Raw genomic sequence first — 115,343 nt, 5'->3', positions numbered from 1 at the left:
TCTCGTCCGTCCGGCGGGAGTACCCCAGAAGGTGTTGGACGTGGTGCCCGACCTCGTGCCCGACCACGTATGCCTGCGAGAATTCGGCCTTTGAACCTTTGAGCTTTTGCTCCAGTTCGTCAAAGAAGGTAGGGTCGAGGTAGACCGTTTCGTCAGCCGGGCAGTAAAACGGGCCGACCGAAGAGGGTGCGTCGCCGCAACCCGTGCGAACTCCCCGGGAGAACAGCACCATTTTGGGCTTCTTGTAAGACTTGTACCCGTTCGTCTTGAACTGCTCCGCCCAAACCTCTTCGGTCATCCCCAGAATCTTGCCGGCGAACTGTTTGTACCCGTCATTCGGCGCCGCGCCGCGACTTTCGCCCCCGTCGTTATTCGGCGGGGCGACGGGCAGTTTCCCGCGCAAGTCGACGCCGAACAGCAACCCCAGGACAACGATCACCAACCCGCCGAGTCCGCCGCCGACGGCCAACTTCCCGCCCATGCCGCGGCGGTCGTCAACATTCTCACTTTCCGGTGCGTCATCGAGTCGCATCGTAAGCTCTCGTAAATGGTTTTATCTTACGCTTTCGGCTCAATGCTAACCGCGTGCCGTTGGAGGTCTTCGAGGTCCACGAACTCCAAGGCGTGCATGTGGGTCGCCTCCAGAACGACCGGGCAGGCGACGCCGGCGTCGAGGGACTGCTTCCAGCGGGTGATGCACACGCACCACCGGTCGCCCGGGCGCAGGCCGGGGAACCCGTACATCGGGAACGGGGTGCTCAGGTCATTACCGATCGACCGCTGGTGGGCCAGGAACTCGGCGGTGACTTGACAGCAGATGGTGTGGAGCCCTTCGTCGTCGGGGCCGGTGTTGCAGCAGCCGTCGCGGTAGAACCCGGTGAGCGGGTTCGTGGAGCAAGTCTGGAGCGGGCCGCCGAGGACGTTCTTCGCGTTGGATGGCATGACGGTTCACCGGATCGCGGGTGCAGAGGAGGGCTCACTCCTCATGATAGCCGTTATCCGGGACCGAACAGTGACTGCGCCCATCAGAAACGTGTGGCCGAGCGCGGTCGGGGAGTTGCACTTCCAAAGCCGAGGGAGATGCGGTGCCGAATCAAGGCCGCCCGGAGCAGTAGGGGTGTCGAGCGGGCTTGAAGGCATCAGCCCTTGAGACCCGGACGTGTTACCTTGGGCATACTAGTCTTTGGAAGGTCGTCCGATGTGAAGATGATGTTCTTGACAGTGTGCACGATCCCGGTCTTTTGATCCTTCCAGGTGGTCAGCACCACCTTGTTGTCTTTGAGCGTGCATTCCCACCCGCCTTGAGCCTTCAACGATCCGGCGAGGCTGGCACTCAGGTGCGTGCCGGTCGAGCCTGCGGGTAATTCGAGTTTGACGGCTACCAGCTTTCTTCCGTCAGCAAATTCGATTGCCACTTTCAGTGAGTACTTGACGTTCGGCAGAGCGGCGGTGTCCTGGAACTCGATCGTCACGCCACCGGGCTCGGCCTGATTGGCGGATCGGCCGACGATCGGCGAACAGCAGCACACACCGAGGACGAAGAGGCTGGCTGCGAGATTTCGGTCGATCATATGGAAGGTCCTCAGGGTAAGGGGCCAGTGGCTCCCCCGCCGCAACGATGGCTTTCCGATCACCTCATGATAGCGGCGGTCCGGCTCTGGAGCGTGGTCGCATTTATTGCGAACGTATGATTGTTGCTGCTCGGCCGCGAGCAAAGACGGACCTGTGGGCGAAGCGACCGGGCGGCATCGTCACGCCACCGTTGCACGGAGCGTGTTGTGAGCTAGGGTCGGGTGTCAGACCGTTGCCACACGAGATGCCTCATGCTCCGCGCCCTGTCGGCTGTCGCGCTCTGCGCCGCTTTGACCACCACGACCGCGACCGCGGCGGACAACAAGTTCGCGGTGGTCACCGTCAACAATCCGACGCCGGACCTCACGCTCACCTTTGACTACCGTTGGGGCGAGGGCAAATGGGAAACGGTCAAGGCGCTGCCCCCGGGGAGAGCCATGACGTTTTCTCTCCCGCTCGATGCAAAAGGGAAGGCCCCGGGGTTTCAACTCAAACTGAACCGCGCGATCGGGAAGGCCAAACCCGTCATCAAGACGTGGAACCTGGAGTGGAAGCCGGCGGCGCGGGCCGAGGCCAAGCTCGGCTCCCAGTACGAGATCTTTCGCGATCTGATCGAACGCGAGTACGTGTGGCTCGCCGAGGTCGGTCGGCGCTGACCGGGCCGAGCCGCGCCGACGCGCGAACCGTCAAGACGTAAATAATTCGGTCAGATAGGTTTGTAAGGGTCGATGGTCCATGATCCAGGTGTGAACAGCCGGAAACAGCGTCAGGGTGTGGTCGGGCAGTTCGGCTTCCGAAACCGAAACCACGCCGTCGTTCGGGTCGTTCTGAAACGGGCTGTAGCGGCCACATGGCCCGGCCGTGCCCGCGATCGGCGTGAACGGCACGGTAATCGGTGGCAGGTCGGCGAACGCCTGATGGGATGTGAGGAACCTCCCACAATCCCGCGTCCAGAGACGGAACGGCGGCACCCAATTCCAGGCGAGGACGGCCATTCGCGGAACGCTGGTTGGGGTTCCGAGCGTCGCGAAGTGGTGGACCCGGAGCCCCGGCACGGCAGGAATCGCTGTGCGGAGTAATATCCCTCCGAGCGAGTGCCCCACGAGGCCGACCGGGTGCCCGCGCACGGCTAGTCTCTTTTTAAGTTCAGCGTAGCGCTGAAGTTTGGAATCGATTATAGGGGGTGTATCCGACCGGGGGATGCCATGAACGCGCTGTCGATGGACTTGCGGAAGCGGGTGCTTGAGGACTGTGATGCGGGGATGGGAACCACGGCCGTCGCGGAGAGGTACAAGGTGAGCGCGTCGTGGGTACGCCGTCTCAAGCAGCGGCGTCGGGAGGACGGGCGCATCGAGCCCGGGTCGTGCCGCAACAACCGGGTGCCCCAACTCGACACCCAGGCCGAGCGGATCCGCGAGGTCATCGCTGCAACGCCCGACATGACCCTCGAAGAGCTCAAGGTGAAGTTGGGCGTTGCGGTCGCCCTCGGGACCCTGTGGCGAGCCGTCGCCAAGCTCGGCCTGACGGTGAAAAAAAAGTCCAGCGGGCGTCCGAGCAGGAGCGCCCGGACGTGAAGCAGAAGCGGGCCGATTGGAAGGCGACCCAACCGGCATTGGACCCGGACAAGGTGGTGTTCATCGACGAGACGTGGGCCCGCACGAACATGACCCGGCGTTATGGCCGGAGCCCCAGAGGGGAGCGGCTGGTGTGCCCGGTTCCGCACGGGCACTGGAAAACGACGACGTTTGTGGCGGCCCTACGGGCCGATGGGCTGACGGCCCCGATGGTGATCGATGGGGCCATGACCGGGGACCTGTTCGTGGCCTACGTGAAGCCGATCTTGGTGCCCACGCTCCGGCCCGGTGATGTGGTGGTGATGGACAACCTGATCTGCCACAAGCGGGTCGCGGCCAAGCAGGCGATCGAGGCCGCGGGCGGCCAGGTGCTGCTCCTACCGCCGTACAGCCCCGACCTGAACCCCATCGAGTTGGCGTTCTCCAAACTCAAGGGGTTGCTCCGAGCCGCCGGGAAGCGAACCATCGACGGCCTATGGGACTTCTTGGGAAAAGCGGTGGATGCGTTCACACCCGACGAGTGCCGACGGTACATCCGGCACTGCGGATACGGAATCAATACCGCTACAATGAACTTAAAAAGAGACTAACTTGCTCAGACGCGAGCGAAGGCGGCCGAGGATTCGCGCGAGCGGCTCAAGCGTGGGGGAATAGCCGAAGTAGCGGACGTGATGCCCGGCGTTCCGGAGCGCCACACCGAGACCGAAAAGCGAGAGCGGCGTGCGGCCCAATCCGTGGACGAGGAGGAGTTGCATAGGGACGAAGCCACTCCAGTTTTCGGAACCCGTCGGCGGTACAGCGACCGCCGACGGGACTTCTGGAGGTTACTGATATCGGCTCACGGGTGCTTCGCAGCATCCGGATTCGTTGCCGTAGCGGGATCGCTGGTTCCTTCGGCCGGCGTCTCCGGCACCGGTTCGGCGATCGGCAGCTCGGCCGCCGCAACGGCGAGGTGTTCGCCGTGCGACTTCGGCGGGCCGCTGATCAGTTCGATCAGCGACTGGATGGCAACATAGAACGCCGGGACGAAGAACACCGCGAGGACCGTTGACGTGACCATCCCGCCGAAGACGGCGGTCCCGAGCGATTGCCGACCCGCCGCCCCGGCCCCTTCCGCGATCACCAGCGGCACCACGCCGAGGATGAACGCGATGGAGGTCATCAGGATCGGCCGGAACCGCAGCCGGCTGGCCTCCACGGCCGCCTCTCGCACCGAGCGGCCCGCGAGCCGCAGTTCCCGCGCGAACTCGACGATCAGGATCGCGTTCTTGCTCGCAAGCGCAATGATGAGCACCACCCCGATCTGGGTGTACACGTTGTTGTCCATCCCGCGCGCGTTGATCCCCGCGACCACCCCCAGAATCCCGAGCGGGACCACCAGGATGACCGCGAACGGCAGCAGCCAACTCTCGTACTGAGCCGCCAGCACCAGGTACACGAGGAACACGGCCAACCCGAACACGAGCATCGCCTCGGTGATCGGCAGGCCCAACAGGGTGAACATCGCACCGCCCGTCCGGCGCTCCTGGAACGACACCGCCGTCCAGTCGAACCCCATCGACCGGGGCAGTTCCTGGCCGGCCACCTCTTCCATCGCCTTGAGCGCGTCGCCGGAACTCACCCCCGGTCCCGCGGCACCGTTGATCGTGGCCGTCTGGTACAGGTTGTACCGGGTGATCGACTGCGGCCCGGTCCGGGTCTCCGGGGTCAGCAGCGTGGACAGCGGGACCTTGCCGTTCTGGCGGTTCCGGACTTCTAGCTTGCGGATCAACCCGGGGTCGCCGCGGAACCGCGCGTCGGCCTGGATGCGCACCTGGTACGTCCGGTCGAACTTGTTGAAGTCGTTGACGTACACCGACCCGAGGTTCGCCTGGAGCGTAGCGAAGATGTCGCTGACCATCACCCCCATCTTCTCGGCCTTGGCCCGGTCGATGTTCAGGTAGATTTGCGGCACGCCGGCCCGGAACTGGCTCGCGGCCATCCCGATCTCGGGGCGGCGTTGCGCGGCCGCAACGATCGCCTGGGTGCGCTCTTGGAGCACGTCCGGCCCCACGCCCTCGCGGTCCTCGATCTGCATTTGGAACCCGCCCGCCACGCCCAGGCCCATGATCGGCGGCGGCACGAGCACTAGCACGAACGGCTCCTGGATGGAGTTCAGCGAACCCATGAGCCGCCCCACGAGCGCCTGTTGCATCAGCTCGGGCGACTTTCTCTCAGACCAGTCCTTGAACGAAATGAACGCCGTGGCCGCGTTCGGCGCGTTGGTCCCCTCTAGCAGCGACATGCCGCCCAGCACCACCCAGGAGTCCAGCCCCGGGGTCGCGGCCAGGATCTGGTTCATCTTGTCCGTGACATCTTTCGTGCGGCTCAGCGAGGCGGAATCCGGGAGCTGCACGGCCACGATCACCCACCCCTGGTCCTCTTGCGGCAGGAACCCGGTCGGGGTCTTGGAGTACCACCACCCGGTCCCGGCCGTCAGTCCCAGGAACACGATCAGCACCGCCCACCAGACCTTGAGGAGCTGACGGACGGACCACGAGTACGCCGCTTCGAGCGGCCGGTAGAAGAAGTCGAACGCCCGGGTGAACAGGTTCCGCCCGGTGTGCGGCCGCAGCCACGCGGCGCACTGGGCGGGCTTCAGCGTGAGGGCGTTCAACGCGCTGATGAGGGCCGTGGCCGCAATGGTCAGCGCGAACTGCCGGTACATCTGGCCCGAGATGCCGCCCAGGAACGCGGTCGGGACGAACACCGCCATCAGCACCAGCGTGATCGAGATGATGGGGCCGGTCACCTCGCTCATGGCGCGGATCGTCGCCTCGCGCGGCGCGAGCCCCTTCTCGATGTGGTGGCTGGCGTTCTCCACGATCACGATGGCGTCGTCCACCACGATCCCGATCGCCAGCACCAGCCCGAACAGCGTGAGCAGGTTGATCGAGAACCCGAGCAGCGCCATGAACGCGAACGCGCCGATGATGGTGACTGGCACCGTCGTCGCCGGCACCAGCAGGGCGCGCCAGTTCTGGAGGAACACCATGATGACGATCAGCACCAGCACGCCGGCCTCGATGAGCGTGTGGTACACCGACGAGATGGCCGCGTCGACGAACTTGGTGGTGTCGAACGGGATCGCGTACTCGACGCCCTCGGGCAGGCTCGGCTTCACCTTCTCCATCGCCGCCCGCACGCCTTTGGCCACCTCGATCGCGTTGGAGCCGGGGAGCTGGTACACGATCAGGAACGCCGACTCGCGCCCGGCCTGCACGGCGAACATGTCGTAGTTCTGGGCGCCCAGCTCGACCCGGGCCACGTCCCGCAGGTACACGAGCTGACCGGCCTCGCCGCTCTTGAGGATGATCTCCTCGAACTGCCGCGGGTCCGACAGCCGGCCCAGGGTGGTGACGGTCATCTGGAACCGCTGCCCGGGTTCGGCGGGCGACTGCCCGATCTGCCCGGCGGCCACCTGCACGTTCTGCCGGGCGAGGGCCGCGGACACGTCCTGGGTGGTGAGCTGCCGGGCGGCGAGCTTGTCCGGGTCGAGCCACACCCGCATCGAGTACGAGCCGGCCCCGACCACCGTCACCGTCCCGACCCCTTCGACCCGGCTCAACTCGTCCCGCAGCCGGAGGGTCGCGTAGTTCGACAGGAAGAGGCTGTCGTGCGCCCCGGTGGGGTCGGTCAGCGAGACGACGAGGATGATGCTCGACGACTGCTTCTCGGCCTTGACCCCCTGCCGCCGCACGTCCTCCGGGAGCACCGGTTCGGCGGCGGCGAGGCGGTTCTGGACCTGCACCTGGGCGTCGTCCAGGTTGGTCCCGATTTTGAACGTGATGGTGAGCGCGTAGGCCCCGTCCGAGGACGACGTGGAGGACATGTAGAGCATGTTCTCCACGCCGTTCACCTGCTGCTCGATCGGCGCGGCGACCGTGTCGGCTACCACCCGTGCGTTGGCCCCGGGGTACGCGGCTGTCACCTGCACCGTGGGCGGGGTGATCGACGGGTACTCTTCCACCGGCAGCCGGGAAAGGGCCACCACCCCGAACAGTACGGTGATGACGGCGATCACGTTCGCGAAGATCGGCCGATCGACGAAAAACTGCGAAATCATGTCGTTCTCTGAAGGGCGGGGCGGTCCGATCGATCTTCGGCGGTCCTGTACCGAACTCCCGCACAGGGCTTCCGCCCTGTGCTACGTCCGGCGACCCCTCCGGGGTGCCAAACCAATGCAAAAGAGAAAAGTCAAAAGGTAAAAGAGACGCAACCTTTTGCCCATTAACTTGCTTCCCGCCCCGGAGGGGCCGGCGGCCGTAGCACAGGGCGGGAGCCCTGTGCCACCAACTGTTACTTGGCCTCGGGCGCCGGCTGCTGGAGTTCGCGGTGCTCGGGCGTGACGGGGGCGCCCGGCCGCGACTTGGTCAGCCCGGTCACGAGCACCCGATCGGCCCGGGTGAGTCCCTTCGCCACCGCGACAACGGACCGCACGGGCACCGGTCCCGGCGGCGGGCCGCCCGCACCCGGCGGCGGTCCACCTGCGCCCGGAGCCGCGCCCGCGCTCGGAGCGCCGCCGGGTGGCGGTACGGGGGCCGCCAGCGTCCACGTCGGCCCTTGCTGCGACTCGGCCTTCCAGACGTGTTGCGGGACGACCGTCACTGATCGCTTCTGAACGACATTGCCCTCACCCAGGACGTAAACGAACTGGCCCTCCTGGCCGGTCATCAGGGCGTCTTCGGGAATCACAGGGAGCGTGCGGAGCGGACCCGACGGGACGCGGATTCGGGCGAACAGACCCGGGTAGAGCAACCGGTGGCGGCCCGGTTCCACGATCGGGTTGGCCACGCGCCCGCGGATGCGCACGGTGCCCGTGGACGTTTCGACCCGGTTCTCCCGGAAGTCGATGACGCCCCGGTGCGGGAACCCCTTTTCGGTCGCGACCCCGAACTCGACCGGGAGCGTCGCCGGCCCCTTCGCGCCCGGTGCGGCCCCGGACGGGGTGCGCTGGTACTCGATCAGGTCGCGCTCGGCGGCGTCGTAGTAGACGTACAACTCGTCCATGCGGACGATCGTCGTGAGCAGGGTCGTTTCGTTCTGACCGACGAGGTTGCCGGGGGTCACCAGCGTGCGGCTGATGCGGCCGTCGATCGGGGCCTTGATCTGCGTGTACTCGAGGTCCAGCCGGGCCGTCCGGAGCGCCGACTCGCCCGCCTCGCGGTTGGCCGCCGCAACGTCCAACTGGGCCTGCGCGGCGGCGAGGTTCGCCTGGGCCTTGTCCAGGTCGAACACCGCGCCGGCGCCCGAGTTGTAGGTCTTCTGCTGCCGGTCCACTTCGGCCTTGGTGAGCCGGATCTGGGCTTTGGCGTTGGCTGCGTCGGCCTCCGCCTTGCTGATATCGGACTTCGCCTTCAGCTCCGCGGCCTCGTACTCGCGGGGGTCGATGCGGTACAGCAGGTCCCCCTTCTTCACCTCGTCCCCTTCGGTGAACCGGAACTCTTCCAGCACCCCCTTCACCCGCGCGCGGACCTGGACCGACTCGACCGAGTCCAGATAGCCGTTGTACTCGTAGTACGATTGGACCGGGAAGTCGATCGGCTGGGTGACCGACGCGACCGGCGGCGGGGGCTCGGGCGGGGCCGGCGGGGCGCCCCGGCACCCCAGGGCCGCGAGACACGCCGCCAGAACGATGAACCCGTTCGAGCCGAGGTAAAGTCGCAACGCGTTAACCATACTGTTCGTGTCGTGGGTGGTTCTGTTCGGGAGCGGGCGCGCCGACCCGGGTCCTTCGAGAGGACTAAATGGGTTGCGCGTGTACCGACCTGATTGTTGATCGCACCGGGTCAAACGTGCCGGTCATCGGGTGCATGCGATCAGACGATTAATGACGGCCTCGGCGTTGTTACTCGTGGGCGACTTGCACATCGTGGCCAGCCAGAGCCCGTCGGCGGCCAAACGAACGATCTCAAGATCCACACCGCCGTCCGTCTCGGCGTGCCTGTTGAGCCGGTCTCCGATCCAGTCGCACCAGCGCCGGGTCAGCGCCGGGTCGATCAACATGGAGAGCGAGATCGGGATTCCCCGCTCGTCGAGGAGGCCGACTTCGATCTTCCTCAACGCGCTCACGTAGGCGCGTGTGAAGGACCCGCGTGGGTTAGTGTCGCGGGCCATCTCCTCATCGATCGTCCGATCCAGGGCGGCCATCATTTCTTTGAATACCGCCTCGACCATGGCCTGCTTGCACGGGAAGTGGTGGAGCAGTCCTCCCTTGGTTACCCCGGCCGCCGATGCCACCGCCTGCATACTCAAGGACGCAAACCCATCGTTGACCGCCAAACGGGCGGCACTTTCGATGATGGCCCGGCGGACGTGCTCGGGCTCCTTCTTGCGCCGGTGAGCTTCAGACATGGCTGAAAGATACCGACCGGTCGTTTTGTTTTCAAGCAGCATGCCCCACATTTATGAGAGGCTGATTAAAGTCGTCCCGCGTGGATAACTGACCTAATGCGTGCTTCAATCGTGGATACCGGGGCGTCGGAGTGACCTTAAACGTGTGTGAGGAGATATCGCAGGAACATGGTGTTGCTCCGTGTTTCACAGCGTAGCTTCCGTGCCGACGCTGCCGACTGGAGCGGATGGTGGGGTTCAGCCAGCACGCCGAATGCCCCATCTAATCACCTGCGTCGTGAGGCGTGGTTGGTGCGCACGATGGCTTTCCCTTCGGTGCCATCAGTTTGATAGGGGGGCGGTCCGTGACGTTCGGACGACCCGCGCGAATCCGGACTACGAACGAGTTGTGCGTGTCGTAGCCGTCGCTTGTAGGTCGCTCCTAATAAACCGGTGAAATTTGTGTGTGTATTTGGTAATACGAACGCTTTATTAACGAGCCGCGACCGCGAGGGAGCGGGATACGTGGCCCCGCTCCCTCGCGGTCGCGGCTCGTCAACAAAAGTGACATCGCGGGTGGGTTCATGTATCAGTTGCTTTCCCGTTCGGACCGGAATGTCGAGAGGGCAGGGCAGGGGGGCGAGGGTTACATTCGACGGGGCACGGACTGGACATTCGCCGCCGCCGGACTGGTAATTCGCTACCGAATCGCTGGGTGATCGCTACCACTGAATCACCCAACAAAAGCCTTTAAAACGAGGGGTCGGTCAAGAGACATTAGCCCACGTCGGTATCGTGTATGTCGCAGTAACAGCTCGCTGGGTAATCGTTTGCGACGAATTTGATCGGGGCGTGGTTCCGGGTTCTGGGCGGTAAATGAATGGGAGTTGTGGGGCCAAGGACTTCCGGAAGTGCTGCGGAGGGGAAGTGCAGTGGAACCATCTCGGACCGACAACCGTTCGGCACGTCGGCACAACGGCGAAGAGGAGAGCGTTCCCTCGTTCCGATTCGCGCCGATGGATGAACGGCCCCTTCGGCCTTATCGAAGGGGCCGGCTGGTCGCATTAGCTCGGGAGCAGGTCCTTCACGACCTCTTGCTCCTTCAGCAGTTCGTCGAGCGTCTTCTTGAACTTCGCTTCGCCGAACGCGTCGAGCTTCAAACCCTCGACCACGTTCCAGTTACCGTCGCCGCTCGTGGTGCAGGGGTATCCGAACACCAGGCCCGCCGGAACGCCGTACTCGCCCTTCGAGACGATGGCGGCGCTGGTCCAGTCGCCGGCCGGGGTGCCGGTCACGAGGCTCTTGACGTGGTCGATGGCCCCGTTCGCGGCCGAGAACGACGACGACACTTTCGTGGTGTCGATGATGAACTTCCCGCGCTCCTGGGTGTTCGGGACGAACGTGTTTTCGAGCCACGCGCGGTCGGTGATGACCTCGGTCGCGGGCCGGCCGCCGATCTTGGCGTTCGTGAAGTCCGGGTACTGCGTGTTCGAGTGGTTGCCCCAGATGGTGACGCAGGTGACGGCGTCGTTGGTCACGCCCGCCTTGATCGCGAGCGCCGAGACCGCGCGGTTGTGGTCGAGCCGGGTCATCGCGTGCCAGCGGTCGGCGGGCACGTCCCGGCCGTTGCTGTAGGCGATGAGGCAGTTCGTGTTGCACGGGTTGCCGACGACCAGGATCCGCACGTCGGACGCCGCGTTCTTCGCGATCGCCTGCCCCTGGCCCACGAAGATCGCGCCGTTCTTGCGGATCAGGTCGCTGCGCTGCTCGCCGGGGCCGCGCGGGGCGGCGCCCACGAGCAGGGCGTAGTTGCACCCGTTGAACGCGACGTTCGGGTCGTCGGTGATGACGACGTCTTTGAGGGTGGAGAACCCGCAGTCCTGGAGCTCGTACATCGCGCCTTCGAGGTTCTTCAGCGCCGCCGGGTTCACCGACGCCGGCACCTCGAGCAACTGGAGGACCACCTTCGTTTCTGGGCCGAACACTTCGCCCGACGCGAGGCGCACGATGAGGCTGCTCGAAACGCGCCCGGCCGCGCCGGTCACGGCCACGCGAACCACCTTGGACATTGCTTTTCCGCCTAAAAAGGAAGGGGCTCGATGCAGTTCCAGCCGTCTCAAGTCGTGGGGCCAGAGCCGCAACGGCCCGGGCACGGGCGGCCCGCCGTGTCGCTTCCGGTGCGGGCGTTCGGACTTGAAACTCCTGAGTTCAGGTTAGCGAGCGGGCGCGCCGGCGGCACTGGATTCGCTCGCGGTGAATCATAACCTAGCCAATGAACGTGTTATCCGGCACCGCGGCTCGCCATGCCGCCACTCGGCCGGGACCTCTCTCTCACCGGAGACAACAGAGATGGCTGTGAAGGTCGGCATCAACGGGTTCGGGCGGATCGGTCGGCAGGTGTTCCGCGCCGCGGTCGAGCAGGGCGCGCTGGGCAAGGACATTGAGGTGGTCGCCGTCAACGACCCGATGCTGCCGGCGGACAACCTGGCGTACCTGCTCAAGTACGACTCGACCCAGGGCAAGTTCAAGGCCGATGTCAGCACCAAGTCCTCCAAGGGCTCGGGCGAGCACGACACGCTGGTCATCAACGGCCACGAGGTCCGCGCGCTGGCCCTCAAGGCGAAGCCGAACGAGCTCCCGTGGAAGGAGTTCGGGGTGGAGTACGTGCTCGAGAGCACCGGGCTCTGGACCAAGGCGTCGGACGCCCGCGGGCACCTCGAGGCCGGCGCCAAGAAGGTCGTCATATCGGCCCCGGCGACCGACGAAGACATCACGGTCGTGATGGGCGTGAACAACGACAAGTACGACCCGGCGAAGCACAACATCGTCTCGAACGCGAGCTGCACCACCAACTGCCTCGCGCCGCTGGTCCACGTGCTGCTCAAGGAAGGGTTCGGGATCGAAGAAGGGCTGATGACCACGATCCACGCCTACACCGCCACTCAGAAGACGGTGGACGGCCAGGGCGGCAAGAAGGACTGGCGCGGGGGCCGCGCCGCGGCCATCAACATCATCCCGAGCAGCACCGGCGCCGCGAAGGCGGTCGCGCTGGTGTGCCCCGAGGTGAAGGGCAAGCTCACCGGCATGTCGTTCCGCGTTCCGACCCCGACGGTGTCGGTGGTGGACCTGACGGTGAAGACCACCAAGGCCACCAGCTACGAAGAGATCTGCGCCGCGATGAAGCGGGCCAGCGAGACCTACCTGAAGGGCGTGCTCGTCAGCACCGAGGACGAGGTCGTTTCGACCGACTTCATCCACGACCCGGCGTCCAGCGTCTTCGACGCGAAGGCCGGTATCGGGCTGAACAGCAACTTCTTCAAGCTCGTGTCGTGGTACGACAACGAGTGGGGCTACAGCAACCGCTGCGTGGACCTCATGAAGTTCATGGCGGCCAAGGGCTGAGCCCAAGGTGTCGGCAACCGGCCACGGGTCGCCGCAGAAGACACGGATTCGGACGGAAGCTGCGTCAGCCTGTTTTGATCTGTGTTTTCTGTGGTCGTCCGCGGCCCTCTTCTTTTTCTGAGGTTCTGATCCGTGGCCAAGAAGACCCTCGACGACCTCGGCGACCTGAAGGGTAAGAAGGTGCTCGTCCGCGTGGACTTCAACGTCCCGCTCGACAAGAAGACCGGCGCCGTGAAGAACGACCGCCGCATCCGCGCCGCGCTGCCCACGATCAAGCACCTGCTCGACGCGGGCGCGAGCGTGATCGCCATGAGCCACCTCGGGCGGCCGGAGAAGGCCACCCCGGAGGAGCGCGCCAACCTCACGATGGACAAGGTGGCCGCCAAGTTCTCCGAACTGCTCGGTACGCCGGTCAAGAAGGCTGCCAGCGAGGTGGTCGGGGCCGGCGTGACCGCTGCCGTTGCCGCAATGAAGCCGGGCGACGTGGTCCTGCTCGAAAACCTGCGGTTCGACCCGCGCGAGCAGAAGAACGACGCGGAGTTCGCGGCGGCGATCGCTTCGCTCGCGGACGCTTACGTCAACGACGCCTTCGGCACCTGCCACAACGACAAAGACGCCAGCATGGTCGCGGTTCCGGCCGCCCTCAAGGCCGCCGGTAAGCCCCGCGCGGTCGGCCTCCTGGTCGCGAAGGAGCTGGAGATCATTGAGGGCCTGATGAGCGCGCCCAAGGCGCCGGTCCTGGGGATCATGGGCGGCGCGAAGGTGTCGGACAAGATCGCGTTCATCAACGTGCTGCTCACGAAGGTCGATCAGCTCCTGATCGGCGGGAAGATGACGTACACCTTCCTCAAAGCGCGGGGCGTGGACGTGGGCGCCACCCGCGTCGGAGACGAGGAAGTGGCGGCGGCCGGTCCGCTGCTGAAGCACGTCGGGACGAAGATCGTGCTCCCGGTCGATTACGTCGTGGCCAAGAGCGACGACCTGCTCCAGACGCAGGTCTGCGAGGGGCCGATTCCGGCGGGCTTCGAGGGCGTGGACATCGGCCCGAAGACGATCGAGGCGTACAAGGCTGCCGTCAAAGACGCCGCGACCGTGATCTGGAACGGGCCGCTCGGCTGGTTCGAGCAGGCGGCGTTCGCGCGGGGCACGCAGTACATCGCCGAAGCGATGTCGGCCTCGTCCGGTGTCACGGTTGTGGGCGGGGGCGAGACGGCCGAGGCCGCAGAGCAGTTCGGCTACGCGGACAAGATGACCCACGTCTCGACCGGCGGCGGCGCGTTCCTCGCTTACGTCGAGGGGAAGAAGTTCCAGAGCCTGGCCCAAATCGACGACCGCGCGTAAGGTGGCGTGCGGGGGCTCGGAATTCGGATTGTCAAAACGGCTCGCGGGGAGCAATGATGTCTTCTGTTCCGCATCCCGAACTCCGCGTTCCGAATTCGGGGGAGAGCATGTCGACCGAGCGGGCGAAGCGGGGCGTGCCGGAAGGCCTCTGGATCAAGTGCACGAACTGCAAGACCACGGTCTACAAGAAGGAGGTGGTCGCCCGGCACCACGTGTGCCCGGACTGCGACCACCACTTCACCATGCCCGCCCGCGACCGCATCGCGCAGTTGCTCGACGAGGGCACCTTCGAGGAGTGGGACGCGGACATCAAGCCCTGTGACCCCCTCAACTTCGTTGACCGCATCCCGTACGCACAGCGGCTCGCGGAAGAGCAGAAAAAGACCGGGATGCTCGACGGCGCGGTGACCGGTAAGGGGTTCATCCGCGGTCGCGGCGTCGTTCTGGGCATCACCGACTTCGCGTTCATGGCGGGGAGCATGGGTAGCGTGGTGGGCGAAAAACTCACCCGCGCCGCCGAACGCGCAACCGAGCTGAAACTGCCGCTTATTTTTGTGAGCGGGTCGGGCGGCGGCGCGCGGATGCAAGAGGGCATCCTGTCGCTGATGCAGATGGCGAAGATTTCGGCCGCTCTGGGTCGATACGACCAGGCGGGCGGTTTGTACATCTGCATCCTGACAAACCCCACAATGGGTGGCGTGGCGGCGAGCTGGGCGCTGCAGGGCGATATCACTTTGGCCGAGCCCAAGGCGATGATCGGCTTTGCCGGCCGCCGGGTGATCTCGAACACGGTGCGAGTGGAACTGCCGGAGAACTTTCAGACCAGCGAGTTCCTGCTCAAGCACGGGTTCGTGGACCGGATCGTTCACCGAAAAGACCTGCGAACCGAGGTGGCTCGGATCGTTGACTATTGTCAAATTCGTTAGCGGCGGGGTGCGGAGTCCGAAACGCGGAGCTTGTCTGGTTGCCCGTGCAAGCGTCTTCGTTCCGCACGCTGTGTTCCGTGCTCCGCGCTTCTGAGGTGTGTCGTGGGCCTGTTCGACTTCCTGTTCGGTAAATCGAAGGGCGGCGGCTCCACCAAGGGGCTGAAGCGGATTAACGTCGCTCGGCGGTTCGAGCTGAGCGGACGCACCGGTCAAGGGAGCATGTCGAAGGTGTACCGGGCCTACGACCGGGAGCTCGGCCGCACCGTCTGTCTCAAGATCCTCGACAAACTGAAGACCAAGAAGTTCGAGGAGCGGTTCGTCGGTCTGAAGAAGCCGCACGAAGGCGAGATCTGTGCGGCGCTGAAGCACGAGAACGTGGTGCGCACGTTCGAGGCGGGGGTCACCGAGGACGGTTCACCGTGTCTGGTGATGGAGTGGGTCGACGGCCTCGGACTGAACTACCTGATTGAAACGCGATCCCCGCAGCTGAACGGGAACCGGATCTACTACCTCGGCCAGCTCTGCGACGCGTTGCAGTACATGCACGACAACAAGTGGCTGCACCGCGACCTGTGCCCACGCAACGTGATGGTCGACAAAGACGGGGTGCTCAAGCTGATCGACTTCGGTCTGACCATTCCCTACACCCCCGAGTTTTGTCGGGGGGGGAACCGAACCGGTACCCCGGACATCCTCGCGCCCGAGATCCTGAAGCGGAAAGACACCGATCACCGCGTTGACCTGTTCGCCCTCGGGGTCACGGCCTATGAGGTGTTCACGAGCCAGTTGCCGTGGGAACGGTCGCCTTCGAGTGAGGAGACCTTCCGTCGGCGTCTCAACCAACCGCCGCGCGTTGCAAAGGACCTGAACCCGAAGCTCGATGACCGGCTCTCGGACATCCTACTGAAGTCCATTTCACGTGAGCCCGCCGATCGCTACCCGAGTGCCAAGGCGTTTAAAGACACGCTCTTGAAGCTTGAAAAGCAAGATTACTGAGATGGTGGGACGACGTGCAACACGATAACGTTACTTACCTGTTGTGTCCCCTTATGGTTCATATGGCCGGGATCGCTGCGGCTTGATCGTCGTGTGCGGTTGCGAGCCGCAAACCCGTTTTGATCAGCCGTTCGTTGCATTGATTTTCGTGCCTTCTCCCAATCTCGCGGCAGCGGCAATCGCTGCCGTTTCGGTCCGCAACACACGAGAACCCAGGCTCCGGGCTACAAATCCGTGTGTGAGGGCGCGCTCAACCTCTTCCGTCGTGAACCCGCCCTCGGGGCCGACGGCCAAGGTTCCGCCGGCGCCACTCGCGCCCACCAACCCCGGGCCGGTGTGCAGAATTGTTAGCGGCTGCGGTAGGTCGGCACGCGCGACGAACGAGTCCCATTTCTGTGGGGCGTCCACTTGCATCAAACAGTTTCGACCGCATTGCTTACTCGCCTCGATCACCGCACGCCCGAACTTTTCCACCACCGACACTTTGGGTAAGACCACTGCTCGTGTCGTGATGAGCGGGATGAATCGGTTGACCCCGAGTTCGGTCAATTTTTCGACGAGAAAATCGGCGCGGTCTCCTTTCGGAAGGGCTGACGCGACCACGACCGGGAAGGGGAGTTCGCGATTGACAAAGACCGGCTCCCGCACCAGAAGCACAACGCTCTTTTTCCCGGCGCTAAGAATTTGCGCCGGGTAGTCGTTGCCGTCTCCGTTGAAAACCACCACCTCGTCGCCGTCACCGAACCGGCGCACGGCGACGAGGTGGTGTGCCTCCGGACCGGTAAGTACAAACTCGCCGGCACCGAGCAGATCGGGAATGTAAAAGCGATCGGACACGTCTGATTAGATGTCGATTTGCGAGACTTGGAGCGACACCGGCGCGTCTTCGGTGATGTTAACGAAATCTTGGTACGCGTCTTTCGGCTCCCTGGCCGGTGTGTGAACGACCGGAGGGGTGTCCACCGGGATCGGCTCCCAAAAGGTCGCGTAGGATTCCGGGGCGGGAACGTCGCGGGTGGCGGAGTTCATTCGGCTGTCCCCTCAAGGAGTGGCTCGGGCTACGATCGGAATTCGCGTGTCGTTCTGAATCACATCACGATCCGGCCCAAGAGAGACGAACGGGCGCGACGGGCACCTCATTGGTACCCGCACGCACCGGGGTAGGTCAAGTAGGAATCGCGAGCGCACCCATCCGTGTTTTTGGGGCCGCCACGCCGCAGTGGCTTATCCGAATAGCTCTTGCTCACGCCATTCGGTAACGCTCACACTAAACCGGGCTGCTTGGTTTTACACCTGCTCAACAGGGCCGCTCCCGCCGATACGGTGCCACCCGTCCTCGCGCCACTCGAACACGACCTCGTCACGCCCGCGCCACGCGACACAGTACGCTCCGGAAATGTTGGCAACCGACCAACCGAGCCGCCGGAGGAGTTCCCAGTTCGGGTGCGAGGGCTCATGACGGGCAAGTGGTGAGAGCGGTTGCATCTGTGCGGCCTCTGGATCGTGGCACGCCGTAAATGGGCGCCACGGTTCAACGTTAGTACGGAACGACTACGTCCACCGGGCGCTCGTATCGTTACGAACCTCTCCTCAGTGAGTTCCGTTATCGGAGTGCGTGCCGAGCGGGGTGAGCCGTTCGGAGTGGATGTCGAGTTAAAGGCGTATTCATGAGCAGCGCATGCGGATGCTAGCGCACGAGCGGCGTGTTCGCGAGAATCGCGCTACCAGTCACGGCTTCCGCTGCCGCGGGAACGGGTAGTGGCGGCGCAGGCGCTGTGTTGTTGGGGAAAAACTGCTCTCGAGCGGTGCCCGCTGCCGGAATCACGTGCTTATCTTTGTCGCTTTTGGTTCCCAGCAACTCGGCTGGGGTCGGGATGGAGGGGAGCGGCTCGCCGGCCAGTTCGGTGCGGTCGCGAATAGTGCCTTTGCTGAAGGGACCCGCGCCGAACACCCAAAGGTCTTTCGACTGGCTTTCGCCCTCGACTGTGCCGGACTGCCAAAGGGCTCGCCCGGTGACGCGGTTGTAGGCGAATACCCCGATCTTTGCGACCCCACGTTGGTCGTTCTTCTTCATGAGGGCAATTTCGGGAATGCTTGTGGGCAACCCGGGCACTACCGAGGGCAGTGACACCGCAGGGGTACCCACCATCACGCTGTGCCTGTCCGTGCCGATCGCGCCCGCTCGCAACTCGACCACGTATAGGGCACGGGTGCGCTCCTCCTGGATTAGAGCGCCGTGCGCCAGCAACTGCTGACGCACCAAACTGATGACGTAGCCCTTATCGATGACATCCTTTTCAATCGGCGTGGTGTCGAGGAAGACGGCTTGCCCGCTGAGCGCGCTGAAGTCCATCTTCGCGACTGCGTAATCGATCGCCTGCGACACGAGTAGCATCTCGGTGGCCGCACGCGGGCTGTCGGTCATTTTGGTCGTGCCGCACCCCGTCAGTAGTGCGGCCAGCAGTAGCGCGAACACGCGCCGGAACGTGAAGCGTGGTCGGATCAAGGGCTCGGTCCCCGAATGAAACGGGGCACCGGTATAACCGCGCGCCCGCTCGGTGCAAGACGGTTCTTCGCAGTGGCGTCGTTCCACCACGCGGGGTTAAACTGTCCGAAGACTTGTCTTCCAATCTCCATCTTCTGAAAGCCGCAAATGACGCAACTTCATCGCCGCGCTGTGCTCCGCGCGTCCCTCACAGGCAGTACCTTCCTCGCGCTTCCAGCGCTGACTTATCGCGCGGCGCTTTTGGCCCAGGACAAACCGAGCGAAACCGTTCGCGTTGCGTGTGTAGGTGTGGGGGGACAAGGGTTGGCCAACATGAAAGCTGTTCGCAAGAACGTGGTCGCTGTGTGCGATACGGACTCCGTTCACCTTGAAGCGGCCGCTCGGGAGATGGAAAAGGGGACCAAGGTCGCAACCGCGAGCGATTACCGCAAACTGCTGGACAAGAAGGATATTGACGCGGTGCTTTGTAGTACCCCAGACCACTGGCACGCGCTCGTGACGGTCGATGCTTGTAAGGCTGGTAAGGATGTTTATTGCGAGAAACCCCTCACACTGGTGGTGACGGAGGGCCGCGCGATGGTGAAGGCCGCACGCGACAATAAACGGATTGTGCAAACAGGCAGTCAACAGCGATCCGGGAAGGAGTTTCGGCACGCATGTGAACTGGTCCGCAACGGGGCGCTGGGGAAACTGCAGGAGGTGAAAGTCGGTTTGCCGGGACCGAATTGGGTGAGCCGGGCGAAGAAGGCGGTTCCGGACGGAAGCCCGCCGGCGACGCTCGATTACGATCGCTGGCTCGGCCCGGCACCGGAGCGCCCGTTCAACGCCAACCGCGTTCACTACCTGTTCCGGTTCTTCTGGGACTACTCGGGCGGTCAACAGACCAATTTTGGCGCGCATGATCTCGACATCGCACAGTGGGCTCTCGGGCTGGACGACAGCGGCCCGACAACGATCGAGGGCATGGCAACGTTCAACAAGGATAAGTGGTTCGAGACGCCTGAATCCGCAAACCAGGTCTTTACTTACGCGAACGGGGTGAAAGTTCACTGCACACTGGGCGCCGGTGGCAACCCCGGTGGGGTGACGTTCGTCGGCGAAAAGGGCACCATTTCCGTGAAGCGTGGGGCTATCGCCGCGATGCTTAACGGTGAAAAGGTGGCCGACCCTTACAAACTGCCGACGGGCGAGGCGAAATTGTACGTGTCGAAGGGGCACCACGCAGATTGGCTGGAGTGCATCAAGACCCGAAAGCTGCCGATTTGTGATGTGGAGATCGGGCACCGTAGCGCGACCGTATGTCACCTTGGGAACATCGCGATCCGCACCGGACGTAAAATCACCTGGGATCCGAAGTCGGAAACCATCGTCGGCGACAAGGAAGCGGCTGCGCTGCTGACGAAGGAGTACCGAAAGCCGTGGATATTGTTGTATTGATATTGAGACAATTAGTTATCGTGATAGTTGGTATGATCGGTCCTGATTTTGCTAACCTGTTGTAGTGTTCGTTAATATAGGTTTCGCGATCGGAATGTGAACCACACGTGGTGGGCACTGCTGGTGTGTTGGCGGCGGTAGCGATCACGGCCGTCAGAGTAGGTGACGGACCGGTGGCCCGGTGATGCTGCCGGAGATCACCGCTGCGGATGTGCCACGGCTGATGTTGCTATGGGCGGAGCAGACGTACGACAACCATGATCTCTGCGCTTGAGGGCCGATCGCGCCAAGTGCGAAGTCGAGGTGGCGAGCCGGCACCACCCCCAGAAGAGGCAGGTGAAACTGCCCCGTCGATGGGTGGTGGCGCGGATGTCGGCAGAGATCAAATGGTATCAGCAGCCTCACTGCGGATCGGGAGGCGCGTGTGCTCTCCAGTAAACTCATAATTCGGTGGGCCGTCGATCCGATTCAGGCTCCGGCGACTCTACCCCACTAACGATGGGCCTCATTTCGCTACCAAAAAGGACACTTCTCGCTGGACGCGACAGCGGGTACTGCGTTGCGGTGATTGATCTTGTGAAAGAGTCCAGCCGGTGCCTTTTTGGGGGTTACCACACCAACCCATCAAGGACACCGGCATGGACCGCGCTCATGTGCGCGTTGTGTCGAAGAGTTGTGCCCCGGAGACCTTCCCGTGCCCCCGGTGCGGAGAACGGGGACGGCGGAAAGGTACCCACACCCGCCGCGTTCGGGACATCGCCTACGGGGAAATCGTGTTCCTCGAGTTGACCGTTGGAGAATACCGCGCCACCTGTGCCTGTTGCAAGACCTTCCGCTCTCAGATCGAAGGGATCGAACCTCGAGCCGAGTACACCAACCGCGTTCGCGAGGCCGTCATCGACCGACTCCTCGAGGACGGCATGAGCGCCCATCGGCTCCAACAGGCGTTGCGTCGGGACTTCCTCCTGGATCTGTCCGACGGGTTCCTCTCGGACTGCCTGGACTGGAAGGTGCGCCAGACCGACATGCCCGGGTACCGCCAGTGGACGCTTGACAACTTCTCGGGCACCCTGTGCATCGACGAGCTGCACTTGGGCCACCGCACGCTCCTGTTGGCCACCGACCCGATCGGCGATTTCCCGGTGGCCTTCGCCGTGGTCTCGGCCAACGATCAGGCCCATATGCGTGGGTTCCTGAACAACCTGCGGAACCACGGGTTCTTGCCCCAAGTGGTCGTCACCGATGGCTCGAACCTGTACCCCACCGTGTTGGCGGACCTGTGGCCCCACGCCCGTCACCAGCTGTGCGTGTTCCATGTCCTCAAGGACATCAATACCCATGTCTTCGATGCCCTGCGACGGCTCCGACGCGCGCTCGCCCGAAAAGGGGGACGGAAGCGACGTCGGGGCCGGCCGAGCAAGGCCCAGAAACAGGCCCGGGCACGCCGCGGGAAGACCAAGACGGAGCAAGGGCACTTCGTGTGGAAGCATCGGCACCTGATCGTGACCCGACCCGAACATCTGGATGGGCGACAACGCCGCTGGCTCAGCCAGATGTTCGGTTACCTGCCCGCGCTGCGGGCGCTCCGCGCGTTCGCGCTTCGGATCTATCGGCTGTTCGACCCCGAGCAAAGCCCTCATCAAGCGCGGTGCCGTCGGGCGGCTCTGGTCCGAGACGCACAGTACCAATCCGATCCCGACCTGTCCTCGGCGTTGGAACTGCTGAGCGCCGAGAAGTTCGACAAGATGATGGCGTTCCTGCACAGCCCCCACGCTCGACGGGTTCGGACCAATAACCACGTGGAGCGCACCAATCGGCGCCTCCGATACTTGGAAAAGGTGCGGTACAAATGGCGTCGGCGAAGGACCATCGTCCGGTTCATCGTCCTGGCCCTGGATCGCTGGCACCAACAACGCTTGACCCAAAAACAAACCGCGGTCACGCCGGATACACAGTCGAAGGGTGTGGAGACCAGAAAGCCGGCATCATGAAGTTGTCGCGTTCAGCGAGAAGTCTCCCAAAAAGCCTTCGGATCACGGCCTATCGGGCATTCACTCAGCCCGGTGACGCCTGCTCGGGTACACTTGGTTCCATTAGACCATGTTCACGATAAGCGGAACCACTTGTCAGCAATGGGTTTGTGTCGAACATGTGATTTCGGATGCAAGTCTCTGTTCTGAAAGAGTTTAAGTGCAGTTCTTATCCTTATCGTGAACAGGGTCTATTGGGGCATCAGCGTTCCGCACCACCTCCGCAATGCGACGATGGGCGATGACTGATGTCGGGTGCATTGCGAGACCGCGCCGCGTGCTTGCTGCGCGCGGACCGTTACGGCCCACCTGCGGTTTCGATACACCAGTTCCGGAATTCGAGCAGGGGTACGGGATGACCGGCTGGAGCCAGCGGTTCGGCTTGCTCCTCGACGCTCAACTCGATCCGGTTCATACCGGGTTCCAGGAGTAACGAGAGAACGGCTCGGTTCGTTTTGGGCAGAGACAGTGTGCTTGCACGGTCTCGGAGCCGGTAGCGCAAAGTGCGGCGATTGGGATCGGGATGCGCCGGGCCGGCCGCCGTGTCGGCCGTGAGTCGGACCGCACAAACATGGTCTGCACCGTTGTGTATCAGCAGGGTGGTCGGCGCGTTTCCGATCCACACACCCGGTCGCCACTCACCGTCCCAAGAGTTGGCCTGCCCCGCGTACACGCCGACTACCGCGATCGCCTTCTGGTCTTGAACCAGTTTCAATCGTTTGCCGACCCAGCGCTCGGTACCTGGGGCGGACCATGCGCCTCGCTCGAGTAGGGCGAACGACGCTTTGGGGGCGAACAAATCGTAGTTCGGACTCGGCCCGGCGTACGCTCCAACAGAAACATTCCAGCCCGGCGATCGGAATCGCACCGGCACCTCTCGGGTGGCCAATTCGGCCCACACGAAGTGGTTGTCGGCGTAGTGTCCGAGGGCCACGTCGAGCGGTGCGTGTTCGAGCGCCGCCCGGAGGGCCACGGCTTCACTCTGGCGATGCACAACTCGGTGGCTCGGCGGCGCGTAGACGTATCGGGAGGCTGCCGCCCGGAACTGAGGAACCCGCAACCCGACCGTACCGCACACCAGCAGCGCGACCAGTGCGATGCGGACCACTCCCGCCCCGCCGGTTGAAGGCCCTTCAACCGACGGGACGGCGGCCACCTTGGAACGCGGGTCGGCGAGCGCTGCTGCCCCGGCGAGTGTTAAAGGGAAGACGAGTCCGTGGAAAGTGTATAGCCGGAACTCGTCCAGAGCCCACGCGAACGGTACAAACAGGCCACATGCCAAAAGGGCAGAGGCCGCCCGCTGGCCCCGCCATAGGGCGGCGGCAAGGGCTACCGCGATCGCCGCCGCGGCCGCCCGCATCAGCCACACCCATGATATAACGGTTACTGCCTTGAGCGTCGGCAGTTCCAAGTCGAGCGACACCGGAAGCACCCAACTCCAGTCTGTCGGTGGCGGCGGCGGCGGGAACGAGCCGAACATCAACCTGTAGGTCACGAACATCGGTACAGACGAAGCCGCTGACAGAACTAGGGCCGCTACCGCCGGGCGAATGACCGCGGTTCCGAATCCATTAGAGTGTTCGTCCCACCGCCCGCGAATGAACAGCGCCACGAGCGTCACCAAGTACCCGCCCGCAGCGATCGCCAGCAGCACCGGTGGGAACATAGGGCTGAGGCACCACGCAAGCACTGTCCCGAACAGAATGGTCACCGCCCACCGCGCCCGGGATGGCTCCGTGAGGGCCGTAAGCATGAGTGACACGAGCAGCACCCCGGCCGGGTACGCGATTGCCTTTCCGAGGTACCCGGTCCGGTTGTCGGTAAGCCAACTGCTGGCGGCCCCGCCGGCTGCCACGAGTACGAGTATCGGTACGTTGCCCGCGGATGCGCCGGCGAAGCCGGCCAACCCCGCCGCCAGCAGAACCCCGGACACCCAATCGTACGAAAAGAGAGTTGTGGTGCCGCGCGTCTCGGCCCCGGCGGCCAGCAGCAGGAACGCGATCGGGCGGCTGCACTCGCGCCGCAAGTTCCCGTACGTGAGACCGTTCAGCACCTCGGTCGGCTGCGGCCCGTCTGCGGCCGGGTGCGCACGCACCCAGTCCCCTACGATCGCGTAACCGAACATGTCGCTCCCGTCGACCGTGATGAGCGTCGGCTCCCGCGCGTCGATGGCCGTCTTGTTGCAACTCACCGTTGCCCAGTAGGACACGGCCAGAGCGACCACGCCACCGGCAGCAAGATACCGCGCGCGAGGGACCGTTCGGGTCCGAGCGACGGTTACCACGGTCCCGAGCACGTTCAGCCCCCACCCGATCCAAAGGGACTGACGGAGCGAAAGGCCGGTGAAAAAATACAGCAGGGCAAGCGCGCCGCCGAGCGTGAGCACTCCGGCGAGCGGGGCTGCCAGCCACAGATACGGGCGCTCGCTCCGGCGGAACGCACACAGCGCCCATCCGCCGCCCATCCCAAGCGCGAGCAGTGCGAGCACGGTTTGACCGAGTAGCAGCCAGCCGTAAGTGTTCATTGGACCTTCCGGGCGGTGCGCGGGACCTAGCGCGCACATACCACGGCTATCACTCCAGAGCAAGGTGGCATGGGATGCTTGGCCGCGCCGTTCCATGTTCGATACGGCGTGGGCTGGAGCATTGAAGAATAACGACTTATGTTCATTTCGGGATTCAACAAGGCACGTGGCGTGGAGCAAGGATCGGTCCTGAAATAGGCCCGTCATGAAATAGGCCGCGTCACGCGGGGCGGTTGCTCTTGTGTACGTGCCGCAGACTCGCTATCACTCCCCACCGATTCGGTCCACCCGAGCGGAACGGGAGGTGACGCGTGGCGGCCGTGCTGTCCTGGGCTCTGTTCGGTTCTTGGGGCATCATCGGCTTGGCGGTGCTGCGGCTCGGCCGGTTCCGCTGGGGGCCGGCGGTGGTGCTTTTGGCACCGGCGGTTGGGTTCGCGACGCTCACCATCCCAACGTACGTTCTCGTGAGGTGGGGGGTACCGGTGCGGCACTCGGCAGTGCCGGTGGGGGCGTGCCTGCTCGCCGGCGCGTCGGCGGTCCTGTGGCTCACCCGGCCGCGGGCGGCGGCCGCGCGGCTCGTGGCCCGCCGGTGTGCCCTGCCTGCGACGGCTCTTGTTGCGGCCTTCGGGCTGACTGCGTGGCCGCTGTTCGAGTATGGGTTCGACTGGGTGGCCAACGGCAACGACGACATGGCCAACTACTGCCTGATGGCCACGGGGTATCGGGACCACGGGTACGCGCACGCGCCGGAAGTAAGCGATGTGCTGGGCTGCGTTGATCAGACACAGGCTTTTTGGTTTTCGTACATAATTCAGGAAACCCGCCCGGGCTCTGAGGTGCTGCTGGCGATCTCGTCCGTGTGGGCCGGGCGGCCGGTGGTAGAGGTGTTCATGCCGGTGATCGCGGCCCTGAACCTCGCGCTGGTGGCGGCGGCGGGCGGGCTCGCGACGGCATCCGCCGGGCGGCGGGCGGGTGCCCTTACCGCCGGGCTGCTGGCGGTCTCGGCGGCTACCACCTACGGGGTGGTGCAGCAACTCATCGCCCAGGCCGCGGGGTTGGGGCTGCTGTGCGTGGCGGTGGCGCTCGTTACGGTTCGCGTGCGGAGGCTGTCCGCTGGAGCGCTGGCCCGCCGGGCCGGCGCCCTCGGTGTGGTTTTCACCGGGTTGCTCGTGTTCTACCCCGAGGTGATCCCGTTGCTGGTCGGGACGTGTGTGGCTCTCGGGCTACGCGACCTGGTACGGCGGCGGCTGGACGGGCGGCACTTGGCTCAGGTCACCGGGGCAGTGGTGATCATGACGGCGTTGATGCCCGCGTACCTGGTCGGGTGCGTGTCGTTCATGATGATTCAAACCGGCGCGGCCGCCCGCTCGGCTGATTGGCTCAAGGAAATGTTCCCGCTGTACCTCACGCCCCGCGGGCCGGCACTGGTGTGGGGGCTGTTGCCGCTTGCCGGCCCCGAACCGGAGGGCGCGCAGAGCGCCGCGATCCTGCTGGCGCTGGCTCTGTCCGCGGCCGTCGTAACCGTCGCGGCGCGCGGGCTGTGGCGCGGGTTCGCTCCGGCCGCGGTGCTCGCGGTGTCGGCCGCGTTGGGGGCGGTGCTGTTCGTTCGGGGCAGCGGGTTCGGGCTGTTCAAGTTGGCCATGTTCGTGCAACCATTCCTGTGGTCCGTGGTGGCCGGCTGGGTGGTGGCGCGGCACCGCACGCGGTGGGCCGCCCGCGCGGCCGTGGCGGCGGCCGTCGCGCTCGTCGGGCTGAACGTGCGGGTGCAGTTCTGGTACGTGGACCAGAGCCGCGGGCTCGAGGGGCGCGTGGAATTGCTGACCGTCTCCGAGCGGCACGGCCTGTCCGAGTTCCGAGCCGAATACGCCCGCCGGCTTTCGTCCGGCGGGGTGGACCGTGTACTGATCGCGTGCGACAACACGACCTTACGAAAACTGGTAGCGATCGAGGTGCGCGGCACGCTCGGCGGTGAGGTGGGTGTCAGTACGTTCGACGAGCACGTGAGAAACGCGCTGCCGGGCGGGGAGCGTGCCCCGCTGATGCGGGCGCGCCGCGACCTGCTCGAACCATTTCGCGCGCTGCGAGCGGCGTACGCGGCCGAGGCGGCAAACGTGTACGCGGTTCGGGACCCGGACACCGGTGCGGTCCTGTACACGCCGCTGGGGCGGCCTCCGCATCGGGGCAACGAGCCGGAGCGAACACTGGTGGTTGCGAGCGGCGGGGCGGTGGCCCCCCTCAACCGGGTGCGGCATCCGGAGGGCGGGCCGGTGGTGGTGTGCGCCCCGCTGTCCGAACTCCACAACTTTGCGGTGCTGTGCGATGCGTCTGGGGCCCGGCACCACTTTCTCGGGATGACCGAGCCGGATGCGATCGCGCTGTACCAACTCCAGGCGGACCCGGCGTTCGCAGGGCGTAGCGCGGCCGGAACCGGCCGCGCGGTACTGCTCGACGTTCTCAACCCGTCTCCCGAAGTGCGGGTTCTCGTGAGTCACACGGCGTCGTTCCAGGCTGACCCGCAGGCGCGCGGCACCGCCCCGGTGCGCGTGGTCGGTGACCGGCGGGTGACGCTCGGTGCGGTCGGGTGCGGGGCCAGCCGGTTGGTGTCTCCGCCGGTTGCGCCGCAGCCGGCCGGCCCCGGCCGTTACCTGGCGCTCGAGTTCGGGCAGCCGCTGCGTTCCCGCGATCAGCTGGCGGCTGCGGAGCGGCTGTGGGGGGCAGAGCTGTCGCGGGACCGGCGCCGGCTGACCGGGTACTTGCGCGACGCCTCGGTGCTGACCGAAGCCGAATACGCCGCGTTCGCGCCGCCGCCCGCGCTGCACCGATTCCCGGAGGACCTGACGCACCCGCACCTTGAGTTCTCGGGGCTTTCTGAAGAAGGCTGGGTCGGGCGCGAGTTCAAGGTGCGGCTCACGCAGCCGGAGCGCGGGCAGGAGGCCGTGGTCCGCGGGCTGGTACCGGGGGTGCCCGGTGCGGACGGGTTCCGCACGACGGCGGTCGTGCTTGTGGACGGGCGCCCGGGTGTGACCGTTGATCTCGGGCCGGGCGAGTTTGAACTTCGCGCCCCGGGCGGGGACGGGAGCGGGCCGCGGTGGATCACGGTCCGATTCTCGGGTGACCAGACGTTGCCCGCGCCGGACGGGCGGCGGTTGTCGGCTCACCTGCGGTACGTCGGCTTCGAGCCGCAGTGCCGGCCGCCGGAGGCGGTGGGCACGTTCCCCGGCGACCTGGCACGGGCGGGGCTTGCGGCCACCGGGTTGTACTCGGACGGGTGGTGCGCGGCGACGTTCGCGGTCACGTGCCACCCCGCGGCGGCAGGTCACCAGGCGGTCGTTCGCGGCGAGATCCCGGCATTCGCGGGGCGATCCGGATACCGGACCGAGGTGGCGCTGCTCGCGGACGGCGTCGAGGTCGCGCGCCGCTCGGTGGGACCGGGGGCCTTCGAGTTGCGGGCGCCCGGCGGCCCGGCTCAAGGCCGGCGGCTGGAATGCCGATTTACGAACACGCAAGTGCTCCCCCCGCCGGACGGTAGGGCCGTCGGCGCGCTGGTTCGGTTCGTCGGATTCGAACCGGCACGGCAAACACCCTAATTTTAATACCCGTGCCAGAAACAGGGCCCTATATGTCCGCGTCCCCGCAGCTCAGTTTGGTGGTGCCAGCGTTCAATGAAGTGGCCACGATCCAGTGCACCTTGCGCGCGATCCGCGACTACCTGGAACCGCGCGGGGTGACGTACGAGCTGATCGTCAGTGCCGACGGCGCCGACGGCACCCGGGAGGCCGCGGCGGCCCTTGCCGCGGAACTGCCGGTGCGGGTTATGGGCGCCCCGGAGCGCCGCGGTAAGGGGCGAGGGGTCCGCGAGGGGGTGCTCGTCGCGGCCGGCAACATCGTGGGGTTCTTGGACGCGGATTACAAGGTCGCGATCACCGAACTGGAGAAGGTGCTGCCCTGGTTCGACCAGGGTTTTGATATCGTGATTGGCTCGCGGGCGGTGAACGGGGCGGACGTGCGGGTGGGCCAGAAGTGGTACCGCCGGCTCGGGTCCAAAGGGTTTGCCCTGCTGATGCGCCCACTGGTCGGGCTGTACGGGATCGCCGACACCCAGTGCGGGTTCAAGTTCTTCCGCCGCGAGGTGGCCCGCGACCTGTTCGCCCGGCAGCGCATTGACGGGTACATGTTCGATGTCGAGGTTCTTTCGCTGGCGCTGAGGGCCGGGTACGCGGTGAAAGAGGTCGGGGTCACGTGGCAGGACGACGGCGACACCCGACTCCAACTTGTGTCCGGAAACTGGAAGAACGTGAAGGACCTGTTCCGCATCCGGTTCGGCGCGCGGGGCGTGCCGACCGGCTCTCGAACCGCCAGGAGCTGATCCGCGATGAATGCCGATCTGTCCGCAGCGACGTTCAACCAAGCCCAGTACGACGACTTCTTGGCGAAGTCCGGCGATGTGTACGCGCAGAGCAAGTACCGCGTGCTGCTCCGCTGGATGAGCGGGCGCGGGCGGCTGCGAGTGCTCAACGCCGGGTGCGGGAGCGGCGAGCTGTCGTGCCTGCTGGCCGCCGCGGGGCACCAGGTGGTCGGGATCGACCCCGATCCCACCTACATCGCCCTCGCCCGCGATCGCGCCGGCTCCAACTTCCCGGACAGCGAGTACCACGTCTGTTCGATCGAGAACTACACCGGGCCGGGGGACTTCGACGCCGCCGTATCGACGGACGTCCTCGAGCACATTGAGGACGACCGGTCTGCGTTCGCTAAGATGGCCGCGCTCGTGCGCCCGGGCGGGTTGGTGCTCGTGGCGGTGCCGGCCGGGCAGTGGCTGTTCGGGTTCCACGACGAGCAACTCGGCCACTACCGCCGGTACAGCAAGCGCAGCCTGCGGGCCCTCGTCTCGGACCACTGTGACGTCACAAAAGTGCGGTACTTCGGTGGCACTCTGATCCCGGTGTGTCTGGCGTTCAGCCGGTGGCTGCGGCGCCCGTACCCGGTGGGTCAGGTGGGTGGCAAGCCGGGGGTGGTGTCGCGCGTGCTGAACGGGCTGCTCGCGGCGGAGCGGCGCGTCCCCTTGCCGCTCGGCACGAGCGTGTTGCTGTGTGGCGAGCGGCCGGTGGCGGCACGCCAGGTAGCTTCTTCCGAGTCTCGGAGGGTTGCGTGAACTATTTTGTTACCGGCGGGGCCGGGTTTATCGGCAGCAACTTGGTGGACCGGCTGCTCGCGGCCGGCCACCACGTCACCGCGTTCGACAACTTCAGCACCGGACAGCGGCCGTTCCTGGCGGACGCGCTCAAGAGCGACCGCTTCGCGCTCGTGGAAGGCGATCTGCTCGACAAACCGGTGCTGACCCGCGCCGTCGCCGGACACGACTTCGTGTTCCACCTGGCGGCCAACGCGGACGTCCGGTTCGGCACCAACCACCCCGACCGCGATCTGCAACAGAACACCATCGCGACGTTCAACGTGCTCGAAGCGATGCGCCTGAACGGCGTGAAACGCATCGGCTTTTCGTCCACCGGGTCGGTGTACGGCGAAGCCAACGTGTTCCCCACCCCCGAGGACGCGCCGTTCCCGATCCAGACCAGCCTGTACGCGGCCAGCAAGGTCGCGGGCGAAGGGCTCCTCTCCGCTTACGCGACCGGGTTCGGGTTTCAGGCGTTCATCTTCCGCTTCGTGTCGATCCTGGGCGAGCGGTATACACACGGTCACGTGTTCGACTTCTACGCCAAACTGCTCGCCAACCCGAACCAGATCGAGGTGCTCGGGAACGGGAAGCAGCGCAAGAGCTACCTGTACGTTCAGGACTGCGTCGACGCCATTTTCACAGTGGTTGAGAAGGCGACCGAGCCGGTCAACGTGGTGAACTTGGGCGCGGACGAGTACTGCCAGGTCGACGACTCGCTCGGTTGGATCTGCGACCGGTTGGGACTGCGGCCCCAGGTGAACCACACCGGTGGCGCACGCGGCTGGATCGGCGACAGCCCGTTTATCTTCCTCGATACCGCCAAACTGAAATCGTTCGGCTGGCGCCAGAAGCTGGGCATCCGCGAGGCGGTCGGCCGCACGCTCGATTACCTGCGGGCGAACCCGTGGGTGCTGGAGTCGCGCAAAGCTGCTTAGCCGGACGCGGCCGCTCCGCCATACCGAAACGAACTGAACACGATCGCAGATGCGGGCCAGCGGTCCGCGCTTCCGGAAGGCAACCATGCGCGTCACCGTGTACGGCTTGTGGCACCTCGGCAGTGTGACGGCCGCTTGCCTCGCAGAGGGCGGGCACGAGGTCGTCGGCCTCGATCCTGATCCGGCAACCGTTACGGGACTCAAAGCGGACCGGCCGCCGGTGGACGAACCGGGGCTTGCGGCCCTCGTCGCCGAGCAACGAGCCGCCGGCCGGCTCCGTTTCACGACCGATGCCGCCGACGCCGTGCCCGAAGCGGAGGTCGTGTGGGTGTGCTTCGACACCCCGGTGGACGCGAACGACAATGCAGACGTGCAGTGGGTCCGCGACCGACTCGACGACATCGCCCCGCACCTCCGGGCCGGGGTGCGGGTGCTGATCTCGTCGCAGGTTCCTGTGGGGTTCGGAGCGAAGCTCGCTGCGGATTGGGCGCACCGCGGCGTCCATGTCGCGTGCTCGCCGGAGAACCTGCGCCTCGGGCAAGCACTCGACTGCTTCCGGAAGCCCGATCGCGTCGTGATCGGGTGCGAAGACGCGGACCGCACCGCGTTCACCACGCTGCTGAAGCCGTTCGGCGGCGACCGGGTGTGGATGTCGGTGGCGTCAGCCGAGATGACCAAACACGCGGTCAACGCCTTTCTGGCCACCTCGGTCGCGTTCATCAACGAACTGGCCCGCATCTGCGAGGTGGTCGGCGCCGACGCTAAGGAGGTCGAGCGCGGGCTGAAGTCCGAGCAGCGGATCGGGCCGAAAGCGTACCTTTCCCCCGGTGCGGCCTTCGCAGGCGGGACGCTGGCCCGGGACATCGGGTTTCTGCTCGAACTGGCGCAACAGCACGACCGCCCGGCGCACCTGTTTAACGGAGTGCGGGCGAGCAACGAGTGCCAGAAGAACTGGCTCCGCGATCAGCTCTCGGGCGTTCCTGCCGGCGCAACCGTGGCCGTTCTGGGGTTGACCTACAAGCCCGGAACGGACACGCTCCGGCGCTCCGGTTCTGTGGAACTGTGCCAGTGGCTGCTCTCACGGGGAGTTAAGGTGCAGGCGCATGACCCCGCCGTGAAAAAGCCCGCCGAGGAACTCGCGGGCGTTGAACTGGCTTCGACTGCGGAGGACGCGCTTCGCGGCGCCGACATCGGCGTGTTGGCGACGCCGTGGCCGGCGTACCGGGCCCTAACCGCGGCGCAGGTGCGCGCTGCAATGAAAAAGCCCAAGGTCATCGACCCGACACACTTCCTCGCCGCGGGTCTCGCTAATGACCCGGGGGTGAGCTACGTTGCTGCGGGCCGCGCGGCGTAACTGGATCGTGTACCTTGTGTTTCTGCCGAGTGCGGCGCAGGAGCCGGCCAATGGCATGTACTATTGCGTCAGCGCGTGTGTCGGACTTTTTGCGTTTGCTGAGGCCGATCGTTCCGCGGTGATGGTGCGCGGAGATGCTCACCGTGGCAACTCCCGTTGACGGCACCAACCGAACAGTTGCTAGTCTCTTTTTAAGTTCATTGTAGCGGTATTGATTCCGTATCCGCAGTGCCGGATGTACCGTCGGCACTCGTCGGGTGTGAACGCATCCACCGCTTTTCCCAAGAAGTCCCATAGGCCGTCGATGGTTCGCTTCCCGGCGGCTCGGAGCAACCCCTTGAGTTTGGAGAACGCCAACTCGATGGGGTTCAGGTCGGGGCTGTACGGCGGTAGGAGCAGCACCTGGCCGCCCGCGGCCTCGATCGCCTGCTTGGCCGCGACCCGCTTGTGGCAGATCAGGTTGTCCATCACCACCACATCACCGGGCCGGAGCGTGGGCACCAAGATCGGCTTCACGTAGGCCACGAACAGGTCCCCGGTCATGGCCCCATCGATCACCATCGGGGCCGTCAGCCCATCGGCCCGTAGGGCCGCCACAAACGTCGTCGTTTTCCAGTGCCCGTGCGGAACCGGGCACACCAGCCGCTCCCCTCTGGGGCTCCGGCCATAACGCCGGGTCATGTTCGTGCGGGCCCACGTCTCGTCGATGAACACCACCTTGTCCGGGTCCAATGCCGGTTGGGTCGCCTTCCAATCGGCCCGCTTCTGCTTCACGTCCGGGCGCTCCTGCTCGGACGCCCGCTGGACTTTTTTTTCACCGTCAGGCCGAGCTTGGCGACGGCTCGCCACAGGGTCCCGAGGGCGACCGCAACGCCCAACTTCACCTTGAGCTCTTCGAGGGTCATGTCGGGCGTTGCAGCGATGACCTCGCGGATCCGCTCGGCCTGGGTGTCGAGTTGGGGCACCCGGTTGTTGCGGCACGACCCGGGCTCGATGCGCCCGTCCTCCCGACGCCGCTGCTTGAGACGGCGTACCCACGACGCGCTCACCTTGTACCTCTCCGCGACGGCCGTGGTTCCCATCCCCGCATCACAGTCCTCAAGCACCCGCTTCCGCAAGTCCATCGACAGCGCGTTCATGGCATCCCCCGGTCGGATACACCCCCTATAATCGATTCCAAACTTCAGCGCTACGCTGAACTTAAAAAGAGACTAGAATCGGCTCTCCACGCCGGGTGGTGGGTGCCGTGGCCATCAGCAACGTGCCGGGCAACGTCCGCGCGCCTGCGAATACGAGCCGGTTGGCCGCGCCGGCGGGGCCAACCGGCTCACGTGATTGACTGTGTTGTAGGCCGCCACACCTAGCACCGATTCCTTTCCCACCATCGCCGCCCCTTGGCCCGTAAGTCGTTCCATGCCAGGGTTTCCTTGATGTTCCAGATGTCCGTTTCGGCATCCTGCCGGCGCCGGTACAGGGTTGCCAATTCGGTTCCTGGGTCAAGCGCGGTGGCGAATCGCTTTAGGGTCAACCCCGGGCTCATCGGCATCTTGTCGAACAACTCTCGAACTTCGGCACTCGGTGGCAACTGCGAGGAGCGCCGCCCCACGCGGGTGAACACACAACGCACCGGGACCGCTCCCAATAGCGCGGCGGTCACGTGGTCTGCGACGGTGCGCGCCAGATCCGGTTCGAATCGGGTTCGGGCCTTGCTGTAGGCCCCGGGTGCTCGCAAACGTTTCGATGCCGGTCTTCGGGTGCCGCCTGTTGATACCGCGCCGATGAAGTCGTGAGAGGCGGCACGTATGTGGCGTTCGCCCGGAGTTGTTGAAAAACGCAGTCTGTAAACCAGCCGCCACGTCTCAAAGAACTCGCGCCCTACGAGTACGGCGCCGACGCAACAGGCCGCCCACGGCGGGCGTTTGGGAGCGGCCCGGGCCGCTCCCAAACGCCCGCCGTGGGCGGTCGGACTCACGGCCGCACGGCCCCGCGCTCGGTTTGAAGGCCGGCGCGATTCGCTTTCGCGCGGGGGCTGTTGTAGGGTTACGGGTTCTTGCCTCACGCACGGAGAGCCGTACCGGTAACCCCGTCGCGCCCACCCTGTCCGAGGTCCGCCGAATGATGCCGTTCCGCACCAGCCGCGGGCGCCCGCTGCCGCTCGGTCCGACGCTCACCCCCGACGGTGCGAACTTCGCCCTGCTGTGTCGGCACGGGCAGCGGGTGACGCTGGTGATCCTCCCGGCCGAGGGCGGCAGCACGCCGCTGGCGGAGCTGCCATTGGACGCCCGCCTGAACCGCACCGGGGATCACTGGCACATCCGCGTCCACGACCTGCCGGAGGCGTTCTGCTACGGGTGGAAGGTGGACGGCCCGCGCGGCCCGCGGACCCGGTTCGACCCGAACCGGCTCCTGCTCGACCCGGCCTGCGCGATGCTGTCCGAGGGCGCCGTGTGGGCCGGGACGTGCGAAACGGACCCGCAGCGCACCTCGCGCCGGAGCCTGTTCCGCCGCGGCACGCGGTACAACTGGGAGGAGGACGTGCCGCCGCTGATCGAGTACGAGGACTCGATCATCTACGAGGTCCACGTGCGCGGGTTCACGTGCCACCCGTCGAGCGGGGTGCAGTTCCCGGGCACGTTCAAGGGCCTGGTGGAGAAGATCCCGTACCTGAAGTGGCTCGGGGTCACCGCGGTCGAGCTCATGCCCGTGTTCGAGTGGGACGAGTGCGACTGCCCGTTCTTCAACCCCGACACCGGCGAGAAGTTGGTCAACTTCTGGGGCTACAACCCGGTCGCGCTGGCCGCCCCGAAGGCCGCGTTCGCGGCCACCGCGAACCGCTTCGGCCAGACGCACGAGTTCCGCGACATGGTGAAGGCCATGCACGCGGCCGGCATTGAGGTGATCCTGGACGTGGTGTTCAACCACACCGGCGAGGGCAACGACCAGGGCCGCACCTACTCGTTCCGCGGGCTCGACAACGAGCTGTACTACCTGCTCGACCCCCAGGGCCGCTACCTGAACTACTCGGGGTGCGGCAACACGGTGAACTGCAACCACCCGGTGGTGCGCGACCTCATCATGACGTGCCTGCGGTACTGGGCCGCGGACATGCACGTGGACGGGTTCCGCTTCGACCTGGCCTCCATCCTGGGGCGCGACCGTAGCGGGAACGTGATGGTGGAGCCGCCGGTTATCGAGAGCATAACGGAGGACGGCGTGCTCGCGGACACCAAGCTGATCGCCGAGCCGTGGGACGCCGGCGGGCTGTACCAGGTGGGGCGGTTCCCGTTTGGGCGCCGGTGGAGCGAGTGGAACGGCAAGTACCGGGACGACGTGCGCCGGTTCTGGAAAGGCGACCACGGGCTGGCGCCGGCGATGGCCGAGCGCGTGTGCGGGAGCGCGGACCTGTACCAGTGGAGCGGGCGGCTGCCGCGGCACTCGGTGAACTTCGTCACCGCCCACGACGGGTTCACGCTGAACGACCTCGTGAGTTACAACGAGAAGCACAACCACGCGAACGGCGAGGGGAACCGCGACGGCGAGAGCCACAACAGCTCGTGGAACTGCGGCGCCGAGGGGCCGACCGACGACCCCGAGGTCCTCGCGCTGCGCCGGCGCCAGGCGAAGAACATGATGACGACCCTGATGCTGAGCCAGGGGGTGCCGATGCTGCTCGCGGGCGACGAGTTCCTGCGCACCCAGCAGGGCAACAACAACGCGTGGTGCCAGGACAACGAGATTTCCTGGGTCGACTGGACCCTGGCGGAGGGCAACAAGGACTTCCTGCGGTTCGTGCGCGAGCTGATCCACCTGCGCAAGCGGCACCCCGTGTTGCGGCGGCGGCGGTTCTTCGTGGGCGAGCTCATGCGCGGCGAGTCCCCGGGCCTCGCGAGCGCGGCGGCGGAGGTGTTCCCGCCGGGCGGCCCGGTGCGTCCGGGCGACGCCGGCTTGTCCCCGGGCGCGGTGGGTGAGTTCGCACGTGCCACCCGTACCCCGGGGGCCGGCGGTACGCCGCTCCTGGCGGACATCCACTGGCACGGTACCGAGCCGTATCAGCCGGACTGGGGCGGCACGGCGCGCACGCTCGCGTTCGCGCTCGACGGCCGGTTCACGGGCCGCGAACACGACCGCGATTACCACATCGACAACGACTTCTACGTCGCGCTGAACGCCTGGAGCGAGCCGCTCGCGTTCCGGATCCCCCCGGCCCCAACGCGGCGGCGCTGGCGCCGCCTGGTCGACACCGCAATGCCCGGTCCCGAGGACATCGTTGAAACGGAAAACGGGCCGCCGGTCGCCGACGGGATCACGTACACGTTGGTGCCGTTCAGTGCGCTGGTGCTGATTTCGGAGGGATGAGGGCCGCCGTCTTCTTGCCCGCTTTCTTGCCTCGCACCCCTGCGGCGGTTATCACAACGCCAACCCGTTCACCCAGGAGTTTTGACGATGTCCAGCCCCGAGAAGCGCGTCCAGGAACTGCACCTCACGCTCCCCCCGGCGCCGAAGCCGGTCGCGGTGTACAAGCCCGCGGTGAAGGTCGGGAGCCTGCTGTACGTGAGCGGGCACGGGCCGCTGAAGGAGGACAAAACGCTCATCCTCGGTCGGGTCGGCGACAAGCTCACGCTGGAACAGGGTAAAGAGGCGGCCCGCCAAACCGGGCTCGCGATCCTGTCCACCCTCAAGGACCACCTCGGCTCACTCGACAAGGTGAAACGGCTCGTCAAGGCGTTCGGGATGGTGAACTGCACCGACGACTTCGTCGATCAGCCGAAGGTGATCAACGGGTTCTCGGAGCTGATGAAAGACGTGTTCGGTGAGGACGCCGGCGTCGGCGCCCGCAGCGCGGTCGGCCACAACTCGCTGCCCGGCGGCATGGCAGTCGAGATCGAGTGCATCTTCGAGATCGAAGGCTGATCCAGATCAACTGATCCGACTCCGATTTTCTGAACGGGCCGGAACTCGTTCTCGGTCCGTTCCAGCGCAAGCCCGAGTGATGAGGATCGCGTTCGAGCGTTGCGTGTGCGGCGGGACTGCTCGCGATTGCGGATATGGTACTCGCCGGCTCCGACCTGAGGGTTTGGTGAGCAGCCAGACATCCGCTCACCTCAGGAAGGTCAGAAGTCGGCGTCGAGGACGATGCGGTACCGGGCCTTGCCCTCGTGCAACCGCTCGAACGCCGTGTTGATCTGACTCATGGGGAAGTGCTCGGTGGTCGGTAGAACTTGGTGCCGGGCCGCGAACGCCAGCATGTCCTCGATCGCCACCGGGGAGCCAGTCGGCGAGGCGGAAATACACCCCTGCTTCATGATGAGCGGGAACACGGTCACCGGGATCGGCTCCAGCACCGCCCCGACCACGTGCATGCGCCCGTTCGGGGCCAGGGTGCCGAGCATCGCGTCCCAGTCGAGCGCCACGTTGGTGGTGACGATCAACAGGTCCAGCGCCCCGGCCAACTGGCGCACGGCGTCCGAGTCCCGGGTGGCGACCACCCGGTGCGCCCCGAACCCGCGGGCCTCCTCGAACTTGCGCTCGCTGGAGGTGAACGCGGTCACCTCGCACCCGTATGCGGCCGCGAACTTGACCCCCATGTGCCCGAGCCCGCCGATGCCCACGATCCCGACCCGGCTCATCGGCCGGGCGTGCATCATGATCGGGTTGAACACGGTGATCCCGCCGCACAGCAGCGGCCCGGCGTCGGCGGCCGGCAGCGCGTCCGGGATCGGCACCGCCCACGCCCAGTGGGACCGGACCCGGCTGGCGAACCCGCCCCGGTGCCCGACGATGGTGGGCTGGGCCTGGTCGCACAGGTGCTGATCGCCCGACTTGCACGGGCGGCAGTGCATGCAACTCCCGGCGGTCCACCCGATCCCGACCCGCTGCCCCACCTTCAGCCCCTTGGCCCCGGTCCCCACCTCCACCACCCGGCCCACCGCCTCGTGCCCGAGCACCGCCGGGTACTGTGCGATGCCCCAGTCGTTGTTCAGCACGGACAGGTCCGAGTGGCACAGCCCGCAGTGCTCGACCTGAACCTCCACCTCGTCCGACCCGAGCGGCCCAAGGTCCACGTCCTGTTTCGTCAACTTCTGCCCGGCCGCCGGAGCCACCCACGCCTGAATTACCGACATCTTCTTCCCCCTGAGCGGTACGGTTCTGTGGCGAACGGAGCCCACGCTCTCGCATTCTGCGGGAGCGGTACGCTTCGGACAAGTGCTCACTTTTATGGTCAGACGGCTAGGCACGAGATGACGCGGGCTTGAGGCACGCGGTGCCGCACGGCACCCATGCGCGCCGTCGGGCGCAAGGACGGTTAGGCCATGGGGTCGTGTTACGCGCGGGTTTCGCCACTGTCGCCGCACTTGGGTATCAGGGAGTTCGATTGACGGCCCGGGCGGGTGCGGGTATCCCACGCCACATCCACAACGAGCTGTGATTATGGGCGTTCCGGGGCCTTTAGCGGGGAGCGGTCGGATGCGCCACGTTCGCGCGGCCGCGGTTGCGGTCCTTGGTGCGGCCGGGTGCCTTCACTCCTCGGCGACGGACCCGGGGGGGGCGTATGCCGCCCGAGTTACCGCCCCGCAAGTGATTCCGAAGGAGTACGACCCGGTCGTTCCGCCCGCCGGTTCGGTGCCGGCGCCGCACGAGACGGGCGCAGAGACCTCCGCGCCCCTTGACCAACCTCTGACCCTCGAGCAAGCCGAAGATCTAGCACTGCGTCACAGCCCCCGCATCGCGGAGGCGCGGTGGGCGGCTACGGCCCGTCAGGCCGGCGAGCGGTCCGCGCAGGCCGCCTTTCTGCCGACGGTCGGCACGAGCTACGCGTTCCAGGGCTACTCCAGCCACACCGGGTTCGTCGGGGTCCCGGACGGGGGCCGGTTCCCGGTGCTGCCGGTCCGCGGGTTCGGGCCGGGGAACCAGGACTTCGAGGTGCTCGATTTGCGGGTTCAGTGGACTGTGTTCCAGTTCGGCAAGCGGCTGGCCGCCCGCGATCAGGCGCACCTGCGGGCGGAGATCGCCCAGTGGCAGTGGGAGCGGACCCGTCAGTCGGTGGCGTTCGATGTCGCGGTCAACTACGCCCGCGTGCTCCAGGCGCGGGCGGCGCAGGTGGTGGCCGAGCGGGCCGTCGTTAGGGCCGAGGCTTCCCTCAAGGACGTGCGGAACCTGGCCCAAAACGGGGTGCTCACGAACGAGGACGTGCTCCGGGCCGAGGTGTTCTTGGCCGAGGTCCGGCAAGGGTTGGTCACGGCCACCAGCGAGTCCCAGATCGCCGTCGCCGGGCTGAACCGGGTCATGGGCGTCAACGTCAGCTCCCCGACGCGGGTGGTCGAGCGCAGCGCCGAATTGGACGATTATTCAGTGCGGCTCGAAGACTGTCTGGCTCAGGCGGTGGCCGGCCGGCCTGAATTCTCGGTTGTCCGGCTGGGTGTGGCCGCCGCCGGCCGCGGGACGGATGTCGTGCGGGCCGACTTTCTACCGACGATCGCCGTGAGCGGGGGCGGCGCGCTCGTTGAGGGGAGCCGGGTGCAGAATTCGCAAGTCGCGGACGCCGGCATCGCGCTGAAGTGGGATTTGTACACGGGCGGGCGCCGCCGGGCCGAACTCGACGGCGCGCAGGCCGAGGTTGAAGTTGCGCTCGCACAAGGGCAGCAGGTGTGCGACACGATCGCGTTCGAGACGCACGTTGCCTACCGAAACATTGAGGACGCCGTCGGCCGCTTGAAACTGTCGCGGTCGGCCGTTGGTCAGGCGATCGAGACTCTTCGTCTGGTGCGCAACCGCTACAACCGCGGGGACGCCAAACCGACGGACGTGGTGGACGCCGAGACCGCACTCATCCGCGCCGAGCAGAACCTGAACGCCGCCCGGTACGACCTGCTCGTCGCTCTCGCGCGGATGAAGTTCGCGACCGGCGGTGCGCCCCAACCCACGGCACCATCAAAACCGTCCGGGGACGTGCCCGCCCCGCGGCCGGTCGAGAAGAAGTAGCGCCCGGGTTAAAGCGGGCACCGGTCCGGACAGGTGTGTTACGTCCAACGACGAGTTGTCGGCCCGGCACGCGCGGAGCGTGAGCGGGCGCGACTATTCCTCATCGTACTGCGGAGGGGACGGGCCGACCCGCTTGATGACGCGCGGGTAGGTGACCGTCGGGATCGCTTGCTCGATCCGCCGAATCTGGATCTGGTGGAACCACTCGTCCCCGAAGTCGAACAGGTAACCGAAGACCTTGTCTTCGGTCAGTCCGAGGGCGTCCAGCGTGGTCGTGCGCGCGTCGCCGTACCCCTTTCGGCTCTCGCCCGCGTCGGGGATGCCGTAGTTGGGGCCTTTCGGGTCGAACGGCCGTTTCCCGAACTGGAACTCGTAGAGGTGCTCCTCGAACCGGTCGAACGCCGCGAAGATGGAGCGGTGCAACTGCTCGAGCGTTTGGTCGCCGCGGATCTCGATGGTGCGACTGATCTCCTTACCTGTGTACTTTTCGCTCACCGGCCCGCCAGCCAGGAACACCTCGAAGACGTAAAGAGTTCCCGGCGGCGCGGGCGGGGCTGCTGGTACGCGGTCAGTCCGGGCCGCAGGGGGTGCGGACCGTTTCCCCGCGGCGCGCTGATTCCACGACGGAATTTCGGCTTCCGGGATCATGATCTGGAGCGCGCGGGCGTGCCCCGGGTGGCGCAGGATCAACCCTTTCTTTTCCAGCGTCTTGATCATCTGGTGCGCAGACGGCGCCGAAACGCACATCGCGGCGGCGATCTCGGATTCGGCGGGCGGGAAGCCGTGCAGGCTGATGTACGCGTGGATGAACGCCAGATAGCGGCCCTGCGTCGGAGTGAAGTCTGCCATTGCCCCGCATCTCCCCTTCCGGAACTTTTTGGCGCAGGGCCTCGAACGCACCGAGCTCGCACAACCGTCAGCGTAACCGGGTGCGGAAGCCGTGTCAGCTTGGACCCGTGACACTTCCTCGTTTTGTTTGCAGGTCGGTGATCGCGCACGCGGACGATACGTTTCGCGTGACCGCCCGAGAACAGACCGCCCGCCCCGACCGCTTGATTATTAGACCCGTGTCAGCCCCGCCGCGGCCCGGGTGCTTCCGGTGGGAGCCGGCGCAAGAAGCAGGCCAGCACGAAGGTCGCCACGCTGATGACCGTCAGCCAGCCGAAGGCCGTCTGGTCGGCGTAAACGGCGGCGGTGGACCGGACGTACCGGGCGAGCACCTGGGCCGCCTGGAGGTCGGCCGCGCCCGGGGTGCTCCCGTGCGTGCGGGTGATCCAGTCGGTGAGCCCGGCCGACACGTCGCCGACCGGCACCCGGTTCACCTGAATCGTTTGCCGGAGCGTGTCGAAGTACGCGTCGCCGGCCCGCTCGCTGGCGATCGCGATCAGCCCGCCGCAGATCGCCCCGGGCAGCACCAGCCCGAGGTTCTTGATGCTCGCCGAACTCGCAATCTCCTCCGGGCGCAGATTGTCCTGGGCGATGCAGATGACCGGGGAGGCGACGAGCCCCACGGCCGCCGCCCACACCGCCGCCACCAAGCCCACCCATTCCTTGCTGGTGAACAAGTCGATTCGGGTCAGTTGCCAGGTGGCGAGGGTCATACCGACCAGCCCGACGAGCAGCCGCCGCTTGCGGTTGTCGCGCGTGCCGAAGTGGGCCGTGAAGACCAGCGTGCCGGTCATCGCTGCCACCGCCGGCAGCAGGACCGCGCCGGTCGCCACCCGCTGGTAGTCGCGGGTGACGGCCATGTACCGCGTGAGGATGCCGAGTACGGCGAAGAACTGGCCGTCGATCAGCGCTTTGATGACCACGCCCATTGCGAAGTGGTGCCGGGAGAACAGCCGCAGGTCGAGCAGCGGTCGGGGGGCGGTGAACTGCTGCCGCACGAACGCCGCTAACAGGGCGAGCCCGAGCGCGGCCACCACCAGGGTTTCGTTCGCCCGCTGCCAGCCCCACAACTGGAACCGGTACAGCCCGATGACCAGGCACACCACCCAGGCGACCAGCAGGGCCAGCCCTGTGAAGTCGAACGCCCCCGGCGGTTCGACTGCCGGCGCGTCCGGCGGCAGCGCCCGCCAGGCTACGAGCAGACCGATCGCGCCGGCCGCAGCGGTGGCGTAAAAGACGCTCCGCCAGTCGTCGTGGGTGACGAGCCAGGTGCTGATGCTCGGCCCGGCGATGCGGCCGAAGTAGACCCCGAACGCGAACACCGCGATCCCGAGGTCGCGGTGCGCGGGGAACTCGCGCCACAGCAGCGCGAGTACCGTCGTCGCCACCAGCCCGTTCCCGCAACTCTGCACGCACCGGGCCACGGCCAGCGGGTCGGTGCCGGGCGCCAGGGAGGCCGCGGCGCTCCCGGCCGTGTACAGCATCAGCCCGAGCAGGTAGCAGCGCCGCAGCCCGATGTGACCGGCCAGCCACCCCACGCCGGCGATACCGATCACGCCGCCCACCAGTGTCGCGCCGGTGACCCACTGGAACCGGTAGCGGTCGGACGCCAGTTCGCTGACGACGAAGATGCGGGGCAGTTCGGTGAGGGTGGCGGTGATCCCGGCCAGGAGCATGGCCGGGACGATGGCCAGCACCACACCGACGTGCCCCAGGAAGTCGCGCTCGGGCGAGCGGGGTGGGGTCACGGCCCGCCCCCCGTTCCCGCCGTCGGCAACGGTCCTTGCCCGCGTTCGCCCCGCGCCCGCAGCCGTTCGGCCTGTGTTGCCGCCCACTCCCGGTCGCCCGCTCCGTGGTCGATGACTACGGATACGGACAGCCCCGGTCGGAGGTCGCCCCAGCGTTCGTCCCGGTCGGGGAGGATGCGGACCGGCACCCGTTGCGGCACCTTGGTGAATTCCCCGGAGCTAACGTCCCGGGGCACGAGCGCGAAGTTGGCCCCGGTCGCCTGTCCGACCCAGACCACCCGGCCGGCGAGCGGCTGCCGGAAGGCGTCCAGCTTCAGCACCGCCGCGTTGCCCGGCGACACGCCGGCCAGCCGGTCTTCTTCCAGGTAAGCGGTGACGTACACGAGGTCCGGGTCGTAGAGGCTGAGCACCGGCGAGCCGAGCGGGGCGTGGTCGCCGGGGTTGCGGTACCGCTTCACAACGATCCCGTCGAACGGGGCGACGACGCGGCAGTACTCGAGCTGCGTCCGCACCGACGCTTCGTTGCGCTTGGCCTGGTCCACCTCGCGCTCCAGCACCTTCACCTTGAGCCCGGCTTCCTCCACGGTCAGCCGGCCCAGCTCTGTGAGCCGCAGCTCTTCGGCCGCCTTGTCCCGGCGGCTGCTCGCAACCGCCACCGCCTGTTCGGCGATCGCCACCTTGCGGCGGTTCGAGGTGGCGCGGTCGAGTTTGGCTTCGGCCGTTTGCACGTCGGCGTCGGCGGCCGCGCGGGCTTTGACCGCGTCCTCCCATTTCACCTTCGGGACCGACGCCTCCTTGAACAGCCGCTCGTACCGGGTCGCGTCCTCGTCCGCCTTGACCAGCGACGCCTTGGCGGACGCGACCGCCGCCTCGGCCTCCCGAACGGCCTTGTCCACATCAACCCGGACCACTTCTAGCTCCGTCTTCGCCTGGGACACCCCGGCCTCGGCGAATGCTAGGTCGGCCTTGGCTGCCGCGACGCGGCGCGGGTGCTCTTTCTCCAACCGCTCCCACGTCGACCGCTCGAGCGTCAGTTCGCCCTCCGCTTTAGCGCGTTTGGCGGCCGCCAGATCGACCGCCCGCCGGTGCGGTTCGGGGTCGATTTCGGCGAGCAGTTGGCCGGCCTTCACCGCGTCCCGCTCCTCGACCAGAACCCGCGTGATGAGGCCCGGGGTCTGTGCCCCGAGGTGCGTGAGGTGGGACTCGACGAAGGCGTCGTCGGTGAGAGAGTGGGTCAGACGGTAGTGAACGTAGGGCACCACCCCGAGCGCAGCGACCAGCGCCGCCGCGACCACGAGGGCGGCTGTCCACGTTACCCGCGGGCGCGTCGCCGGCGGGGCGGCGCTGGTGGCTCCGGCCGCGGGAGGATCAGGTGACGCAGGAGGGACCGGCGGGGACATGTTCGTATCCAGTCGTGACACAAAATGGATACACGACGACGCGCCGCGCATTACACGCGCCTCGACTCAGCCGACGCTGGCGGTGGTCGTGTTGAGACGTTCCACGGAACCGGCCTTGGCATTTCAAGCCTCGGATGTCCGGGCCGGGGAAGGCCTCTTCATTCCAGGTTGAAGTCGAGCCGTGGCCGGTTCCTCGGGCGGTACCGGTCTTGCGACCCGGTACAGGCGGGCCACACCGCTTCGCCGGGTTTCATTGTGGTGCGCCTGGCGAGCGGCTGCGAGGCGGTACGATGTCCCCAATGTGTCGGCCCAAGGTCCGTCAGCGTCGTATTGCAAAGTCCGACACCCGGGCGCGGACCTCACACCACCGTCACCGCCACTTCGGATCCGAACGCGGCCGCCCACCGGGCTATCAGCTCGAATCGGGTCCGTGCCCCTTCCACCCGCCGCGGCACCAGCGTCGCGCGAACGCCGTTCGCGTCGCGTGCCCGGTGCGCCAGTTCGAGCCCGCTCCCGCCGAGTTTAGTCTCCTGCTCCGACAGCACGCTCACCAGCGCCGCGAGTCGCGCCTCGGGGGCGCGCACGCTCAGCGCCGGGAGCGGCCCCTCGATCGCAAACTCTTGCTCCGGCCGCTGCCCGACGCCGACCGGCCACGCACGCTGCTCGTCGGTCAGGTAGCGGCCCACGTCGACCTCAACGATCTCAAAATCCTCGTCGGGGCGCTGGCCCTCGGCCGGTTCGCCGGTCATGCGGTGTCCTCCAGACGAATTTCGTCGCACCCGGCGTTGTTCCCGCACCGGATGCGGAACTCGTAAATGCCCGGTTCGGGAAACGGCACAAGGGCCAACCGGTACCCGCGGTTCAGCACAAAAAAGCGGCCGCGGGTCATGTGGATCGGCGGCAGATCGAACGCCACAACCGGGTCTTCCGTTTCGAGCCGCTGGCGGACCAATTCGAACCGCACCGGGTGGGTGCCTTGACCGTCCGCGTACTGGACGAACAGCCACAACTCCTGCTCCGCGTACGGGAACGCCCCGCCCACCGGCGGGCGGATCGTCGTTTCGATCCCGCGCGCCGTGTACGGGAGCCCCAGCGGCCCGCTCGCGGCCTCGACCTTTCGGCACACCGTCACCCGACGGACCAAGGGGGCGACGCTCATTCGCGGTCCTCTCGGGTTGTTACTTAACTCTACCAGCGCCGCCGGAGGCGCGGAAGTCACAGCACCCGCCGGACGGTCAGTGCGGCGCTGGGGCGCCAGGTGAAGAGCATCAGGTCCGCCGGGTGCCCGGGTTCGAGTTTCGTCACCGGCAGGCCCAGCAACTCGCGCGGCCGGGCCGAGGCGAGGTCGAGCACGGCTTTTAACCCGAGGTCCGGCATGACATCAAGCAGGTGCGACACGCAGGTGTCGGTGAAGTGCCCGCTGCCGGCGAGGAACGGCGTCCCGGCGACCACGATCTTCCCGGAGGGGAGCACCTCCAGTTCGGTCCCCCACTCGGAGTAAGTTCCCGGCGGCAGCCCGGCCAGGCTCCCCGCGTCGCACGTTAGCAGCAGCCGGGCCGTTCCCTTCGCGCGGACGATGCACTTGATGAGGGTGGCGGGCAGGTGGTGGCCGTCGGTGATGATGCTGGCCCGCAGCTCGTCGCACGCGAGCTGCTCCCAGAGATAGTTGTCGTGCCGCGGGAGCGTGGCGTGGCACCCGTTGCCCAGGTGGGTGCTGGTGCGCGCGCCGGCCGCCACTGCGTCACGGATCTGCTGCCCGGTGGCGGCGGTGTGGCCGATCGCAACGACCACACCGGCCGCGGTCAGCTCCTCAATGAAGGGCAGCGCGCCTGAGCGCTCCGGGGCGAGCGTCACCATACGGATGCGCCCGCCGGCGGCGTCCTGGAGCCGCCGGAACTCCTCCCGATCTGGGTCGCGGGTGTGCTGCCGGGGGTGCGCGCCGCGGGGGCCGTCGTCCGCGGACAGGTACGGCCCTTCCAGATGGAAGCACGGCACCCGCCGCGCCAGTTCGGGGTCCGAGTCGAGCGCCCGGGCGAGCGTCGCGAACCCGTGACGCAGCGCCCCGGAGCTGTTGGTCACGAGGGTGGCGGCGAACGCGCCGATCCCGTGCGCCAAGCACACGTCGGTGACGGTACGCACCCCGTCGGGGGTCAGGGCCGTGGCGTTAAAGCTGATGCCGAGGCAGCCGTTGATTTGCGGGTCGAATAGCGCCGGGGCGATCCACTCTTCGGCCTCCCGGTCCGAGGCGGTCACGGCGGCGATGCGCCCCCCCTCGATCGTGACCGCGACGGGCTGAGCGGTGGCATAGTGGCGTGCGTGAAGGATCATTTGGGTGCCGGTGGTGTGGGCCGGGCTGGTTAACGGGTGCCGGTACACGTCACCACACATTCTGGCCATACGGCCGTGCTTTGGTCAGCCCCCGCGCGATCCCGATCGGCGGGCGCGGGAGCGGGGCGAGAGCCCTTTCGCTCGTGCAGGCGTTTTCGGTATGGCGGTGGTGAGCGGGTAAGCTATACTCCCCCTGCTCGCCATCGCTCGTCCAGGGGCGCCCCGGTATCCGCCGCGGCACGACGACCGACCCTCCAATAGACCGACCGCGCGCGCATGACCGCGTACGATCAGGCTGAACTCGCCCAGGCCCTCCTCTCTGAGATCGGGGACGCCCTGTTCTTCCTCGACCCGGACACGGACCGGCTGCTCGAGGTGAACCCCGTTGCGCTGCGCCTGACCGGGTTCTCCCGGGCCGAGGTGCTCGAGCTGCCCGCCACCCACTTGTTCCGGTTCGAGTCCAGCGGCGGCGCCCAGCGGCTCAAGGGCGCGTTCAGCAAGACCATGGTGTTCCACGGGCAGGACGGGTTCCTGCTCCGCACGAAGGACGACAACTGGCTCCCGGTCAGCCTCACCGTGTCGCGGCTGCACCTGCCGCCGAAGCCGTTGGGCCTGATCATCGCCCGCGACGACCGCGACCGCCGGGCCGCGCTGGCCCAGGCGCGGCGCGTCGAGGCGGAGCTGCGCACCGTACTCGGCAGCGCGCCGGGGGCGCTCTGGAGCGCCGAACGGACCCCGGGGCCGGACGTGTTCTCGGGCTGGCAGTTCCGGTACGTCTCGCCCCAGATGGCGGACATCGCGGGCCGGCCGGGCGAGCCCTACGAGCACCCGTTCAAGTGGGCCGAGGCCGTTCACCCGGCCGAACGCGAGGGCTACCGCGCGGCCGTGCGGCGCCTGCTCGCCGCCGGCGAGGACCTTGAACAGTTGTACCGGGTCCAGCAGCCGGGCGGCGCGGTGCGGTGGGTCCAGGACCGGCTCCGCCTGGTCCGCGACGGGGGCGGTCGGCCGCTCCGCCTCGACGGATGCCTGACCGACGTGACCGCCCGCCGGGACGCCGAGGAGGCGGTGCGCCAGAGCGAGCAGCGGTTCCGCGCCCTGGTCGAGAAGAGCCGCGACGGAATTCTGCTGCTCGACGAGCGGGCCGTGATCCGGTACGCCACGCCGGCCGCCAAGTTCGTCCTCGGGTTCGCCCCGGAGGACGTCGTCGGGGTGGATCTCCTGTCCCTGATCCACCCCGACGACGTTCCCGGCGCCGCCCGGCGCCTGGGGGCCAGCATCGGCCGCCCGGGGGAGGACGTTCCGGCCACGCTCCGCATGCTCGGCGCGCGGGGCGGCACCCGGCTCGTCGAGATGAACGCGGTGAACCGGCTCGACGACCCGAGCGTGTGCGCGGTGGTCGTGAACTACCGGGACGTGACCGAGCGCGACGCGGCCGTGCGCGAGGTGGCCAAACAGCACACGCTGCTCGAGGGGCTGTTCGCGTCGGTGCCGGACGTGGTGTGCTACCAGGATCGCGACGGCCGGCTCCTGGGGTGCAACCCGGCGTTCGAGGCGTTCGCCGGGCGCCCCGCGTCCGCGCTCGCCGGCACGCGGTGCGAGGACGCGTTCGCGGGGGAGTGGGTCCCCCGGATCGTCGCGGCGCAGCAGGTGGTGCTGGCCACGGGGCGCACCGAGCGGAGCAAGGAGTGGGTGACGTACCCGACCGGCCGCAAGGCGCTCCTCGACTTCGCCATCGCCCCGCTGCGTGACGACTCGGGGGCCCCGGTCGGTCTGATCGTGTTGGGCCGTGACGTGACCGAGCAGAACCGGCTCGAAGAGGAGCTGCGGCAGTCGCACAAGTTGGAGGCGGTGGGGCGGCTCGCGGGCGGCATCGCCCACGACTTCAACAACCTGCTCACGGTGGTGCTCGGGAACCTGGAACTGATCCGGTGCGGGGCCGCGACCGGAGCCGACGCCGAGGAGCTGCTCGCGAGTACTGAACGCGCCGCCAAGCAGGCGGCCGAGCTGACCAAGCAGATGCTGGGGTTCGCCCGCCGGCAGCCGCTCCGCACCGCGTCGGTCGACCTGAACCAACTGGTCCGGGACTCGCTCGTGCTGCTCCGCCGCACCATCGACGCGCGGATCGTGGTGCGGTTCGAGCCGGCGCCGCACCTGCGCCCCGTGGCCGCGGACCCGGTTCAGCTCCAGCAGGTGCTGATGAACCTGTGCCTGAACGCGCGCGACGCGATGCCCGAAGGCGGCACCCTGACCGTCGAGACCGCGGACGCTGACCCGCCGGACGGCCCCGAGGGCAAGCGGTTCGTGCGGCTGAGCGTGTCGGACACCGGTGTCGGGATGACGGACGAGGTGCGGGAGAAGATCTTCGACCCGTTCTTCACCACCAAGGGCGTGGGGCAGGGGACCGGTCTGGGGCTGGCCGTGGTGTACGGCGTGGCCACCGCGCACGGCGGGTCGGTCGAGGTGGCGTCCGCCCCGGGGGCGGGGAGCCGGTTCGATGTGTATCTGCCCCGCGGGGCCGTGTCCGACGACGATCGGAGCCCGACCCGGGCTGAGGGGGCGAACGAGTTCCCGCGCGGCCGCGGCGAAACGATACTAGTCGCCGATGACGAGACCGGGGTGCGCGACCTCGCGAAGGTCGCGCTGGAGATGTCCGGGTACACGGTGCTGGTCGCGGCCGACGGGGCCGAGGCGCTCGACGTGTTCCACCGGGCCGGGGGGCGGGTGCGGCTCGCGGTGCTCGACGCCAGCATGCCAAAACTGTCGGGGCGTCAGGTGTTCGAGGCGCTGCGCCGGGTCGACCCGGAGCTGAAGGTGCTGTTCGCGAGCGGTTACCACGGCGGCGGGCTGCTCCCGGCCGACGACCTGCCCGGAACCCGCCGCCTGAACAAGCCCTATGTGCCGACCCAATTGGCCGCCGCCGTTCGCGAGATGCTCGCGGAGTGAAGACGAAGAGATTGGCCGCAAAAAAGCACAAAGGGCACAAAAGGAAACCGAAGAGGAAGGCAGAAGAGTGGTTCTAAAACACTGCTTTTGTCTTCCTCTTCGGTTTTCTTTTGTGCCCTTTGTGCTTTTTTGCGGCCAATCAGTCTTTGTGGCTGTGTTCAGCTTTGCGGCCAACCGGCCTTCGTGACCGCGCTCAGATGTTCATGCCGTCGCCGAGCTTGGCCAGCGCCTCGTTCTCGATCTGGCGCACCCGCTCGCGGGTGAGGCCGAGGCACTCGCCGATCTCCTTGAGGGTCCGGGGCTCCTCGTCGTTGAGCCCGAACCGCATCCGCAGCACGGTCGCCTCGCGCTGGTCCATCCGGTCGAGCAGGTGCAGCACCTGCTTGAGGTCGTCCGACTTACCCAGTTCGGTGTCCGGGGCGTCGCCGCGCGAGTCCATCAGCGTCTCTTCGATGCTCCAGCCGGCGTCGCTCTGGTCGGACTGGGTGCCGGCGTTCGCGACGCGGATCGCCTTCTTGATGATCGCGAGCTTCTTCTTCGACAGCCCCAGGAACTTGGCGATCTCGTCGTGGGTGGGCGGGCGGCCCAGCTCGTCGGAGAGCTGGTTGGTGGCCCGGCGCCACTTGGTGAGCAGCTCGGCCATGTAGGCGGGGATGCGGATCGTCTTCGCGGTGTTCACGATCGCGCGCTTGATGCTCTGCTTGATCCAGTAGCTGGCGTAGGTGCTGAACCGCGTGTTCATCGACGGCTCGAACCCCTCCACCGCCCGCAGCAGCCCCATGTTGCCTTCGGACACGAGGTCGTCGAGGGCCAGCCCCTTTCCCGTGTAGCCGCGCGCGATGTTGACCACGAGGCGGAGGTTCGCGCGCACCATCCGGTCGCGGGCCTGCGGGTCACCGGTCAGGACGCGGGCGCCCAGGTCGCGCTCTTCGGCAGCGGACAGCAGCGGCGTGTGGTCGATCTCACTCAGGTACGTCGAAAATGACGTGCGGGCGGCGTGTTCGTTCCTCACGGTGTCTCTCTGCTGAAGCGGGGGGGCGCGAATGTTATCGTCGTTGATGCCGGCTCGGAACCGGGGAGACGCGTTAACTTGCGACAAGAAAGTGAACTGGTCAAATCGGAATCTCCGCTACAACCGGCACAGCCTACGGCTTATTGGCCCGGCCCGACTTTTCAGAGGTGGGTGGTCGGCTCGCAGTTCTATAAGCACCTGAAATTTCAGGTGCTGGTGGGTGGGCCGGCCGCGCGTGTTCGGGGCTCGCGGTCGGCCTCCAACACGCGCTGCCGGCCGGTGCCTGTGGCGCACCGGTGGTCACGAACGGTCGATTCACAAGCGGCCCGATTTTTACGGGTTCGCCGTCACGTTCGGCGGCGGGGATCATTTCGCCCTGGCGGGGAGCACGTCCAGTTCCACGCGCGACGCGAACGCGGGCGTATGGTAGACCTTTTGGGTGGCTTTCTGGAAGTCGGTGTCTTCGGCCTCAAAGATGTTAGGCACGAACTTCTGCGGGTTCCGGTCGATGACCGGGAACCAACTGCTGCTCACCTGCACCATGATCCGGTGCCCTTTCCGGAACCGGTGGTGCCCCTGGACCAGGTCGACGAGGTACTCTTCCACGGCGCCGGGTTTCACCGGCTCGGGCTTCTCCAGACTCTTGCGGAACCGCGCGCGTGCCGGCTCGCCGGCGATCATGAGCTGGTAGCCGGCCAGTTCCGGGGACTTCTTGTAGTCCTCGGGGTACACATCGATGAGGCGCACCACCCAGTCGCAGTCGGTGCCCGTGGTCGCGCCGAACAGTTTCACCTTCATGGCGCCGGCGACGGTAACGTCTTCGGCGAGCGGTTCGGTTTCGAACGAGAGCACGTCGGGCCGCCCGTGCGTGAACCGCTGGTCCTGCACCATCCACTCGGGCCACTCGGGGCCGGGGTAGGTGGGGCGCACCGGCCGGGGGCGGTACGGGACGGGGTTCGCGGGGTCCGATACGTACTCGCTCGCCTCCGCCGCGCGCTCCGGCGGGGGATCGAAGCTCAGCTTTCCGTTCGGGTGGAAGTACAGCTTCCGCGCCGTGGCCCCTTTCGGCGGCCAGGAGTCGTAGGTCTCCCAGGTGTTGGCCCCCGTCAGGAACATCCGTGCTTCGGGTGGCGCTTTCCCCGCGTCTTTGAGGTAGTGAGCAAAGAACGGCGCCTGAACTTGTTTCCGGAAGTGCCCTCCGGTGTCGGAATCGAACGGGACACGGCCGAGCCGGTCGGCCTTGCCCGCGGCCCAACCGCCGTGGTTCCACGGGCCGACCGCCAGGAAGTTTTGGCCCTTCTTGTCGTGCTTCTCGAGCAGTTCGTACATCTTTAGCGGGCCGCGGAAGTCCTCCTGGTCGTACCACCCGCCCACGGTGAGCGTCGGGACCGTCACGCGCGTCAGGCGCGGTTCGAGCGATTGCGTTTTCCAGAACGCGTCGTAGTTCGGGTGCGCGACGAAGTCGTTCCATGTCGGCAGGGCGTTCTTGAAGTGTTTGCGGTTTACGTTCGAAAGTGCGCCGAGCCTGAGATACCAGTCGTAGGTGTCGTGGCGGTCGAAGTGGAACGAGAAGTTGGTCTTGTCGGTCTCCATCATCGCCACGTACTCGAACCCGTAGCTGAGCCGGAACGCGCCGCTGTGGTGGAAGTCGTCGCCGAGGAACATGTCGATCGGCGAGGCCTGGGGCGAGACCGCCTTGAGCGCGGGGTGCGGGTCGAGCATCGCGACCGCGGCGAGCCACCCCGGGTAGCTGATGCCGAGCATCCCGACCCGCCCGTTGTTGCCCTTCACTTCCTTCAGTAGCCACTCGATGGTGTCGTAGGTGTCGGACGCTTCATCAACGGCCTTCGGGTCGTTCGGGTCGCGAGCGGGGCGCGTCATCACGAACGCGCCTTCCGACTTGAACCGCCCGCGGATGTCCTGAAGAACGAACGCGTAGCCGTCATCGATCATGTCTTTGAAATAGTTCCGCAGCAGCCGTTCGGCGCGCCCGTCGATGCCGTAAGGCGTGCGCAGGAGGATGATCGGTACCGGCCCTTTGGGTTCCTTCGGAACGTGCAGCGTCGTGAACAGCTTTTTCCCGTCGCGCATCGGGACCATTGCCTCGGTGCGCTCGAAACGTGAATCGGCGTCGGGCGCCTGGGCCGGCGCGCTGGCAACGGCGAGGCAAAGCGCGACCAGCACGCCGGCCCCGATCCTGATTGGGTGTCGCATGGGGTTCCCGTAGGGGTGCGGAGAGGGTGGGCGTCATTGTTCGTGTTGTGCGGCGCGTGTCAATATCGCGGGCTGTACGCCCGATACACTTGCCGCGCCGGTTTCTTGAGCGCGGCGGCCGACCGCGGGGCGCGGAGTGCGTGAGATAATTGTGGGGGAGGCTCCCATGTCCGACGTACCGTTTCGCCTGTCCGACCGCGCCGCCCGGGTCCGCACGGCGGCGCGCGAGCTTTTGAACGCGCACGGGCTGTTGAGCTGGGAGTTCGGGTTCAACTCGAACGTGCGCCGGGCCGGCGTGTGCTTCTACCCGCACCGCGGCGAACCCGGGCGGATCGAGCTGTCGGCCCACTTCGCCGAGAGGAACAGCGACGCCGAGGTGTGGGCGACGCTGTTGCACGAACTGGCCCACGCGCTGGTCGGCCCCGGGCACGGGCACGACGCCGTTTGGCGTGCGAAGTGTCGCGAACTGGGCACCTCGACCGACGCTTGCTACGGGGATGAGGTGCAGATGCCGCGGGGGCGGTGGCGGGCGGTGTGCGCCGGCTGTGCGTTCGAATACGACCGCCACCGGCGGCCGGCGCGGGCTGCCGGCTGGTACTGCCGCCCGTGCGGGTCCGACCGCGGGAAGTTAGAATGGCGCGACGCCGCAACGGGGTGAACGCGCCTCCGCGGGGCCGCCCGACGAGGTCGAACACATCTGAAGGGTGAGACAACCGGGGCCAAACGGACCCGATCCGCCGACCGCGAATAACCGGCGATCACTTCCTCGCGCCGCGGTCGAAGCACCACGCGAACAACAAGTCCCATTCGAGCCGCTGCACGCGCTGGGCGGTTTGCTCGTCGGCGCTGCCGGCGCCGCGCGACTTTTCGCAGAAGTCCACGAAGTCGAACGGGGTGGTGTACTTGTAGCCCACCGCCGGCGCCTGTTCAGCGAGTTGGGCCAGCACGGGGTGTGCGCCGACCCGGCGCCACCAGTACTTCGAGTTCCAGGCGTCCGGTTCCCTCCGGTGCATGATGGCGTGCCAGAAGTTCCGGTTCGGGCATGATTCGTCCGCCTGACTGATCGCGTGCGACTCGTCGAGGAAATCGAACAGCAGCCACAGCCCCGCGCCGCAGGCGGCCGGCAGTGACGCCACCGCCGTTCGGATTTGCGTGCTCCGCTCTACCGCCGGTGTTCCTGGTCCCAGATCCGTCGGCGGCGCGGCGGCGATCAGTTCGGCCACGGCGGTCGGGAATTCGCGCATCAATCGGCCTCTGAATTATGGACACTGTTGTTGTACTTGGCCCCGCACATATTCGCGAGTGCCGGCGATGTAACAGTGCCCCTGGCTGTTGGCCAACGACACGGCGGTGGCCCAATGCGCGGTCGGGTCCCGGTGGGTCATCAAACTCGGAACATAGCGATTCCATGCGATTCGGTGTGAGAGGTGAACGGGGGGGCAATGCCGGTCCGGTCGTCTTAGCAGGTCGCGTGGCCGGGGGGGGCCCTCCGTGCGTTCGGCATGTGACCGGAACGCTCGCACCCGTTGGAGTTCGGTAGCGGTGCCCGCATTTATGCGGGCGCATGCACCGTACCGACGATGCCCGCGGGCCGGTCTGGTGCGGTCAGATTTCGGAGGTGCGAAATCAGTTCGCCGAGCCGGAACGGCTTGTGGAAAACCGTCGCGGCTCCGCTTGCGAGGAGCTCTTGGTGGGTGTACCCTCCGGTGTCGCCGCTCATGAAGCAACAGGGGACGTGCGGGGCGATGGCGCGGATCGCGGCCAGCGTCTCGGGGCCGTTCCATCCCGGCATGCGGACGTCGAGCAGCAGCAGATCGATGGCAGAAGCGTGCTTCTGGTAGGCGGTCACCCCCTCGGGGCCGGTCGCGGCCAGCCAGACGGCGAAGCCCGAGATCCCCAGCGCGACGCTCAGGAGCGCGCGGACGGGTTCGTCGTCGTCTACGACGAGCACGCCCCGGGGGCGGATCGGTGGGGCCGGCGCCAACACCGCGTCATCGACAAGGGTCATTCGAAGTCTCCCGTGTTCGAGCGCCGTGGGGCCGTCGGACGGCAGCCACCTCGCCCACGAAACCAGTAGCCGCGGGGTCTCGCAGGAAGTCGTCGACGGCCCGCCGGATCAGCGCGCCCACGGTTTGCTCCAACCGGCCGGCGGCGGTTTCCAGCGAGGCCATCTGATCCGCAGGTAAGAGCAGCACCAGTTCGACCACTTCGGCCGCGCGGGGCGACGGTCGGTCGCCCGTGACTATTCCACGCTCCGTCATTTCTCTGTCCGCCTTTGGTGTTCCGAGTTGTGTGGGGTGCGGGGCACGACTTTCGGTGGCGCGCCGGGCGGCGCCGGGCGGTCGAACGCGTAGACGGACATGACCGCCCCCCAGGCGAGGACCGCGACCGCCCCCCAGCCGATCCAGGGCGCCGCGCCCTCTTGCCACCGCATTGCGGCGGCCCCGGCGCAGACGGCGAGGAACCCGAACACGCACCCCCAGCCGAGTCCCCAGCGGGCCATATCACTGCCTCCGGGCGAACAGCGTGGAACTGAGTGACTGCCGCCCGCGCGTTACGCGCTCGCGAGTTCGGTCCACGGATCCGGCCGGCGTTCTCGTGCCGGAAGGCGCGGGCGGGCGGCGCGTCGCGTCAGCGCTACGAGAAGCGCGCGGAGGCGATTCGGGAGTACGGGCTTCAGTAAGAAGTGGTCGATCCCGGCCGCCCGGGCGCCGGCCGGCGGGGCTGACCCGCTGAGCGCGACGACCGGCACGCCGCCACACCCCTTCAGGGCGCGGAACGCGCGGGCGAATTGGAGCCCGTCCATCCGCGGCATGAGCACGTCGAGGAGCACCGTGGCCGGGGGCCGGTCCCGGGCGCACGCCAGAGCTTCCTCCCCACCGTAGCAAGCGACGGCACCGAACCCCCAGAGCGCGAGAAGTTCGACCGTGCTGTCGGCCATGTCGGCGACATCGTCTACCACCAGGACGTGAGCCCGCATCGGAGTCATGCGAATCCTTTCCGGCCGGAGAGCGGCTCGGCGCCGCGTTCGCCGGGGGGCGAGATGTGCGTCTGTGAGGTGTAATTGTCGCGAGCGGGGGAGAATGAAAGGCCAGGGAACTGCGACACGCACTGCCCGAAATTGTCGTAAATGCTCTGCTGAGGATATCCCTTACGCACGGACGGCCGCTACGCAACGCGCCACTCGGCCAGGGCCGCGAGCGCCTCATCGCCCGTCACGTCCGGAACAATCATGAGTTCGAGAACCGTGACGCCGTTCAGATCGAGTCGGTAGTCCTCGGTCTCGTGCGTCGAGCCCCTGGGGTGAAAGACCCACTGCTGGCGCACCACGTCGCGAGGGGGCAGGCCGTCGGCCGTCCCCCACCGCAGGACGAACTCCTGGGTCCGCGCCGCCGCCCGCTCCACGAAGTGCAGCCAGATGCGGCGGACCGGTTGGGGGGCGTCGAACCGCAGCCGGACGGTTTGTGGGCCGGGGCCGCCGGCCAGCCAGCCGGGGCCGCGCCCGGGGACGAGCGCGCCTTCGATCGGGTAGCGGCGGTCCTCCGAAGTGATCTCGACGCGGGCCAACCGGTCCAGGTCCAGCCACGCGTCGTCCGGGGTGACCGCGTCCTGCCCGCCCGGCGTGATGAAGCTTTTGCGCACGATATCGACCTCGGACGAGGAAGCGGGACGGAGCGACCCGGACGGGCCGTTAGCCGTCCTTGAGCCAGCCCTGTTGGAAAGCGTAACTGACGAGTTCGGCGCGGCTCTTGAGCCCGAGCTTCTCCAGGGCCCGCGCCCGGTACGTCTCCACCGTTTTGACGCTCAGCTCCAGGCGGGCCGCGATCTCCTTATTGCCGTGCCCGGCGGCGGTCAGGCGGGCCACCTCGGCCTCCCGCTCGCTCAGCTCCCCGGCGCCGGCCGCCCCCGTGGCCCCCTTGGGGGACGGCTTGACGAACCCGCCGACCACCTTCTGCGCGACCGCCGGGTCCAGGTACACGCCGCCGGCCGCCACCGTCCGGATGGCGCGGACCAGTTCCTCAGGCGCGGCCCGTTTGAGCGCGTACCCGGACGCGCCCGCGGTCAGGAGCTGGCGGATGTACCCCTTGTCCTCGTGGACGGTCAGGACCAGCACCTTCACGGCCGGGCACTCGCGGCGGAGCCGCTCGGTCGCGAGGGCGCCCGTCAGCCCGGGCATGGACACGTCCATGATCACCACATCCGGCCCGAGCGCGGCCACCCGCGCGCAGGCCTCCAGGCCGTCGGCCGCCTCGCCCACCACCGCCATCCCCTGCTGTGCGTCAATCAGGGCCTTGAGCCCCCCGCGCACAATAGCGTGATCGTCCGCCAGGAAGACGCGCACCTCAGCCATCGACGGCCCCCTCGGTCGGTGACATAAGCGGGACACGCGCGATCACGGTCGTGCCGCGCCCTGGCCTGGAGTCGATCGTCAAATTCCCGCCCAGGAGTTCCAGCCGCTCCCGCATCCCGAGGATGCCCAGCCGGGGGCCGGCGGGCGCCCCGGCGGGACCGGGTTCGGACTCGAACCCGGTCCCGTCGTCCTCGACGATCGCGACGACCGCGTCGGCCGCTCCCTGGAGGACCACGCTCACCCGCCCGGCCCGGGCGTGCTTGAGGACGTTGGCCAGGGCCTCCCGGATCACCCGGTACAGCGCCGTCTCGGTGGTCGCCGGGAGGCGCCCGGCGCCGAGGCCGCTGGCGTGGAAGTCCGCCTGGACGCCCGCCCGCCCGCCCCACTCTTCGATGTAGTTTGCCAGCGCGGTCTCGAGCCCGAAGTCGTCCAGTGCCGTCGGGCGGAGTTCCAGGGCGAGCTGGTGTACCTCGCCGCCCATCCGGTCGGTCAGGAGCTGGAGTTCGTGCAGCCGGTCCCACGCGGGGGACGGGCGCGGGGTGACGTCTTTGACCACCTTCAGCCCCAGCCCGAGCCCGGTCAGGTGCTGTCCCAACTGATCGTGGAGTTCGCGGGCGATGCGCCGGCGCTCGTCCTCCTGCACGGTCGCCAGCCGCCGCTGAAGGTCGCGGCGCTCCGCCTCCGCGCGCTCGCGGCGGGCGATCTCGGCCGTGAGCGCGTCGTTCGCACGCGCCAGCTCGGCCGTACGCTCCTGCACCCGCTCCTCCAGCTCGCCGTGCGCGGTCCGCAGGGCGCTCTCGGCCCGCTTGCGGGCGGTCACGTCGCGGATGTTGCACTGGATCACCTGCGACGCACCGACGTCGTACACGTTGCTGACGAACTCCACCTCGATGCCCCGGCCGTCGTGCGTCCGCAGCGGCAGGTCTTCATACCGGATGTACCCCGTTTCGCGGAGCAACTGGAACGCCGCCTTGCTCGCCTCAATGTCACGGAACAGCCCGATCTCCCACAGCTCCTTCCCCACCAGCTCGTGCCTCGCGTAGCCGAGCAGGTCGGTGAGGAACGGGTTCGCGTCGAACACCCGCCGGGTCTCCGGGTCGACCAACAGGATACCGTCCTGGGCCGTCTCGAACAGCCGGCGGTACCGCACCTCGGAGACGGCCAGCTCCTCTACCGCCCGCCGGCGCTGCGTCGCGTCCTCGATCGCCAGCAGGATCAGGTCGGGCCGCAGGGCCGCGGGCGGGATGCGGCGGGCGTTGAGCACCATCCACCGGCGGCCCAGCCCCTCGAACTCGTGGTCCACCTCGAAGTCGCTGAAGTGGCGGTCGCGCGGCAGCACCTGTTCGAGCCGCTCGCGCAGCCGGGGGATGTCCCACTGCCGGCCCCCGAGCTCGAACAGGGACCGCCCCTCGGTCCCCGGTGCGGTGGCCCCGAACGTCCGGTAGAAGGACCGGTTCGCGGCCCGCACCCGCAGGTCCCCGTCGAGGATGACCAGCGGCTCGCGCACCGTTTGCACGATCGCGTCGGCGAAGGCCCGCGCCTCCTCGATCGCCTGCACGACGCGCTGGCGCGCGCTGACGTCACAGAACACCAGTACGCCCCCGACGACCGCGCCCGACGTGTCGCGCACAGGAGCGGCGCCCTGATCGATGCGCCGCTCACGACCGTCTCGGGCGATTAGTACGGTGTGGTCGGCGAGTTCGACGGGACCACCGGTCTCAAGGGCGGTGGTCACCGGATCCGTGGTTGGGAGGCGGGACGACTCGCTTACGACCCGGAACACGGTCGCGATCCCCAGCCCCGCCGCGTCACGCTGCGGCCAGCCCGTGAGGGCCTCGGCTACGGGTGACATGAGCAGCACGTTGCCCCGGTGGTCGGTCACAACGGTCGCAACGCCGATGTCGGAGAGGGCCGCCTGAACCCAATCCGCCGGTCGTACCTGAGAGTCGTCGCCCTGGGGCATGAGTCCCTTTACTTGAGGAGCTTTGCTTCTGTCTGCCGCACGAACAGGAGCGCCCGCCGCCCCATTGTACTCATCGACGAGCAAGCATCCGGAACCCGCTCGCCGGCGCCTCGGTGCGGTGTGAGCCGCATGTCGGGGGTAGCTGGGCGGGACCGTATCAGTACAGTATTCGCCCTCCTTGGATGAGCCGAACCACGACGATCGCGGCAACGGCAAACAGGAGCAGGTGAATCAGGTTGCCGCCGACCGGGGCGACGAACGCCCCGAGCAGCCACAGGGCGAACAGAACCAAGGCAATCACTTCGGGCGCGTACCGCGGCACGACGGACCTCCAATTAGAAACGGTGGCGGTGCGGGCGGCTGGTCCTGGCTTCGTTTCAGCCCACGCCGGCCTCGTGTTCGCGAGGACGGAGTTTGACAGGATAAGCAGGGCTTCAAATTGATCTGTCTTCATCATGTTTATCCTGTCAAAATGCTCTTGGCCCCTATATCGCTTGAGTGCCACCTTGCCCTCGCCTTGGGCCGGTCGCGCCACCCCGAGCCGAGTTCATTCCGCCACGAGTTCTTGGTCTGGGGCGCTCCCCCACTGGCCGGACGCACCGTTGGCGTAACTGCGCTCGGGGTGCCGGACCACCTCAAGCCGACGGCCCGCCCGATGCAACACCGGGGAGCCGCCGGTAGCGGTCCCGAAGCACAGCGGGTGTTGGTGGACGGATGCCCCCGCATCACCTCGCCTCTCGATCCGGCCCGCGCATCTGGCTGCAATCTCACGCCAGCGGCCGGTTCGAGCCACCGGACCGGCGGGGAACCCGCCCGACAACGTTCTGCGAACGGTTCACCCACGCCCAGCCGAATGCGGCGACGGAGGTAAAAAGGAGGAACGCTGCGCACACCTGCGCCGCGGGCGACGGCTCGTCCCGGATGACGCCGAACCCGAATAGTGCGGCGACAATCGCGCTGACGAAAAGCACCAGCGCCACCCCACACAGTCGCATCAACATACTTGATTCTCCGACACCGGACTCGTTCCGTCGTATGCAGCGAGTCCTGCCGACGGCCCTATCCGGCCCGGGTACTGGGGGCGGTCGTCTCGGATTGCGCCGGGGGGCGACGGACCGAACCGCCGCCCGGACGCGTTCAACTGGGAGCGAGCTGAGAGCGGCCGAGCCGACGCAACCAGCGGAAGTGCGACGCGACCCCGGCCAGGAGTGAGCGGTGCGCGGCGTACCGCACCCCGAACTCGCGGCAGACGTCGGCGACGACCCGCGAAAGGGCGGGGTAGTGAATGTGGCAAATTCTCGGGAACAGGTGGTGCACCACCTGGAAGTTGAGCCCGCCCAGGAGCCAGCAGGCCACCCGGCTGTCACGGGCAAAGTCCACGGTCGTTCGCACCTGGTGAGCGGCCCACGCGTCGGGCATGCGCAGGCTGTCCGTGTCGGGCTGCGGGAACTCGGCCTCCTCGACGCAGTGCGCGAGCTGGAACACCACCGTCATTACGATCCCGAGTATCGCGGTCACGGCCAGGTAGAACAGGAGCACCACCCACCACGAGTGGACCAGCATCGGCACGCCGATCAGCAGGCCGACCGACACGACCTTACCGCCGAGGAACGTGACCAGGTCCCACCCCCGCGGCCGTGGTACGCGGTGCCCGCCGATCGTCCCGGTGATGACGTCCCGAAAATCGCCGTACAGGTGCCACACGGCCGCGGTCAGCGCGTAGAGCGGCCACAGGTACAGGTGCTGCCACCGGTGGAACCAGCGCCGCCGCTGCTGGGGCGCCAGACGCGCGAGCGGCCCCACGTCGATGTCGGCGTCCTGCCCGCTCACGTTTGGGTACGTGTGGTGGAGCACGACGTGCTTCCACTTCCACAGGTATGAGCTGGCCCCGATCAGGTCGAGCGACAGGGCCGCGAGCCGGTTCACCCACGCGAACCGCGAGTACGCGTGGTGCCCGCCGTCGTGCTGGACGCTGAACCCGACCGCTGAGATGGCCAGCGCCAGCGAGACCGCGAGCGGTGCGGCGAGCCACACGGTCGGCGCCGCAAACACCAACAGCGCGTACGAGGTGCCGAGCCACGCGAGGATCACGGCCGTCTTCAGATACATCCGCCAGCAGTCACGCTCGCTCTGCCCGGTCTCGACAAAGTAGGCGTCCGCGCGTCGCTTCAACTCGGTCATGAACCCGGCCTCATCCTTTGGGAACTTCGGCCGCGGATCGGTCGCCGGACTCACGTTGGGCGGTGCGAGTGCCGTTGGGGGGGGCGCAGTGGCTGTGTGAGACGGCATATGTCATTTGCCCGCCGCAGGCGGCAGGTGTATTGGAATGGCGAGTGCGTACCAGCCGCGTGGCATCGGCGGGCTCATTCAGCCACGACGGACGATTCAATTATCAGGAGTCGGCCGCAGAGTTGAGTCAGAGGAGCGAGCGAAGTGATCGGAGGAAGTTGCTCCCTGTGACGCGTCAGGGAACCGGGGCGCTCTCCGGGAATCGCCTGACGCGATCGGGCGCCGTCAAGCCGGCGCGGCTGCTCAGACACAGGATGGCCCGAAGCCCGGTCGATAGAGCTTGGGCCATCGGGTCCAGTGAACGTCTCTCCCGAGCGCCAGGTCTTCGACGTACATGATGTACGCCCCTGCCGGCAGGTGCCCTGGAACTTCGTCCAGGCTCCCCTCAACGTCGATCGCCGTCACGTCCGCGGCGCCGTGATGCTGTCCGGACGGTTTCAGGCTGTAACGAATGCGGTACGTCGGAGGCACGTTGAGATCTCGTGGGTTCGGTTCAGGGCACAGTGTGGGCAGCTTGCGGTAGGCCAGAACTTGCGCGCCGGGCCGGCACAGGCGACAAGAGCAATACGGTTATCGCTCACGAGATGTGCGGTCGTTTCACCGATTCTTTCCGCCGATCATGGTCTTCGAGACCGGTCATCTCCGCTGAAGAAACTCCGGACCCGGCCGGGCTGCCGGGCAGAACAAAAGGTCTCGACGGTTTGAGCCGCACTCCCGTCCCGCGCCTCTCTGACGACGTCCGCGCGGCTGTGGGCCGGTTTTACGAGCGGACCGGCCGCATGAAATGGCGAGCAGTCGGAAGGTTAGGCCGGCACTAACATGCCGGCCACGCGAGCTAAGTGACTGTCCCATATGTGGCGGTTGGGTGGGTAGAATGGTCCATGCGAACCCAATCCTACCCGAGCGACGTGACCGACGAGCAGTGGGGGCTCATCGAGCCACACATCCCCGTGTACCCCGGCGGCCGTCCCCGCACCACCGCCCTGCGGGACGTCACCGACGCGGTCTTCTACGTGCTGCGGACCGGTTGCCAGTGGCGGTACCGGCCCAAGGACTTCCCGCCCAAGTCCACGGTCGGGCGGTACTTCGACGAGTGGCGACACAACGGCACCCGCGACACGATCCATGACCTTCTCCGCAAAAAGGTCCGCACCGCCGAGAGGCCGTACTCGCCCCGGACGACCGCGAGCGTGGATAGCCAGTCGGTGGACACGACCTCCGGCGGCGAGGAGCGGGGCCGGGACAACGCCAAGAACGTGGACGGGCGGAAGCGGCACATCCTCGTGGATTCCATGGGGTTGCTGCTGGCCGTGCTGGTGACGGCCGCGAGCGTCGATGATGCCAAGGCGGCGGCCGAACTGTTCGGCCGGCTGGACGAGCAACCGATGGGGAAGGTGCGCCGGGTGTTCGCCGACCGCAAGTACCACAACTACGCCCTGTACGAGTGGGTCGAGACGAACGCCCGGTGGGAGCTGGTCATCGTCCGCCGCCCGGACGGGGCCAAGGGGTGGGTGAAGTTACCGCGGCGGTGGACGGTGGAGCGGACGTTCGCCTGGCTGGGGACGTGCCGGCGGTTGTCCAAGGACCGGGAGAAGACGGTGCGGTCGTCGGAGGCGTTCGTCAAGTTGGCCATGATCCACCTGATGCTCAACCGGCTTGAGCCGAAAGGGGTCGACGCCGAGTTTCAATACCACACGGTGGCATAAATCTCACATATGGGACAGTCACTGAGACAACGCGGGCTGGCATTTGACCGGTCGGCTGGCGGTTCCGGCGCACGCGCGGCTCCACCGGCGGCCCCGTGGACAGCCGAGGTACAATCCGTCGGCCCATTCTGGCCGCTCGTCCCGGAGGCAGTGCCGAGTGACACGTTCGGACGCCTGTGCGATCTGGCCCGTGTGGTCCGCCGCCGGTGTGCCGGGTTGGCCAACGACACGGCGACGGTCCAAGGCGCGGTCAGGTACCGGTGGGCCATCAAAATCGAAACATGAAGTTCTAAATCAGATGTTCAATCAGTTGGTTCGTTTGGGGCGGGTGCGGTACTACTTACTCCGTGTCCCACACCCGCACCGTCTTGTCGCCCGACGCCGACACCAGCCGGGTGCCGGTGCGGTCGAACGCGACGGAGTGAACGTACATCTTGTGCCCGCTCAGCTCGGCGATCTCGCGGTGCGTGTCCACGTGCCACAGGCGAATGAGGTTGTCCGCGGCGCCGGTCGCGAGCAACTTGCCGTCCGGGGTGAACGCCAGCCCGTACACATCGCTCCCGTGCTTCAACTCGCCGAGCAGTTTTTCGGTCGCGGGCTCCCAGAGCCGCACCGAGCCGTCCGACGAGCCCGCCGCGAGTAACTTCCCGTTCGGGTGCCACGCGAGCGCGAGTACGCCGTCGCGAAAGTCCGTGCCCGGCTTGAGGACCGCCAGGGGCTTGCCGGTCGCCACGTCCCAGACCCGCACCGAACCATCGCGGTGGTGCCCGGCCGATGCGAGCCGTTTGCCGTCCGGGCTGAACGCCACGTCACAGACCGCGAAGGTGTGCCCCTCCAGAACGGCCGCCGCGCGGCGCGTGGCCACGTCCCAGAGCCGCACCCGACCGTCCGGGGTGCCGGCCGCGAGCAGCGTTCCGTCGGGGCTGAACGTGACCCGGCTGTCGCGGAAGTCGGCGTTCGACAGCGGCCACACGTGCAGCAGCTTGCCGGTGCCGGCGTCCCAGAGCCGCACCCCGCCCACCGCGTTCGGATCGTTGTGTTTTCGGCCCAGCGTCGCGATCAGTTGGCCTCCCGGGTGTACCGCGACCGACGACACAATGCCGATGTTCCCGTGCTCCAGCTTCAGCACTTCTTTACCGGTACGCGCGTCCCACACGCGCGCGGTGTCGTCCCACCCGGCCGACGCGATCCGGTCCCCGTCCGGGAAGAACGTAGCGCTGTACACGTAGGACCCGTGCCCGCGCAGCGCGTAATCGTTCTCGGCCGACCACACGTCCCATAACCGCACCGTGTCGTCGCGGGCGTGCGACGCGATCAGCGCCGTGCCCGTGCCCGGGTCAATGTGGAACGCGCCGCAGTCCACCTCCGACGAGTGGCCCCGGAGCACCGCCACGAGTTTGCCTCGCTTAACGTCCCAGTACCTCAGCGTGCGGTCGTCGGACGCCGAGAGCAGCCGGGTGCCGTCCGGGTTGAACGCGACCCGCTGGATCCAGCCGGTGTGCCCTTCGAGCACATGGACGGCCTCCCGCTTCTCACCGCGCGCGTCGGGGCCGATGTCCCAGACGCGCACGGTGCGGTCCATCGAGCACGACGCGAGCAGCCGTCCGTCCGGGCTGAACGCCGTGTTGCTCACCTGGTTCTCGTGCCCCTCCAGCCGCGCCACCCGCCGCCCGGTGGACACCTCCCACACGTCCATCGCGGTCTGCGGGTGCCAGCCGCTCGACACGATCCGCTTACCGTCCGGGCTGAAGCGGTATTCGAACATGGGCTCGGCGCGCGGGTCGATCCGGCCCACCGGCCGGCCGGTGCGCACACCCCAGAAGGTCGGCGGGTCGGCGTTCGCCCAGCGCGCCCCGGCCACCTCACCGTCCGGGCTGAACACCAGCGGCAGTGCGGTCCCGTCGGGCACCCGCAGCCGGTGCGTCTCCCGCCCGCTCTCGACGTTCCAGACGCGCGCGGTGTGGTCGTCCGAGCCGGTGACCAGTTCGCGCCCGTTCGCGATGAACTGGATGACGCGGATCTCGGCGGTGTGCCCGCGCATCACCCGCACCCGCCCGGTGCGCGGGTCGAGTAGGGCGATGCCGTGGTCGTCGGTCGCGTACGCGACCGTCGCGCCGCTGTCCGCGACCAGCGCGTGGCGCGGCGCGGCGGGGCCGGGGAACGGTCCCCACCGTTCGCGGGTTGTGAGGTCCCACACGGTCAGCTTGCGGGCCGGGTCCGTGGCCACCAGCCAGCGCCCGCTGGCGCTGAACTGGGTGTAACATATCGGGGCGTCGGGGCCGCCGAGCACGTGCCGCGAGCGGTCGAGCTGGGCCGCGAGGAGGTTCCACACCCAGTCGCGGTGGTCGGGCGGGGCCTCGTCCAGCGCCCAGCGGGCCGTCCGCACGTCGTGCAGCCGCAGCCCGCTGGACGCGGCCATCAGGCTGACACGGTACCGCTCCCAGCGCTCCTTGGCGGCGGCGTCGAGGTTCTTGGCCGCTTCCGCTTTCGCGCGCGCTTCGTTCTCGGCCGCCCACAACTCGTTCGCGCGGGCGACCGCCATGTGATCCCGGGCCTGCTTCTCGCTCCACCGGGCGTCGTCCCAGCTCCACATGACTCCGGCCAGGGCCGCGACCGCGACCAGTGTCGTCACCGCCGACAACGCGGCGAGTGCCGGGCTCCGCCGCCCCCACCGGGCCGTGCGCCCCAGCGGCCCGAGCCGCCGCGCCTGGATCGGCCGCCCGTCGAGCCACCGCTCCAGGTCGTCGGCTAGCGCCGCGGCCGTCGGGTACCGCTTCCCGGGCTGCTTCTCCAGGCACTTCAGACAGACGGTCTCGAGGTCCCGCGGGACCGCCGGCTGGAGTCGGCGCGGCGGGATCGGCTCTTGGTGCAGTGCCAGCCGCAGGGTGTCGGCGAACGTGGCCCCCTTGAACGGCACCACACCGGTGAGCAGTTGGTACAGGATCACGCCGAGGGCGTAGATGTCCGCCGCCGGCGCCGTCTCGCCCTCGAGCTGCTCCGGCGACATGTACTCGGGGGTGCCGAGCACGACCCCGGTCTGGGTGCGCGGCTGCGGGCCGGAGGCGGGGGCGATCTGCTTGGCGATCCCGAAGTCGGCGATTTTCGGCTCGCCGTTGTGCCCGAGCAGCACGTTCGACGGTTTCAGGTCGCGGTGAATCACCCCGAGCAGGTGGGCCGCGTGAACGGTTCGTGCCAGCGTCGCCACCACGCGCGCCGCGTAGCCCGGCACCTGTGGGGCGCGCGTTTTGCCCGCCAGGCTCCCCCCGTCCACGAACTCCAGCGCGATGAACGGGCTCGGGTACAACTCGCCGGCGACCGGCTCGACGGTGCCCACCTCGAACACCTGGATCACGTTGGGGTGCTGCAGCTTCGCGATGGTCTCGGCCTCGACCCGGAACCGTTCGCGGAACTCCGGCGCCAGCGACTCGCCCCGGAGCATCTTGATCGCGACCCGGCGGTTCAGCTCGCGGTGCCGGGCCTCGTAAACGATGCCCATGCCGCCGATGCCCACGACCGACAGGATGTCGTACCCCCGCACCCGCGGGTGCCCGCTCGCGGGCGGTTCCGGCGGAAGGGGGACGGCTGCGACGCGGTGCGATTTCGGTGTGCCGTCGGTCGGCTCGTCGCGTGCGATCACGAGGGGGACGGTGCGCTCGGGCGGGTGGGGCAGCGAGGCGGGCGTGCGCACTGAAGCTCCTCCGGGCGGTCGACGTGATCCTCGTGCAAAAGATGTGACACCGTGAACCAAATGCAACTCACTCGATTCAGACCCGAAGGGAATTTTGTGTGCGAGTTGAATAAGGCGTGAATGTTCTGCCCGGACCGGAAAACTGGGGCGCAAAAACTGGCCGGCGCTCTGTCAGCCGCCGCAACGGTCGCGTGACCAGCGCACGCGACCGTTGCGTCACTTTTTCGGCGCGGTGACTGTGAGCCACAGATCAGCCAAAGGTTCGTCGAATTCTGGCGCTGTGAACCGCGTGTACCGCGTGAGCGACGGCAGATCTTTCACCGTGCCGATCAACCGGAACGGCACCGAGAGAGGTTCGTTCGCGCTGAGGGAAAGTGTCACGGTGTTGGGATCGGGTTTTGCGGGTTGTACGATCGTGACCTTCACACCCGGCGGTAGCCCCTGCGCGCTCACTTCAACCGGTTTCGTGAACCCGAGCTTGCGGTTCACCTTCACCGCAATCGTTGTGGGCGTACCGGGCGCGACGGTGAAGTGATCGGCGGGAACGGTCAGGTCGTAATCCGGCTCCGACAGAACACGGAGCAGGAAGGCGTGGCGCGGGCCGCTGCCCGCGTACTGGTCACCGACGGTGACGGTGTACGCGCCGTCCGCGGGTGCGTTAAAGGCGAGCGCGGTGTCGGCGTTGATCTTCGGTGGCTCGGCGCGAGCGAGTTGTTTCTTGTCCGCGTCCAGCACGCGCACGACCGGGTTGACCGCGAGGCCAACGGTTCGGCTCTCCACCTGAATCGTGAGCGACTGGCCCTTCTTCGCGTTCATGATGAAACTGACGTCCGTGCCGGCCTTTTCGATGCGGTCGGTGACGGAGAAGGGCGGCTTCAGCGGTTCGCTGGTCTTCGGCCCGAAAGTCGGGTGCGGTTCGACGCGCACGCGGACTGCGTTCGCTCGTCCCGCTGCGAGTGCGAACGGGCTGTCTGGCAAACCATAAGTCAGCGCGAACTTGCGCGTTTCAGGGGACAGGTTCCACCCTTCGGTTTCAACCGCTGCTGTGCCGTTTTGCACCGCGAGCGGCGTGGTGTGATCGGCGAACGGTCCGGTGGTGAGTGTGAGTCGGTACACGCTCGCGTCGGAACCGAAGTAACGGATGGTGGAGTCCGGCGTTGCTGGGAACGCGTACACGCGAACGACGTGAACCCCGTCCTTCTTCGCCGTGAAAGCGATTTGCGGATCGAGGCCGTGGAAGTCGTTGTTCTCGTCAAGAACGAACCCGTCGGCCGAAAGCACCTGCATCATCGCATCGACCGGTGACCGCAGGGCGTTGTGCGCGTCGAGCGACGCGACCAACGTTTGCCCCTTCTTGAGCCGCACCGCGAAGCAGTCCACGTCGCCGCTCTTTTCCAGTTTCCCGTTCACAACGACGGACGTGGCTTCAATGAGTTGCGCCTTCTTGAACTCGTCGTTGGGTTCTTTCTCCGTTACCTCGGGCAGCACACCCACGATGAACGGCCGCAACCCGCTCGCCCCTTCGGCGCTGTGCGCGCGCAGCCAGTACACGTCCGGTACAGCGTCCTTCGCGACGGTGATTTTCAGCTTGCCCTTCACGTTTTCGGCCGAGACGCCCTTTCCGCTGACCCAGACCCGTGCGGTCGGCTCGGTGAGACCCGCGGCGGTGACTTCGACCGTTGTGCCTTGCTGCGCACCGGCGGGAGAGAGGTACGTGATTGCCGGCGGCGCCGAGAAGAGCTTTTCACCGCAGAGAGTGCAAAGGACAAAGAGAGAGAAAGCAGAGAGCTGAAAACTCCGGATGGTACTTGCGCTCATGTTTCTCTCTGCGCCCTTTGCGCCCTCTGCGGTGAATATTCTTAGTCTCTCACATCAGCTCTTTGATCGGCGTCGGGTCGCTGACGAGGTGGGCCGGGCGGCCGTTTGGGTTGTATAGGATCTTGTTCGGGTCGATCCCGAGTTTGGTGTAAACGGTCGATACGAAGTTTTCGGGCGCGAGCACCCGCTCGACCGCCGCGAACCCCTTGCGGTCAGTGGCGCCGACGACCGTGCCGCCCGGGGTGCCGCCGCCCGCGAACAGGACGCTCATCGCGTTGGCCCAGTGGTCGCGGCCGGGCTTGGTTTGTCCCTGGAGGGTGGAGATCTTCGGCGTCCGCCCGAACTCGCCCAGGGCGATCACGAGCGTGCTGTCGAGCATCCCGCGCTCTTCGAGGTCGGTGATGAGGGCCGAAACCGACTGGTCCCAGCTCGGGAGCCGCTTCCGGAGCGCGCCGAACAGGTCGGAGTGGTGGTCCCAGCCGCCGTCGTTGACGGTGACGAACGGCACCCCGGCCTCGACCAACCGCCGGGCCAGGAGCAGGCGCTGGCCGAACCCGTTGCGGCCGTAAGTGTCGCGCACCTTTGTCGGCTCGCGGGCGATGTCGAACGCCGCCTGCGCGGGCTTCGAGTTCATCAGGTCGTAGGCCTGCTTGTAGTGCTCGTCGAGCGCCAGCGCCGGGTCGCCCGCGGCCTTGTCCATGAACCGCTTCAGGCTGTCCACGTCGCTGCGGACGCCGGTGCGGTCGTCGAACCGCTCGCCGGTGAGCCCTTCGGGGAGGGCCACGTCACGAACTTTGAAGTTACGGCCGCTCGGGTCCTCGGCGACCACGAACGGGGCGTACTTCGCGCCGAGGAAGTTCGGCCCGCCGGACCGCGTCATGGAGGGGAGCGAGAAGTACGCCGGCAGTCCCCCGCTGGCGGGCTTCTCGTGCGCGACCACCGACCCCATGCTGGGGTGGAAGCTAACGAACGCGCCGCACCCGACGGGGATGCGCGGCGGCGCGCCGGTCATCATGTAGTGATTGCCGGCCCCGTGGTTGCCCTGCTCGTGGCGGATCGAGCGGATCATCGCGAACTTGCTCAGCCCTTTGGCGAGCCGGGTCATGTGCTCGGAGAAGTGGACCCCGGGCACGGCTGTCGGGATGGCCTTGAACTCGCCGCGGTATTCCTCGGGGGCGTCCGGCTTGGGGTCGAACGTCTCGAAGTGCGTCGGCCCGCCGTCCATCCAGATGAGGATGCAAGACTTCGCCCGGGCCGCGGGCGCGTTGACCGCTTCGGCCGCGAAGCCCCGCGCGCGGAACGCGGTGAGCAACCCGCCCCCGAGGAGCGCGCCGAGGCCGAGTTGCAGGCTGTCGCGGCGGGAGAACCCGGCGCAGTTGGTGTTGGTGGGCACGGAAAGAACCTCACGCATTCGGTGTTCGGGAGAGCCGCCAAACTAACGGGCCGTGATCGCAAGGCATGGTGTCGCGTTCAATCGTTGAACACGAACTCCGGCGTGTTGATGAGTGCCCAGAGCAGGTCTTCGGTCGCGCTGCGTCGGGTTGCGCCGGGCTTCTCGAACCGCTTCACGGCCTTCGTGCGCTCGCTTTCTGTTGGCAGGCGACTGTACGCGAGCAGGTACAACTCGTCGGCGATCTCACCGGGCGTCTTCTTGCCCTTCGCCAGTTCGGCGCAGCGGCCCTCGTCGCTCGTGACCTTGCGGTACAGGTTTGGGCTGTTCATCAGGTGCAGCGCCTGAACCACGGTCGTGTCGGCGGTGCGCTCGCACGGCGGGTCCTGGTTCGGGTCCGGGCGCCCGAAGCTGTCCAGGAACACCGACTGCGAGCGGGCGGTCCAGACCTCGACCGCCCGCGACCCGGTCGGCATCGCCTCGAACCGCTCCGGCACCCCGGTCACGTCGCTCACCATGTCGAGCAGCACCTCGGCCCGCAACCGCTGCCGGTAGTGGCGCGAGTAGTTGCGCAGGTCGCTCGCGTTGCGGTCGTTGGGCGTCGTGGAGAGCTGGTACGCGTGGCTCAGGCAAATGGTGCGGACGAGCGATTTCAGGTCGCACTTGTTCTTGCGAAAGTTCGTCGCGAGCGCTTCGAGCAGTTCGGGGTTGCTCGCCGGGTTGGTGGCCCGCAGGTCGTCCACCGGGTCGACGATCCCGCGGCCCATCAGGTCGGCCCAAACGCGGTTCGCGATCACCTTCGCGAAGAACGGGTTCTCGGGCGCGGTCACCCACTCCGCCAGCGCCTCGCGGGGGTCGCGGTCCGGGGACAGGTCGAGCGGTTTGCCCAGCAGGGGCGTCGGCGTCATCTCCTTGCCGGTCAGCGGGTGCCTGACGGTGCTGCCGCCGCGCCGGCCCGTTCCGCTCCCGAGGAACACCGCTTCTTCGCTGCCGCTGATCGGCGCCGAGATGCCGACCCCGCTGCGCCCGATCCGCCCGAAGAACGCCGCGAAGCTGTAAAAGTCGTCCTGCCCCCACACCTCGAACGGGTGGTGGTGGCACTTCGCGCAGTCGAGCCGCACCCCCAGGAACAACTGGCTCACCATCGTGGTCAACTCGTCCGGCTCGCGGCGGTTCCGGTAGAAGACGGCGGCCCCGTTCGTGAACGTGCTCCCGTTCGCGGTGATGATCTCGCGCACGAACTGGTCGTAGGGCTTGTTCTCGCGGAAGCTCTTGCGAATCCACTGGTCGAAGTTGTACGTCGCCTTCATGCCCGTGTGGTACGGGTTCGGGCGCAACAGGTCGGTCCACTTGTTGGCCCAGAAGTCGGCGTACTCGGGCCGCTCTAGCAGTGCGTCGAGGAGCCGTTCGCGCTTCTTCGGTTCCTGGTCGGCCAGGAACGCGCGCGTTTCATCGGGCGTGGGGAGCCGCCCGATCACGTCGAGATAGGCCCGACGGTGGAACTGTGCGTCGGTCGCGAGAGCCGACGGGGTGATGTTCAACTGTTGGAGCTTCTTCCACACCAAGCCGTCGATGAAGTTGTTTCGCGGTAGCCTCTCATACACCGCGGCATCGACGCCGGTCGGGAGCGGGATGAGTACGCGGCACACCGCGAATTTCTCGGCGAACCGGGCCATGACCGCCGCCTCGCCCGGGATCGGGCCGGCGCGGACCTCGCCCGCCGCACTGACCGCGGCGTACACGCTCTCGCTCGACGAGAACTGGGCGAGGTTCGTCACGTCCTGGGTGCTGCCATCGGAATAGTGTGCGGTGACCGCGAGTTGCTGGGGCGCCTTCAGCGCGAGGAGCCGGCTCTCGGGGAACACCGTGACCTTTTCGAGTCGCGGCGCGTTGGCCGGCGTGCGCGGCGTGCCGTTGGCGATCCACGTTGCGAGTGCGCGGTACTCCGGACTGCTCTCGATGAGTTTTTTACCGCCGCCGTGCGGCGCCTGCCCGGTCGCTTTGCGCAACAGCAGGCTGAACGCCGGGTTCGCCGGGAACACCCGCCGGCCGCGGGCCTCGGCGGTGATCGCCTGAAAATCGAAGTCGTTGTCGTAGGCCAGCAGCGAGAGCTGGAACCCGTTCTGGCCGCGGGCTTTACCGTGACAGGGGCCGGCGTTGCACCCGTACCGGGTGAGGATCGGTTGTACGTCACGCTCGAAGGTCACGGGCGCGGCCGCGCCGGCGTTCCGGACCTTCACCGGAACTTTTGCGCTCACCCCGCGCGCGGTGACGGTAACGACCGCGTTGCCATCGCCGACCGGGGTAACGAGCCCGCCCGCGCTGACCACGACCACCCCGGGCGCGCTGCTACGGTAGCCGGCCTCGCCGGTGCGGTCCGCGAGCGTTGTGCCGCTCGTTTCCGTGACAACCAGTTGTTGTCGGGCGGCGGTGCCGTCGAGCGTCACTGCGGACGGGAACACGCTCAGCCCGTCGGCAGCGCGGGCTTGTGCCGCGCAAACGAACGGGAGCACCGCGAGAGTGAGGACGAGAGACCGCATGGTTCGGAGCGAGGGCGGAAGGTAGGCGCTGGCGGCGGGAAGGAAATGAAGCATACCCGGGCGCCGCGGCCGACGCCAGTGAAACCTCGATATTCTGGCGCGCACGATTCGCGCACCGACCCGGCTCCGCAAACGGCGAGGCGTTCGGGCGCTAGGCGTGTGCGTCGAGTACCGCTCGCACCTTGCGGGCCAGCCCGATCGGCGAGAACGGCTTCTGGATGAACGCCTCGCCCGATCCGAACGCCCCGTCCGGCACCACCGCTTCGTCGGTGTACCCGCTCATGAACAGGATCTTCACGTCCGGGCGGACCGCCCGGAGCGCGTCGCCGAGTTCCCGGCCGCCCGCGTTCGGCATCACCACGTCGGTCACCAGCAGGTCGATGCGGCCCGGGTGCGCCGCGGCCACTTTCAGGGCCTCTGCCGCGCCGCCGGCGCTCAGCACCGTGTACCCCTGCACGTCCAGCGCGAGGCGGGCGATGTTGCGCACCGGGTCCTCGTCCTCGACCAGCAGGATCGTTTCGCTCCCGCCGGTCGGGACCGGGGCGGGAGCGGGGGCGGGCGCGTCCCGGGAGGTGCCCGCGGGGAACAGCATGACGAACGCGGTGCCCGCCCCGGGGGGGCACTCCAACGCGATGTGCCCGCCCGCCTGCTTCACCACGCCGTGAACCACTGCGAGCCCCAGCCCGGTGCCCTTGCCCACCCCTTTGGTGGTGAAGAACGGCTCGAAGATGTGCGGGCGCACGTCCTCGGGGACCCCGGCCCCCGTGTCGGCCACGGTGAACCGCACGTACCGCCCGGGGCGCAGGTCCGGCTGCGCCGCCGTGTCGGCCGCGCGCACCTCCACGTTGCGGGTTTCCAGCGTCAGCCGCCCGCCCCCCGGCATCGCGTCCCGGGCGTTCACCGCGAGGTTGATGATCACCTGCTCGATCTGCCCCAGGTCCGCGGTCACCGGCGCCAGGTGCGGGTCCAGCGCGAGCGCCAGGGCGATGTCCTCGCCGATCAGCCGCCGCAGCAGCTTGCCGATGTGTGTGACCACCGCGTTCAGGTCCAGCACCTTCGGCTCGACCATCGACCGGCGGCTGAACGCGAGCAACTGCTGGGTGAGCCGCGCGGCCCGCTCCCCGGCGTCCTGGATCGCCGCCAGCGGCTCCCACAGCGGCCCCCGCTCGGTGAGCCCGGCCAGGAGCAGGTCCGCGTACCCGTTGATGACGGTGAGCAGGTTGTTGAAGTCGTGCGCCACCCCGCCCGCCAGCCGCCCGATCGCCTCCAGCTTGGTGCCCTCGCGCAGCTTCTCGTCGAGCCGGGCCTTCTCGTCCTCCTGCCGGCGCCGGGCGGTGATGTCGCGGAACACCAGCACCGCGCCGTCCACCGCCCCGCGGTCGTCGAGGATCGGGGCGGCGCAGTCGTCGATCGGGCACTCGCCCCCGGTGCGCGCGGTGAGCACCGTGTGGTTCGCCAGCCCCACCACCCGGCCCTCGCGCAGCACCCGGTCGACGGGGTTCTCGACCGGCAGCCGGGTGCCCTCGTTGCAGATCACGAACACGTCGCGGAGCGCGCGCCCGGCGGCCTCCGCCAGCGGCCACCCGGTGAGCCGCTCGGCCACCGGGTTGAGGAACGTGACCGCGCCGGTCCGGTCGGTCGCGATGACCCCGTCGCCGATGCTGGCGAGCGTGGTCGCGTACCGGCGCTCGCTGGCCCGCAGCCGGCGCTCGGCCGCGTGCTTGTACAGGGCCATCTCGATGACGGTCCGCAGCTCCCGCTCCTGGAACGGCTTGAGCAGGTACCCGTACGGCTCGACCACCCGCGCCCGGCTCAGGGTCTCGTCGTCCGAGTGGGCGGTCAGGAACACGACCGGGACGAAGTGCTCGGCGCGGAGCCGGTCGGCGGCGGCGATCCCGTCGAGGTCGCCCCGCAGCCGGATGTCCATGAGGACCAGGTCGGGCGCCCGCTCGCCGGCGAGTCGCAGCGCGTCGGCGCCGGTGGCGACCGACCCGACGACCTCGTACCCGAGGGCGGTGAGCCGCAGCTCCAGGTCCGCCGCGGGGATGCGCTCGTCTTCGACAATCAGTATCCGGTGGGGCATGAGTGACCCGGGGCGTTACGCGAAGGAGATCAGGAACGCGGTCCCCCCGGACCGCTCGACGGACAGGTGCCCGCCCAACTGCTCGGTCAGGATGCCGACCAGCCGCAGCCCCAGGGACGGGGCGCGGTCGGCCGCGAAGTCGGGCGGCAGCCCCGCCCCGTCGTCCGACAGGGCCAGCGCGAACCGGCCGCCCGCCGTGCGGAGGGCCACACGGACGGTGCCGCCGCGCCCGTCCGGGAACGCGTACTTGAGCGCGTTCGACACCACCTCGTTGACGATCAGCCCGCACGGGATGGTCTTGTCCAGCGGCAGCGGGTCCGGGTCGATGTCCAGCTCGAGCCGCACCCGGGCCGCGTCCACCCCGTACACGCGGAACAGGTACGAGCACAGCTCCCCGAAGTACCGCCCGGGGTTCACGCGGGCCAGGTCGTCGGACCGGTACAGGGCCTCGTGGACGAGGGCCATCGCGCGGACCCGGTTCTGGCTCTCCGCGAGCACCGCCGCGGCGGCCGGGTGGGTGACCCGGGCCGCCTGCAGGTGCAGCAAACTGGAGACCACTTGCAGGTTGTTCTTCACCCGGTGGTGGATCTCCTTGAGCATCGCCTCCTTCTCGCGGAGCGACGCGAGCGTCCGCTCGTCGGCCCGCTTGCGGGCCGTGATGTCGTAGCTGACGCCGGCGAGCCGGGCCGGCCGGTCGCCGGCCCCGGGCACCGGCGCGCCGGTGCCGCGGACCCAGCGCTCGCCGGCGTCGGGCCGGCAGATCCGGAACTCGATGTCGACGTCCGCGCCGGCCCGCGCGCCGGCGAGCGCCTGTTGGACGCCGGCCCGGTCCTCCGGGTGGACCCGGGACAGGAAGGTCTCCAGCCGGCCGTCGAACTCGCCCGGGGCGAACCCGAACAGGGACCGCTCGCGCTCGTCCCAGGTGAGCCGGGGCGGGTCCAGCTCCCACTCCCAGGTGCCCATGCGGCCGGCGTCCAGGGCGAGCCGCAGCGACTGCTCCTTGAGCCGCAAGGCTTCCTGGGTCAGCGCCTGCTCGGTCACGTCCTGCGCCATCGACAGGATGCCGAGGAAGGTGCCGTCGGGGCGGCGCAGCGGGGTGTTGTACCACTCGCACAGGATGACCGCGCCGGACCGGGTCACGTTGCGGTTGACGCTCCGCGCGGCCACGTCCCCGGCGAGCAGCCGGTCGCGGACCGCGGCCACGTGGGCGCGGGCGTCGGGCGGCACCAGGTCCATGAGGGGGCGGCCGAGGATCTCGTCGCGGGTGTACCCGAAGATCGCTTCGGCGGCCGGGTTCCAGTCGGCGTACCGCAGCTCCGCGTCGTACAGCACGTAGGCCAGCGGCAGCCGCTCGATGTGGAGCTGGAGCCGGGCCAGCAGCTCGTCCCGCTCGGCCTCGGCCCGCTTGCGGGCGGTGACGTCGGTGTTGGTGCCGCTCAGCAGCAGCGGCGCCCCGTCCGGGGTCCGCTCGACCACCGCGCCCCGGCTCAGCACCCACACCCACGAGCCGTCCGCGTGCCGCATCCGGAACTCGACCGCGTACCCGCTGGAGCCGGGGGAGGCGAGGGCGCTCCGGATGCTCGCGAGCGCGGGGGCGAAATCGTCGGGGTGGCACAGCTCCTCCCACAGCTCCCGGGTCATCGGCACCGGCTCGCGGCCGAGCATCTCGTACCACCGGGGGCTGTAGTACGACTCGCCCGTTCGGTAGTTCCGCTCCCACACGGCATCGCTAGTGGCGCTGATGGCCAGGGTCAGCCGGCGCTCGCTCTCCCGGAGCGCGTCCTCGGCCCGCTTCCGGTCGGTGATGTCGAGCACCGAGCCGATGTACCCGAGTAACGCGCCGCCCGCCCCGCGCCGCGGCGCGGCCGAGTCGAGCACCCACCGGTACGCGCCGCCCCGGTCCCGCAGCCGGTAATCGGCGGCGAACCGCGCGCCGGTCGCGTTGGCCGCCAGGAACGCCCGCTCCACCCCCCCGCGGTCGTCCGGGTGGACGGCGTCGAGCCAGCCGAACCCGTGCCCCGCGCCGCGCGCCTGCCCGGTGAACTCGTACCACGACTGACTCAGGAACGAACACCGCCCGTCGGCCTCAGTCACCCACACCATGACCGGGGCGTGGTCGGCCATGTTGCGGAACCGCTCCTCGCTCTCCCGGAGCGCGTCCTCGGCCCGCTTCCGGTCGGTGATGTCGAGCGCGGTGCCCACCATCCGGACCGCGGTCCCGTCCGCGGCGTACCGGAACTCGCCGCTCCCGAGCACCCACCGCACCGACCCGTCCGGGAGCGCCACCCGGGCCTCGCTCGTGAACGGGCGGCGGGCCTCCTGTGCCGCCCGCATCAGGGTCTCGACGTGGCCCCGGTCGTCCGGGTGCAGCCGGTCCATGAAGTGGTGGAACCGCACGGGGAAGCGGTCACCAGGCGGGTACCCGAGCAACTCGTAGTGCGTGTCCGACCACACCCCCCGGCCGGCCCGCAGGTCCCAGTCGAACGTGCCCATCCGGGCCGCCGCCAGCGCGAGCCGGAGCCGCTCCTCGCTGGCCCGCAGCGCGTCCTCCGCCTCGTGGGCCTCGGTCACGTCCAAAACGGCCCCGATGGTGCGGTCCGGTCGGCGGCCCGCCCCGGTTCCGGCGAACGTGGTCTGCGCGCTGCCCCGGACCCAGCGCACCCGGCCGTCGGGGCGAACGATCCGGTACTCGCACGAGAACATTCCGTTCCCGGCCGGGTCGTGGGCCCGGGCGACCGCCCCGACCAGCGCCTCCCGGTCGTCCGGGTGTACCCGCTCCGTGACGACGCCCAGGTCCGGCTCCCGGTCCGTCGGCCAGTCGTGGATCTCGCACGCCCGCGGGGACCAGTACAGGCTCCCGGTCCGGTGGTCGTGGTCGAACACCCCGAACCCGGTCAGCCGCGCCGCCTGCCGGAGCCGCTCTTCGTTTTGCCGCAGGGCGTCCTCGGCCCGCTTCCGGTCGGTGACATCTTGAACGAACCCTTCGAGGTAACAAACGGCCCCGTCCGGGCCGCTCACCGCCCGCGCGTCCAACCGAACCCAGATCGGGGTCCCGTCCCGGCGCCGCCCCTCGCACTCGAAGCCGGACACCTCGCCGCTCGCGCTCAGCCGCCGGAGGAACTCGGCCCGGTCCCGCGGGTCCGCGTACAACTGGGCGCTGATGTCGGTCACGCCGGCGATGAGGTCCGCGGCCGAGGCGTACCCGAAGAGGCGAGCGAGGGCCGCGTTCGCCGCCAGGTACCGGCCCGCGCGGGTGGACCGGAACACGCCGATCACGGCCCGCTCGAACAGGTTCGTGTACTCCTCGGAGATGCGCCGCCGCTCGTCCTCGGCGCGCTTGCGGTCCGTCACGTCGAACGCGGCCAGCGCGACCCGCTCGACCGGAGCGCCGGCTCGCACCGGGACGGGCGAGAGGGTCCCGGTGTAGGTGCGCGGCTCGCCGCGGCCGTCCGGGGCCGTAAAGTGCAGGGCGGTGACCGCGCGGCCGGTTTCGAACACGGTGGCCGTGGCCTTCGCGATCGGACCGCGGTCCGCTTCGACCAGGAAGTCGATGAGCCGGCGCCCCAGCACATCCGACGGTGCGCGCCCGGCCGACGTGCGGGTCACGTACTGAACGACCCCGGCGCGGTCCAGTTCGATGATGTGAACGTGAGCGTTGGTCGTCAGCGCTTCCAGCCGCGCGGCCTGCGCCCGCACCTGCTCCTCGACCCGCTTCTCGGCCGTCACGTCGGTCAGGAGCCCGTTCCACACGACCCCACCGGTGCCTTCGGCCGGCGCCGGAACCGCGCGCCCGCGGACCCACTTCACGGCCCCGTCCCGGGCGGCGACGCGGAACTCCGCGGCCCACGGCGAACCGGCCTTCTGGGCGACGGCGAAGGACGCCGGTATCGCCGACCGGTCGTCCGGGTGGACCGCCCCCCAGAGGCGTTGCGGGTCGGCCTCGACCTCGGCCGGTTTGGCCCCGATCAGGTCACGGACCCCGGCGCTCACGAACGCGAACCGTTCGGTTCCGCCGGAGGGCTGGACGTACTGGAACACCACCCCGGGCACCACATCGGCGACCTGATCGAACCGCCGCCGGGCGTGCATCAGCGCGGACTCGGCCCGGTGCCGCTTGGCCCGCTCGTGGGCCAGGGCCAGAACGGCGCGGGCGTCGCCGGGGGCGTCCCCGCGGAGCCAGGACGCGAGCCAGGTGAGCGCGAACCGGAACGGGCGGCGCCGGGGAAGGCCGATCCGGAACGCCGCGCCCGTTTCCGAGGGCTCCCGCTCCACTCGGGCCGCCGCCAGTCCGAAATAGAGCGGCAGCGCGCCGAGCGCCCGCCCGACGACATCCCAAAACTGGTCCGGCGGGCGCTTGCGGCCCGTGCGCGGGGTGATCGTGAGAAGGAGCTCGCGCTCCCCGATTCTCGTCAGGTGTGCGTCGAGGCACGGGAACAGGTGCTTCGCGGCCCCGTCCCGCGGTTCGGCGAGCCACTCGTAGTAACGGGCCGGGTTCGCCCGCCGCCCGGCGGTCAGCAGTAGCGGACGCAGGTAGGGCGAGTCGCCGAGCGCCGCACCTAACTCCGCGGCCCGTTCGGAAGTCAATTCGGCCGAACAGTTTCGGACGAACGCCAGGAACTCATCCCACGAAATCATGCCGGCCGGGTCGAGCAGGTCGCTGAGCGTTCGGCTGAGCCCGCGAGTGAGCGGTTCGGTCGGGCGCCCCCGGCGCCGGATGTGAGCGAGCACGCCGCCCACGACCCGGCACGACACGTCTTCCGGAGCGTGGACAACGGTGGACATTGAGACTTAAAACCGCGATGACCCGGCTTACACGACACCGGCGGGTTCGTGCGCTGCAGGTGCGAATGGGGTTATTGTAGCAGTCGAGCCGTGGGCTCATGGAACAGAAACGTGCGAGGCCGGCGGCTTTCGTACCGTCGTGTCGGCGAACGCACGATTCTGCTGGGAGCGTTTTCGTAACGGGGACTACTTGGTTCCAATCGCCCAGAGGTGTCCGTACCCGCGGAAGTAGATCCGCCCGTCGGCGATCGCCGGACCGGCGAAGATCTTGTCCGGCAGGGCGTTGGTCGCCAGCTTCTTGAAGTCCTTGCCGGCCGCGACCACGTCTGTAACCCCTTCCTGCGACGTGACGTACACCTTGCCGTCGCCCGCCACCAGGTTGGCCCAGTGCGACCCCTTCGACAAGTTCTCCCTGTAAAGGACCTTGCCGGTTTTGGCATCCAGCGCCCAGAACGGGCCGTGCCCGGTGATGTACACGATGTCGTCGATCCGCACCGGGGCCACCACGTCCGGCGTGCGGAAGTTGGCGCTCGCCGGGACCCGCCACAGTTCCGCCTTGTTGTCCGGGGTGATTTCACCCTTCGCACCCACGGGGTTGATCCCCACCGTCGGGCCGTCCTTGCAGGACGGAACCACGATCAGGTCCGGGGTGACCAGCGGGTTGGACACGAACCGCCACGCGCCGCTGGCGTTCGGGTTCAGCCCGGTGACGCGCCACACCTCCGATCCGTCGTCGAGATTGTGCGCGGTGCAAAAGTCGTTGCCGTGCGCGATCAGGAGCGGCCCCCCCTCGCCCTCCCAGATGCAGGCGGACGCGTACACATCGGGGCTCTCGCCCTTGCTGTAACCCGGGCGGTCCTTTTTCCAAACTTCTTTACCCGTTGCGGCGTCGAGCGCGACGACGAGTTGCGCGCCGCGGTGCATCACTTGCAAGTACAACTTGTCTTTGTACAGCACAGGGGTCCAGTGAATGCCGAACTGAATGCGGAACTTGCCGTATTTCTGGAGGTCCTCTTTCCACACCTCCTTACCGTCGGTGGTGAAGCAGGCGAGCGAGCCGTTGCCGGCGAACGCCCACACGTGCTTGCCATCTGTCGAGCAGGAGGCGGACGCGTCCGACGCGTCGGCCCCGGACGGGTTCTTGTACCGGGTCGCCCCCGTCGAGGAGACCGGCCGCCGCCACTTCTCTTTACCGTCGGTGCCGGCGCAGAGCAGGACGATGTCGTCGCCCGCGACGGACGTGAGGAAGATCTGGTTGCCCCACACGACGGGTGTGCTGGCGCCCATACCGGGCATCGGCAGCTTCCACACGACGTTCTTGTCGGCGCCCCATTCGGTCGGCAGGTTCGTCTCGGTGGAGCGGCCGTCGTTCTTCAGCCCGCGCCACTGGGGCCAGTTGTCGGCGCTGGCACCCGCCGCACACGCAGCGGCGACGAATGCGGAAAGGAGGAGTCTGTGATTCACGGTGGGGATACCTCGGCGCGGGAGTTTGTGGCAGGCTTGGAAAGAGGGTACCGAAATCGGCCCGGCACCGCAACGCGCCCGCGTTCAAGACCCGCAAACGTTGGAGGGCGGTTGGCGATGCGGCCTCGGTCTGGACCGTTCGCGCCGGGCGCGTGCCCGCTTCCCGGCGCTGTAACGGGGGTTACAGTGCCGACTGGTGGACTCCGACAGGCCTGCGACGGGACACCTGCTGGTGCGAGAACTGGTCACGGACTGGCGATTCGCTGGGTGATCGCTACCACCGAATCACGCCCTCCGAGCCCCAGTTTGCCCCGCCGGAACGAGCCGAGGTCGGCCCCGGCGGCGTTCGAGTGATGTGGTGTAAAATTTTGTGCTGAATTTAGTTAAGGCTGATTGGCGTGGCTTGAGGAGCGTCGCGTCGGACACGGGATCGCGGTTCCGATTCGTTTCGTGGACCACGATTCGGACGTATTGGAAGTGCCGCGAGACGGAAATTGAGGTTGGAACGGGGCGTTGTGCGAAGCCGAATGCAAGCGGCGCCCGGCCTGCCAGAGTGGTATACAACAGCCCGTGAAGTTCAAGCTCAACCGAGTGGGGGCGTACCGTGGGCGTCGTGGTTCAGAAGTTCGGCGGTTCGAGTGTTAAGGACGCCGAGAGCGTGATGGAAGCGGCGCGCAAGGCGATCCGGGCCAAACACGCTGGCAACAGCGTGATTGTGGTGGTGTCCGCGCAGGGCAGCACCACCGACGACCTGATCGCGAAGGCCGCGGAGATCACCTCCGAGCCGTCGGCCCGCGAAATGGACATGCTGCTCGCCACGGGGGAGCAGATCAGCATCGCCCTCACCGCGATGGCGATTCAGGAACTCGGCGAGCGGGCGGTCAGCTTCACCGGCCCGCAGGTGGGCATCGTCACGGACAGCACCCACCGCAAAGCCCGCATCAAGAAGATCGACACGCAGCGGCTCTGCGAGGCGCTCGACAGCGGGCACATTGTCGTGCTGGCCGGGTTCCAGGGGATCGACGAGCAGGGCGACATCTCCACCCTGGGCCGCGGCGGCAGCGACACCACCGCCGTGGCGGTGGCGGCGGCGGTCAAGCTCGCGGGTTACGAGGTGGAGTGCGAGATCTACACCGACGTGGACGGCGTGTACACCACCGACCCGCGGATCGTGCCCGACGCCCGCAAGATGGACGCCATCAGCTACGACGAGATGCTGGAGATGGCCAGCATGGGCGCCGGGGTGATGCACTCGCGGTCCATCGAGTTCGCGAAGAAGTTCGACGTGCCGCTGATGGTGCGGAACGCGAAGTCCGACGCCGTCGGGACCTGGATCATGCCCGAGGCGCCGTGGATGAGCGAGATCCCGGCCTGCGGGGTCGCTCTGGCGGCCGACGAGTCGCGCCTGCTGCTCGAAGGCGTGCCCGACCGGCCGGGGGTGAGCCACCGCATCTTCGCCGCGCTGGCGGACGCCAACATCGCGGTGGACATGATCGCACAGAGCGTCGGGATCGGGGGCAAGGCGACCATCGGGTTCACCGTGCTGAACACCGAACTGGACCGCACGAAGAAGATCCTGGGGCCGATCGTGGGCGAACTCGGGGCGACGCTCAACGAGACCGGCAAGGTGAGCAAGGTGTCGGTGGTGGGGGCCGGGATGCGGGCGATTTCGGGCGTCGCCGAGCGCATGTTTCAGGCGCTGGCGGCCGAGGGCGTGAACCTCAAGATGATCACCACCGGCGACATCAAGATCAGCGTGCTGGTGGAGGAGGACGGCGCGGCCGAGTCGGCGGTGATCGAACCGGGGCCGGCCGAGCCGATCAAGAAGGCGCACTTGGAGAGCAAGAAGGCGGTCCGCGGGCGCCGGGCCTTGCGGGCGGTCCACGCGGCGTTCGCGCTGGCGCAGCCGCGCAAAGGCGCGGGGGCGCAGCCGGCAGCGCACGGCGAATTTAAGCCGCGGCTCGTCCCGCTCGTGCTGCCCGCGAAGACCGAGCGCGAGGCGGCCATCGCCCGGCTCGCCGGGATGGAAGACGTGCTCGTGAGCGGCGTGCAACTCAACAACGAGCAGAGCCGCATCACCATTTACGACCTGCCGGACCAACCCGGGAACTGCTCGAAGGTGTTCAACGCGGTCGCGACCGGCGGCATCCTGGTGGACATGATCGTCCAGAACCAGAGCGGCCCGGCGAAGGCGGAGCTGTCGTTCACCGTGCCGCGCGCGGACCTGACCCGCGCCCTGAAGCGCACGCAGGACGTGGTGCGCGAGATCGACCCCGGGTGCCGGGTGGTCGGCGACGGCGACATCTCGGTGCTGTTCGTGCTCGGGGTCGGGATGCGTACCCACACCGGGGTGGCGAAGACGATGTTCGGCGCGCTGGCCGCGAAGGGCATCAACATCGCGATGATCAACACCAGTGAGGTGTGCGTCGGGGTGGTGGTGGAGCGCGCGCGCGGCGAGGAGGCGCTCGCGTGCCTGACCGAGGCATTCAAACTGGGGTGAGGCCGGAGCTGCACGGTCCGCCGGGGCTCGGTCCGTGAAAGGCGCCCGCGCTAATGAAAATCCGACAGGAATCATCCACCGACTGGGACACGATTCGCTCTCGGTTCCGAGAGCGAGATAACCCCGGTTCACATGGCGAGCCGGGTTCAATCCGGCGCGCGGCCCATGAGGTACGAGCGCAGCTCGATGAACACCTGCGTGCAGCGCTGGCGCCAGTTGCGGTCGGTGAGCAGCGCCGGGTGCGACGGGCGGAACAGAACGTGGACCGTGAGGCTGTTGTCCTTGGTCGGGTCCAGGTGGTGGAGGTGGAGTTCGACGTCGATGGGGCTGGCGGAGCGGCGCAGCCCGAGCCACGAGAGCGGGCCGCCGGTGGGCGTCTTGCGCCCGCCGAGGCGCACCTTGATCAGACCCGGGACGCTCTCGACCACCTCGCCGCCGGCGTCGTGAACGAACCCGCGGAGCTTCATGATCGCGATGCTTTCCGGCATCCACGCTTCCATGTGAAATGGGAGCGCGGCGTTGTCCCGCGACGTGCCCGTCTGGGTGAGCGCGGACGCCGGCGGCGGGGTCGCTACGACCGATGCGGACTGGGGAGGGAAGGTCAGCCCGGAGTGCGACGCCGGCGCCCGCAGCCCGCTGTGCGATTGCGGCGGGACCGAACTCCGGGCCTCCGCTTTCACCTGCGCGCGGTTCAGCGCGGTGTCGAACCGCTCGGCGAGTTCCCGGGCCGCCTGGGGGCGGTCGTCGGGGTCCTTCGCGAGGGTGTCGAACACCAGCTCTTCGATTTCCGTCGGCACCCACCCCGTCAGCCCGAGTTCGGCGAACGTGGGGGCGTACTCGGTGGCGTGGGCCAGCAGGATGTCCATGCTGGTCGGCCCGTTGAACGGGAGCCGACCGGTGAGCAGCTCGTACATCATGACGCCGACGCTGTACAGGTCGCCGCGGTGGTCCATTTCCTCGCCGCGCACCTGCTCGGGGCAGATGTAGCCGGGGGTGCCGACCGCGAAATCGACGTTCGTGTCGGTCACCTTGCGGGTGGTCGGCTCGCCCTCGATCAGCTTCGCAAGACCGAAGTCCATGACCTTGATGCGCTCGCGCGGGGTGTCGGCGTCGACCACCATGAGGTTCGCGGGCTTCAGATCGCGGTGGATGATGCCCTCGTCATGGGCCGCCTGGAGGACCTCGCACAACTCACCGATGATCCGCCCCACGCGCGGGGCGCTCATGCGCTTGTTTTTGAGCAGCAGCGACTCGAGGTTCACACCCTTAACGTACTCCATGATGATGCACGGCCCGAGCGGGTCGTCGAGCGTGGCATCATAGAGGGTGACGGCGCCGGGGTGCTGGAACCGGGCCATCAGCAGGGTTTCGCGCAGGAAGCGGTCGCGGAATTTGGGGTCGGCGGCGATCTGCTCGTGCATGACCTTGACGACCACCTCTCGGCCCAGATCGAGCTGGCGCGCGAGGTACACCCTGCCCATGCCGCCCTCGCCGAGCTGCCGCCTCGTTTCGTACCGACCCATGAATACGCGGCCGATCATGAAATTTCGCTCGCTCGGCTCCCCGGCGGGGTGGGTTGGGGCGCCCAACTCTAGGTCGAAAAAACGCCACAATCCAACGCGGGCGGCGCATCCGTAGTGGCGCGCGTTCGCGCCAGTGACGAAAAATGAGATTAAGGCGTAGACGGGAGCGCGCGAAATGTTCGGTATGTCGGGAAAATACGAGGCGGATAGGGCGTTGAGGTTCCAACCGCTCGGAACATCGGCGGCGGCGAGCCGCCGCGCTGGGAATCGGCTGGCGCCTGCGGTAGACTGGCTCCCGCCTGCCGACCCCTGCCGAACTCCTCCAGTCCCTCTCCGGAGCTTCGCCTATGCCACGGTTCGTATGTCTCGTCGCGTTACTCTTGCTCGGGGCGCCCGTGTCCGCACAGCCGAAGGGCGGACCGCTTTCGCCCGACGACGCGCTGAAAGCACTAAAAGTCGCAGATGGTTTCCAGGTGGAGTTGTTCGCGGCCGAGCCGATGCTGATCAACCCCACCTCCATTGATGTGGACCACAAAGGGCGGGTGTGGGTCGCTGAGGCCGTCAACTACCGGCGCAAGAACTTCGGGCGGCCGATCATTCGCAAGGAGGGCGACCGCATTCAGGTGCTGGTGGACGAGAAGGGCGAAGGTAAGGCGTCGAAGGCGGTCACGTTCTACCAGGGCGAGGAGCTTTACGGCCCGCTCGGCGTGTGCGTGCTCCCGTATGCGGACGGTAAGGGGCAGAAGGTGTTCGTGTGTCAGTCGCCGGACATTCTCGTGTTCGAGGATAAGGACGGCGACCTGAAGGCCGACGGCGCGCCGAAGAAGTTTCTCACCGGGTTCGGCGGGTTCGACCACGACCACGGCGTCCACGGCATCAACATCGGCCCCGACGGGAAACTGTACTTCACGGTCGGCGACAGCGGCGTCACCGGTCTGCAATCGGCCGATGGTAAGGGCAAGAAGTGGGTGTCCAATACCACCGACGTGCAAAAAGGCACGGTCTGGCGCTGCGACACAGACGGCACCAACCTGGAACTCATCGCGCACAACTTCCGGAACAATTACGAAGCCTGCGTGGACAGTTTCGGCGAGGTGTGGCTCTCCGACAACGACGACGACGGCAACCAGCAGACGCGCATCTGCTTCGTGATGCCCGGCGGGAACTACGGGTACGGCCCGCGCGGCCCCGGTCAATCGCACTGGCATGAAGAACAACCTGGGATTGTCCACAAGACGCTCCGAACCGGGTTCGGCAGCCCAACCGGGATCACGTTCTACGAAGGCGACCTCTTCGCCAAGAAGTACCGCGGTTCGCTGCTCCACTGCGACGCCGGGCCGCGCGAGGTGCGGTGGTTCCATCGCAAGCCGAAGGGGGCCGGGTACGAGCTTGAAAAGGAGATCCTGCTCACCAGCAGCGACAACTGGTTCCGCCCGTCGGACGTATGCGTGGCGCCGGACGGCAGCATCATCGTGGCCGACTGGTACGACCGCGGCGTCGGCGGGCACGGGATGGGCGACCCGACCGACGGCCGCATCTACCGCATCACCCCGAAGGGCCACACGGGGTACAAGGTGCCCGAGGTGAAGCTCGATGCGAAAGAGGGCGTACTGGTGGCGTTCTCCTCACCCAACCTCGCGACCCGGTATGGGGCACTTGCGCACCTGAAGACGCGTGACGCGATCGATGCTTTCTCAGCTATGACCGATCTGTGGAAGGGGTTTCCAGACCTACGGGTGCGGGCGCGACTCCTCTGGCCGCTGTATTACACCGGGACGCCGCTGCAGATGTTCAAGAATTTTGTGCAGCCGATCGGCGGCCCTACCGTTCTCGTTGAGACGGCCGTCGGCAATGCCGACTTCGCAAACGCCATGAACCGCGCTCTTGCGGCCTCCACCGCTCATCGAAGGGATCGCCGCGGGGCGGTTGGAGTAGCCGGCGACTCGGCCGTCGCTGTCCGCCGCGACGTTCTACTTGAACTGAGACATGCCGACGCGCCGCACGCGCTCCTGCACTTCTACCGACTCGCCCATGAGTACGACGGCCAAGATCACTTCTATCGTGCCGCTCTCAACATCGCGTGCGGCACCGATCCGGTTCGGCGTGATGCGATCCTGGCCGATTTCGACAAGCACTTCCCGGAGTGGAACGACAAGGTCGCGGACCTCGTGTGGGAACTGCGGCCCAAGTCCGTGCTGCCACGACTCGGCAAACTCCTGAGCGACGGCAAGCTGACCGCGGCCCAAAAGTCGCGCATCGTGGACATCATCGCGTCCAATGACGACCCTTCCGCGGGTCAGGCGATGCTTGCGGTGCTGAAGTCGGACGCGGTGCCGGAAGTGAAGGGCCGTGCGGTCGAAAGTTTAAAGCTCTTCCTTCCCACCAAATGGAAAGCACTCCAGGGGAGCAAGGAACTAACGGAACAGGTCCGCTCCCTTCTCTCAGAGCCGAAGTCGCTGGGCACGGGCTTGCAACTGGCGGCGGCAATCGGGTCCGCGGATTACGTTAGTGCGGTGGCCGATATCGCGAAAAATAAGGATACCTCACTCGACCTACGGAAAGAGGCGGTTCGCGCGCTCGGGAAGATCAAGGACGATACGAGCGTGTCCGCGCTGATCGACATCGGTAGCCCGGAGAACCCGCTTTCGGTGGCGTGCGTGCAGGCGCTCGGCGAACTGCTTCCCAGCGGGCCGAAGCCATCCAAGCACACAGCGGTTGCGCTCGATGCGCTGGTGCGCGCGATCAACGCCGGCGACCGCGGCACCCCGGAACTGAAGTCGGCCGCCCTTACCGCTCTCGCTGGCAACCGGTCCGGTACGCAATGGCTCCTCGACACGCACCAGAAGGCCTCGTTACCGAAAGAGCTGGTGTCACAAGCGGGGCAACTGCTCCGCAACTCGCCGTTCCAGGGCGAGCGGAACCGGGCGCTGCTGCTGTTCCCGGCGCCCGCCAAGCTGAACCCCAAGAACCTCCCCGCCGTGGCCGATTTGGCGCGGCGCCAGGGCGACGCCGCCCGCGGCAAGGCCGTGTGGAACGCGAGCATCACTGGGACGGCGCAGTGCGCGAAGTGCCACATGGTGCGCGGCGTCGGCGGGCAGATCGGCCCCGACCTCTCGATGATCGGCAAGAAGGCCAGTCGCGAGAACCTGTATGAATCGCTCCTCAACCCGTCGAAAGCGATCGCCGATCAGTACATCCCCCACGCCGTCACCACCAACGCCGACGTGGTCGTGAGCGGGTTGCTGGTGGGCGATAGTGCCGACGCGATCACCCTTCGCGATGCGAACGGCAAGGACACTACCATCGCCAAGACGGACATCGACGGTGCGGTGCGCAAGCTCAAGAACTCGTTGATGCCGGACGACATCGTCACCGCGCTCAACGAAGAGGAACTGGTGGATCTCGTTGCCTATCTTGAGACGCTGAAGACGGCGGCGCTCACCCCGGACAGCTTCGCTGTTGCCGGTCCCTTTCCGGCGGAGAGCATGAACAAGGCGCTCGACACCGCTTTCGAACCGGAAGCGGCTGCGTTCGACCCGAAAGCGACCTGGACCATGAAGGGGGGCACGTCCATCGGTTGGAAGACGCTCCGGCCAGACGGGAAGGGCTATTTCGACCTCGCCGGGACGCACGGCCGCGCGGGACTCAACTCCGCGTCCTACATGTACGTTGAAGTGGACTCGCCGGCGGAGCAGGGTGCCGAGGTGCTGCTCGGGCCGGACGACGGGGCGAAACTCTGGCTGAACGGGAAAGAGGTGTTCACCTCACGCGAGTCGAAGGCGGCATCACCAGAAGCGCACAAGTTCGCGGTGAAACTCGCGAAGGGTAAGAACGCCGTGCTCCTGAAGGTGGCCAACGGCAACAACCCGCACGGGTTCTATTTCAGCCTGACCTCCGCCGAGGAAGTGAAGGTCGTGCCGCGGAAGTAGCCCACTCGGGCCGCACCGACGGGCGCGGCCCTGCCTCTCCCGCTCTGTCTCTTTTGATCGGAGCTACTGTAATGCGTCTGGTTCATTTGACTGCGCTCGGTGCGCTGATTCTGGTGGGTGTCGCGACGGGCGCCGACGAAAAAACTGTCGTCGTCAAACTCAATAAGCTGTCGGCGCCAGCGCCGGCCGGCTGGAAGAGCGAAAAGCCGGCGAACCGGTTTCGCACCTACCAGTTCAAACTCCCGGGGGCGAAGGATCACCCCGAGGCCGAACTGTCGGTGATGAACGAGAGCCTGCCGGGTGCCGACAAGAACTTTCCCAAGTGGAAGAACACGTTCGCCGTGCCCGAAGGCAAGACCGCGGACGACATCAGCAAGACCGCGAAGTGGGAGGTCAAAGGTGCCACCGTCAACGTGCTCGACGTGACGGGCACGTGGAAGTACAAGGAGCGGCCGTTCGATCCCAAGTCGAAAGAGATGTTGCTCGAAGACTGGCGCGTGATCTGGGTGATCGTCGAGGAGAAAGATGCGAAAGGTGAGCCGCTCGAAACGCACCACCTGCGCCTGAGCGGCCCCTCGGTCACTATAGCCGAGCACGCCAAAGGGTTTGAGGCCTGGGTAAAAAGGTTCAAATTACCCAACCCCAATCCGTGCGCAGCCCTGGGGCTCTGAACCCGCCAGCGACTCCAGGTAGACTCGGCTGCGTGCTGCGGCTTGCAGCGGGTCTGTCGCACATTCGTCGAGTTCGATGACCCAGTCGGTCGGTTGGCTCAGTGCCCGCAAGGTTCGCGGAACATCGACCTGACCTTCGCCCAGGGCGACCATCGGTTGCCCGTGGACACACGGGCCGTCCTTCCAGTGGAGCGAACGCACCCGTGGCCCCAACTCCGTAACAACGGCGGCGGGGTCGGAACCGGCCGTCTGCGCCCAGTACACGTCGATCTGCCAGAACACGTCCGGGTGCAGGCCCTCATGCAGCAGCCGGATCGGGCGATCGCCGTCGAGCGGTTCGAACTCCCACCAGTGGTTGTGCACCCCGAACTTCAATCCGTGGTCTCCAGCCACGGTAGCGGCCGCGTTGCAGGCACCGATGAGGTCCTTCACGCCGTTGAGGGAGTCGAACCGCGGGTCGCGGGGCCAGCCGTGCCAGATGACCTTCGAGCACCGGCACGCACGGGCGAGACTCGCCCAATAGTCGATCGTCTCTGACGTGAGCAGGTCGCCGTGGATCGAAGTGACGGCGAGCCCGTGGCGGTCGAGGGATTCGGCGAGGGAGGCCAGGGCCAGGCCCGGCGGCAGCCGGGCCAACTCGACGGCAGAGAAGCCCGCCGCCTTCACCGCGGCGAGCGCGCGGTCCGCGTCCGCGGCGAACGCGTCACGGACGGTCCAGAGCTGAAGGGCAACGGGTCGGCGCGCCATGAACCACACCATGTCCTTGTCGGCGCGGCCTCTTACGAGCCGGTCGGGAACCACACCTTGCTGACCCACAGCAGGACGCCGAGCAGCAGAACGCCGAGAGCGAGGCTCCCGCCGATCAGCCACTTCTCGGCCGGCAGCAGCGGCTCCGCTTCCACCTTCGCCAGTTCGCGAGCGGTGTCCGCGTCGGACGGACGGTTCTCCATTTCATTTCCCCCCCGCCGGGACCCCGTGGAAGAACAGCCACGAAATCGCCAGCCCGATCCAGATGACGAACCCGAACAGGCTGACCACGTACACCAGCGCCAGCCGCCCCAGCCCCTCCGCCCACAGCCGCCGCACGTTCGTCGCCAACCCGATGCTGAAGAACGTGAGCACGAAGAACAGCCGCCGGAACACGTCCGCCTGATCGGTCCCCTGCTTCAGCGCCGGGATGACGTGCGGGGCGATCAGCCCGGTCGCGAAGAATCCGCCGAACGTAAGAGCGTACCCGAACACGAACTTCGGGAACCGCTCCCAGATCTCCCGCAGCGGGAGCCCGCGGTTCTCTTCTCGCTTGTCGATCTTCCACGCCCAGACCACCGACAGTACAACCGCCCACACGCCGATGAACACGTCGATGAACACCTTTACCGTTGTCGTTGTCAGGGCCATCCACTTCCGCGCCGGGTCGTTCGGGTCCGGGAAGTACAGCCCGGCGGTCATCTCCCCGCTGGAGAAGGCCGCCCCGTCCGTTTTCACCGCGAGTCCCATCCACCCGGCCGCCACCATCGGGTCGTCCGGCAACAGCACGCGGGCCAGGCCCGGCAGAACCAGCATTTCAATGACCGCGAACACCACGACCAGGGACGACACCATCACCGGCACGATCGGCCGGGCGCGGATCGCCGCCCCGGTGGTGATCGCTGCCGTCACCCCACAAATGGAGATGCCGGAGGCGAGCGGGGCCGCCCACTCCCGGCTGAACCCGAACACCTTTCGCGCAAGGAGGTAGACCACCGCCCAGTAGATCAAGTACGCCTCGACGATCGCCGCCAGCCCGCGGAACAGGATCGCGGTCGCCCGCCCGGATTCTTCGGCGGCCTTCGCCCCGAGTACCGCCCCGTAGATCACGATCCCGGCCTTGATGAACAGTTCCGGGCGGGCCGCGTCTTTGAACCACGCCGCGGTCTGCGGTGCCAAGTTCCCGACCAGCAGGCCGCCGATCAGGGCGAGCAGGTACCCGGCTTCGCCGGTCAGCCCGAGCGACCACGACACGCCGGGCGGCAACTTGTTCGGGTTGGCCGCAATGTAGGCATTATGTCCCGCCGCCCAGCAGGCGAACGCCAGCACGAACAGCACGGCGAACCGCACGGCGAAGCGGTCGGGGGACGCCCGGAGGAACGCCGCGCCCGCGGACAGCACCCCGAGCAAGAAGACGAACGTGGCAGCCAGTGCGCCCGGCCCGGTGAGGGCTGCGAACGCCCGAGAGGACGGGGCGAGCGCCTGCGCGGGGGCGACCCATTCGTTGACCTTCACCGACCAGCCGAGCAGGTTCCACCCGGTGAGGGTGGCCAGACTGAGGCCGATGACCGCGACGCCGATCAGGACGGATAGCACGTCCTCGGAGCGGAACCAGGATTTCATGCCGTGGTCGAAGGTGTCGGAGGAAGGGGGCACTGGGTCCGGGCGGGAATAGCGACGATAGTTCTATCCCTGTGGCCGTGCGCCGTCCACGCACTGGCTCGGCGAGGCCAAGCGGACCGATATCCGAAGTGGCACTGAGCGCGACGGCTCCAAAGGCTCCAGCAGCTTACGGATGAGTGGTGAGTGAACCGTAAGCTCGCGATGCGGATTAGGTGATAAAATTCTCTAAGAAACTGTCGTGTAAAATCAAATTACCCCATTGGGCGAGTGCGGGTTTTGAAGTGTTGCGGCGGTGCGGACATTCAAAGAATCGACCGGTGGCGGCGCCGTTAGCCGATGAGGCTGGTCCGGGCGGCCCGGCGGTTGAAGTCGCCGGTTGTGCGCGTCGTACCTCCCGTTGCGTGCGTAAAATGAGGACGGTTCCTCACGCTCGGAGCAGATTTCGGGTCGCTTGGCAGGGAACCCGGGGGTAAACTGGTATATTTAGTCAGACCCGCCGCCGGTTCCCCACCCCGCAGACGAATCCGAGGCCAAACGGATGCGCTGGTTCCTCGCGCTGTGCGCTGCTTCGTGCGTCGTCGTTTCCGCCCGAGCCGCTGACCCTGCCAAACCGACCGCGGCCCAGCTCGAGTACTTCGAGGCGAAGGTTCGGCCGGTTCTGGCCGACCACTGCTACTCGTGCCACGGGCCGAAGAAGCAGAGCGCCGGGCTGCGCCTCGACACTTCGACCGGCATCAAGGCGGGCGCCGACGACGGCCCTGTGGTCGTCCCCGGGGACCCGGCGAAGAGCCGGCTCATCAAATCGGTGAAGCGCGAGAACGAGCTCGCCATGCCGCCGAAGAGTCCCCTCCCGGCGGAGGGGGTCGCGGTTCTCGTGGAGTGGGTCAAGAGCGGCGCGGCCCTCCCGGCCGAAACGGCGCAGGGGCCGGCGGTCGATCCGAAGAAGCACTGGGCGTTCCAGCCGGTGCGGGCGCCGCAGGTGCCCGCGGCGCCGAACCCGAAGGGCGAGAGCCGGAACGAGATCGATGCGTTCGTGGGGGCGAAGCTGGCCGAGAAGGGGCTGGCGCTCGCGCCGCGCGCCGACAAGCGGGCGCTGGTCCGCCGCGCGTACTTCGACCTGACCGGCCTGCCGCCGACGGCCGAGGAGGTCGAGGCGTTCGCGAAGGACGCCGCGCCCGACGCCTGGGCGCGGCTGGTCGATAAGCTGCTCGCCTCGCCGCGGTACGGCGAGCGCTGGGGCCGGTACTGGCTCGACGTGGCCCGGTACGCGGACTCGAAGGGGTACGACCTGACGCGCGAGCGGGCGTTCCCGTTCTCGTACACGTACCGCGACTACGTCGTCCGCTCGTTCAACGAGGACAAGCCCTACGACCGGTTCGTGACCGAGCAGCTCGCCGCCGACCTGCTGCCGCTCGGCGCGGACAAGCGCCCGCTGGCCGCGCTCGGGTTCCTCACCCTCGGGCGCCGGTTCCTCAACAACCAGCAGGACATCATCGACGACCGCATCGACGTGGTGACCCGGGGCTTCATGGGCCTCACGGTCACCTGCGCGCGGTGCCACGACCACAAGTACGACCCGATCCCGGCGAAGGACTACTACTCGCTGTACGGCGTGTTCGCGAGCACCAACGAGCCCGCCGAACTGCCCCTGATTGGGGACATGCCGCGGACGCCCGAGGTGATCGCGTTCGAGAAGGAGGTCGAGACCCGCGAGGCCGCGATCGTCGCCGAACGCGACAAGCGGCACGCGGCGACGGTCGCCAAGCTCCGCGAGCCGGCGGCGGTGGCCGAGTACCTCCTCGCCGTCCTCGACACCCGCGACGCGCGCGGCGAGGAGGTGCAGAACCTGTTGCGGCAGCGCGACCTCACCCGGCTCGTTTACGACCGCTGGCGCGAGTTCGTCGCGGCCGAGGTGAAGGCGAAGTCGGCGGTGTTCGCGCCGCTCCAGGCGCTCGCGGCGGTGCCCGAGAAGGACTTCGAGGCCAAGGCGCTCGCCGCCCTGCCGCAGAGCACGAACCCGCTCGTCGCGAAGGCGCTGACCGACGCCAAGCCCAAAACGCTGAAGGCGGCGGTGGACGTGTTCGCCAAGGCGCTGTGCGCGGCCCCGCCGGCCGGGACGCCGTCGAAGGAGCAGGCCGAGGTCGCCAAGGCTTTGGCGAAGGGCGGGCCGACGGACATCGCCCTGGCCGACGCCGAGAAGATCCAGAACCGCGCCGACCGCGACGCCATCGCCGCGATCCGCAAGAAGGTCGATACGTTCAAGGCGGCGAGCCCGCACGCCCCGCCGCGGGCGCACGTGCTGGCCGACAACGCGCAGCCCACGCAGCCGGTGGTGTTCCTGCGCGGCAACCCGGGCAACCGCGGGCCGCAGGTGCCCCGTCAGGCCCCGGAGATCGTCACCCCGAACCGCAAGCCCTTCACCCAGGGGAGCGGCCGGCTCGAGCTGGCGCGGGCGATCACCAGCCCCGAGAACCCGCTCACGGCGCGCGTGATGGTGAACCGCGTGTGGCTCGGGCACTTCGGGCACGGGCTGCTGCGCACGCCGTCGGACTTCGGGGTCCGGTCCGACCCGCCGTCGCACCCGGAGCTGCTCGATTACCTCGCGAGCACGTTCGTGCGCGAGGGGTGGAGCGTCAAGCGGCTGCACCGCGCGATCATGCTGTCGGCCACCTACCAGCAGTCGAGCGCCGTCACGCCCGAGATGTACAAGCTCGACCCCGAAAACCGGCTGCTCGCTCACCAGTACCGCCGCCGGCTCGACTTCGAGGCGCTGCGCGATTCCCTCCTCTCCGCCTCCGGGCGGCTCGACCTGACCGAGGGCGGCAAGCCGGTGGACCTGTTCAAGGCGCCGTTCTCCGCGCGGCGCACGGTGTACGGGCTGATCGACCGCACCAGCCTGCCGGGCACGTTCAAGGTGTTCGACGTGGCGAACCCGGACACGCACAGCCCGCAGCGGTTCCAGACCACCGTCCCGCAGCAGGCGCTGTTCCTGATGAACAGCCCGTTCGTGCAGGAACAGGCGAAATCGCTCGCGGCACGAAAGGAAGTGGCCGCCGCCAAGACCGCCGCCGCGAAGGTGACGGCGCTGTACCGGCTCGCCCTGAGCCGCAACCCGACGGCCGACGAGTTGGCCCTCGCGACCCGGTTCGTGGCCGGCGACGACCCCAAGAGCGCGTTCGGCGCGTGGCCGCAGCTCGCGCAGGTGCTGCTGCTCAGCAACGAGTTCGCGTTCGTGGATTGATTCAAATGCGGAACGCGGAATTCGGAGCGCGGAACGAAAGGCCGCCGCCGTGGTACCGCAACGCCTCCATAACCGGTGATCTATCATGGGCTTGAATCCCGCGCTCCGAATTCCGAATGCTGCCTTGTCCCGCCGCGAGATGCTGACCCGGTCCGGGGTCGGCATGGGCCTGCTCGGCCTCACGCAGCTCATGGGCAACGCGGGGCTGCTCGCGGCCGATGAGCTGAACCCGCTGGCGCCGAAGAAGCCGCACTTCGCGGCGAAGGCGAAGCGGGTCATCCACATCTTCGCCAACGGCGGGCCGAGCCAGGTCGACACGTTCGACCCGAAGCCGGCGCTGGACAAGTACGCGGGCAAGTCGCTGCCCGCCACCAACCTCCGCACCGAGCGCCGAACCGGCGCCGCGTTCCCGTCCCCGTTCAAGTTCAAGAAGTACGGCAAGAGCGGGCTGGAGGTGAGCGAGCTGTTCGCCCACACCGCGCAGCACGCGGACGACATCTGCGTGATCCGCTCGATGCACGCGGACGTGCCCAACCACGAGCCGTCGTTCCTGCTGATGAACTGCGGCGAGCCGCGGCAGATCCGGCCCAGCATGGGGTCCTGGGTGACCTACGGGTTGGGCACCGAGAACCAGAACCTGCCCGGGTTCGTCGCGATGTGCCCGGGCGGCTACCCGCTGCAAGAGAACCAGAACTGGCAGTCGGGGTTCCTCCCCGGCGTGTTCCAGGGCACCTACGTCGATTCCCGGCACACGGACGTCGAGAAGCTGGTCGAGTTCGTGAAGAACAAGGCCGTCGCTAAGGCCGACCAGCGGAAGCAACTGGACCTGCTCGCGAAGCTGAACCGGATGCACCAGGGGGCGCGGCCCAACGACCCGCAACTGGAGGCCCGCATCCAGTCGTTCGAGCTGGCGTCGCGGATGCAGGTGGAGGCCAGCGACGCGTTCGACATCACCAAAGAGTCGAAGCAGACGCTCGAGGCCTACGGCAACAGCGAGCAGGCGCGGAGCCTGCTCATGGCGCGGCGGCTCATCGAGCGCGGCGTGCGGTTCGTGCAGGTGAGCCACGGCCCGGTCCAGCCGTGGGACAGCCACGACGACCTGGAGAAAGAGCACCGGCGCCTGGCGGGGCAGGTGGACCGGGCCATCGCGGCGCTGATCGCCGACCTCAAGCGGCTCGGGCTGTTCGAGGAAACGCTGATCCTGTGGGGCGGCGAGTTCGGCCGCACGCCGGTGGTGGAGCTGCCGACGCCGGGCTCGAACGCGGGCAAGATCAACGGCCGCGACCACAACCACTGGGGCTTCTCGGTGTGGCTCGCGGGCGGCGGGGTGAAGGGGGGGCAGGCGGTCGGGGCGACGGACGAGTTCGGGTTCAAGGCGGTGGAGAAGCCGGTCCACGTCCACGACCTGCACGCGACGATGCTGCACCTGCTCGGGTTCGACCACGAGAAGTTCACCTACCGCTACGCCGGCCGCGACTTCCGGCTCACCGACGTTCACGGCAAGGTGGTGAAGGACGTGCTGGCGTGATCGAGTCGAAGGTCTGAACGTCCCGTGTCGCAAACGTCGAAGATCTCCGCCAAGCGGTCGTTGATTTTTACGACCCGGGACGTTCAGGCTTTGGACGCGCGAGCACAGCGGCAAGAAATGCGTTGACCGCCGCCGGGCTGAAGAGCGTCAGCGCGTGACTCCCAGCCGGTACGAGCACATCGGGCCGTGTCAGTGCGGCGGGTAACGTTTGGTCGTTCGCGCCGTGAATCTGGAAGACGGGAACGCCTCGCGGTGCCAGCCGGGCGCGCCACCGGCAGACGGCACACATCGCCCAGCGCACGAATGCCGCTTCGGGCCGCAACAGCCGCTGGAACCGTCGCACGGTCCCTTCGGGCAAGTACCCTCTTCCGAATCGCACGACGAGCCCCATAACTGCTTTGGCCCGGTCGGGTCCGAGGAGTGCGAGCGGTTGCGCGAGCCGCCAGCGCCACGGCAGTTCAACCTGTGAGCGGATGCTGCCGATCAGCACACACGCCCGCGCGTCGAGGTGGTGCGCCATCTCAAGTGCCACCACGCCGCCGAACGACGCGCCGCCGACGATACACGGGCTGCCAGGATCGGCGTGCGATGCGGGCGGCATAGTGCCGGATCGATTCATGCGGACGGGGCGCGATCCACGGCTGAACCCGCGCCTCGGGAAACGCGGCGAGTTGTGGGCCGAACAGTCGCTCGTCGGCCGTCATGCCGGACAGCAGAACAATCGGGAGGGGCGCGGCCACGGGTTACGATAGCTCCCGCACCACCCGGCACGGGTTGCCCACCGCAAGTACGCCGGCCGGAACGTCCTTGGTGACTACACTTCCGGCGCCGATCACCGTGCGGTCGCCGATCGTTGCGCCGGGGGTGATGATCGCGCCGCCGCCGACCCACACGTCCGAGCCGATCCGCACCGGCTTCCCGAGTTCGCGGGTCTTGCGCAGCTCGGCGTCGAGCGGGTGCGTGGCCGCGTAGATCTGCACCGCCGGGCCGAACAGCGTGCGGTCGCCGACGCGGATCTCGCACACGTCGAGCAGCACGCAGTTGAAGTTGAAGTACACCCGCTCGCCGAGGTGGATGTTGGCCCCGTAGTCGCAGAAAAAGGGCGGCTGGAGCCACACGCCCGCGCCCATCGAGCCGAACAGCTCCTTCAAGATGCTCGCGCGAACGGCCGCGTCCGACTCGCGGGTGGCGTTCAGGTTCCAGAGCAGGTCGCGGGCGCGCGTCCGCGCGGCGGTCAGCTCCTGGTCGAGCGGGTCGTACAGCTCGCCCGCCAGCATCTTCTCACGTTCGGTGCGCATAGCCGTTCACCCGTGCGAGTCCCTTGCGGCCCTTGATCGCGGCCACCAGATCGGCGTTCGTGCGGATCGTGGCGTCGAAGTCGGTGTAGCAGCACCCGACCGTTTCCGGCTGGTGGGAGTCGCTGTTGCCGAGCTGGGCGTAGTGAGGGAACTTGACCAGCAACTTGCTTGCCTTCGCGCGGAGCCCGGCGTCCATGTTGTTCGACATCACCTCAATGCCGTCCAGTTCGGGGTTCTGCTCGGCGACGATCTGCTCGAACGGCTGGTTCCACCGGTTCGGGTGTGCGGCGACGCACGCGCCGCCCTGCCGGTGAACCTCCTTGCACAGCTCCGGCCACCCGATCCCTCTCGGCAGCGCGAACGGGTCCGTGACGCCGTAGCACAGCATGTCGCCGCCGCGCCCGGTGACCTCGATTCCGGCCAGGATCACTAGCCCGGGGGCCGCGGCACGGAGTTCCTCCAGTTCGGATTCCGTCCAAAGGAAATCGTGTTCGGTGATGACGATGCCGTCGAGCCCGGCCTCGAGCGCAGATTCCACCAGATCAAAGGGATCGGAGTCGGCGTCGGGCGAGTGGCGGGCGGTGTGCATGTGCAGGTCGAACTTCATCGCGGTTCCTTTTGAGGAATGCCGCTATTGTACCAGCACCGGCGCACGGGCGGCAGGAGGAGAAGCGGTGTCACGCGAACACGCACTTGAAATCTGGCGGGCGGCCGTCGATGCGGTCCGACCGCAACCGCTGGTCCGCGCGGCGGTGGAGTCCGATCCGATGATCCGCGCCGCGCGGCGCGTTCTGGTCGTGGGGGCCGGCAAAGCCGGGCCGGGCATGGCGGCGGGGCTCGAAGCCGCTCTCGCCGACCGGCTGGACCGGGTTGAAGGGCTGGTGAACGTGCCCGCGGGGCTAACCGCGCCGCTGCGGCGCGTCCGGCTGCACGCCGGGCGCCCCCAGGGCGTGAACGAACCGACCGCGGAGGGCGTGGCCGGCGCGGAGGAGATGCTCCGGTTGCTGGCCGGCGCCGGTCCCGATGATGTCGCGGTGTGTTTGCTTTCGGGCGGCGGGTCGGCGCTCCTTCCTGCTCCGGTCGAGAACGTTTCGCTGGCGGACAAGCTCGCGGTGACGAAACTGCTCCACCGGTCCGGGGCGACGATCGACGAAATGAACTGCGTCCGCAAGCACCTGTCGCGGCTGAAGGGGGGGCGACTCGCGCAGGCGTTCCGCGGCGCGCGGCTGGTGTCGCTCATCATTTCCGACGTGGTCGGTGACCCGCTCGACGTGATCGGGTCCGGGCCGACCGCTCCGGACCCGACCACGTTCGCCGACGCGCTCGACGTGCTGACACGGTACGGGTTACGCGACGCGACCCCGGCGAGCGTGCTGCACCACCTCGAAGCGGGGCGAGGCGGGCTCTCTCCCGAGACGCCCAAGCAGGCGCCACCGAGCGTCGAGAACCGCGTGCTCGGGAGCAACCGGATCGCGCTCGACGCCGCGCGCCACCGTGCCGCCGCGCTCGGCTACCGCGTGCTCGACTTGGGCGCCTTCGTCGAGGGGGAGACGCGCGAAGTGGCGACGGCGGTCGCGGGAGTGGTGCGCAGCATCTGGCGCGACGCCGAACCCCTCGGGCCGCCCGCCTGCGTTCTGCTCGGCGGCGAAACGACGGTCGCCCTCGGCGGGGCAATGGGGAAGGGGGGGCGTAACCAGGAGTTCGTTCTGGCCCTGGGGGTGAAACTCAAATCCGAGATGGCCGGCGTGACTGTCTTGAGTGCCGGTACCGACGGCGAGGACGGCCCGACCGACGCCGCCGGAGCCGTTGCCGACGCCGCAACGCTCGCGCAAGTAGGGACTGCGGAAGAGTTTCTTCGCCGCCACGATGCGTATCACTTTTTCGAGCGCACCGGAGGACTCATCAAAACCGGGCTGACCGGAACGAATGTCATGGATGTGCGGATCGTGTTGATGAGGTGAGTGCAGTTTTTGCAGTAGGTAGCAGGTGCTGTGTAAAAGCTACACGACGAATTCATGCTGAATGGCAGTTTTTGCCTATTGACTAAGAGGATAGAATTAGTAGAGCCATGCATTTAGCCGCAAAACGTTCAAAAACGCCTTTGGCACGGCGCGTGCTTTAGATACTTCCGTTCTCAACCGGCACCGCCGAAGAGATGAAACGGGGCTGGAACAGAAGAGGCAGGGGGATGCGGCCGGAACCGTGTTCCCCAATGAGCCGGCCGGTTGTGGTCGAACGGGGAGGTTGCGGGTGATCCGTTCCACCCGTCGGACCGCGACCGGCTGGCTGCGTTTATCCTATCCTAGCGGCTCATCACTTCCCAGTGACTTGCTTCATCAGTTCGCCGAACATTGGGTCGTTCATGTTATAACCTGTGCTACAACGTCGGATCGGGCGCATAACCATACTGTTTGATAGAGGCGTGTTGCGGCGTGCGCGGCAGGTGAAGGGGGCGTTTGGTCACCCATGGCAAAGAGAAATACATGAGGTCGATTGTCCAACTTGTTGTAAGCGTTCACAGTTGATGTGGATGTACCTCAACAGCCGGCGAGAGCCGGGCTCCTCACCGATGGTTGTTGTGCCGGGACCGGGATCAGGGTTGGTGGGGTTGCCCCGGTGCGGTGTGCGGTGACGGCGTCGGTGAGGAACACGAGCACGTTGCGGCCCTGGCGGCGGCACGACGCGATGACCGTGAGGATTCGCTCCACGAACCGACTCCCGGCCTCACTGTCGGTGCCGAAGCTGGTCTTCCGCCAACACACCGCGTGCCGCACCTCGCGCTCGGCCGCGTTGTTGGTGGGCTCGACCCCGGGCACCCGGACGAACGTCCACAACGACGGCTCGAGCGCCAGCAACTCGCGGCACACGGCGGCCGTCTTGGGGCACCCGCACTCGACACCTCGCCCCAGGTGCGCGCGCACCCGGGCCCCCACCCCGCGGGCGTATACGCGAGCGCACGTCGACCGGGCCAACGTGCCGTCCCGCACCCGGTACCAATGCTCGAACAACTCGTCCGAACCGGCCAGCAGGTCGGCGCCGAGCCCGGAACCCGGGTTGGCTCGGTCGATCATGGCCTGGAAGTCCCGCCGCAGGTGCGCCCAACACACCTGGCGCCGGTGCTTCGGGAGGTGCGTATATACCGGGTATCGGTCCGTGGTGTGAACCTGGGCCGAGCCGCCTCGGAGGTCGTCGAACGCGCTCCGGCCCCGGGTCCGGCGGATCAAGAATGCGACCACCAAGGTCGTCACGGCCACCCACAGCCAGGACCGCTGGCGCCCTTGGGTCCAGCCCGTCTCGTCCACGTTGGCCGGATGGGCGCGGGTGTACACCAGGGCCGCCTCGGCCACCGGGGCTCGCGCCTGGGCCGTGGTGTGCTGGAGCTTGCACACCATCGCCGGGGACAGGGGCCGTCCGAACAGGTCGCCGAACAGTTGGCTCGTGCCCCGCTTGCCCAGCCGGCACGACCCGGTGAGCACGGCGGCCACGGCCTGGGCACGAGGTCCGTATCCGGTGCGCGCCTCCGACGGCACCGGGGCGACGGTCGTGGTGCCGCAGTGGTGGCACCGGAGCCGGTGGCACCGGTACTCGGTCACGTGGGGTTTGATAACGGGCAACTCGTGGACCTGATGAATGGCCGGAGCCGGATCGTCTCCGGCCAGCGGCCGCGAGCAGTCCCGGCACACGGACGGCTTGAGGGTCCGGATCTCATCGGGTGGCAGGAGCGTGCGCTCGGCCCTGGGATGCCCCGGTTGCCCGCCCCGACGCCTCCCCGAAGGGGCCTTGGGCGGGGCCGGTTTCACCTGCGGAGGATCGGACGAGGGCGGCTTCGACGAGTTGGTGGAGTTCGGGTTGAGTCGGGCCTTGAGTTCGGCGACCTCGGCCACCAGAGCGGTGATCGTGGCCTCCAAGGCGCGAATATACGCCACCACCGCCGGTGGTAGGTTATCGGGCAGTTCCGGCGGTTGAGGAACAGGCGTCATGGCGTCTGCTCGATTACCGAACATGCCCGCTTGTGGCAATCGCGTATCCAAACGGGCTAAAACGACGGGCAAAAGCGGGCAGCGCCCCCCATGAACGCTTACCTTGAAAACGTTGCTTTCCGCGAGAGCCCGACCGGTTACACCCTTTTAAAAAGCGTCCGACCTGTCGGACGGAAATCGAGGTCACAATGCCGCGCTTGAGGACCTCTTCGGTCAACTCACGCGGGGTCCAGTGGGTGACCGGTCGCCCCGACTTCCCGGGTGGTTCGCAGGTCACCGCCAAGATCCGGGCGATCTGTTCGGCCGTGAACGTGCCCCCGCAACCGGCCCGCGGCAAATCGCCGAGTACCGCTTCAATGGCGGCACGCACCGCCGGCGGTTTCTCGACGCATTCGATGACCGTCAACCGCTCGAACGCGTCCTGCCACCGCCGTCGCCAGGTGCCGATGCCGTGCCGCTCACACCCGAGCTGTTGGGCGATCTCTTCGTTCTTGAGACCATCGAACGCGAGCAGGCTGATTTCCGCGCGGTGGGCCAACCCGCGCGCGCACGACCGCGAAACGACCATCGCTTGCAGCACCTGCTGCTGACGTTCGGTCATGACCGCCTTGGCTGCCATCCCCGCCATGACATCAGGGCCGTTCCGTTATTCACGTTGGGTGATGCCGATAAGGTTGTGCGCGTGTTCGGGGTGTCGCTGGAGCCATTAGACCTCATTCACGATAGCCGCGGATTCGTATTTTAGCGGTGCCGATCTCGTCGCGGTGAGGGTCCCCATGATCGCGCGTCTGGACAATCTGCGGCAGCATCGGGTGGTGTTTGAGCACCTGACCGGGTTGACAATCGCGGCGTTCGACGCGCTGGTGCGTGACGTGGCCCCGGTGGTGGAGGCGGGGCACCGCCAGAAGCTCAACCGTCCGGACCGGCAGCGGGCGGTGGGCGGGGGCGACCACTTCGACCTGAGCACCGCGGACCAATTGCTGCTCACCGTCATCTGGCTGCGCCAGTACCCGACCAACGAGGTGCTCGGGTTCCTGTTCGGGGTGTCCGACTCGACCGCCAGCCGGGTCCGGACCCGGTGCGTGCCGGCCCTGGCCCAGGCCGGCCGAGACACGATGCGGATGCCGGACCCGGGGGCCGCCCGCCGCAAGCGGTTGCCGGCGGTGCTGAGTGACACCCCCGAGCTGGCGGTCATCGTGGACTCGTTCGAGCAGCGGACCCAGCGGCCGAAGCGGAGCCAGCGGGCGTACTACTCGGGCAAGAAGAAGGCGCACACGCTCAAGAGCCAGGTGACCGTGGACGAGGCGTCCGGGCGCATCGTCCACGTGTCCGAGTCGGTGCCCGGGCGGTGGGCCGACATCAAGCTCCTCAAGAGGTCCCGGATGCTGGGGCGGTTGCCGGACCGGGTCGGGGCACTCGGGGACCTGGGTTACACCGGGATCCGGGACCTGCACCCGTCGGGCGCGTGCCCGCGCCGCAAGCCCCGCGGGCAGGAGCGGCCGCCCGAGGACCGCAAGTACAACCGCGCGTTCAGTCGCCGCCGGATCGGGGTCGAGCATGCGATCGGCCGGCCCCGCCGGTTCCGTTCGCTGGCCCACGTGAACCGGCACCGGCGGCCCGGGCACGCGCTGCGGGTTCGGGCCGTGGCCGGGTTAGTCAATCGGATGCTCGACCACCGGGCCAAGGCCGCTTGAGCACCGGTTGGGGAGGGGGACGAACACCCCCACGCTATCCTGAATGAGGTCTATTCGAGTGCTTCGGGCGTGCGGTCGGCGGGTACGGTGGCGAGCCGGTGAATGGCGGCGTTGCGGAGGGCCGCGAGCACCTGCGGTGCGGCCCCCTTGCGGACCCGGCACGCATCCGCGCCCAAGGTCACATCGCGCACGTCGTGGCGTTGGTTCTCGATGCGCCAATGGGACCGCACCAGGCCCAGAAGTGCTCGCGCGTCGGCCCGCTCGACCGGCCGGCTGGTGATCCCGTGCAGCACCTCCACGGTGGTCACACCCTTGACCATCCGCGCACGGGTGATGCGGGACCCGTGCTTCAATCCGGTCCACCGATCGTGGCACGTCAGCAGCGGGGTGGCCCGCACGGTCCGCGTCTCGATCCGCCCGTGCCCCGGGTCCACCGACGTGGCCGGGCGCCCCAGTTGCTCGGGCGTCGGGACCGGCTCAGGGGGACGTGGCCGCCGCGAGCCCTCGGGCGGCGTCCTCGAACCCCAACCCGGCCTCGATGTCGGCCACCAGGCCGGGTTGGTTGTCCTTGGCCGTGAGCACGTAATGGCCCCCGCCGTCGACCACCGCCGCGGCCACGTCCCGCGGGCAGAACGTGGCACCCCCGGTCAAAACCGAGCCGCCCACCGGGACGATCCCGAGCAACGCCAGGGCCGCCTGGTGCTCGTTCGTCTGGGCGTCCACCCGGATCTGGCCGAGCACCGCCGCGGCGGGCGGGCACGTGCCGGGCCACCCGGTGCGGGCCCGGCCCGTCCCCGTCCCGGCTCCCGCGCAGGCACTTGCCGTCCAGGGCCACATGCGCGCGGGCGTCCGGGGCCAGGCGGCCCGCGATCCACCGGCCCAGGGCCGACTCCAGTTGCTGCGGGTCGATCCGCCGCAGGGTCCGGGACAGGGTCGAGGCGGACGGCGTTTGACCCCGCCGGAACCCGCGCGCGTGAGCCAACGGGGTCCCGTACTGGCGCCCGAACCGGGCGATCCCTGGAGGCCCGTGCGGCCCATCCGCACCGCCAACGCGACCAACCCGAGGACCGCCGGCAGCGGGTGGATCCGGCCCTGCAACCCGCGCAGGTCGGGGACCGTCGACTACTCCTCATACTGCCAGCGCGCGGGTATCGGGCACCTCGGCCAGACGAGCGCCCCATGTACCCAACAAGCCTGCACGCGAGAAGGTGAAACGCGGAATGGCCCTGCCTTCGAGGGGTCAGGCCCGTGTCGTGACGTATCCGCGGAGCGAGCCGCCGAGCTGCTTCACCCACGTCTTCAGCCCCGCGAACTCGTTGCGCTCAACGTCGCCCTCGCGGCTCACGAGGTACACGGCGTCGGCGGCCGAGCAGGTGGCGTCACGCTCCGGCACCACGCCCCACACGCCGGCGTCGATCAGCACCCAGTCGAACCACTGGCGCAGTTGCGCGATCAGCTTCGGTAGGTCGCGCCCCACGGCGCCGGCGGTGTGATCGTTCGGCGCGCCGGCGGTGAGCACCTGAAGGCTCTGGATGGGCGTCGGCTGGAGCGCCCACGGGAGGGGCAGGTGCTGGCCCAGCACCTCCGCCAGCCCCGGCCCGGCTTGCAGCGCGAGCTTGGCAGCGACCCCGGGGCGCGTGAAGTTCGTGTCCACCACGACCGCCCGCTGCCCGCCGCGGGCCAGAGTCACGGCGAGGTTCAGTAGCACCGTGGTGGTGCCGGCGTCCGGTGCCGCTGCCGTGAAGGTGAGCGCGCGGGAGGTGGCCTCCGGGAGCTGTTTCCGCACCTCGTCGCGGAGCTGGCGGTACTCGCTGCTCACGGCGTGGTCGGGGAAGTGCAGGGCCACCAGCCCGGCGTCGGGGCCGGTCCCCGGGCGGTGCGCCGGGCGCGGCGCGGCGTCGTGGAACCGCACCGACAGCAGGGCCGCGGGAGCGGCGTCCGCGGCAACGGCCGGCGACAAGGGGGCCGGGGCGGGGGCGGCGATGCGCGGGAACGCCCGCGGCTCGGGCTTCTTCGCTTCCACGACGGGCTTGTGCGGCGCGGAGAAGATGGGGCCGCTCGGCCCGCCGATCTCGACGAACGGCGGGCTCTCGGACCCGACGACGAACGCGTCGTCCGGGCCGGCGGGCTCCTCGATCGAGATCGCGCGGGCCAGGTTCGTTCCCGTCATGGCGCTAAACACCCTGCTCATTCGCAGCCCCTAAATAATCGTCGTTGTCGTGCTGGGATCGAATCTGGTGAACTCACGCCGGCCGCTTGCGGCCCGGCTTGTGTTTGGGCTCGCTCGCCGAGCCACGCTCGCCGGCCGCCTGGGTTCTGGGCTTGCGGGCCGGCGGCTGCTCGCGGGCGGGGTGCGGCAGCAGTACCGCCTCGCCGGTCCCGTCCGCGTCGGGCGGGGTGCGGCCGAGGCGCTCGAGCGCCTCAAGAGCCGCTTCCACGTCCACGGCCGGCGCCCCGGCTTCGGCGCTCAGCTCGAACGCGAGCGCCGCGGCCCGGTTCAGCACCCGCGGCACCCCGCCGCACGCGGCGCTCATCAGCGCGACGGTGCCCTCTTCGAACACCTTGAGGGGGTCGCCGCCGGCCGCCCGCACCTGGTGCGCCAGATACGCCGCGGACTCCTCGGCGCCGAACGCCTCGATCCGGCACCGTGTGCCGATGCGGTCGGCGACCGGCGCGTAGGCCGGGAGGCGGAGCGCGTCCCGGAGCCGCGCGTGCGCGACCAGCACCGCGAAGGCCACCGCTCCGGCGCGCGACTCCAGGTTGCCCAGCAGGCGCAGCTCCTCGAGGGCCGCGTGGCTCAGGTGCTGGGCCTCGTCGATCACGAGCACCGTCGGGAACCCGCCCCCGGCGGCGTCGAGCAGGTGGCCGGTCACCGCGAGCCGGAGCTCCTGTTCGGTGAGCCCCTGGTACGGCTTCCCGAGGTCGAACAGGACCGCTTGGAGCAGGTCGGCCGGCTTCTCGGCGCGGGCGTTCGGGATCAGCACCCGGGGCACGTCGGGCAGCAGGTCGTCGAGCCACTTGCGGGTGACGAGCGACTTGCCGACGCCGGACGGGCCGTCAATGAGGACGAGCGGGTCGCGCCGGGCGAACGCACCCACCAGCCCCGCCAGGGCCGCCTCGTGGCCCGGCGCCGCGAAGTAGGCGGCGGGGTCCACCGCGGGGCGGAACGGCGCGCGGTCCATGCCGAAGTGCGACCAATCCACGACGGCTTCTCCGTTGCAACGCACCGAACAGGGGAGCGAACGAGCCCCCGTGGCAGCGTAATCGGCGATTGTGAAGCCCCAACTTCACCCCTTCATTTCGGACCCCTGTCAAGCCGGCGGCTACAGTTTTTTCCTTAATTTTTCCGGCATAAACGGCATACGATTTCGTACTTGCACACCCGGTACGGACCGGTATATCTTCCCACCACTCACTGATTACTCGCAGCAAGAAGCTGCAAGGAGGCAGCGGCATGAGCAGGACGCTCACCCTGATCCAGACCGGCTGGGAGTCGATTCGCGCGACCGCGACCAGCGGGCGAAAGACGGACGCTCTCGCTCAACTGGACCGGCTTCTTGCGCGCCCGGATGTGCCGGCCGACATCCTCCGCGACGGCAGCAAGCTGGCGGCGGAACTGGCGCTCGATGGCGGACGGTTTGTGGCGGCCCGGCGGCACCTGAAGACGGTGCTCGCGCTTGACGCGAGCGACGCCCGCGCCTGCTACCTCACCGGCCGCGCATGGGAGGAAGATCCGGACGGGTGCGACCGCCGGGCGATGCTGGCGTACCGCAAGGCGACCCTGCTCGACGGCACCAACGCCACGTTCCGCGCCGCCTTCGGGCGGGCTGCGGTGCGGTGCGGGAAGGTGAAGTGCGGCGCCCGGGAGATGAGGGCTGCGGCTGACCAAACGCCTGGGAACATCGAGGTGATCCGTGTTGTGGTGCGCGGGTTGCTTGAGGCCAACCGGCCTTCGGCGGCACGCAAGGTTCTGGAGCGGGCCAGTTTCTTGAACCCCGGGGGCGCGGAACTCACCTCGCTGTTCGGACGGGTGCGGTTCGAAACGGCGCGACAGGCACAACGGCAGGCGGAAAAAGCCTCCGAGTACACACGGCACGCGCAGGACGCGCAATTCGCCAGGGACGGCGACCGTGTGCTTTTACCGTTCGTGCGGATCGCTGGCGGGATCGGGCCGAAGCGGGATGATGTTGCGGTGCGAACGGATGTGGTGTCGTTCCCGCGACCGCACTTCGCCCGGCTCCGCAGCGGAAAGGCCGACGGCTGACGCCGGTTGTAGCGTTCGGGTGAGCAGTGGGCTTCTTCCGTCCGAGCGGCTGCGGTGACTTTCGACGGCTCCGCAACTCTCCGAACGTGTAGCAGGTAACAATCGGGCACTAACGCACACGTGGTGCGGGGCAACAATGGCCTCGCACCACGTGCGTTTTAGGGACTCGGCAAAAAATAACTATCCCAACGGAGGCAGTTCGTGGCCAGGGATGTCCACGAACCAATCGTTGAGATCCGGTAGCCGATGAACCTCGTCTTCGACCTGCGCCATTTCCTTTTTCGTCAAGCGGACGCCCTTCGGGTAGGCATCGGTCAGTACCTCAACGGTGGGATGCTTGCCGCCCCAGGTCATCGACCGGGCGAACCCGAGGACCGCTTCGCGGGTGTCTAACAGATCTCCGCCCCAGTGGTTCTCGAGTACCCCCCAGCAGTGCTCGATCGGGTTGTACTTGCTGTGGTAGGGCGGGTAATACGCCAGCCGCACGAGCCGCCTCCGCTGACGCGCCAAGGCCACCATCCTCTTGAGGAACTGGGTTCGCCGGCCTTTGTTCTCCGGCCCGTTGTCTTGGTTGATGACCAGTGTCCGGACCCGCGGGAAGCGCGGCTGGTGCTGTACCCACCAGCGGTCCAGGATGTCCACGATGAAATCGCTCGTCACCCGCGACGTCGTGAAGTACAGCCATAGGTCGCTGTCACGCGGCAGCAACAGCCCGTAGGGTGTCAGGACCTCTTCGGCCCGGAAGTCGTGGTCCGCGGCCTTCGTTCGTACTCGGTTCTTGCCCTTGCGCGAGTACGCCCCCACCTGAACACCGGCTTTCGCGTCCAGCGACAGCCGCAGCGTGTCGGCACTAGCGTCGGCCTGCGGGTTGATCTCCTTCAGCCGTGCGAAGATGGCATCGGTCTGGGGGATCTTTTTTTGGGCACGCACTTGAGAACCTTGGTCGGGTGGAACCCGAGGTCGTTGAGCTTGGTGCGGAGGGTTCGCGCCTGGGGCAACTGGTCCGCGCGGTACCCCTTCGTGGCGACCAGCTGACGCCGCACTTCTTCGGCCGTCAGCCGGGTATACAGGCGCAGGGTGCGGAACCGCGGGTCCGCCTGGCTCTGGCTGGTGACGAGGTCCCGGATGTCGGCCAGCAGGTCGGGCAATCGGTCCTCGGCACGGTGCCGGCCTCGCGCCGAGAACGCGTCGCGGGCCACGACGCCCGAGTTCAGTTCCCGCATGCCCTTGCGGATGGTGACCCGGTTCCACCCGAACGCCTCTTCGGCTCGGCGTTGACCGCCGGGACCCAACGCACGCACCACCCGGGCCATGAACAACCGTCGTTGCGCCCCGCGCAGATCGTTCGCCGCCTCGATCAACGCGGGCGTGAGTGTCTCGCCGAACGGAATCACAGCGACCTCCTGCGGGTACCACCGAGAAGGTCATCCTACGATACGAGACTTGGGATAGTTATTTTTTGCCGAGTCCCTTACTTCTTGGTTTTCAGCTCGAAACGGCACTCATTCGGACTGCATTCAAATCCGTTCGGAATTTGGACGTTCTGTCGAAATAGACCTTGGTAAATGCGAGGATCACATGTGCCGGGGTGAAGTCACGGCCTGATACACGTACCCGGTAATACTGCTGCTGTCTTGACGAGCCGCGACCGCCACAGTAGTTTCAAGTGGTTGCGGTGGTTGTAAGTGTTTTGTTCGGCAGTGTGATACATCGCGTGCGTGGATGCGTTGTGTGAGCCAGTCGAGCATCTCGGCCAACGGGAACTCGGCCACCCACGCGCTCGGCGCGAGCCGTTGTGCGCGCGATCCGGAGGGTGAGAGTGTGTTTTGAAACCTACGGGTTGGGGTGCAGTTTGCGGAGCATGCGGTGAATCATGGCGGCTTGGATCATGGCTTCGGTGGTTTCGGTGTGGTACTCGTAATCGACCATGAGCCGCCGGTACCGGACGAACCAAGCGAACGTGCGCTCCACCACCCACCGCCGGGTGTGCACCTTGAACCCGTCCTTGGCGTTGGCGGTGATGGTCACCGCCCATCGGCACACGTTGCGGACGAACTGCTGGAACCGCTTGGAGAACCCGCTGTCGGCGATCACCTCACGCACCCGCGGCAGTCGGTGCCGCACCGCGCTCAGCAGCCACCGCCCGCCGTCCCGATCCTGGATGTCGGCCGTGAGCACCGACAGGGCCCACACCAACCCGAGCGAATCGACCCCGATGAACGGCTTGCGGCCGTTCACCTTTTTTCCCCCCGTCGTACCCCTTCGGGCCGCCGCGGTGGGTGATCTTGACCGTCTGACTGTCGACTCGCAAGGTCTCCGGGGTGGCGGGGTACCCGGCCTCGATGCGCACCTCCTCGCGGAGCGCCGCATGCACCTGATCCCAGGCGCCCGCGAGGCGCCAGTCGCGGAACAGGCCGTACACCGTTTGCCACGCCGGGAAGTCGTGGGGGAGCATGCGCCACGCCCCGCCCGCGCGCCGGTGGTAGAAGATCGCGTTCACCACCTCGCGCCGGTCCACCACCACCGGGTGACCACCCTTGGCGGTCCCGCACTTGGGCTTCGGCAACAGCCGGTCCAACTGCTCCCATTGCGCATCCGTCAGATCCGTCGGGTATCGCTTCCTACTCATGGCGGCCATGAGTAGACCATCTGCTGCTCAAAATCTAGAGCGGTTTCAAAACACACTCTGAGAGCCACCCACACCTGTCGCAACAGCAACGCCACCCCTTCGAGCAGCCGTCGGTACTCGGGGTCGGTGCGGGTCGTCCACCCGCGAGCTTGATTCTTTTGTCGATAGCTGGTCTCGATCTCGAACCGCTCGCGGTACCGGCGGCGGCCCAGCCGAGCCCGGTTCGCCTCGGACACGGCGGTCGCATCGCCCCACCCGCGGAACGCGTACACCCGGGCCGCCCCTTCGCCCGTGCGTTCCCACACCAACACCCGGGTGGACACCGCCTGACGGGTCTTCTCGGTCACCCATTCCATCGTGGTGATGGTGCCCGACGGTTGGGTGTCGCATTCGTTGCGGCGGTTGGTGCCTTTGCCCTTCTTGCGGATCGGCACCGTGTAGTTGAGGTTCCGTTGCTGCAACAGCAGCAACGTTTCCCCGCTGTCGAACCCGGCGTCGAGCACCACCCCGCGGACCGTGAGCCCGCGGGCAACTACTTGATCCAGAAGGGTTTGCACCTGCTGGTGCGGCTTGGCGCCCTTCGTTACGCTCATCGGCCCGACGGTATACTGCCGCCGCTTATGAATCAGAACGCAGGTGGCGTACGCATGGAAGAATGAGGTGCCGGCCTTCTTGGGTCCGCCGATCATCCCCGGGGTGCTGCGGCCCCCTTAAAAGGGCACGTAATGCACGTCGATGGCGCACGTCCACCGGCGGGTCCGGTCCCGGCGGGTGAACCGTGCCACGCCGCGGAGCGCATCCACCAGCCGGGCCGTCAGCTGGTCCCGGGAGCCCAGGTTCGCGCGCACCGCCGGTCGCGCGGTCTGGTGGGAGAACCCGAAGTACCGGGTGACCACCGCGAACAGGGTGCGGGTGGTGCCCGCGATCAACAGCACCAGGTCCAACAACTGGGTGCGCGTCACCGACTGCTTGTAGTCGGTCCAACCGAGTGCCCGAGCGAACGTTCGCCGGGACAACGCATGGACCACCGCCGGGGTGATCGTAGAGTAACCGCGTCGCATGGGAGCTTCCCGTTCAAGTGCCTGAGAACCTTGAACTTAGGAACTCCCATGCGGCATATCCAGCCCCTTGAAACTACTGGCCAGGGAGCGGTGCAACGGTACCCGCTCCCCGACACCTCATGATCCCCCACAACTACCGCGGATCTCCCAACCGTCAATCATGGCTTGTAGTTGGGGCCACCCCCGGAGCAGCGTGTGCCACCCGGGTGGGCCGAGTTGGGCGGCATTCTGGTGCCCGCCCAGGCGCGCCAGCGCCCACACCCAGTCCTTCACCGTTGCCAGTTGCTCGCCGTGGTCGTGCCGCCATTGCGACAACACCTCGACCCAGGACCGCTGCACCCAACCGTCGATCGGTTGTGCGGCGGTGACCGGGTCACGGGCCAACTCCCGGAGCATCACCAACCCGACCGCCACCACCGACAGCAACGACAGCGCGTTCTGCAACCCGACCTTCGTGGTCAGTTGCAACTCCTCCAGGCCCAGGCCCGTTTTTAAGCTCTTGTGGTACTCCTCCACCCTCCATCGCTTCGCGTACCAATCGGCACGCGCCCACGCGCTCGCCACATCGGCACCGGGCACGTTGGTCACCAGGAGCCACTCCAACGGCTTCTCGCCCGCGGGCGGGTCCACTTCCCACACGCGAATCGCCGTTACCAGCAACGGCACGCCGCGCGCCCGGCCGCGCGGCGGCCGGGGCGGGATCAAGGACAACGTGAGCGCGCGGACGGCCACCGTTGCGGTGCCACCGGTACGGCCCTTCTGCGTGCCCACCTCCTGCGTTCGCCGACCCAACGCGGGCTGGCATTGCAGTGTGTCGTGCAGCTTGGCCACGGTCCATTCGCCGGCCTCGTCGAGCACCGTGACATTGCGGTTGTGGTTCACCCGCACCACGTACTCCATCCGGTTCTCGTGCGCGTAGTCCCGGAACTCGGTCACGTCGGCCCCGCGGTCGGCCACATGCACCCACCGCTTGCCCGCCGGCGCCGGGCCGATCGCTTCTAACGCGTCGCGCCACAGGACGCTCGCCTTATGCGGGTCGTGCCGCCGCTCCGACTTGGGTGCCTTGCGGGATGCGTTGCGAGGGGTGAACAGGATCTGGTGCAACAACCCGAGGATGCGCCCGGACGCGGTGACGGCCAAGCTGTTGTGGGCCACGAACCCGCGCTGCTTGGGGCCAGCCAGAACGCCCAGTTCCGGCACACCGAGGCCGGTGAAGTTGAGCTCCGTGCCGTCGTGGGCGATGAGGACCACGTCCTCGGTCCGGTCCAGTTCGACCCGAGTGTGGTGCCGATGGGGCTGTTGGATCGCATCGGGTGTGACCTGCTCGGTGCGAAAGAACCGGTACGCGGCATCGAGTTGGTACGGGTCCGGGATCTTGTTCGGGAGGGTCCCTTGGGGCCGGTCCCCGAGTTCGGCCAGGGCCACGAGCCGTGCGGACCGGCGCCGGTCCCCGAGTTCGGCACCGGCGAAATGAGCCCGCGCGAAACGCGCGCGGGATTGGAATGACGAATCCACGCGCGCGCCTCTCAACCCCATTCGACACGAGTTCTTGCCGAGCAAAGACTAACGATTCTCACCCGCTACGCAAGATCTGGGGGATCATGAGCCTCGCGGTCGCGGCTCGTCAAGACAGCGACACCGCAGGTGGGCTCATGTATGAGGCCCGTTCTGCCACCATTTTTGATTGCGGTCCGGACACTCCGTGCGGAGGTGGCTCCGGGGTCCGGAAGTGCGTGGCACTCAACGCCGGGATCGGAATACTCGCGGAAAGGCTGTGATTTTCCCGGCGTCTGGTTAATCTATTGGCTCTATAATTGTCGCAGTGTTGATTCCAGGGGTGCGGGCTGTTGGGACCTTGTGATGGACGCGTTGCCGCGACTGCGAACCCCGGACCGGGCGGCGACGGTGGCGTCGCTAACGATTGACAAGTTGGTTTCGGCGGACGACCCGGTGCGGGTGATCTGGAGCGACGTGACGACGCTGAACCTGGATCGGTTCGTAGCCACGATCCGCGCGGTGGAAGGGCGCCCCGGGCGGAATGCGACGGACCCACGGCTGCTGGTGGCCCTGTGGATGTTCGCCACGGTCGAGGGGGTCGGGTCGGCCCGCCGGTTGGCCCGGTTGTGCGTGCGGGATGTGGGGTTCCGTTGGTTGTGCGGGGGTGTCACGGTCAACTACCACCTGCTGTCCAACTTCCGCACCCACGCGGGAACCGAATTGGAGGCCCTGTTCCACGAGCACGTGGCGATCCGGATGCACGCCGAGTTGGTGCACCTGAAGCGGGTGGCCCAGGACGGGATGCGGGTGCGGGCCCACGCCGGCGCCGGCTCGTTCCACCGGCTCGAATCGTTGGAGCAATGTCCGCGCGAGGTGGCCGAGCCGCTGCGGTTGCTCCAGGACCAACCGGACCAGCCCAAGGGGACCGCCGCGTGCCGCTCCCGGGCCGCCCGGGAGCGGCACGCGCGGGAGAAGCTCGAGCGGCTGAAGGTGGCCCAACAGGACGCGGCCGAGTTGGCGCGCGCGGGCGGCGCGGCTCCGACGGAACCCACCGGCGGCGGCGAAAGCGGCCGCCGACCCGGTACGGTCCGCGCCCCGGGCGTCGTCCACCGACCCCGCGTGCCGTCGCATGAAGATGCCCGATGGCGGGTACCGGCCGGCGTACAACGTGCCGGCGATGACCACCACCGCCGAGAAGATCATCGTGGCGGTAGACGTGACCAATCAAGGAACCGATGGTGGGCTGCTGGGGCCGATGCTGGACCGGGTCGAAGCGACCTACGGGCGGAAGCCGGGTGAGGCGCTGGTGGACGGCGGGTTCGCGAGCGGGGCCGATGTGGAGCGGGCGGCGCGGAGCGGGGTCACCGTGTTCATGCCCCCGAAAGGGGCCCGAGCGGACCGGTTGGCGGGCCGGGACCCATGCGCCCCGAAGCGGAGGGACGGACCCGGGATGAAGGCCCTGCGGGTGCGCATGGGGACCCCGGACGGTCAGGCCATTTACAAGGAGCGGGCGCCGGCCGCCGAGTGGGTGAACGCCGGCATGCGTAACCGCGGGTTGTACCAGTTCCGTGTCCGCGGGTTGGTCGCGGTGCGAGCCGTGGTGGTGCTCCACGCGCTCGTGCACAACTTGTTCCAGACCATCCGGCGGTGCGCCCACAAGCACCCGCAGCGACCATGGACGGATACCCTGCGCGAGGCCGCACGAAAAGCAAGCGAACACAATCGCGAGCCACAAGGCGTGTGACCCGCGGGGCGGCGAGGGCGCAAGGGAGGGGACGCCGGGGGCAAAAAATCACACCCTCGGAGCGAGCGAGCCACACTCAAAAGGCAATCGTGTGCAGGATCTGCTTGTCCGCGCTCGCCGCCCAGGGCCGGGAGTTCACGCGCCGCTAGTGAGCACGAGCCGGACGAGTTCGGCGACGTTGTCGACCTTGAGCTTGCGCATCATGTTGCCGCGGTGGAACTCGACGCTCTTCTCGCTCACCGCCAGTTCCCGTGCGATGACCTTGTTCGCCTTCCCGGAGACGACGAGATCGAGCACCTCGCGCTCGCGCGCGGTGAGCGCGGTCAACCGGGCCTGAATCGCGATCCGCTGTGCGCGCAGGGTCCGCTTCTCGGCGTCCAACCGCAGCGCTTCGTGAACCGTGTCGAGCATCTCCTGGTCGTCGTATGGCTTCTCAAGAACGTGAACCGCCCCGGACCGCATGGCCCGGGCCGTGGTGGGCACGCTCCCGAAGCCGGTGGTGAGTACGACCGCCGGGCCGATCTCGCGGGTCGCCAGTTGTTCGAGCACCGCGAGCCCGCTCAACCCCGGCATTCGCAGGTCCAGAATCGCGCACCCCGGTTGTTCCGTACCCACCTCTCGCAAGAACTCTTCGCCGCTGTTGAACGACTGCACCGGAAGGTTTACGGACGCGAACAGCCAG

Annotated in this window: 89 protein-coding genes and 1 pseudogene (2 of these 90 only partly in view); 29 read left to right on the top strand and 61 right to left on the bottom strand. The window is 67.6% G+C overall.

Features of this window, described 5'->3' with window-relative positions:
- The 3 genes from ypfJ to GobsT_RS20610 form a co-directional block, all read right to left on the bottom strand.
- Positions 1 to 532: the 5' portion of a KPN_02809 family neutral zinc metallopeptidase gene (gene ypfJ, locus GobsT_RS20620; RefSeq protein WP_010038553.1), read on the bottom strand. Its footprint begins 365 nt before the window's first position; 532 of the gene's 897 nt are visible here — the first part of the coding sequence; it begins with the start codon at positions 530 to 532; the stop codon falls past the left edge of the window.
- Between the two features lie 26 nt (positions 533 to 558).
- Positions 559 to 942 carry a DUF2237 family protein gene (locus GobsT_RS20615; RefSeq protein ID WP_010038551.1) on the bottom strand — a complete coding sequence of 128 codons (384 nt, stop codon included), beginning with the start codon at positions 940 to 942 and terminating at the stop codon, positions 559 to 561.
- Between the two features lie 197 nt (positions 943 to 1,139).
- Positions 1,140 to 1,571, bottom strand: coding sequence for a hypothetical protein (locus GobsT_RS20610; RefSeq protein WP_010038549.1), 432 nt, complete (start codon positions 1,569 to 1,571; stop codon positions 1,140 to 1,142).
- A 252-nt stretch (positions 1,572 to 1,823) separates the two neighbouring features.
- Here GobsT_RS20610 and GobsT_RS20605 point away from each other — a divergent pair, with 252 nt between their 5' ends.
- The gene (locus GobsT_RS20605; RefSeq protein ID WP_010038546.1) at positions 1,824 to 2,228 is read left to right on the top strand and encodes a hypothetical protein; all 405 of its coding nucleotides are present in this window, start codon (positions 1,824 to 1,826) and stop codon (positions 2,226 to 2,228) included.
- A gap of 30 nt (positions 2,229 to 2,258) precedes the next feature.
- On the opposite strand, the gene GobsT_RS20600 is transcribed toward GobsT_RS20605, so the two are convergent.
- Positions 2,259 to 2,567: a hypothetical protein gene (locus GobsT_RS20600; protein WP_010038544.1), complete on the bottom strand. Its 309-nt coding sequence runs from the start codon at positions 2,565 to 2,567 to the stop codon at positions 2,259 to 2,261.
- A 210-nt stretch (positions 2,568 to 2,777) separates the two neighbouring features.
- Here GobsT_RS20600 and GobsT_RS20595 point away from each other — a divergent pair.
- Positions 2,778 to 3,736 (top strand): IS630 family transposase gene (locus GobsT_RS20595; protein WP_197905135.1). Its coding sequence is split into 2 segments (ribosomal slippage): positions 2,778 to 3,117 and positions 3,117 to 3,736, totalling 960 coding nucleotides; the frame shifts between segments, so codons are not numbered across the junction.
- Positions 3,737 to 3,984: 248 nt separating this feature from the next.
- Here the strand turns inward: GobsT_RS20595 and GobsT_RS20590 are convergent.
- The 4 genes from GobsT_RS20590 to GobsT_RS20575 all read right to left on the bottom strand — a co-directional run bounded on the left by GobsT_RS20590 (position 3,985) and on the right by GobsT_RS20575 (position 11,587).
- Positions 3,985 to 7,251: an efflux RND transporter permease subunit gene (locus GobsT_RS20590; protein ID WP_010038538.1), complete on the bottom strand. Its 3,267-nt coding sequence runs from the start codon at positions 7,249 to 7,251 to the stop codon at positions 3,985 to 3,987.
- A 233-nt stretch (positions 7,252 to 7,484) separates the two neighbouring features.
- Positions 7,485 to 8,864, bottom strand: coding sequence for an efflux RND transporter periplasmic adaptor subunit (locus GobsT_RS20585; protein WP_010038535.1), 1,380 nt, complete (start codon positions 8,862 to 8,864; stop codon positions 7,485 to 7,487).
- Positions 8,865 to 8,987: 123 nt separating this feature from the next.
- Positions 8,988 to 9,581: a TetR/AcrR family transcriptional regulator gene (locus GobsT_RS20580; RefSeq protein ID WP_010038534.1), complete on the bottom strand. Its 594-nt coding sequence runs from the start codon at positions 9,579 to 9,581 to the stop codon at positions 8,988 to 8,990.
- Between the two features lie 1,001 nt (positions 9,582 to 10,582).
- Positions 10,583 to 11,587: a malate dehydrogenase gene (locus tag GobsT_RS20575; protein ID WP_010042048.1), complete on the bottom strand. Its 1,005-nt coding sequence runs from the start codon at positions 11,585 to 11,587 to the stop codon at positions 10,583 to 10,585.
- 280 nt (positions 11,588 to 11,867) lie between these two features.
- On the opposite strand from GobsT_RS20575, the gene gap reads away from it, so the two are divergent.
- The 4 genes from gap (at position 11,868) to GobsT_RS20555 (ending at position 16,183) form a co-directional block, all read left to right on the top strand.
- Positions 11,868 to 12,920, top strand: a complete 1,053-nt coding sequence (gene gap, locus GobsT_RS20570) for a type I glyceraldehyde-3-phosphate dehydrogenase (RefSeq protein WP_010042046.1) — start codon at positions 11,868 to 11,870, stop codon at positions 12,918 to 12,920.
- 132 nt (positions 12,921 to 13,052) lie between these two features.
- The gene (locus tag GobsT_RS20565; RefSeq protein ID WP_010042044.1) at positions 13,053 to 14,261 is read left to right on the top strand and encodes a phosphoglycerate kinase; all 1,209 of its coding nucleotides are present in this window, start codon (positions 13,053 to 13,055) and stop codon (positions 14,259 to 14,261) included.
- Between the two features lie 107 nt (positions 14,262 to 14,368).
- Complete coding sequence (gene accD / locus GobsT_RS20560; RefSeq protein ID WP_010042042.1) at positions 14,369 to 15,187, top strand: acetyl-CoA carboxylase, carboxyltransferase subunit beta; 819 nt, start codon at positions 14,369 to 14,371, stop codon at positions 15,185 to 15,187.
- Positions 15,188 to 15,289: 102 nt separating this feature from the next.
- Complete coding sequence (locus GobsT_RS20555) at positions 15,290 to 16,183, top strand: serine/threonine protein kinase (RefSeq protein ID WP_010042040.1); 894 nt, start codon at positions 15,290 to 15,292, stop codon at positions 16,181 to 16,183.
- Positions 16,184 to 16,306: 123 nt separating this feature from the next.
- Here GobsT_RS20555 and GobsT_RS20550 read toward each other — a convergent pair whose 3' ends face one another.
- The 4 genes from GobsT_RS20550 to GobsT_RS20535 form a co-directional block, all read right to left on the bottom strand.
- Positions 16,307 to 17,020 carry an RsmE family RNA methyltransferase gene (locus tag GobsT_RS20550; protein WP_010042037.1) on the bottom strand — a complete coding sequence of 238 codons (714 nt, stop codon included), beginning with the start codon at positions 17,018 to 17,020 and terminating at the stop codon, positions 16,307 to 16,309.
- 6 nt (positions 17,021 to 17,026) lie between these two features.
- Positions 17,027 to 17,212, bottom strand: coding sequence for a hypothetical protein (locus GobsT_RS20545; RefSeq protein WP_010042034.1), 186 nt, complete (start codon positions 17,210 to 17,212; stop codon positions 17,027 to 17,029).
- A 258-nt stretch (positions 17,213 to 17,470) separates the two neighbouring features.
- Entirely contained in the window at positions 17,471 to 17,668 is a 198-nt protein-coding gene (locus GobsT_RS20540; protein ID WP_010042032.1) for a hypothetical protein, read from the bottom strand.
- A 202-nt stretch (positions 17,669 to 17,870) separates the two neighbouring features.
- On the bottom strand, positions 17,871 to 18,659 hold the full coding sequence (locus tag GobsT_RS20535; RefSeq protein WP_050790287.1) for a DUF6655 family protein: 789 nt from the start codon (positions 18,657 to 18,659) through the stop codon (positions 17,871 to 17,873).
- A gap of 342 nt (positions 18,660 to 19,001) precedes the next feature.
- On the opposite strand from GobsT_RS20535, the gene GobsT_RS20530 reads away from it, so the two are divergent.
- Positions 19,002 to 20,126, top strand: a complete 1,125-nt coding sequence (locus GobsT_RS20530; protein WP_010042029.1) for a Gfo/Idh/MocA family protein — start codon at positions 19,002 to 19,004, stop codon at positions 20,124 to 20,126.
- 773 nt (positions 20,127 to 20,899) lie between these two features.
- Positions 20,900 to 22,117: a transposase gene (locus tag GobsT_RS20525; protein ID WP_157506574.1), complete on the top strand. Its 1,218-nt coding sequence runs from the start codon at positions 20,900 to 20,902 to the stop codon at positions 22,115 to 22,117.
- A gap of 337 nt (positions 22,118 to 22,454) precedes the next feature.
- Here GobsT_RS20525 and GobsT_RS20520 read toward each other — a convergent pair whose 3' ends face one another.
- Positions 22,455 to 24,680, bottom strand: coding sequence for a hypothetical protein (locus GobsT_RS20520; protein WP_010042027.1), 2,226 nt, complete (start codon positions 24,678 to 24,680; stop codon positions 22,455 to 22,457).
- A 311-nt stretch (positions 24,681 to 24,991) separates the two neighbouring features.
- Between GobsT_RS20520 and GobsT_RS20515 the strand changes: the two genes are divergently transcribed.
- The 5 genes from GobsT_RS20515 (at position 24,992) to GobsT_RS20495 (ending at position 32,145) form a co-directional block, all read left to right on the top strand.
- Positions 24,992 to 28,267 (top strand): hypothetical protein, encoded by a 3,276-nt coding sequence (locus tag GobsT_RS20515; RefSeq protein ID WP_010042025.1) that lies wholly within the window; start codon positions 24,992 to 24,994, stop codon positions 28,265 to 28,267.
- Between the two features lie 32 nt (positions 28,268 to 28,299).
- Entirely contained in the window at positions 28,300 to 29,046 is a 747-nt protein-coding gene (locus GobsT_RS20510) for a dolichyl-phosphate beta-glucosyltransferase (protein WP_010042023.1), read from the top strand.
- A 6-nt stretch (positions 29,047 to 29,052) separates the two neighbouring features.
- On the top strand, positions 29,053 to 29,832 hold the full coding sequence (locus GobsT_RS20505) for a class I SAM-dependent methyltransferase (RefSeq protein WP_010042021.1): 780 nt from the start codon (positions 29,053 to 29,055) through the stop codon (positions 29,830 to 29,832).
- Positions 29,829 to 30,791 (top strand): NAD-dependent epimerase/dehydratase family protein, encoded by a 963-nt coding sequence (locus GobsT_RS20500; protein WP_010042018.1) that lies wholly within the window; start codon positions 29,829 to 29,831, stop codon positions 30,789 to 30,791. Before GobsT_RS20505 ends, GobsT_RS20500 begins: the two co-directional genes overlap by 4 nt.
- A gap of 85 nt (positions 30,792 to 30,876) precedes the next feature.
- Positions 30,877 to 32,145, top strand: a complete 1,269-nt coding sequence (locus GobsT_RS20495; RefSeq protein ID WP_010042014.1) for a UDP-glucose dehydrogenase family protein — start codon at positions 30,877 to 30,879, stop codon at positions 32,143 to 32,145.
- Positions 32,146 to 32,325: 180 nt separating this feature from the next.
- Here GobsT_RS20495 and GobsT_RS20490 read toward each other — a convergent pair.
- A protein-coding gene (locus tag GobsT_RS20490; RefSeq protein WP_197905135.1) for an IS630 family transposase occupies positions 32,326 to 33,284 on the bottom strand; the annotation gives its coding sequence in 2 pieces (ribosomal slippage) (positions 32,326 to 32,945 and positions 32,945 to 33,284; 960 coding nt in all).
- 976 nt (positions 33,285 to 34,260) lie between these two features.
- Between GobsT_RS20490 and glgX the strand changes: the two genes are divergently transcribed.
- Both glgX and GobsT_RS20480 read left to right on the top strand, forming a co-directional pair.
- Positions 34,261 to 36,501: a glycogen debranching protein GlgX gene (gene glgX, locus GobsT_RS20485; protein ID WP_010046729.1), complete on the top strand. Its 2,241-nt coding sequence runs from the start codon at positions 34,261 to 34,263 to the stop codon at positions 36,499 to 36,501.
- Between the two features lie 87 nt (positions 36,502 to 36,588).
- Positions 36,589 to 37,056, top strand: a complete 468-nt coding sequence (locus tag GobsT_RS20480; protein WP_010046726.1) for a RidA family protein — start codon at positions 36,589 to 36,591, stop codon at positions 37,054 to 37,056.
- 200 nt (positions 37,057 to 37,256) lie between these two features.
- Here the strand turns inward: GobsT_RS20480 and ahr are convergent, their stop codons facing one another.
- A complete protein-coding gene (ahr, locus tag GobsT_RS20475; protein ID WP_010046724.1) occupies positions 37,257 to 38,267 on the bottom strand; it encodes an NADPH-dependent aldehyde reductase Ahr in 1,011 nt (336 codons plus the stop codon).
- A gap of 343 nt (positions 38,268 to 38,610) precedes the next feature.
- On the opposite strand from ahr, the gene GobsT_RS20470 reads away from it, so the two are divergent.
- The gene (locus GobsT_RS20470; RefSeq protein ID WP_010046723.1) at positions 38,611 to 40,125 is read left to right on the top strand and encodes a TolC family protein; all 1,515 of its coding nucleotides are present in this window, start codon (positions 38,611 to 38,613) and stop codon (positions 40,123 to 40,125) included.
- A 93-nt stretch (positions 40,126 to 40,218) separates the two neighbouring features.
- On the opposite strand, the gene GobsT_RS37945 is transcribed toward GobsT_RS20470, so the two are convergent.
- The 6 genes from GobsT_RS37945 to GobsT_RS20440 all read right to left on the bottom strand — a co-directional run bounded on the left by GobsT_RS37945 (position 40,219) and on the right by GobsT_RS20440 (position 46,558).
- Positions 40,219 to 40,974 carry an IS1096 element passenger TnpR family protein gene (locus GobsT_RS37945; RefSeq protein WP_010046722.1) on the bottom strand — a complete coding sequence of 252 codons (756 nt, stop codon included), beginning with the start codon at positions 40,972 to 40,974 and terminating at the stop codon, positions 40,219 to 40,221.
- A gap of 221 nt (positions 40,975 to 41,195) precedes the next feature.
- Positions 41,196 to 42,761 (bottom strand): MFS transporter, encoded by a 1,566-nt coding sequence (locus GobsT_RS20460; protein ID WP_029601168.1) that lies wholly within the window; start codon positions 42,759 to 42,761, stop codon positions 41,196 to 41,198.
- Positions 42,758 to 44,161 carry an HlyD family secretion protein gene (locus tag GobsT_RS20455; protein WP_162097390.1) on the bottom strand — a complete coding sequence of 468 codons (1,404 nt, stop codon included), beginning with the start codon at positions 44,159 to 44,161 and terminating at the stop codon, positions 42,758 to 42,760. Before GobsT_RS20455 ends, GobsT_RS20460 begins: the two co-directional genes overlap by 4 nt.
- A gap of 359 nt (positions 44,162 to 44,520) precedes the next feature.
- Complete coding sequence (locus GobsT_RS20450; protein ID WP_010046719.1) at positions 44,521 to 44,910, bottom strand: hypothetical protein; 390 nt, start codon at positions 44,908 to 44,910, stop codon at positions 44,521 to 44,523.
- A complete protein-coding gene (locus GobsT_RS20445; RefSeq protein WP_010046717.1) occupies positions 44,907 to 45,320 on the bottom strand; it encodes a hypothetical protein in 414 nt (137 codons plus the stop codon). Before GobsT_RS20445 ends, GobsT_RS20450 begins: the two co-directional genes overlap by 4 nt.
- 56 nt (positions 45,321 to 45,376) lie before the next feature.
- Entirely contained in the window at positions 45,377 to 46,558 is a 1,182-nt protein-coding gene (locus GobsT_RS20440) for an N-acetylglucosamine-6-phosphate deacetylase (protein WP_232068399.1), read from the bottom strand.
- 207 nt (positions 46,559 to 46,765) lie between these two features.
- Here GobsT_RS20440 and GobsT_RS20435 point away from each other — a divergent pair, with 207 nt between their 5' ends.
- On the top strand, positions 46,766 to 49,432 hold the full coding sequence (locus GobsT_RS20435) for a hybrid sensor histidine kinase/response regulator (RefSeq protein WP_109570966.1): 2,667 nt from the start codon (positions 46,766 to 46,768) through the stop codon (positions 49,430 to 49,432).
- Between the two features lie 193 nt (positions 49,433 to 49,625).
- On the opposite strand, the gene GobsT_RS20430 is transcribed toward GobsT_RS20435, so the two are convergent.
- On the bottom strand, positions 49,626 to 50,444 hold the full coding sequence (locus GobsT_RS20430; protein ID WP_010038438.1) for a sigma-70 family RNA polymerase sigma factor: 819 nt from the start codon (positions 50,442 to 50,444) through the stop codon (positions 49,626 to 49,628).
- A 366-nt stretch (positions 50,445 to 50,810) separates the two neighbouring features.
- Entirely contained in the window at positions 50,811 to 52,658 is a 1,848-nt protein-coding gene (locus GobsT_RS20425) for a CocE/NonD family hydrolase (protein ID WP_029600824.1), read from the bottom strand.
- A 166-nt stretch (positions 52,659 to 52,824) separates the two neighbouring features.
- On the opposite strand from GobsT_RS20425, the gene GobsT_RS20420 reads away from it, so the two are divergent.
- Positions 52,825 to 53,316 (top strand): SprT family zinc-dependent metalloprotease, encoded by a 492-nt coding sequence (locus GobsT_RS20420; RefSeq protein ID WP_010038429.1) that lies wholly within the window; start codon positions 52,825 to 52,827, stop codon positions 53,314 to 53,316.
- A 100-nt stretch (positions 53,317 to 53,416) separates the two neighbouring features.
- On the opposite strand, the gene GobsT_RS20415 is transcribed toward GobsT_RS20420, so the two are convergent.
- The 11 genes from GobsT_RS20415 to GobsT_RS20365 all read right to left on the bottom strand — a co-directional run bounded on the left by GobsT_RS20415 (position 53,417) and on the right by GobsT_RS20365 (position 61,732).
- On the bottom strand, positions 53,417 to 53,902 hold the full coding sequence (locus GobsT_RS20415) for a hypothetical protein (protein WP_010038426.1): 486 nt from the start codon (positions 53,900 to 53,902) through the stop codon (positions 53,417 to 53,419).
- Between the two features lie 308 nt (positions 53,903 to 54,210).
- Positions 54,211 to 54,666: a response regulator gene (locus GobsT_RS20410; RefSeq protein ID WP_010038425.1), complete on the bottom strand. Its 456-nt coding sequence runs from the start codon at positions 54,664 to 54,666 to the stop codon at positions 54,211 to 54,213.
- A gap of 249 nt (positions 54,667 to 54,915) precedes the next feature.
- Positions 54,916 to 55,161 carry a hypothetical protein gene (locus GobsT_RS20405; protein WP_010038422.1) on the bottom strand — a complete coding sequence of 82 codons (246 nt, stop codon included), beginning with the start codon at positions 55,159 to 55,161 and terminating at the stop codon, positions 54,916 to 54,918.
- A 51-nt stretch (positions 55,162 to 55,212) separates the two neighbouring features.
- Positions 55,213 to 55,647 carry a response regulator gene (locus GobsT_RS20400; RefSeq protein ID WP_010038421.1) on the bottom strand — a complete coding sequence of 145 codons (435 nt, stop codon included), beginning with the start codon at positions 55,645 to 55,647 and terminating at the stop codon, positions 55,213 to 55,215.
- A gap of 179 nt (positions 55,648 to 55,826) precedes the next feature.
- On the bottom strand, positions 55,827 to 56,300 hold the full coding sequence (locus GobsT_RS20395) for a hypothetical protein (RefSeq protein ID WP_010038420.1): 474 nt from the start codon (positions 56,298 to 56,300) through the stop codon (positions 55,827 to 55,829).
- A 49-nt stretch (positions 56,301 to 56,349) separates the two neighbouring features.
- Positions 56,350 to 57,009, bottom strand: coding sequence for a response regulator (locus GobsT_RS20390; protein ID WP_010038419.1), 660 nt, complete (start codon positions 57,007 to 57,009; stop codon positions 56,350 to 56,352).
- A complete protein-coding gene (locus GobsT_RS20385) occupies positions 57,002 to 58,972 on the bottom strand; it encodes a PAS domain-containing sensor histidine kinase (protein ID WP_010038418.1) in 1,971 nt (656 codons plus the stop codon). Before GobsT_RS20385 ends, GobsT_RS20390 begins: the two co-directional genes overlap by 8 nt.
- Before the next feature lie 157 nt (positions 58,973 to 59,129).
- Positions 59,130 to 59,294, bottom strand: coding sequence for a lmo0937 family membrane protein (locus GobsT_RS38900; RefSeq protein WP_010038417.1), 165 nt, complete (start codon positions 59,292 to 59,294; stop codon positions 59,130 to 59,132).
- A gap of 445 nt (positions 59,295 to 59,739) precedes the next feature.
- Positions 59,740 to 59,973, bottom strand: a complete 234-nt coding sequence (locus GobsT_RS20375; RefSeq protein WP_010038416.1) for a hypothetical protein — start codon at positions 59,971 to 59,973, stop codon at positions 59,740 to 59,742.
- Between the two features lie 136 nt (positions 59,974 to 60,109).
- On the bottom strand, positions 60,110 to 61,153 hold the full coding sequence (locus GobsT_RS20370) for a fatty acid desaturase family protein (protein WP_197905134.1): 1,044 nt from the start codon (positions 61,151 to 61,153) through the stop codon (positions 60,110 to 60,112).
- A 351-nt stretch (positions 61,154 to 61,504) separates the two neighbouring features.
- A complete protein-coding gene (locus GobsT_RS20365; protein ID WP_148087820.1) occupies positions 61,505 to 61,732 on the bottom strand; it encodes a hypothetical protein in 228 nt (75 codons plus the stop codon).
- A 410-nt stretch (positions 61,733 to 62,142) separates the two neighbouring features.
- On the opposite strand from GobsT_RS20365, the gene GobsT_RS20360 reads away from it, so the two are divergent.
- On the top strand, positions 62,143 to 62,967 hold the full coding sequence (locus GobsT_RS20360) for an IS5 family transposase (protein ID WP_010035390.1): 825 nt from the start codon (positions 62,143 to 62,145) through the stop codon (positions 62,965 to 62,967).
- Positions 62,968 to 63,307: 340 nt separating this feature from the next.
- On the opposite strand, the gene GobsT_RS20355 is transcribed toward GobsT_RS20360, so the two are convergent.
- From GobsT_RS20355 to GobsT_RS20325, 7 genes are all read right to left on the bottom strand, one after another.
- Positions 63,308 to 66,655, bottom strand: a complete 3,348-nt coding sequence (locus GobsT_RS20355; RefSeq protein ID WP_109570969.1) for a WD40 repeat domain-containing serine/threonine protein kinase — start codon at positions 66,653 to 66,655, stop codon at positions 63,308 to 63,310.
- A 216-nt stretch (positions 66,656 to 66,871) separates the two neighbouring features.
- Positions 66,872 to 68,473: a PPC domain-containing protein gene (locus GobsT_RS20350; RefSeq protein ID WP_010038411.1), complete on the bottom strand. Its 1,602-nt coding sequence runs from the start codon at positions 68,471 to 68,473 to the stop codon at positions 66,872 to 66,874.
- 49 nt (positions 68,474 to 68,522) lie between these two features.
- Positions 68,523 to 69,884, bottom strand: coding sequence for a DUF1501 domain-containing protein (locus GobsT_RS20345; RefSeq protein ID WP_010038407.1), 1,362 nt, complete (start codon positions 69,882 to 69,884; stop codon positions 68,523 to 68,525).
- Between the two features lie 59 nt (positions 69,885 to 69,943).
- Complete coding sequence (locus tag GobsT_RS20340) at positions 69,944 to 72,403, bottom strand: DUF1549 domain-containing protein (protein WP_010038395.1); 2,460 nt, start codon at positions 72,401 to 72,403, stop codon at positions 69,944 to 69,946.
- Between the two features lie 151 nt (positions 72,404 to 72,554).
- Entirely contained in the window at positions 72,555 to 74,486 is a 1,932-nt protein-coding gene (locus tag GobsT_RS20335; RefSeq protein ID WP_010038394.1) for a hybrid sensor histidine kinase/response regulator, read from the bottom strand.
- A 15-nt stretch (positions 74,487 to 74,501) separates the two neighbouring features.
- On the bottom strand, positions 74,502 to 79,268 hold the full coding sequence (locus GobsT_RS40545; RefSeq protein ID WP_085948039.1) for a PAS domain-containing protein: 4,767 nt from the start codon (positions 79,266 to 79,268) through the stop codon (positions 74,502 to 74,504).
- Between the two features lie 186 nt (positions 79,269 to 79,454).
- A complete protein-coding gene (locus GobsT_RS20325; RefSeq protein ID WP_010038392.1) occupies positions 79,455 to 80,732 on the bottom strand; it encodes an outer membrane protein assembly factor BamB family protein in 1,278 nt (425 codons plus the stop codon).
- A 604-nt stretch (positions 80,733 to 81,336) separates the two neighbouring features.
- On the opposite strand from GobsT_RS20325, the gene GobsT_RS20320 reads away from it, so the two are divergent.
- Entirely contained in the window at positions 81,337 to 83,232 is a 1,896-nt protein-coding gene (locus GobsT_RS20320) for an aspartate kinase (protein ID WP_010038389.1), read from the top strand.
- Positions 83,233 to 83,378: 146 nt separating this feature from the next.
- On the opposite strand, the gene GobsT_RS20315 is transcribed toward GobsT_RS20320, so the two are convergent.
- Positions 83,379 to 84,773 (bottom strand): serine/threonine protein kinase, encoded by a 1,395-nt coding sequence (locus GobsT_RS20315; RefSeq protein WP_010038387.1) that lies wholly within the window; start codon positions 84,771 to 84,773, stop codon positions 83,379 to 83,381.
- Positions 84,774 to 85,102: 329 nt separating this feature from the next.
- Here GobsT_RS20315 and GobsT_RS20310 point away from each other — a divergent pair, with 329 nt between their 5' ends.
- Together GobsT_RS20310 and GobsT_RS20305 are read left to right on the top strand one after the other, a co-directional pair.
- Positions 85,103 to 88,684, top strand: coding sequence for a PVC-type heme-binding CxxCH protein (locus GobsT_RS20310; protein ID WP_109570970.1), 3,582 nt, complete (start codon positions 85,103 to 85,105; stop codon positions 88,682 to 88,684).
- Between the two features lie 71 nt (positions 88,685 to 88,755).
- Positions 88,756 to 89,355 carry a hypothetical protein gene (locus GobsT_RS20305; RefSeq protein WP_010039849.1) on the top strand — a complete coding sequence of 200 codons (600 nt, stop codon included), beginning with the start codon at positions 88,756 to 88,758 and terminating at the stop codon, positions 89,353 to 89,355.
- On the opposite strand, the gene GobsT_RS20300 is transcribed toward GobsT_RS20305, so the two are convergent.
- The 3 genes from GobsT_RS20300 to GobsT_RS20295 are packed head-to-tail and all read right to left on the bottom strand — an operon-like array spanning position 89,317 to position 91,725.
- Positions 89,317 to 90,102 (bottom strand): sugar phosphate isomerase/epimerase family protein, encoded by a 786-nt coding sequence (locus GobsT_RS20300; protein ID WP_162542144.1) that lies wholly within the window; start codon positions 90,100 to 90,102, stop codon positions 89,317 to 89,319. The genes GobsT_RS20305 and GobsT_RS20300 overlap by 39 nt on opposite strands.
- A 32-nt stretch (positions 90,103 to 90,134) precedes the next feature.
- The gene (locus GobsT_RS37940; protein WP_010039847.1) at positions 90,135 to 90,305 is read right to left on the bottom strand and encodes a hypothetical protein; all 171 of its coding nucleotides are present in this window, start codon (positions 90,303 to 90,305) and stop codon (positions 90,135 to 90,137) included.
- Position 90,306: 1 nt separating this feature from the next.
- Positions 90,307 to 91,725, bottom strand: a complete 1,419-nt coding sequence (locus tag GobsT_RS20295) for a putative sulfate exporter family transporter (protein WP_010039844.1) — start codon at positions 91,723 to 91,725, stop codon at positions 90,307 to 90,309.
- Positions 91,726 to 92,263: 538 nt separating this feature from the next.
- Between GobsT_RS20295 and GobsT_RS20290 the strand changes: the two genes are divergently transcribed.
- Both GobsT_RS20290 and GobsT_RS20285 read left to right on the top strand, forming a co-directional pair.
- Entirely contained in the window at positions 92,264 to 94,966 is a 2,703-nt protein-coding gene (locus GobsT_RS20290; RefSeq protein WP_010039842.1) for a PSD1 and planctomycete cytochrome C domain-containing protein, read from the top strand.
- Between the two features lie 139 nt (positions 94,967 to 95,105).
- Positions 95,106 to 96,494, top strand: a complete 1,389-nt coding sequence (locus GobsT_RS20285; RefSeq protein WP_010039840.1) for a DUF1501 domain-containing protein — start codon at positions 95,106 to 95,108, stop codon at positions 96,492 to 96,494.
- Positions 96,495 to 96,561: 67 nt separating this feature from the next.
- On the opposite strand, the gene GobsT_RS20280 is transcribed toward GobsT_RS20285, so the two are convergent.
- From GobsT_RS20280 to GobsT_RS20270, 3 genes are all read right to left on the bottom strand, one after another.
- A complete protein-coding gene (locus GobsT_RS20280; protein ID WP_010039839.1) occupies positions 96,562 to 97,095 on the bottom strand; it encodes an alpha/beta fold hydrolase in 534 nt (177 codons plus the stop codon).
- A 142-nt stretch (positions 97,096 to 97,237) separates the two neighbouring features.
- Positions 97,238 to 97,792 (bottom strand): sugar O-acetyltransferase, encoded by a 555-nt coding sequence (locus tag GobsT_RS20275; protein WP_010039830.1) that lies wholly within the window; start codon positions 97,790 to 97,792, stop codon positions 97,238 to 97,240.
- Positions 97,776 to 98,399 (bottom strand): PHP-associated domain-containing protein, encoded by a 624-nt coding sequence (locus tag GobsT_RS20270; RefSeq protein WP_010039823.1) that lies wholly within the window; start codon positions 98,397 to 98,399, stop codon positions 97,776 to 97,778. The genes GobsT_RS20275 and GobsT_RS20270 overlap by 17 nt, the downstream gene beginning before the upstream one ends.
- 67 nt (positions 98,400 to 98,466) lie before the next feature.
- Between GobsT_RS20270 and GobsT_RS20265 the strand changes: the two genes are divergently transcribed.
- Positions 98,467 to 99,753, top strand: a complete 1,287-nt coding sequence (locus GobsT_RS20265; protein ID WP_010039821.1) for a glycerate kinase type-2 family protein — start codon at positions 98,467 to 98,469, stop codon at positions 99,751 to 99,753.
- Positions 99,754 to 100,329: 576 nt separating this feature from the next.
- Here the strand turns inward: GobsT_RS20265 and GobsT_RS20260 are convergent.
- Positions 100,330 to 101,772, bottom strand: coding sequence for an IS66-like element ISGob1 family transposase (locus tag GobsT_RS20260; RefSeq protein WP_010039819.1), 1,443 nt, complete (start codon positions 101,770 to 101,772; stop codon positions 100,330 to 100,332).
- Between the two features lie 13 nt (positions 101,773 to 101,785).
- Positions 101,786 to 102,391: a helix-turn-helix domain-containing protein gene (locus GobsT_RS20255; protein WP_232068398.1), complete on the bottom strand. Its 606-nt coding sequence runs from the start codon at positions 102,389 to 102,391 to the stop codon at positions 101,786 to 101,788.
- A 157-nt stretch (positions 102,392 to 102,548) separates the two neighbouring features.
- Between GobsT_RS20255 and GobsT_RS20250 the strand changes: the two genes are divergently transcribed.
- A complete protein-coding gene (locus GobsT_RS20250; RefSeq protein WP_010039814.1) occupies positions 102,549 to 103,466 on the top strand; it encodes an IS5/IS1182 family transposase in 918 nt (305 codons plus the stop codon).
- A 50-nt stretch (positions 103,467 to 103,516) separates the two neighbouring features.
- Here GobsT_RS20250 and GobsT_RS37935 read toward each other — a convergent pair whose 3' ends face one another.
- The 4 genes from GobsT_RS37935 to GobsT_RS20235 form a co-directional block, all read right to left on the bottom strand.
- Positions 103,517 to 103,900, bottom strand: coding sequence for an ISAs1 family transposase (locus GobsT_RS37935; RefSeq protein WP_010039812.1), 384 nt, complete (start codon positions 103,898 to 103,900; stop codon positions 103,517 to 103,519).
- Between the two features lie 43 nt (positions 103,901 to 103,943).
- On the bottom strand, positions 103,944 to 104,303 hold the full coding sequence (locus GobsT_RS37930; protein WP_010039810.1) for a transposase: 360 nt from the start codon (positions 104,301 to 104,303) through the stop codon (positions 103,944 to 103,946).
- A 403-nt stretch (positions 104,304 to 104,706) separates the two neighbouring features.
- Positions 104,707 to 105,657, bottom strand: coding sequence for a tyrosine-protein kinase family protein (locus tag GobsT_RS20240; protein WP_148087819.1), 951 nt, complete (start codon positions 105,655 to 105,657; stop codon positions 104,707 to 104,709).
- 52 nt (positions 105,658 to 105,709) lie between these two features.
- Positions 105,710 to 106,669, bottom strand: coding sequence for an ExeA family protein (locus tag GobsT_RS20235; protein ID WP_010039806.1), 960 nt, complete (start codon positions 106,667 to 106,669; stop codon positions 105,710 to 105,712).
- Between the two features lie 251 nt (positions 106,670 to 106,920).
- Here GobsT_RS20235 and GobsT_RS20230 point away from each other — a divergent pair, with 251 nt between their 5' ends.
- Entirely contained in the window at positions 106,921 to 107,730 is an 810-nt protein-coding gene (locus tag GobsT_RS20230; protein WP_010039803.1) for a tetratricopeptide repeat protein, read from the top strand.
- A 180-nt stretch (positions 107,731 to 107,910) separates the two neighbouring features.
- Here the strand turns inward: GobsT_RS20230 and GobsT_RS41150 are convergent.
- From GobsT_RS41150 to GobsT_RS20200, 6 genes and pseudogenes are all read right to left on the bottom strand, one after another.
- Positions 107,911 to 109,121 (bottom strand): ISAzo13 family transposase gene (locus GobsT_RS41150; protein WP_417936405.1). Its coding sequence is split into 2 segments (ribosomal slippage): positions 107,911 to 108,650 and positions 108,650 to 109,121, totalling 1,212 coding nucleotides; the frame shifts between segments, so codons are not numbered across the junction.
- 442 nt (positions 109,122 to 109,563) lie between these two features.
- Positions 109,564 to 110,100: a transposase gene (locus GobsT_RS20220; RefSeq protein WP_081471624.1), complete on the bottom strand. Its 537-nt coding sequence runs from the start codon at positions 110,098 to 110,100 to the stop codon at positions 109,564 to 109,566.
- 10 nt (positions 110,101 to 110,110) lie between these two features.
- Positions 110,111 to 110,359, bottom strand: a pseudogene (locus GobsT_RS41145) (transposase); the annotation flags it as partial.
- The gene (locus GobsT_RS20210) at positions 110,356 to 111,048 is read right to left on the bottom strand and encodes a transposase (protein WP_197905133.1); all 693 of its coding nucleotides are present in this window, start codon (positions 111,046 to 111,048) and stop codon (positions 110,356 to 110,358) included. The pseudogene GobsT_RS41145 and the gene GobsT_RS20210, both read right to left, overlap by 4 nt.
- A 21-nt stretch (positions 111,049 to 111,069) precedes the next feature.
- On the bottom strand, positions 111,070 to 111,420 hold the full coding sequence (locus GobsT_RS20205) for a hypothetical protein (protein ID WP_010039798.1): 351 nt from the start codon (positions 111,418 to 111,420) through the stop codon (positions 111,070 to 111,072).
- A 117-nt stretch (positions 111,421 to 111,537) separates the two neighbouring features.
- On the bottom strand, positions 111,538 to 112,935 hold the full coding sequence (locus tag GobsT_RS20200) for an IS4 family transposase (RefSeq protein WP_029600880.1): 1,398 nt from the start codon (positions 112,933 to 112,935) through the stop codon (positions 111,538 to 111,540).
- Positions 112,936 to 113,280: 345 nt separating this feature from the next.
- On the opposite strand from GobsT_RS20200, the gene GobsT_RS20195 reads away from it, so the two are divergent.
- Positions 113,281 to 114,216 carry a transposase gene (locus GobsT_RS20195; protein ID WP_162542145.1) on the top strand — a complete coding sequence of 312 codons (936 nt, stop codon included), beginning with the start codon at positions 113,281 to 113,283 and terminating at the stop codon, positions 114,214 to 114,216.
- Complete coding sequence (locus GobsT_RS40865; RefSeq protein ID WP_330591478.1) at positions 114,173 to 114,661, top strand: transposase; 489 nt, start codon at positions 114,173 to 114,175, stop codon at positions 114,659 to 114,661. Before GobsT_RS20195 ends, GobsT_RS40865 begins: the two co-directional genes overlap by 44 nt.
- Before the next feature lie 135 nt (positions 114,662 to 114,796).
- Here the strand turns inward: GobsT_RS40865 and GobsT_RS20185 are convergent, their stop codons facing one another.
- A protein-coding gene (locus GobsT_RS20185; RefSeq protein WP_010039796.1) for a response regulator transcription factor crosses the window boundary here: on the bottom strand, positions 114,797 to 115,343 show its 3' portion. 71 nt of this gene lie beyond the right edge of the window; only the last 547 of its 618 coding nucleotides appear in the window; its start codon lies off the right edge, out of view; the stop codon is at positions 114,797 to 114,799.

Source organism: Gemmata obscuriglobus, from assembly GCF_008065095.1.
GTDB classification, from domain to species: domain Bacteria; phylum Planctomycetota; class Planctomycetia; order Gemmatales; family Gemmataceae; genus Gemmata; species Gemmata obscuriglobus.
Note: the sequence above shows the minus strand (reverse complement) of the source record. Positions and strands in the feature narration are given on the sequence as shown.

What these genes read in the sequence shown, in the direction of transcription:
- GobsT_RS20615 (WP_010038551.1), bottom strand. Translation starts at nt 942, where the DNA reads ATGCCATCCAACGCGAAGAACGTCCTCGGCGGCCCGCTCCAGACTTGC.
- GobsT_RS20610 (WP_010038549.1), bottom strand. Translation starts at nt 1,571, where the DNA reads ATGATCGACCGAAATCTCGCAGCCAGCCTCTTCGTCCTCGGTGTGTGC.
- GobsT_RS20605 (WP_010038546.1), top strand. Translation starts at nt 1,824, where the DNA reads ATGCTCCGCGCCCTGTCGGCTGTCGCGCTCTGCGCCGCTTTGACCACC.
- GobsT_RS20600 (WP_010038544.1), bottom strand. Translation starts at nt 2,567, where the DNA reads ATGGCCGTCCTCGCCTGGAATTGGGTGCCGCCGTTCCGTCTCTGGACG.
- GobsT_RS20590 (WP_010038538.1), bottom strand. Translation starts at nt 7,251, where the DNA reads ATGATTTCGCAGTTTTTCGTCGATCGGCCGATCTTCGCGAACGTGATC.
- GobsT_RS20585 (WP_010038535.1), bottom strand. Translation starts at nt 8,864, where the DNA reads ATGGTTAACGCGTTGCGACTTTACCTCGGCTCGAACGGGTTCATCGTT.
- GobsT_RS20580 (WP_010038534.1), bottom strand. Translation starts at nt 9,581, where the DNA reads ATGCTGCTTGAAAACAAAACGACCGGTCGGTATCTTTCAGCCATGTCT.
- GobsT_RS20575 (WP_010042048.1), bottom strand. Translation starts at nt 11,587, where the DNA reads ATGTCCAAGGTGGTTCGCGTGGCCGTGACCGGCGCGGCCGGGCGCGTT.
- gap (WP_010042046.1), top strand. Translation starts at nt 11,868, where the DNA reads ATGGCTGTGAAGGTCGGCATCAACGGGTTCGGGCGGATCGGTCGGCAG.
- accD (WP_010042042.1), top strand. Translation starts at nt 14,369, where the DNA reads ATGTCGACCGAGCGGGCGAAGCGGGGCGTGCCGGAAGGCCTCTGGATC.
- GobsT_RS20545 (WP_010042034.1), bottom strand. Translation starts at nt 17,212, where the DNA reads ATGAACTCCGCCACCCGCGACGTTCCCGCCCCGGAATCCTACGCGACC.
- GobsT_RS20540 (WP_010042032.1), bottom strand. Translation starts at nt 17,668, where the DNA reads ATGCAACCGCTCTCACCACTTGCCCGTCATGAGCCCTCGCACCCGAAC.
- GobsT_RS20530 (WP_010042029.1), top strand. Translation starts at nt 19,002, where the DNA reads ATGAAAGCTGTTCGCAAGAACGTGGTCGCTGTGTGCGATACGGACTCC.
- GobsT_RS20520 (WP_010042027.1), bottom strand. Translation starts at nt 24,680, where the DNA reads ATGAACACTTACGGCTGGCTGCTACTCGGTCAAACCGTGCTCGCACTG.
- GobsT_RS20510 (WP_010042023.1), top strand. Translation starts at nt 28,300, where the DNA reads ATGTCCGCGTCCCCGCAGCTCAGTTTGGTGGTGCCAGCGTTCAATGAA.
- GobsT_RS20505 (WP_010042021.1), top strand. Translation starts at nt 29,053, where the DNA reads ATGAATGCCGATCTGTCCGCAGCGACGTTCAACCAAGCCCAGTACGAC.
- GobsT_RS20495 (WP_010042014.1), top strand. Translation starts at nt 30,877, where the DNA reads ATGCGCGTCACCGTGTACGGCTTGTGGCACCTCGGCAGTGTGACGGCC.
- glgX (WP_010046729.1), top strand. Translation starts at nt 34,261, where the DNA reads ATGATGCCGTTCCGCACCAGCCGCGGGCGCCCGCTGCCGCTCGGTCCG.
- GobsT_RS20480 (WP_010046726.1), top strand. Translation starts at nt 36,589, where the DNA reads ATGTCCAGCCCCGAGAAGCGCGTCCAGGAACTGCACCTCACGCTCCCC.
- ahr (WP_010046724.1), bottom strand. Translation starts at nt 38,267, where the DNA reads ATGTCGGTAATTCAGGCGTGGGTGGCTCCGGCGGCCGGGCAGAAGTTG.
- GobsT_RS20470 (WP_010046723.1), top strand. Translation starts at nt 38,611, where the DNA reads ATGCGCCACGTTCGCGCGGCCGCGGTTGCGGTCCTTGGTGCGGCCGGG.
- GobsT_RS37945 (WP_010046722.1), bottom strand. Translation starts at nt 40,974, where the DNA reads ATGGCAGACTTCACTCCGACGCAGGGCCGCTATCTGGCGTTCATCCAC.
- GobsT_RS20455 (WP_162097390.1), bottom strand. Translation starts at nt 44,161, where the DNA reads ATGTCCCCGCCGGTCCCTCCTGCGTCACCTGATCCTCCCGCGGCCGGA.
- GobsT_RS20450 (WP_010046719.1), bottom strand. Translation starts at nt 44,910, where the DNA reads ATGACCGGCGAACCGGCCGAGGGCCAGCGCCCCGACGAGGATTTTGAG.
- GobsT_RS20445 (WP_010046717.1), bottom strand. Translation starts at nt 45,320, where the DNA reads ATGAGCGTCGCCCCCTTGGTCCGTCGGGTGACGGTGTGCCGAAAGGTC.
- GobsT_RS20440 (WP_232068399.1), bottom strand. Translation starts at nt 46,558, where the DNA reads ATGGCCAGAATGTGTGGTGACGTGTACCGGCACCCGTTAACCAGCCCG.
- GobsT_RS20435 (WP_109570966.1), top strand. Translation starts at nt 46,766, where the DNA reads ATGACCGCGTACGATCAGGCTGAACTCGCCCAGGCCCTCCTCTCTGAG.
- GobsT_RS20425 (WP_029600824.1), bottom strand. Translation starts at nt 52,658, where the DNA reads ATGCGACACCCAATCAGGATCGGGGCCGGCGTGCTGGTCGCGCTTTGC.
- GobsT_RS20420 (WP_010038429.1), top strand. Translation starts at nt 52,825, where the DNA reads ATGTCCGACGTACCGTTTCGCCTGTCCGACCGCGCCGCCCGGGTCCGC.
- GobsT_RS20415 (WP_010038426.1), bottom strand. Translation starts at nt 53,902, where the DNA reads ATGCGCGAATTCCCGACCGCCGTGGCCGAACTGATCGCCGCCGCGCCG.
- GobsT_RS20410 (WP_010038425.1), bottom strand. Translation starts at nt 54,666, where the DNA reads ATGACCCTTGTCGATGACGCGGTGTTGGCGCCGGCCCCACCGATCCGC.
- GobsT_RS20405 (WP_010038422.1), bottom strand. Translation starts at nt 55,161, where the DNA reads ATGGCCCGCTGGGGACTCGGCTGGGGGTGCGTGTTCGGGTTCCTCGCC.
- GobsT_RS20400 (WP_010038421.1), bottom strand. Translation starts at nt 55,647, where the DNA reads ATGACTCCGATGCGGGCTCACGTCCTGGTGGTAGACGATGTCGCCGAC.
- GobsT_RS20390 (WP_010038419.1), bottom strand. Translation starts at nt 57,009, where the DNA reads ATGGCTGAGGTGCGCGTCTTCCTGGCGGACGATCACGCTATTGTGCGC.
- GobsT_RS20385 (WP_010038418.1), bottom strand. Translation starts at nt 58,972, where the DNA reads ATGCCCCAGGGCGACGACTCTCAGGTACGACCGGCGGATTGGGTTCAG.
- GobsT_RS20375 (WP_010038416.1), bottom strand. Translation starts at nt 59,973, where the DNA reads ATGTTGATGCGACTGTGTGGGGTGGCGCTGGTGCTTTTCGTCAGCGCG.
- GobsT_RS20370 (WP_197905134.1), bottom strand. Translation starts at nt 61,153, where the DNA reads ATGACCGAGTTGAAGCGACGCGCGGACGCCTACTTTGTCGAGACCGGG.
- GobsT_RS20360 (WP_010035390.1), top strand. Translation starts at nt 62,143, where the DNA reads ATGCGAACCCAATCCTACCCGAGCGACGTGACCGACGAGCAGTGGGGG.
- GobsT_RS20350 (WP_010038411.1), bottom strand. Translation starts at nt 68,473, where the DNA reads ATGAGCGCAAGTACCATCCGGAGTTTTCAGCTCTCTGCTTTCTCTCTC.
- GobsT_RS20345 (WP_010038407.1), bottom strand. Translation starts at nt 69,884, where the DNA reads ATGCGTGAGGTTCTTTCCGTGCCCACCAACACCAACTGCGCCGGGTTC.
- GobsT_RS20340 (WP_010038395.1), bottom strand. Translation starts at nt 72,403, where the DNA reads ATGCGGTCTCTCGTCCTCACTCTCGCGGTGCTCCCGTTCGTTTGCGCG.
- GobsT_RS20335 (WP_010038394.1), bottom strand. Translation starts at nt 74,486, where the DNA reads ATGCCCCACCGGATACTGATTGTCGAAGACGAGCGCATCCCCGCGGCG.
- GobsT_RS40545 (WP_085948039.1), bottom strand. Translation starts at nt 79,268, where the DNA reads ATGTCCACCGTTGTCCACGCTCCGGAAGACGTGTCGTGCCGGGTCGTG.
- GobsT_RS20315 (WP_010038387.1), bottom strand. Translation starts at nt 84,773, where the DNA reads ATGATCGGCCGCGTATTCATGGGTCGGTACGAAACGAGGCGGCAGCTC.
- GobsT_RS20310 (WP_109570970.1), top strand. Translation starts at nt 85,103, where the DNA reads ATGCCACGGTTCGTATGTCTCGTCGCGTTACTCTTGCTCGGGGCGCCC.
- GobsT_RS20305 (WP_010039849.1), top strand. Translation starts at nt 88,756, where the DNA reads ATGCGTCTGGTTCATTTGACTGCGCTCGGTGCGCTGATTCTGGTGGGT.
- GobsT_RS20300 (WP_162542144.1), bottom strand. Translation starts at nt 90,102, where the DNA reads ATGGCGCGCCGACCCGTTGCCCTTCAGCTCTGGACCGTCCGTGACGCG.
- GobsT_RS37940 (WP_010039847.1), bottom strand. Translation starts at nt 90,305, where the DNA reads ATGGAGAACCGTCCGTCCGACGCGGACACCGCTCGCGAACTGGCGAAG.
- GobsT_RS20295 (WP_010039844.1), bottom strand. Translation starts at nt 91,725, where the DNA reads ATGAAATCCTGGTTCCGCTCCGAGGACGTGCTATCCGTCCTGATCGGC.
- GobsT_RS20290 (WP_010039842.1), top strand. Translation starts at nt 92,264, where the DNA reads ATGCGCTGGTTCCTCGCGCTGTGCGCTGCTTCGTGCGTCGTCGTTTCC.
- GobsT_RS20285 (WP_010039840.1), top strand. Translation starts at nt 95,106, where the DNA reads ATGCTGACCCGGTCCGGGGTCGGCATGGGCCTGCTCGGCCTCACGCAG.
- GobsT_RS20280 (WP_010039839.1), bottom strand. Translation starts at nt 97,095, where the DNA reads ATGCCGCCCGCATCGCACGCCGATCCTGGCAGCCCGTGTATCGTCGGC.
- GobsT_RS20275 (WP_010039830.1), bottom strand. Translation starts at nt 97,792, where the DNA reads ATGCGCACCGAACGTGAGAAGATGCTGGCGGGCGAGCTGTACGACCCG.
- GobsT_RS20270 (WP_010039823.1), bottom strand. Translation starts at nt 98,399, where the DNA reads ATGAAGTTCGACCTGCACATGCACACCGCCCGCCACTCGCCCGACGCC.
- GobsT_RS20260 (WP_010039819.1), bottom strand. Translation starts at nt 101,772, where the DNA reads ATGACGCCTGTTCCTCAACCGCCGGAACTGCCCGATAACCTACCACCG.
- GobsT_RS20255 (WP_232068398.1), bottom strand. Translation starts at nt 102,391, where the DNA reads ATGGCAGCCAAGGCGGTCATGACCGAACGTCAGCAGCAGGTGCTGCAA.
- GobsT_RS20250 (WP_010039814.1), top strand. Translation starts at nt 102,549, where the DNA reads ATGATCGCGCGTCTGGACAATCTGCGGCAGCATCGGGTGGTGTTTGAG.
- GobsT_RS37930 (WP_010039810.1), bottom strand. Translation starts at nt 104,303, where the DNA reads ATGTGGCCCTGGACGGCAAGTGCCTGCGCGGGAGCCGGGACGGGGACG.
- GobsT_RS20240 (WP_148087819.1), bottom strand. Translation starts at nt 105,657, where the DNA reads ATGAGCAGGGTGTTTAGCGCCATGACGGGAACGAACCTGGCCCGCGCG.
- GobsT_RS20230 (WP_010039803.1), top strand. Translation starts at nt 106,921, where the DNA reads ATGAGCAGGACGCTCACCCTGATCCAGACCGGCTGGGAGTCGATTCGC.
- GobsT_RS20220 (WP_081471624.1), bottom strand. Translation starts at nt 110,100, where the DNA reads ATGCGGCGCTCCGCGAGGAGGTGCGCATCGAGGCCGGGTACCCCGCCA.
- GobsT_RS20210 (WP_197905133.1), bottom strand. Translation starts at nt 111,048, where the DNA reads ATGATCGGCGGACCCAAGAAGGCCGGCACCTCATTCTTCCATGCGTAC.
- GobsT_RS20205 (WP_010039798.1), bottom strand. Translation starts at nt 111,420, where the DNA reads ATGCGACGCGGTTACTCTACGATCACCCCGGCGGTGGTCCATGCGTTG.
- GobsT_RS20195 (WP_162542145.1), top strand. Translation starts at nt 113,281, where the DNA reads ATGGACGCGTTGCCGCGACTGCGAACCCCGGACCGGGCGGCGACGGTG.
- GobsT_RS40865 (WP_330591478.1), top strand. Translation starts at nt 114,173, where the DNA reads ATGCTGGACCGGGTCGAAGCGACCTACGGGCGGAAGCCGGGTGAGGCG.